Here is a 115343-nt window from a genome sequence, read left to right as displayed (position 1 = left end):
GCTTGACCGAAAGATTCAGTTGGAACTTGCACCGCCTACACCGGATGTTACCGAAAAGGAGAATGAAAGGCAGGAGGTCAAACCGGATGCAAGTGGTGTACGGAACGAACCATCACAACATACCGAAAATGCTTCGCAGATACGCAGTCCGGCAAATGAGCGAAGTCCATCGGGAAATTTCATCGCTGACCATATCATTATCGGGCGACCAGGATTATATGCGAAAGATGAGAATCGACCAAAAGGTATAAAAATATAAATCATGTTAGCAAGAGGAGTAGTAGAAGTGATTATTCTTCTTGCTTTTTTGTACATTCTTATAATTAAATATAAGAGTATTAATTGATAACAGACAAAAGTTTTTGTGTATAAATCATAAATTTACCCGTATACGCTTGTTTGACTAATTTATTTAGACTAACTTTGCAGATATAAATTTCATTAATAATGGAACAACTTACCAAGCGCGAAGAAGAAGTAATGAACAAGTTTTGGGAAAAGGGCGAAGCTACCGTTAAGGAGATTATCGCCACTTATCCAGAACCTCGTCCAAGCAGAACAGCCATATCCACTTTTGTGAAATTTCTTGTCGATAAGGGCTTTTTAGGGCATAAGCCCGCAGGAAACAACGGATTTATATACTATCCGCTTATAGAAAGAGAGGAATATTGTGGCAACAATCTGAAAAATGTCGTACAACGATACTTCAATAATTCTATTCGTGGAGTGATAAGCACTCTTGTAAGAGATAGAAAAATGTCGGATGATGAAGTCCGGGATTTGATAAATCAAGTGATAGAAGGCAACCGTAAGGAAGAATAGCTATCGCGTATGGGTGACGAACTGTGTAAACTATGCCTCAATATAAAAGACGAACTCTCCAGTGAAACAACTTTTCAAGTGGGGATAGATAATCTATTACTATTACGCAGACGATTATTCAATATACTCAGTCAGTTAAAAGCAGATTTATGCCGGGAAGATTTTAATGCCATGCCGTTTATTGGGGCTGATGGATTTCATAGTAAATCAATAGCTTATTCAATCTGGCACATATTCCGCATTGAGGATATTGTTGTCCATACCCTTATTAACTGCGACGAACAAATCTTCTTCTCCGATAATTATCAAGAGAAGATAGGCTCTCCAATCATAACGACAGGTAATGAACTTGTTGGACAACAAATTGCCGACTTTTCTTTGACGTTAGATTTAGATGCGCTATATCAATATGCCTCATCAGTTAAAGCCAGTACGGATAAGATGCTAAAAAATTTGATTTTTGATGATTTGAAACGAAATGTAGCAGCCGAGGACAAATTGCGGCTTGAATCATTAGAAGTCGTAAGTCTATCTGAAAATGCTCGATGGCTGATAGATTATTGGTGTAGCCAAGATTTACACGGACTTATTCTTATGCCGTTTTCAGAGCATTGGTTGGCTCACATCTTTGCTTGTATGACAATTCGTAATAAACTTTATTCCAAATGAAAAGATTACTGGTTTCCATATTATATTTGGCTTCGATGTTATCGGCTTTTGCCATTGGCAATAAGACGATAGAAGATGCTCTGAAGGATTATGCTGCTGGAAAGGATGCAAGGATAGGTATTGCGGTAATTATCAACGGTAATGATACCGTATCCGTCAATGGAGAACGGGATTTTCCAATGATGAGCGTAAGCAAATTCCCTTTGGCTTTGACGATTGCCCATTGGATAGATGCTCACGGTATGTCACTGAATGATTCTATTACATTCAGCGAAGCAGCTTTGCATGAGAATACTTACAGCCCGATGCTCAAAAAATATGGAAAAAGTCGTAATATCATGTCCATAAGAGAACTACTTGAGTGGTCATTGGTAGATAGCGACAATAATGCAGCGGATATATTGCTGAACTATATCGGAGGAACATCAGGAGCGACATCAATAATGAGACAGATTGGGCTTTCGAATGATATTGTAATCGGCGCATCTGAAGATGATATGCACCGCGATCCGTATCTAAGTTATCTTAACCGTACCACTCCTTTGGCTATGGCGCAACTATTTGACCGATTTAACAGTGAAATTAGAAAAATGTCACAAACATATTCTGATATATCTGCCATGCTCGAACAATGTCATACCGGGCTTGACCGACTTGCTGAACCACTATTGACTACTAATGTCATGATAGGTCATAAGACAGGTACAGGATTCCCGACATCGGAAGGACGTATATCGGCAATAAATGATTGTGGTTATGTGAATATGCCCAATGGCATGAGATATTCTATTGCTGTGTTTGTGGCAGACTCAGGCTATGATATGGCAGCAACATCAGCTATAATTGCAGATATTTCCAAAATAGTATGGGAGGAAATGATTAAACAGAAATAGAACATGGAACAAAAATTTTGTCAAAGTTGCGGGATGCCGCTTACCGATGCAAATATCGGTACAAATTCAGACGGGAGTAGAAGCGAGGACTATTGTGGCTACTGCTACAAAAACGGTGTGTTCTTACAGGATTTCAACATGAATCAGATGATTGAGTTCTGCACACAGTTTACCGACCAGATTAACAAGGAAACCGGTTGGAATCTGACACCACAACAGGCAAAGGCTCAAATGCAGCAACTCTTTCCGACATTAAAACGCTGGAAGCAGAAAGACGAGAGAAGTTTGACTGAAAAAGCGACCCATCTTCTTTCTCAGTGCAAAGAAGTCACGTTAGCATCTGTCAATACAGACGGTTTTCCGCGCCCTGTGCCTTTGGATAAAATCTTTTCGGTAGGTTGCAATGAAGTCTGGATAGTCACTGCTGCTGATTCGGAGAAGGTTAAGGATTTCAACATTAATTCTAAAGCTGGGCTGTCATATTCGTTTTACGGTGATAGTGTTGCGTTACGAGGCACTGTTGAGGTCATCACAGATGATGAAACCCGCAACCAAATGTGGCAGGAATACTTTATAAATTATTTCCCGCTCGGCCCGACAGATCCAAACTATATGCTTGTGCATTTCATCGGCAAGGAAGCGACTATCTGGATAAACCGTGAATTTGCTCGTATTACAATAGAGTGATTGCAATGCAGATACAAATGTCCGTTTTTTACTATCGTAAAACATAGCCTTGTGGTAATTTTGCAAGATGCAGACATTCAGAATCATACAACCCACACCTGCCTTGAGTCCATTTATACGGTATTACTGGATATTGCAGGATAAATCGGTCGGCAAAGTTACTCAGCGCACTTTGCCGACGGGTTGTATGTCACTTGTCTTTCATCGCGGCAACAGGTTGAAAGTTACTACTCGAAATGAATTGCAGCCGTATAGTTTTATATGCGGTCAAGAAAGCGGTTACACGGATGTAACTTCAACCGGAGACATTGAAATGATAGTAGTGGTCTTTCAGCCCTATGCGGCAAAACTGTTTTTCCGTATGCCTACATCTTTGTTGCGTGATAAGAATGTAGCGGTTACTGATATAGAAAATGTCGCCCTATATGATTTGTCACGAAAGATTGAAGACAGTGAAAACCACGACATCTGTATTAAACTTATTGAAGAATATTTATGTAAATGTCTGATATATGCATCCCCTTACTATCTGCCGCGGTTGATGGAAGTGGTACATCATATTAATAATTCCACCCAAACTAATATTGGAACGCTTGCGGATATAGCGTGCCTGAGTGAAAAACAATTCTGCCGAATCTTTTCAGAGAATATAGGAACTACCCCAAAAGAGTTCCTGCGTATTGTCAGATTACAACGCACATTATCTATTATGCAACACAATCCGAGAATCGGTTTTGCTCAGCTGTCATACGAATGTGGGTACACCGACCAGTCCCACATGATTAAAGAGTTTCGTCGGTTCTCCGGTTATTCTCCAAAAGAATATTTAGCTCATTTCGCTCCTTTCTCAGACTACTTTACATTTTGATAACTACGGTAATATGATTATCCTTTTGGTTGTCACCATTTATTTTTATATCTTTGTCACCACTTAGTGACATCAAACAAAATGGAATTGAAAGAAACAGAAAAAAGGCTGCTTGAAGCTGTGAGCCAAATCATAGAGAACGACGGTTTTACAAAAATCGGAGTAAATCGGATTGCCAATCAAGCCGGATGCGATAAAGTTTTGATTTATCGCTATTTTGGCGGCTTGGATGGTCTGCTTGTGGAATGGGCAAAACGACATGACTATTACTCATTTGCTTATTCGGAGTTTATTGAAACCATTAAAAGAGCAGAAGGTAAGAATATAAAGCAGATTGTGACGGATGTGCTTGTGCGACAGCTTCACCATCTCAAAGACAATGTTCTTATGCAGGAGCTTTTGGTATGGGAATTATCGGGTCATTCCTCGTTCAAGATTATCATCGAAGAACGGGAGCGCGTAGGCTACAAATTGCAGGAAGAATTAAACCGCTGTCTAAGTACAGACAGCGACAATAATATGTCTATTGCCATAATCGTATCAGCGATAAACTATATTGTCCTTTTTACACGGCAATACCACAAAATCAATGGCATAGATTTCAGTAAGCCAGAAGCATGGGACAGAATGGAAACAATGATTTCCATATATGTGGATTTCATATTTGACGGAAAAAATCTATGAAGCACCTCTTTATAACGTTACTTTCGCTATTTCTTACAATTACAGCTCTGGCGCAAGAAAGGATTTACATTTCCACTTGTGGCAAAACGAGAACAGCGATTAAATGGTCTGAGGAAAATAAAGACGGTAAAATATATCTGCATACAGTTCAAGGCGTAGAGGTACATGAATATGTCTTGGACAACAGTTATAAAACCGAAAGTTGGAAGATTGTCGATACCTCCTCAAACACCAATCTGACTATCAGTTTGAAGAATGGAATATACTCCATATCTGGAATATTCAAAGGTAAACCGATTTCAAAGACCGTGAAAAGCAAAGGTAAACCGTGGTATCAGAATATCGCCTATAATGCCGGGCTGACCTTGAAAAATGGCAAATCGGTGGAATATGAATGTTTCCGTCCTGACAATATGAAACTCTATATCATGTCTGCCACGAAAAAAGGGATAGAAAAGTTCGACGGAAAGAATGCTGTAAGAATCGAGGTCGGTCTGACCGGCATTATGTCTGCTTTCTGGAGTTGTGATTATTATTTCGACACAGTTACATTATCGTTTGTAGGTTATAAGGGTGTCAACGGTGGTCCCGGAACACCCGAAACAAAAATATCGTGTTCAAGATGAAGTCAATAATATTCTATCGTTCCTCGTATAGAGGCAATACGTTGAAGATTGCACAAAGCATAGCAGAAGCCCTTTTTGCTGAACTGGTATCGATAGACAGTAATCCTGCAATAGACCTATCCGAATACGATCTTATTGGTTTCGGATCTGCAATTAACTTCGCAGCTCATGATATCCAACTTCAACGATTTGTTTCAGAACAACATCTTGAAGGAAAAAATATCTTCATATTTTCCACCCGTTGCCGCCCATTATTGGGCGCATATCATAAGCAACTCAAGACAATAATAGAGAAGAAAGGCGGAATGACTGTCGGAGAGTTTTCTTGCCGTGGCTATGATCGCACCGGCCCGTGGGTGTTTATGAATGGATACAATAAAGCCAGACCCAATGAACGGGATATATTCAAAGCTAAGTTATTTGCAGAAAAATTACGCTGGAAACTTCATCCTTTGGCGACCGTTCATAAGTTTCCCGTCACAGAGCATCATTTCAGCATACCGATACGCCTTAAAGGGGCAGAAAGCATAGCCGGTAACAAGGTGGTGTTTCTCAATACATCTACCTGTGTAAGGTGTGGAAAATGTGTCAAAGTCTGTCCGATGCACATATTCGCACTTAAAGATAAGGCTTTACCCATAGATGAGGGTAATTGCATCCAGTGTCGATTATGCGCTGATAATTGTCCTACGTCTTCAATCTTTATAAAGGAATCATTCCTGAATGGATTAAGGATAGCGTTCAGGGAATCCTTCTCGGATAAATTGCAGAAAAGTTATAATTCAGATGATAAAGGGCGTTAGATTGAATCCGAAAATTGGGAATGTCCGTTTTTTACTATCGTGGGCTGTTGCGCCATCGTAACTTTGCAGCGTACTAATCAAAATAATAAAAAGTATGATTGCATTTTTTGAAATTCCCACAAATGACTTTGATAAGTCAGTGGCGTTCTATCAGGCACTCTTCGGTGAAAAGCTGGAGGTGTCAGAGTTCGGCGACGAGAAAATGGCCTGTCTGATGAAAGACGGCAAGAGTGTATGCTCAATCTCCTCAGCTCCATCATTCCCCGGCTTCGCACCCTCAAATGGAGGTGTGTTGGTATATCTGCAAGTGAAAGACTTGGAAGCCGATGTGAAAAACGCTCTTGAAAACGGAGCTACGCTCGTAACCCCTAAAACCAAAATTCAAGTCGAAGGCTGGGGTTACTTTGCTATCATCGCTGATCCTGTCGGCAACCGTATCGGACTTTATGGTGACAGATAAAAAACTGTAAGCGCGTGTAACTGTGGGGAGAACCATGTGGTTTTCTCCACTATTCGCACATAAAATCAAATTTTTCCGATGCATTATTTTGTTGTCTAAATAATTTAGACTACCTTTGCGTTGTCTAATCGAATTAGACCAAACAAGATAATAAATAAAAATGATACGAAAACTTTTTACATTACTGCTTATTACAGCCATTCATATTACTGTGTCGTCATCATTCGCACAGGATTATGACACACATACGACAACAGCCCATACGAAGAATTATGCTGTTAAAGGCAAGATCCTTGATATGGATGGTGAACCGGAGATATATGCGACATGCCGCATATATTTGACAACCGACACAACCAAAACCATCTATGCCGGCACGACTGCCATTGACGGCATATTCAACGCACAACTTCCACAAGCTGGAGATTACAAACTGTATATATCCACCATCGGGAAAAACACTATCGCACGAAATTTCAGTGTGGACTCAGTCAATCCGGTTGTAGATTTAGGCATATTGACAAGTGAGATAAACAATGCCCAGCTCGACGAAGTTGTTGTTGTCGCACAGAAGCCACTTATCTCAAAAGAGATTGACCGTATTGGATATGATGTTCAGGCAGATGAAAGTTCAAAGACAAATACAATTATTGAAATGTTGCGTAAAGTGCCGATGATAGCGGTGGACGGAGAAAACAAGATAACGGTAAATGGATCTTCTAATTTCAAGATTTTCAAGAACGGGCGTCCAAACAATTCATATACCAATAACGCAAAAGATGTTTTGGCTGGAATACCTGCGTCAATGGTAAAACGTATTGAGGTCATAACAGAACCCGGAGCAAAATATGATGCGGAAGGCATAGGTGCTATAATCAATATCGTGATGATAGATAATCCGGTAGTGAAAGGAGTTATGGGAACAGCCTCTATGTCCGGTGACACTAACGGTCGTATGGCTCCATCATTGTGGGCTACGACCCAGATAGACAAGGTTGCTGTTTCTGTCAACGGAGGATTTGTAAACCTTAATGAAAGGTGCATGACGATTGACTCTGACGATAGTAACCATTACTTAGAATCGGGCAATGTATTCAACTCCAAAAGCTTGCGAAAAAGTCATGGATATATGAGCTACTTTGGAGGTGAAGCAAGTTATGAATTGGACTCTCTTAACCTTTTCACAGCCGAGTTCAACGGTTTCATTTATGATATAAAGTCATTGGTCGGTTCATCGGCAAGTATGCTTGATAAATCAGGCAAGCAGTTATACAGCTATGCTCAATCAAGTTTTCCGGGTGCCGACAGAGGTAAATTCTTCAGTCTTGACGGCAATTTGAACTACCAGCACAGCACGCGCAGACCGGGTGAAATAATTGGTGTCGGTTATCTGGTTTCAACCACTCACAGCAATGAAGATGACGGGCAACAATATTCTGATCTAAGCAATTTCCCTCTGCCATATACAAAAGCGATGTCTAATACTAAGACTAATTTTATCGAGCATACTTTCCAGTTTGATTACACACGTCCCTTTGGAAGAATACATACTTTAGAAGTTGGCTCCAAATATATATTTACGCAACAATAGTTCCAAAGGAATAAGAGATTATATGGATTACCGTATAGATAACACAGATTTTAGCCATATAACCAATATCGGTGCGCTTTATGCTCAATATAGTGCGAATGTGAAGATGTGGTCTTTCCGTGCCGGTGTAAGATATGAGTATTCCAATTTGAAGGCTAAATTTCATGATGGCTCCGCTGAGGACTTCTCAAGCGATTTCAATGACATAGTACCCTCCGCAGGCATATCATGGCGTGCCTCAATGTCTTCAAATTTTTCACTGAACTATTCTTCAAGAATCAATCGACCGGGAATCACATATCTCAATCCGGCTGTCAGTATTACTCCGACTACTTTGTCATACGGCAATCCCGATCTATCCAGTGTCAGGAATAACGCTATGAAATTCACCTATATGCTTATCAAGCAGAAGGTAGCGTTTAATGCTACTGCCGGTTTCGATTGGGCAGACAATGGAATTGCTGCTGTAAATTTTATTGATAACAACGGATTCATCAGAAGTACTTTTGATAATGTCGGGCAAGTAAGACAGCTATCTTTAGGTTCATTTGTTCAATGGTCCCCCGGCTCTAAAACCCGACTGATGCTCAATGCTTCTGTAAGCTATGACAGCTACAAGCAAAATGGCATGACTCTCAAAAGATGGAAAAAATCCATATATGCCAATCTTACTCAAAAACTGCCGTGGAATATTTCCGGAGAGCTTATGGTTATGCACATGGATATGGGCCCATCAAGCGTATATTCATATACAGAAGTTCCTCTGAAATATTCGTTGGTGGTAAATGCTACTTTGCGACGTTCATTCTTGAAAGAAGACCGTCTTACAGTGAGCCTCAACTGCCTTACGCCAATAGGTGATTCCGGCATGAAGATAAACACTCATATTGTCAATGGCAGCTATACAGGTATGTCATCAATATATCAGCACAATGTGAGGATGTTAAAACTGAGTGTGGCTTATCGTTTCGGTTCACTGAATACTTCAGTGAAGAAAACAGCAAAAACCATAGAAAACAATGATATGATTGGAGGCAAGTCGGCAAACTCATCTGGTTCAGGTGTCGGTATGTAATTCAATTGTTTGGAATGTTATGAAACCGCTTACAGAACGAGAGGAAGAATTGATGAACTTCTTTTGGGAAAGAGGGTGTCTTTCGGTGAAAGAACTCCTTGACCTGCACAATGAGCCGCGTCCAAGCCGGACAACGGTGGCAACTTTCGTGAAGTTCCTTGAACAGAAAGGCTATCTCGACCATAGGGCTGAAAGTTTCGGCTTTATATATTTCCCCATAATAGAGCGGGATGAATATTGCGCTCACAATCTGAAAAGTGTAATACAACGGTATTTCGATAATTCCATTCAGAATGTCGTAAACTTCTTGATTAAAAGCGAGAAATATAGTGATGAGGAAGCACAGGAGATGATTTTGCAAATATCTGAAGTAAAACAAAAATAAAAATGGCAGGCATATTTTTGGCATATTCACTATTGGCAAGCACCCTTCTGATTGTAGTATGGGCGGTGTACAAATGCGCCCTTGCCAATACTGGGTGTTTCCGGTTTAACAGGATATTGTTGTTATCCTGCATAATGCTTGCTTTCGTTTTCCCTATCTTTATCCTTAATCCTTTCTGGGTAGCAGATATTGTTGAGGATAATATTGAAATAGCTTTTAATACGGTCGAAATTGCTTATGTAGCCAATACGGTATCAGAGGGAATCACCCCGATATGGGATTATATAGTCACGCTTTATCTTATAGGGGTTATTGTGATGATTCTCTATTTCTTTGTTTCTTTGGCAAGACTGATGCTGTTTATTTTCAAAGGTGAGCATATGGTACAAGATGGCAGCCGCATTATACTTCATCGCCACAATAGCGTTGCTCCATTTGCATGGTGTGGGTATATCATGATGCCAAGACGTGACTGGTATGAGTTCGGTCCCATGATACTCAGACACGAGAAAGCGCATATCGAATGTCACCATTGGATTGACTTACTTTTTATACAGGCAGCGATTATTATCACTTGGTATTGTCCGGCTATATGGCTTTTACGAAATGAGCTTCACACCCTTCACGAATATGAAGCGGATAGCCATGTGCTTGCATCGGGTGTCAAACGAGAGGAGTATCAGATGTTTCTAATAAAAAAGACAGTTGGAGCAAGGTTCGCAACTCTTTCCAACTGTCTAAATCACAGTTCACTTAAAAAACGTATAACTATGATGTTATCAAGCAAACAGACTGGCAAAGCCCGTATGCGTGCCTTTGTCATAGTGCCTGCAATGGCACTCGCGTTAATCGGTCTGGCCTCCCCAGCGGTGTCAGCAGTAATCAACGAAGTATCTGCCGCTACGCCGGTGGATGATCTGCGCTACAAAATTAGCGAAAAATCCGATTCCTCCATTCGCGTGACAGAAAGAAATTCCGATGTGATGGTTACGGAAAAGGCAGATGCGGCGGATGCCGTGCCATTCATCACGACAGAAACCGCTCCCAACTATCCCGGTGGAAAAGACCAACTGATGGCTTTCATCAATAAAAACATCAGTTTCCCTGAAACAGCCTACAAAGACGGTATCCTTGACATGGATGCCGTAGTGCAGCTCACCATCGCCAAAGACGGAATTGTAAAAGATGCCCGAATAGTTAAAAGTTCCGGGAAAGCACTTGATGCCGAGGCTTTGCGCGTCGCCCGCAAACTGCCCAACTTCCATCCCGGTCTAAACGGAGGGCTGCCGACGGAATCAAGCTATACTCTGGCTTTCAATTATCATATAATCAAACAATAATCGAATAGTACAATTTAATCTTATCTGATACTTGGAGTGTGCCGTATTTTTAAGTACGGCATCTCCTATATCGGAATAAAAGATAGAATTAATACTGATAATGCAAAACGGTTCACAAGAGAAATACCGTCAACTACAAGCAGCACCAATTAGAAGATTGTTGCTTCTGTATTCAATACCTGCCATAATCAATATGGCGGTCGTATCTTTATATAACCTGACAGACAGTATTTTCATCGGTAACGGAGTCGGATCGTTGGCTATCTCCGGGCTTGCCGTCACATTTCCGATAATAAACGGTATAATTGCGTTCAATACTCTTGTGGGAATAGGAGGTGCCACATTGACTTCTATAAGTCTTGGTAAGAAGCAATATGAGAAGGCAACAGAGGTATTACATAATGTCGTGATTTTAGGCTTCGTAATCAGTCTTATAACAGGCTGGATTATATACCTTAATCTCGACACTATACTTCGATTTTTTGGTGCAAGTGATTCAACACTTCCTTATGCAAGGGAATATATTGAAATATTGCTCCGTGCAAATCCTGTAACTTTTTTATTCTTAAGCCTTAACAATTTACTCCGTGGTAACGGGTTCCCAAAGAAATCATTGGAATCCACTTTACTTACTGTCGGATTAAACCTGATATTGACCCCAATATTCATATTCGCATTAAACTTGGGTATTAAGGGAGCTTCAATAGCCACCGTGCTATCGCAGATTGCCGGACTGGTATGGGTTGTAAGGCTCTTTTGTCTAAAATCCAACAAAGTACACTTTCAACGAAAATATCTCAGGTTCAATTGGGGATTATCAGTCGGAATCATGAAGTTGGGGACGCCCCCGTTCATATTAAACCTTTGCACGGCATCTATAACGATTGCGCTTATTAATAGAATAGGATTCTATGGAGGCGATTTTGCTGTTGGAGCTTATGGTATTGTCAGCCGTATCTATATGCTGTTTTCAATGGTAATAATCGGTTTGTCTATTGGAATGCAACCCATAATAGGGTTCAACTTCGGAGCCGGTTTAGCGGATAGAGTTCATAAAACTTTGAACATGGGATTGACAATAGCCCTGATTTTCATGTCCTCTGTGTTTTTGATAAGCGAAATAGCCGCTACTCCGATAATCCGATTGTTTTCGGATGAAAGATCATTAAACGATATGGCAATAGTCGGTCTTCGCATATGCGCGTTGACTTTCCCGGTCATGGCGATACAGACCACTCTGACTAATTTTTTTCAGTCCATCGGTAAGCCTAAGACGAGTATAGTATTGTCGTTGATACGTCAAGTAGGGATTCTTATTCCTCTGATATTCATATTGCCCGAATTATTCAATCTTGGGCTTAATGGAATCTGGATAAGTATTCCTTTAGCTGATTCGATAGCCTGTATCGTGACGGTATTTATATATTTAAGGTTTAGACAGCGAACTAAATGTAATATTGTAACAGACACTATTTGAGATAAAAATAAATATGGAACAATCATTAAAACAACGTATTGCACAAGTTTTGGAAAGGTGTGACGATCTTATTCTTGCGTCAGTTGACAAAGATGGATTTCCACGACCCGTGCCAATGTGTAAGATTCATTCTGCCGGGCTTAATGAAGTCTGGGTATCAACCGGTGCAGATTCAGTAAAAGTGGCTCAGTTCAGAAACAATCCAAAAGCCGGATTATGCTATTTTGAAAAAGGCAGGTCGATGGTAATGACTGGATTGGTAGAGATTGTAAGTAACGACGAAAAGCGTAAAGAACTTTGGGAAGAATGGATGTATCGTCATTATCCGCAAGGCCCAACTGACCCCAACTTTGTGCTTCTTCGTTTCATTGGCACATCAGCTACCATATGGTATGAAGGAGAGTTCATACACGAAGATATTTCTAACAATTGAAGATATGGATAAAAGCATGATTGCCCCTTCGGACTTAACTGTGCTGTTTGCAGCGAAGCATTACGAGAAGAAAGCCCTTGTGTCGGTTGCCGGAACGAGGGCTATAAAGGCGAGTATTGCGCTAATCTGTGCAGGATTGTAAAATGCGAAATAAGAAAGGACTTGCCGGACGGCTTCTGTGACAAATGTCCGCAATATCCATGCAAGGAGATTGTCGATAAGGAGTGTTGGTATGCCAACACCTATCCGATGATTGAGTCGCTTATGGGAAATCTGTCTTTTATCCGTGAAAATGGGATGGATAAGTTTATTCAACGAGAAAAAGAACGTTGGAGTTGCCATGAATGCGGAGGAACTATCTCGGTTCATAACGGACTTTGCTATGTTTGTGGCAAAGAATATAGCAATAGAAAACATTAGACAATATTATGAATAGATATAGCCAAAAAAGTAAATGGAGCCGATTCTGCATAGTAACAACAGTGCTGATTTTGGCAGTAGTTATTGTGACTGCGTTTATGCCATTGTATAATGAAGCAGAACGTAACAACTCCATAATAAGTATTGTATGTGGCGTAGCCTTTATAGAAATGGTCGTTATGGGCTTGTACTACTGTCCGAAATCAATATGTGTTACTGGAAATCAGTTGCTCATCAATAGATTTTTTTCTCCGAAGAAGATACTGTTAAACGACATTGCTTCTGTTGAGTTATATTCAGGGAGTACACGATTCTTGAAGGTCTGTGGCAGTGGTGGTATGTTCGGATTTTATGGTTGGTATAAAAACCAAGAACTTGGCAGATTTTTTATATATGCCACTAATCTCAAGGAATTGATTTGCATAACACTTATGTCCGGGAAAAAATATATGATTTCGTGTGAGGATGCCCAAAGTATGTATAAAGAGATAAATCTCCGTTTAAGCAACCAGTTATAATGAAAGAAATATCAGCAGATAAAAACAATATAGCCGCTTGTGGCCTTTATTGCGGAGCGTGTAGAAAGTTCGTGTCAGGTAAATGCCCCGGATGCAAAGACAACGAGAAAGCATCGTGGTGTAAGATTCGCCAATGCTGCAAAAGCAATGGTTATCGTACTTGCGCTGAATGTGAATCTGATGTAAAAAGGTGTAAAATCTACTCCAACTTCATTAGCAAGCTATTTGCTCTGATTTTCAATTCCGACCGTCCAGCTTGCATACGTTATATCAAAGAGCATGGAACGCAGGCTTATGCTGAAGAGATGACAAGACGCAAATGTCAGACTATAAAACGAAAATAACATGAAACCCTATATTATCACAATTCTAACGTTGGTAATAACCGTGCTATTCGGTTCATGCAACGACCAGTCAGATTCTCCAATATACGGGAAATGGAGGCTTCAAAAATATAATTGTATCGCTACTTCATCCTATGGGCTGACAGAAGTGGAAAAGGATGAGAATTATATTTTACAGTTGGACAATACCGGCGTATTTTCATTTGCTACCGATTGCAATACAATATCAGGTAATTTTAGTACGGATAAAACTGCTCTTTACTTCTCTAACATATCTTTCACTGAGAAGGCTTGTGATTATATGCTGGTAGAAGAAAGCATAAAGTCCAATCTGCCCTGTATCAATTTATATGAGATTAAAGATGATTCGTCCTTGATTTTGAAAGACGCCGACGGTCATATTCTGATGGAACTAATAAAATAATAGGTTGATATAATGAGAAGAATGATAATCGCGGTTATCTTAGTCGCCCTTTCTATGCTAAATATCATGGCTTCCGACGATAATATTTCGGGAGCATGGCATGGTTCGCTGAGAGTAACTCCGCAAATGGAGTTAAAGATTGTGTTTAATTTCAATTGTGGAGAAGATGGTAAACAGTCCGTAACGCTTGATTCTCCTGATCAAGGTGCGTATGGAATTGCCGGAGAGGTAAATTTCCTTTCCTCCGATTCTGTAAATGTATCAGTCCGACGCATCGGATTGTCTTTCGCAGGAAAGAAACAAGATGGTAAAATCATTGGGCAATGCAGACAAGGTACAATGACTGCCGATCTTGGATTATTGCCGGGAGCTATGGAACTAAAAAGACCTCAAATGCCAAAGCCTCCATATCCGTATGCCACAAAGAATGTGATATTCAACAACCCTTCTGCAAATGCAACCCTTTCTGGTACACTTACGTTGCCTGAAGATTATTCAAGTGACACGCCTGCTGTTATCATGGTAACTGGCAGTGGTCTCCAAAATCGGGATGAAGAAATCTTTGGGCATAAACCATTTGCAGTTATTGCTGACTATTTAGCCAGAAATGGTATTGTATCATTGCGTTATGACGACCGTGGTTTTGGAGAATCTACCGGTGATGGGCGAAAAGCTACCACTAAAGATTTTGCCCAAGATGCAAAAATTGCTTTGGAGTATCTTCGGAAGAAAGAAAACTTCAAAAATGTCGGAATTTTGGGACATAGCGAAGGGGCGACAATCGCATTTATGTTAGGTGCTGAGTGTGATTCCGATTTATTTGCTAATCCCTCATTTATTATTGCTATTGGCGCACAGGCAGTTCGAGGAGATTCTGTATTGGTTGACCAGAGTGCTACATTATTAGGACAAAGAGGGATACCATTGGATATTGTTGCAGATTATGTGGATGCTCTGCAAAAATTGTATCGGATGAAAGCTATTGATGAAAGCATTATTCCTACGAACTTAGTTGACACTATATGTGCAGACTGGCAACACAATCAAGTCTATGCTTCGTTGAAATCCAATTTGGAGAAAATGGCTTCTGATACAAATCCGTGGCTAAATTATTATATCCGATTTACTCCGTCACAGTACATTGCCACCACTGCTTGCCCTATATTTGTCCTTTATGGAGAAAGAGATATACAAGTTCGCCCGGAATTGAATATGCCCAAAATGCAACAACTCGCAAATGAAGCAACAATTAAGCTCTATCCCGGATTAAATCATCTATTCCAGCACGCTAAAACAGGAGCCGTACAGGAATATGGTACAATCGAGGAAACAATTTCCCCTGAGGTGCTTGTGGATATTGTAGATTTTATAGCTATTGCAGTTCATTAAGTTCACAATTTATGATTTCAATCCGCAAGCTAATCTCCTGTGGCTATATTCTAATATTTATACTAATAGGAATAATTATTTATTGCTATCAGTATGAATGGAAAAGAATTGAAGCATTAGAAAAGGAGAATCAAGCCACGGATGAATTGCGTCGGTATATTAACGACTTAAATTTTCGTTTAACAAGAATTTCTCTGTTAGGAGAAACCATATTAGAATGGGATAATAAAGACATTGAAACTTACCATTTGCAGTGTATGGCAATGGACAGTATGTTGTGTCGTTTCAAAGCAGTTTATCCGATAGAACGTATCGACAGCGTGCGTTATCTTCTTGAGGATAAGGAACAGCAAATATGCCGAATTGTTCAGGTGCTTGACGAACAGCAGGCACTCAATGAAAAAATAGCACGGCAGGTTCCTGTAATCGTGCAAAAAAGTGTACAGGAACAACCCAAGAAATTGAAACGGAAAGGATTCTTGGGCATCTTCGGAAAAAAAGAAGAAGCAAAACCTACTGTAACTACCACGATGCTCCATTCTCTTAACCGGAATATGATTGCAGAGCAACGGGCGCAACGCCGCCGTCTTTCGGAACACGCCGACAGCCTTGCGGTACGGAATGCGGAACTTAATCGACAGTTGCAACGTATGATTTGCCAGATGGACGAAAAGGTGCAATTAGACCTGCAAAAACGGGAAGCTGAGATAGCAGCCATGCGAGAGCAATCGTTTATGAAAATTGGCAGTCTGGCTGTGTTTGTTCTCGTTCTATTGATGATTTCCTATATAATCATACACTGGGATAACAATCGTATAAAACAATATAAACGTAAAACTGCCGATTTGATAGGGCAACTGAAACAGTCCATTGAACAAAACGAATTATTGATAGTTTCTCGCAAGAAAGCTGTGCATACCATCACACATGAACTGCGTACCCCACTGACAGCAATTATAGGCTATGCCGGATTGATGGAAAAAGAGATTGATACGGATAAAATCGGTCAATATATCCATAACATCAGGCAATCCTCCGACCGTATGCGTGAAATGCTCAATACGCTGCTGAGCTTCTTCCGGCTGGATAACGGTAAAGAACAACCTGTTATTTCCGCTTGCAGGATTTCCACAATTATGCACATTCTTGAAACGGAGTTTGCGCCAATCGCAATGAATAAGGAACTGGTTTTTACTGTAACAAACGACACGGATGCTGTCGTCTTGACTGATAAAGAGCGTATTCTGCAAATCGGGAACAACTTATTGTCGAATGCCATAAAGTTCACAGATAACGGGAGTGTATCTTTGACAATGAATTATGATAAAGGCATATTGAAACTTATTGTCGAAGACACTGGAACGGGCATGACTGAAGAGGAACAACAACGTGTATTCGGCGCGTTTGAACGGCTGTCAAATGCCGTCACAAAAGATGGTTTCGGTCTGGGGCTTTCCATAGTACAACATATCGTAGCAATACTCGGTGGAACTATCAGATTGGAAAGCGAAAAAGACAAAGGCAGCCACTTCACGGTGGAAATTCCCGTGAATATAGCCGAAGAACAGCCGGAACAGATAACTCAAACACTGATTCATAATAATCATACATTCCATAATGTGATTGCTATTGATAATGATGAGGTATTACTCCTTATGCTGAAAGAAATGTATGCTCATGAAGGTATCCATTGCGATACCTGTACCGACGTCGCGGAACTGGTGGAAATGATACGCCGAAAAGAATACAGCCTGTTACTTACAGATTTGAATATGCCTAATATAAACGGTTTCGAACTGTTGGAGTTGCTACGAACCTCCAACGTTGGCAATTCAAAGACTATTCCGGTAGTCGTGACAACAGCTTCGGGCAATTGCAGCAAGGAGGACCTTATGGAATGTGGTTTTTCAGGCTGTCTACTCAAACCGTTCTCCATATCTGAACTGATGGAGATTTCAGACAAATGCGCCATAATTATGACGCAGGATGAAGTACCCGATTTTTCCATTCTGCTGTCTTATGGCAATGAATCCGTCATGCTGGAGAAACTCATAGCGGAAACCGAAAAAGAAATGCAGGCAATCAAGGAAGCAGAACAAAAGAAAGACCTTCAAAAGCTGGATGCCCTTATACACCATCTGCGAAGTTCATGGGAGATACTCCGTGTCGATCAACCGTTAAGGGAACTATACAAATTGCTTCATTGCGAGGGCACGCCTGAAGATAAAACAATTGGCAATGCTGTAAAAGCTGTGCTGGATAAAGGTTCAGAAATAATCCGGCTGGCAAAGGTAGAAAGGAGAAAATACAATAATGGATAAAACAAAAATTATCGTGGTGGAAGACAATATCGTATATTGCGAATTTGTCTGCAACCTACTGGCTCGTGAGGGATTCCGCACCGTACAGACATTCCACCTCTCAACAGCAAAGAAACTTCTGCAACAAGCAACAGAAAACGACATCATAGTTTCAGACCTGCGTCTGCCAGACGGTGACGGCATCGACCTGTTACGCTGGATGCGTAAAGAAGGGATGATGCAGCCTTTCATCATCATGACCGACTATGCCGAAGTACATACGGCAGTGGAAAGCATGAAACTCGGTTCGTTGGATTACATACCCAAACAACTTGTGGAGGACAAACTCGTCCCTCTGCTCCGTACCCTATTAAAAGAAAGGAGTATCGGAAGAAACCGTATGCCCGTGTTCTTCCGTGACGGCTCGGCATTTCAAGCCATCATGAAACGAATAAGGCTGGTGGCTCCCACTGACATGAGCGTGCTGATATTTGGCGAGAACGGCACTGGTAAGGAGCATATCGCACACCAACTGCACGATAAAAGCAAGCGGGCAGGAAAGCCGTTTGTGGCTGTGGACTGTGGTTCACTCTCCAAAGAGCTTGCGCCGTCGGCATTCTTCGGACACGTCAAAGGAGCATTTACGGGTGCGGACAATAGCAAGAAAGGCTATTTTCACGAGGCGGAAGGTGGTACGCTGTTCTTGGATGAGGTTGGTAATCTCGCGATGGAAACCCAGCAGATGCTTCTGCGTGCCATACAGGAACGTAGATACCGTCCGATAGGTGATAAGACGGATAAAAGTTTCAATGTCCGTATCATCGCCGCCACCAACGAAGATCTGGAGACAGCTGTGAATGAAAAACGATTCCGACAAGACCTGTTATATCGTCTGCATGACTTCGAGATAACCGTCCCGCCGTTGCGTGACTGTCAGGAGGACATCATGCCGTTGGCTGAGTTCTTCCGTGAGGCAGCGAACAACGAACTGGAATGCGACGTTATCGGATTTGACGGAGAATCCCGTAAGACATTGCTGACCCATGTTTGGCCGGGCAATGTCCGTGAACTTCGGCAGAAAATCATGGGAGCGGTGTTGCAGGCGCAGACCGGACTTGTCACGAAAGAGCATCTGGAACTTGCCGTGACGAAACAGACCTCGCCCGTTAGCTTCGCCCTGCGTAACGACGCGGAAGATAAGGATCGGATTCTACGTGCGTTGAAGCAAGCGAACGGGAACCGAAAAGTTGCAGCCGAACTACTTGGAATAGGACGTACAACGCTGTACAGCAAACTGGAAGAGTATGGGTTGAAATACAAATTCAGGCAATCATAGCCGGTAATTCACTGAATTTAGCTATCTTTGCATGAACATTTGAAGGTAAACGGCGATTGGGGAGCCTTTCGCCGCCGATATATAACATAAGACCGCAAGGCGTTTCGAGCGAAAATCTGGTAAATTGACACTACGGAGACGATTGCGTGATGCTTATGCTATGCCTACGCATAGCGTGCATTCACGTACTCTCCGTAAAAGGCTTTACCAGAGCCGTCGCTTGAAAGTAGTGTGGATTGCACGCTACTTTTTTGCTCCTTGCCCAACGAAAGGAAAAGGCTATGGGTAAAGTTCAGATTCTTGCCGTCCTCACGATGGACGGGTGTCATTCTTCAGAATTATATGGCAAAGCGTATGAGGATTTACGCCTTGCCCGCTGCGATATTGACAAAATAAGGGAAAACGCGCTTTACCATGTCACGCCGGACTACTCCATCTCCATGCTGGACGAATGGCGGAAAGACAATACCAACATCTGCTATCTCGCAGAAGCCACTCCCGACAATTCGGACTATATCAACGGGCTGTTGCGTATGCAGGTGGTGGATGAGATTATCCTATATACCGTGCCTTTCATATCGGGAACAGGACGGCATTTCTTCAAGTCGGCACTACCCGAAGCACGCTGGACACTCTCCTCACAAAAGAGTTATTCCAACGGAGTGTACCGGAACATCTACACGCGCATGGAAACCATGAAATAGCCGGAATGTTCCATAGAAGAACACTTTTATAATCCGTTAAATAAAGCAATGTTCTGAAAAAGAACATTTTAAGATAGCCATAATTCATGCCAGATAAAAAATATCAATTTTTATTGCGCTGAAATCCAGTACGTTGTAAAGACCGTGCCGGATTTTTTGCTTTTTGGTCGCGATTTTTGCCAATATTATTCATGTGCGCATACCAAAAACAGAGTGTAAAATTTCAAAATTGACAGGACATGAATTATTTTTTATTAGCGGAAACCGATTTCTTCCGCCGAATAAACGAAGCCGGGGACTGCAATATGGAAAAAGCATATACGGCTTTCGCCACCCAAGTGATCGAACTGTGTATCGGTAGCCCGGACACGAACCGGACCATCATCGCGTTGGCTTACATCGAAATCGAATTACAGCATCATCCCGTGCGTAACCTTCCCGAAGAAAAGAAGGAAATAGCCAACTATGTCAGCAAGGCTCTTTCTTTCGTAAGGAAGATGCAGAAGTTTCTTGCCGCTCCCCAATTGCCACCACTAATCCCTATCCAAACATCCACCGACAACACAAACGAAAATACCGCCTCACCCTTGCAATGGACAGGCAACGCCATCGACCTCGTGGAGCTGATCTACGGCATCAACGAGATGGGCTGTATCAACAACGGCAATATGCCGCTCAAACAGCTTGCTCCACTCCTGTACAAGATATTCGGCGTGGAATCAAAGGACTGCTACCGTTTCTACATTGACATCAAACGCCGGAAGAACGAGAGCCGCACCTACTTCCTTGACAAAATGCAGGAAAAATTGAACGAGAAGATGCTCCGTGACGAAGAGATGGAGCGCATGAGAAGATAGTTCATTTACAAATCAGAGGATGGTAATACCTTAGTCATCCTCTGATTTTCTTTGATTCTCATATGTCTAATAACACTCTCCATGCATTATTTCAACGATTTCCATCAAAAAACACTATCTTTGCGCCCGTATTATAAATGATTATAGACAATCTCAATATAATAAAACGACTAATAGCTGAAAAGTGAAACGGACGATTGGAGTTCAATAGAATTGAGAATTTCTTTGTATAGTGGTATACTATCATATACACCAAAAAGGAAAGGTGGCATAATATATATATGATAAAGCAATAGTGAAACTTGTATCATAGGTAACGAAATCCTGTAATAATGAAAACTGATAACGTTAATTTATTTTGCGACATAGTTAATCAAAGGTCAAAAGAACATTCTTGTGCCATAAATATTTTGTTGCAACAACAATTATACGGACAGGTTATATCTATCCTGCGTCAAGAACTGGACTCTATGGTAAGGGTAATGTTTTTGTTATCAATTAATGACTTAACCCTTAGAGAACATTTTATAAGCCAAACATTGGAAGGAATAAAATGGTCCTATCCCAATACAAAGAAAATAGTAACCGATAAACAAATGGTGGATTTAGCTAATGAATTTTATGGCTGGTCCTTTTTTGTTTATAAATTAGGATGCGCTTTTATTCATCTTTCAGCAATGGTATATTATAAAAACAGTAATCCATTTTTGCTTTTATCTGTTTCTGAAAGAAATGACATAAAAAAATTCCTACACCAATATCATGGTTTTCCATTAGAACTGGAATTAAATTTGGAAAATATCGTCCCATATCTTGATAAAGTATTTAATAAAGTTTCAAGTAACTTAGCGTATTACGTTGAGAATTTACGTCAAAATAAACATTTAGAAGAATATTAAATAAGGGTGGATTTTGAGATTAACCACCCTTATTTAATAGCTTATTTCTGCTGCAACAGATGTTTCAGGTTTTCATCATTGGCAATCCGTTCCAGTTCCTCCTGAACAATCTGCTTGACTTCCTCCTTGATTCGCCTGTAATTCTCCTGCACCGTTTCCTTCATGCGGTCGTTGCCGTTTTCGTCCGTGAAGTCGGTAATGACGGGTATCTTCTTGTAGGCTTTTTCCTCGCGCTTCACCTTCTCGGCATCCACGACAATCTCACAGTGAAAAATCTTCTGCTCGATGCGCTCGTTGAAGTTGTCGGACACCGAGCCGACAAACATTCCCTGCGTCAAGCCGGAAATCTTGCTGGGCGGGATAAGCGCGTCCATTTGCGTATTGATGGAGGTGGAAACGTCCTGCCGATTGATGGAAATGGACTGCCGTTTTTGCAACACCTTTCCGAAGCGTTCGGATAGCGTCTTGGCGGTTTCACCCACCACCTGCCCGGAGAAGATATTGCCGACGGTGTTCATCACGACTTTGGCTTCCTTATCGCCATAGTCGCGCACCAACTGGCTGAAATCCTGAAAGCCCAGACACACGGCAACCTTATTGCTTCGTGCGGTGGCGATAAGATTATCCAGCCCCTTGAAATATATCGTCGGTAGTTCATCTATAATGACCGACGACTTCAGCATCCCCTTCTTGTTAATGAGCTTTACGATACGGGAGTTATACAAACCGAGAGCCGCACCATAAATATTCTGACGGTCGGGATTATTACCCACGCACAAGATTTTCGGCTCTTCGGGATTGTTGATATCCAACGTAAACTCGCTGTCCGACATTACCCAATAGAGTTGCGGGGAAATCATGCGCGAGAGCGGAATTTTTGCACTTGCTATCTGCCCTTGAAGCTGCTCAGCCGCCCCACCGAGCCAAGCATCCATGAATGGTGATAGGTAGTTTTCAAGTTCGGGATATGAAGAAAGAATCGGGAAAATATCCTCGTAGCGGCGATTCAGGAACTCAATAGCATGGGGAAACGTGCAATACTTACCTCCCTTATAGATTTTGAGATACCATATAATGCTGGCGAACAAGATGATAGGTGATTCCACGAAAAAGTCGCCCTGCTTCTGCACCCACGTTTTATTAAGATTGAGCATAATCGTGTACGCACTCTCATAAGCGTCCGTAATATCCTCCATGAAGTCCGGGTGGATGGGATTGCAACGGTGCGAGCGTCGCGGGTCGTCGAAGTTTATCACATAAAACTTCGGCTTCACCTTGTAGCCCTCCGGGTGGTTCAGCAGATGATTGTAGGCTATCGTGGACAAGTCGCTGAATTTGAAGTCGTACACATACATCGAAAAGCCCTTTTCAATCTGCTGCTTGATAAAATTATTTACCACTGCGTATGATTTTCCGCTGCCCGGCGTACCCAACACGATGGAAGCTCTAAAAGGATTCACGACATTTATCCAGCCGTTGTTCCAACGCTTCTTGTAGTAGAACCGTGTCGGCAGATTGACCGAATACTCGCTTTCGATAAGCCGCGTTTCCTGCATGAAGCTCTCGTTCTCGTTGTTGAACACGTCATCCATGAGGTTGTGCTTCAACAAGCGGCTCATCCACAGACCGCCCATCAGCAGACAGACATAACCTGCGCCAACGGTCAGGATATACAGTCCCGTCACCGCCTCTATCGGTAGCGGCAAAGCCAGTATCCACCAGTTGAGGAAGAACAGCACGAAGCCAACGGCAAGAGCCGTCCAGATTCGTCCCCAAGTGATTTTCTCACCTTTCACGCCCTTTGTCCCCAGACAGGACAGGGCAAGCAGGAGAACGGCAAACAGTTTAGTGTACAGGATGGAACGGAACAGCCCCGCCGTGCGGTTGAAGTTCATCAGGATTCTGTCCACCACGCCGATGTCCACTCCCCAAATCCGGATGGCTTCATAGCAGAACCAGTACACGTTCATGACCACTAAAATAATACTCACGGCACGCAGAAAATCCATGATTTTCGCCAATGCCCTCAAATCGTCTTCTTGTTGTGACATACATTGATTTTTTTGATTGTTGATACTCCTGATTACATTCCCAAGCCCTTGCGCTTCTTCTTTTTCTTCTTGCGCTGCATCGCTCGGATGAAGGCTTCTTCTTCGGCATCCACTGCCGGACCTTCAGGGGCAAACAGGTTCATGCCACCGGAATGGCTTTCGTATTCCCCTCCGGAATATCCTTGCCTGTTTTCCGGTTCCTCCACCGGAACGGAAAGCGGAATCGGCGGCTGTCCGGCGTAAGGCAACGTGAAGTGTTCCTGCAAGGCATTCGCGGAAAGCTCCTTGCCCATGCGTGAGCCGTTCAACACGCAGCCCGTGCGGTGGTCGATAAACGTGGCTCCATAGATGCGCCCTTCCTCCGTGTAGCGCAGTACGGTGTCGATGCCCTTCCCTTTGAGCGCGGCTACAAATTTCTCCTTGTCATACGTACCTTCCAGTACGGAAAGGACGGTGCGTTTCGTAATGTCAGCAAGTTTCCTGTCCTTAATCTCCTGCTTGGAACGGGCAAACTTCTTCTGCACAGCTTCATAGCCGACGGACTTCCCGAACAGCGAGGACTTGAAAGGATTGCCGACCTTGTTACCCTTATCGTCCGTGACGGAATAGACCAGCCCATGATACTCGCGTCCGCGCACATTGCCATGCGCTTCCTCCACCGTCATATTATATAAGGAAAGGAGTGCGCGGTATTCGCCCATCGTCTGGAAGCGGTACTGCCCGCTGATAGCCTTGACGATATTTCCCGCCTGCTTCTTCACGTCGCCCGCAGAGGCGTTCACCTTGTGCAGCGGCGTGTCAAGACGGCTGTTCTTGCGTTCTGCCGGACGCAAACCGTACTTCTGTTCCAGCTCCCTGCGGATACGGTCACTGCGGCGGTAGAGGAAATCCCGATTGAGCCGTTTTCCGTTCTCGTCCACGTTGACCGTCACGATATGCAGGTGGTGTCGGTCAATGTCCTCATGCTTGAAAACAAGGTAAGGCTGGTTCCCGAAACCGAGTTTTTCCAGATACTCACGGGCTATATCCTGCAATTCCGTATCAGTCAGCACATCCTCCGGATGCGGATTGAGCGAGATATGTACCACCGGTTTCTCCACTTTCATCTGTGGTGGCATGAATGTGATAAAACCCTCCATCGCCTTGCTGATGTCCACCTTTCCCGAACCGTCATTGTAGATGCGGTTGGTGGTGAGCAACCGCCCTCGCGCCTCGTTGATCTTTTCCCCGTTGTAGGCAAGTGCGCCGTACAACGAATTTCCTACACTGATTTTTGCGACCATTTCGCCTCCATTTCTCTTGAAAGTTCCACAATCACACGGCTCAGTTTCACGAGTTCGACGGTCTGCTGCTCCAGCTTGTAGAGCAACGCCATTGCCTTTTTTTCGGAAAAATGCACCCTCAATTCCTTCACGACTTGGTTGTAGTTCGTGCCTATCGCGCGGAACTGTGCGTGAAAATCGGACAGTTTGGTGTAATAATCCACCAGCGTCTTGTCCACTTTCAGCACTTTGAACGGCTGTCCGAAGAAGTGCGCTTTCAGGAAAACCGACTTGGCGTAAACGCCTGACTTCTCGAACATGGAGAGGAAACGGTTGTGTTCCTCCTCGTTGAAACGGACGGTGTAACGGAACACCGCCGGATCAAGTTTGGGATTTCTCCCGGTCTTGTTCTTTCTTTTTTCACTCATATTACTTTGGATTTAGCGGATTGACGGCATAAGCCGCCGCTTCAAGGCACAGACACCGTAGGTTTGAAAGGATTTCCGACTTCGGAGGGAATCCCGCCCCCTGCAAGGGCAAGTGCTTTTCGTGGCTGCTCAAAATATTTTGAGCGGCTGAAAAGACATCTTGCTATGTTCAGGTGAACATAAAAATCCGTCGGGGACGGATTGGGGGAATGCCTTTCAAACTCCGGGCTGCGCCACCTGCGGCGAACCCTTCCGTTCGGGTACAAAGTTACGCCCTTAAAGCGGTATCGGACAGAGGTTTGAACCGGACAATCAGTGCCAACCGGCGCAACAAGCCGCCACTTGTCCGGGAAGTGATACAGGTTCAAAAATATCCTTGTTTATTTGCAGCATGATTCAAGAAACGAACGATTTGAAGATATGGAAAAAGGAACTTTCAAATACCCGGCAAACCGCTTCGGCGGATATTTGCCAAACCGAATATCCGAACCGTCGGATACCCGGTTTTCCAATGACGCAGTGATTCACGGATTCAATGACTTCATGACGCAGTGCCGTCATTCACCGGTTATCCGAATCACGGATTCACCATTGAAGCGGATACGTGACGGACCAATCTGTCAGAGCCTCACGGACTTCGATATGTATGTCACCGCTTCCGTACAGGAACACGAGAATAATTCATCAACCATTAAAACCAATAGAACCATGAGTAATGAAATCTTCGTTGCATTCGCAACACAAAAGGGAGGCATCGGCAAATCTACCGTCACGGCTCTTGCCGCCAGCTATCTCCACAACGTGCAAGGTCACAATGTCGCTGTCATAGACTGCGATGCCCCGCAGCACAGCATTCACGGACTGCGCGAACGTGAAACGAAACTTATCGACGAGAGCCTCTATTTCAAGGCACTCGCGTGTGACCACTTCCGCAAGATCAGGAAGAACGCCTATCCGGTCATTGCAAGCGATGCCCTCAATGCCCTTGACGATGCCGAAAGGATGCTTGCCGAAGAAGAAGTGAAACCGGACATCGTATTCTTCGATATGCCGGGAACGCTGAAAAGCAACGGCGTGGTAAAGACCCTCTCACAGATGGACTACATCTTCGCGCCCATGAGTGCCGACCGCTTCGTCGTGGAAAGCACCCTGCAATTCGCCGTGATGTTCCGTGACAACCTCATGACGACGGGACAGGCAAAAACAAAAGGGCTGTACCTGTTCTGGACGATGGTGGACGGCAGGGAGAAGAACGGGCTGTACGACCTGTATGAAGATGTGATTGCCGAAATGGGGCTGTCGGTGTTGTCCACCCGCCTGCCCGACAGCAAGAAGTTCCGGCGCGACCTCTCGGAAGAGCGCAAGAGCGTATTCCGCTCTACCATCTTCCCGATGGACGCATCCCTGCTGAAAGGGAGCGGCATCCGTGAGTTCTCGGAAGAGATCAGCCGTATCATCAAACCTCAATGAGCATGGGCAGCAGGAAAGTGAACACCGAAGGCATCGACGAGGAACTGTTGATAGCCTCCATCGGCAGACGCAAGCAGGACGGGACCCTGTACCGCGCGCAGGAGCCGTCCGTGCCTGTCCCCGAAGAAGAGAGCGTCCCGGAAACGGAACCACCGCCCACGGCATCCCCGTCAAGGGAGAAGGTGCAGAAAGACAGCGGACGCCGCAAACGGCAGGAGGACGACTATTCCGGTCTGTTCCTTCGCCGCAACGAGATAAAGACACGCCAGTGCGTCTATATCAGCCGGGACGTACACAGCAAGATTCTTAAAATCGTGAACGACATCGCCGGACGGGAAATCTCGGTAGGCGGCTACGTGGACACCGTGCTGCGCCAACATCTGGAACAGCACAAGGAGAAAATAAACGAACTGTACAAGAAACAACGTGAAGACTTAATTTGAATATGGATATGAATCAGGAAAAGAACCAGAAAAACAGAAGTCCGCACCATGACGGCGGAGGTATGCTTGCCCAAGTGCAGGCGAGTGTGGAAATCCTGTCGCCCGTGCCGGTAAGCGGCAAATGCGGCGAAAAGGACTATGAACGGCTTTTCATCCGTGAACCCGAAGTAAAGGCACGCGAGGGGAAGATGGCATACGTGCGCCCGGAGTATCACGACCGCATCATGCGCATTACCCGCGTGATCGGGCATGACAGGCTGTCACTGTCCGCCTACATCGACCATGTGCTTACACACCATTTCAACCAGTGCGAAGAGGCGATAAAGAGCCTTTATGCCCGGAATTACGACGCAGTATTCTAACCCTTAAAAGAGAACGCGCATGAATGGAACAATAAGCATGACTGACATTCTGCTGGCCGTATCGGTCGGCTGCAACCTGTGGTCCCTGTTCCTGCTGCTTTACGACCGCATCATGGAAACGAGATTCGTCCGCTTCCTTAAAGGCATTGCCGGGCTATGGCGATCATTGGGCGGCATGGAGGTGAAGCAGGAACCGGTACGGGAGACACCTCCCGCAGAAACATCGGACATCATCGGCAAGAGCCGTTTCAAGATGGCATCAACCCGGACAACCGCTGCCATACCGGCGCAAGAAGCCGCCACTTCGGAAAAAGGCATTGAGCTGTCGGAGGAAGAGGCTACTTTTGACGACGTAACCACGGAAACCGTGTCCCACCCGGCACAAGTTCCGGAGGAAAAACTCGACGAAACCTTCACGAGTATCCCGCCTTCGGAACTGGAGTTCGGGGAGGATGAACCGGAGGACGGAACGCCCGACACACCGAGAGCTACGGGAAGCAGTTTTGACGAGATAGACGATGCGGTCAGGGCTGCCAAGAACCCAGAAGCGACAACAGCTGAACGGGAACGTGCGGCAAAGGTCTTCTCCGACATGGAAGGGACGGAACTGTACGAGAAAATGATGGCAGGCTCAACGGAACTGAGCATCCGCATCAAGGGGCTTATCGAAGTCCGGCTCAGGAAACCGAAAAAGGAATTTACCATACCCGACAATATTGACGAGTTCAATATCCGGGACTATGTATAACGACTAAAAAAAGAATGGAAATGAAAACGTAAGACGGCATCACACCATGCGCACGGCAGTACAAGGTACAGCCAACCCGCAACGGACACGCCCAAGTCCGTAAAAACAAACGGGGCAATCCACTAAACCAAAGTAAAGTAACCAAGTATCAACCGCCCGACAAAGGACTATCCACCCTTTGGACGGCACAAAACAAGAACAGTTTATGAACAAGAACATCAGACAAAAGTTCATCCTCTCCGCGGCACTTATGATCGCCGCAACCGCCTCCGCATTTGCTCAGGGAAACGGCATCGCGGGCATCAACGAAGCCACCTCTATGGTGAGTTCGTATTTCGACCCCGGCACGAAACTTATCTATGCCATCGGCGCGGTGGTCGGTCTTATCGGAGGCGTGAAAGTTTATGGCAAGTTTTCGTCCGGCGACCCGGACACAAGCAAGACCGCCGCTTCGTGGTTCGGGGCTTGCATCTTCTTGATTGTCGCCGCCACTATCCTGCGTTCATTCTTCCTTTAATACACAATCTATGGCTGAATACCCGATAAACAAGGGTATCGGTCGTCCGGTCGAGTTCAAGGGTTTGAAGGCTCAGTACCTCTTCATCTTCTGCGGAGGTCTGCTGGCTCTCTTCGTCCTGTTCGTCATCCTCTACATGGTCGGCATAGACCAGTGGGTATGTATCGGCTTCGGCGCGGCATCGTCTTCCATTCTCGTATGGCAGACCTTCGCGCTGAACGCCCGGTACGGCGAACACGGGCTGATGAAATTGGGAGCGGCAAGGAGCCATCCACGATACCTTATCAACCGGCGGCGGATCACCCGATTGTTCAAACGGCAACGAAAGGAAGAAACGACATGAGAAATACATCCAAAATGACGACACTGGAAAACAAGTTCCCGCTGCTGGCGGTGGAGCATGGCTGCATCATCTCCAAAGACGCCGACATCACGGTGGCTTTCGAGGTGGAGTTGCCGGAGCTTTACACCGTGACGGGCGCGGAGTACGAGGCGATACACGGCTGCTGGTGCAAGGCTATCAAAGTGCTGCCGGACTTCTGCATCGTGCATAAGCAGGACTGGTTCATCAAGGAATGCTATCAGCCGGAGCTTCACAAGGACGGCATGAGTTTTTTGAGCCGTTCCTTTGAACGCCACTTCAACGAGCGTCCCTACCTGAAACATTCCTGCTACCTCTACCTGACCAAGACGACGAAGGAGCGTAACCGGATGCAGAGCAACTTCAGCACGCTGTGCCGGGGGCATATTATCCCGAAGGAGCTGGACAGGGAAACCGCCGGGAAGTTCATGGAGGCCGCCGAACAGTTCGAGCGCATCATGAACGACAGCGGCTTTGTCAGGCTGCGCCGCCTCTCCACCGACGAAATTGTCGGGACGGAGAAGTCCGCCGGACTGATAGAGCGTTACTTCTCGCTCATGCCCGAAGGGAATGCGACCTTGCAGGACATCGACCTCTCGGCAAAGGAAATGCGCATCGGCGACAACCGTCTGTGCCTGTACACCCTCTCCGATGCGGAGGATATGCCCGGAAAGGTGGCGACCGACATCCGCTACGAGAAACTCTCCACGGATCGAAGCGATTGCCGCCTCTCCTTCGCCTCCCCCGTGGGGCTGCTGCTCTCCTGCAACCACATCTACAACCAGTATGTGATTATCGACAACAGTGAGGAAAATTTGCAGAAGTTCGAGAAGTCCGCAAGGAATATGCAGTCGCTATCCCGATATAGCCGGAGCAACAGCATCAACCGCGAATGGATAGACCAGTACCTGAACGAAGCCCATTCCTACGGGCTGACCTCGGTACGGGCGCACTTCAACGTCATGGCATGGAGTGACGACCTGGAAGAGTTGAAGCATATCAAGAACGACGTGGGCAGCCAACTGGCGAGCATGGAGTGCGTGCCGCGCCACAACACCATCGACTGCCCGACGCTCTACTGGGCAGCGATGCCCGGTAATGCGGCGGACTTCCCGGCGGAAGAGAGCTTCCATACGTTCATCGAGCAGGCGGTATGCCTGTTCACGGAGGAAACCAACTACCGCAGTTCGCTCTCGCCCTTCGGCATCAAGATGGTGGACAGGCTTACGGGAAAACCGTTGCACCTCGACATCAGCGACCTGCCGATGAAGCGGGGTATCACGACCAACCGCAACAAGTTCGTATTAGGTCCTTCGGGCAGCGGCAAATCCTTCTTTATGAACCACCTCGTGAGGCAATACTACGAGCAGGGTACGCACGTGGTACTGGTGGACACGGGAAACTCCTATCAGGGCTTGTGCGAGATGATCCGACGCAAGACAAACGGGGCGGACGGCGTGTATTTTACATACACGGAGGAAAAACCGATTTCGTTCAACCCGTTCTACACCGATGATTACGTGTTTGACGTGGAGAAGAAGGACAGTATCAAGACGCTGCTGCTGACGCTCTGGAAGTCGGAGGACGACAAAGTGACGAAGACGGAGAGCGGCGAACTGGGCAGTGCGGTGAACGCCTACATCGAGCGTATCAGGGCTGACCGGAACATCGTACCCTCGTTCAACACCTTTTATGAATATATGCGTGATGACTACCGCCGCGAACTGGCGGAGCGTGAGATAAAGGTGGAGAAGTCCGACTTCAACATTGATAATATGCTCACCACCATGCGGCAGTATTACCGGGGCGGACGCTACGACTTCCTACTCAACTCCACAGAGAACATCGACCTGCTCGGCAAGCGGTTCATCGTCTTCGAGATTGACAGCATTAAGGAAAACCGCGAGCTTTTTCCGGTCGTAACCATCATCATCATGGAAGCCTTCATCAACAAGATGCGCCGTCTGAAAGGCGTGCGCAAACAGCTGATAGTGGAAGAGGCTTGGAAGGCTCTCTCTTCGGCGAACATGGCTGAGTACCTGCGCTATATGTACAAGACCGTGCGCAAGTATTACGGGGAGGCAATCGTGGTAACGCAGGAGGTGGACGACATCATTTCCTCGCCCGTGGTCAAGGAGAGCATCATCAACAACTCCGACTGCAAGATACTTCTCGACCAACGAAAGTACATGAACAAGTTTGACGCCATACAGTCCCTTTTAGGTCTGACGGAAAAGGAGAAGTCGCAGATACTCTCCATCAACATGGCGAACAACCCGTCAAGGCTCTACAAAGAAGTTTGGATCGGGCTGGGTGGCACGCAGTCGGCGGTCTATGCCACAGAGGTTAGCGCGGAGGAGTATCTGGCGTACACCACAGAGGAAACGGAGAAGGTGGAGGTGTACCTTTTGGCGGAGCAGCTGGGCGGTGACATCGAAGCCGCCATCCGACAGCTTGCCGAAAGACGGAGAAAAAAGGATAAATAAAAACAGATTCATCAACTAAAAAAGAAAATGCGTATGAGTATATCAAGAACAAAAATGCTGCAAGTCAGCAAATGTTTAATCGGGCTGGCAGTCATGGTACTACAATCCTGTGATGTAGCGGACAACCGCCGCGACCTGCTTTGCGGGAACTGGGAGAGCGTTGAGGGAAAGCCCGATGTGCTTATCTACAAGGAGGGCGAAGCCTATAAGGTGACGGTGTTCAAGCGGAGCGGCATCCGCCGCAGATTGAAGCCGGAAACCTATCTCTTGCAGGAAGAAAACGGCAACCTGTTCATGAACACCGGCTTCCGCATCGACGTGTCCTACAACGAAGCGACGGACATACTGACCCTCTCGCCGAACGGGGACTACGTGCGTGTGAAACCGAAACCGGATCATCCGATAAGCGAGCAATAACGATAACCACTAAAATCCAAAGTAACATGAGAACAAGAATAACACTTATTATCTGCCTGTGCCTGTTTGCAGTCGGCAGGGCAAGCGCACAGTGGGCGGTGATAGACCCGTCCAACATCGCGCAGAGTATCGTGAACACCTCCAAGAACGTGGTACACACTTCCACAACCGCCCAAAATATGATAAAAAATTTTCAAGAGACGGTGAAGATTTACGAGCAGGGCAAGAAGTATTACGACGCACTCAAATCCGTGAACAATCTGGTAAAGGACGCCCGGAAGGTGCAGCAGACCATCCTGATGGTGGGTGACATCACCGACACTTATGTGACCAGCTTCCAGAGAATGATGCGTGACGACAACTTCACGGTGGAGGAACTGGGAGCCATCGCCTTCGGCTACACCAAGCTATTGGAAGAATCCAACGATGTGCTGACGGAACTGAGGAACGTGGTGAACATCACCACGCTCTCCATGACGGACAAGGAGCGCATGGATGTGGTGGAACGCTGCTACTCCAAGATGAAGCGTTACCGCAACCTCGTGAACTACTACACCAACAAGAATATCAGCGTGAGCTACCTGCGGGCAAAGAAGAAGAACGACCTCGACCGCATCATGGGGCTGTACGGGAACATGAACGAAAGATACTGGTAGCCTATGAATTTCGACAACCTTCACCAGATTCTGCGCTCGCTCTACGAGCAGATGATGCCGCTGTGCGGGGACATGGCGGGTGTGGCGAAAGGCATCGCCGGACTGGGCGCGCTGTTCTACGTCGCCTACCGGGTATGGCAGTCGCTGGCGAGAGCCGAACCGATAGACGTGTTCCCCATGCTGCGCCCGTTTGCGATAGGCTTGTGCATCATGTTCTTCCCGACGGTGGTATTAGGCACGATAAACAGTGTCATGTCGCCCGTCGTGCAGGGTACGGCAAAGATGCTGGAGGCGGAAACGCTGGACATGAACCAGTACCGCGAGCAGAAGGACAGGCTGGAATACGAAGCGATGATGCGCAATCCCGAAACCGCCTACCTCGTGTCAAACGAGGAGTTTGACAAACAGTTGGAGGAACTGGGCTGGTCGCCCGGTGACATGGTGACGATGGCGGGGATGTATATCGAGCGCGGGATGTACAACATGAAGAAGGGCATCCGCGACTTCTTCCGCGAGATACTGGAACTGATGTTCCAAGCCGCCACCCTCGTGATAGACACCATCCGCACCTTTTTTCTCGTGGTGCTGGCGATACTCGGTCCGATAGCCTTCGCCATATCGGTGTGGGACGGCTTCCAAAGCACGCTCACACAGTGGATATGCCGCTACATACAGGTCTATCTGTGGTTGCCCGTGTCGGATATGTTCAGCACCATACTGGCGAAGATACAGGTACTGATGCTCCAAAGTGACATCGAACGGATGCAGGCTGACCCGAACTTCTCACTGGATTCGAGCGACGGTGTGTATATCGTCTTCATGATCATAGGAATCATAGGCTACTTCACCGTCCCCACGGTGGCAGGCTGGATTATCCAAGCCGGCGGCATGGGAAGCTACGGTCGCAACGTGAACCAGATGGCGGGACGAGCCGGAAGCATGGCGGGCAGCGTGGCAGGTGCAGCCGCAGGCAACATGGTCGGACGTGCCGGGAAGCTGCTGAAATAATCAACTGACAATTAAAAACGAATAAACAACAATGGAATTTAAGTCACTTAAAAACATCGAATCATCGTTCAGGCAGATACGCCTGTTCGGTATCGTCTTCCTCTCGTTGTGCGCCGTGATAACGATATGGAGCGTGTGGAGTTCCTACCGCTTCGCGGAGCGGCAACGGGAAAAGATCTACGTGCTGGACAACGGCAAGTCGCTGATGCTGGCTCTCTCGCAGGACTTGTCGCAGAACCGTCCGGCGGAGGCAAGGGAACACGTGCGTCGCTTCCACGAGCTGTTCTTCACGCTCTCGCCCGAAAAGAGCGCGATAGAGCATAACGTGAAACGCGCCCTGCTATTAGCGGACAAAAGTGTGTACAACTACTATTCGGACTTCGCCGAAAAAGGATACTACAACCGCATCATCGCCGGGAACATCAATCAAGTGCTGAAGGTGGACAGCGTGGTGTGCGACTTCAACGGCTATCCCTACCGTGCCGTGACCTACGCCACGCAGAAAATCATCAGGCAAAGCAACGTCACCGAGCGCAGCCTCGTTACCACGTGCCGCCTCTTGAACTCGTCCCGTTCAGACGACAATCCCAACGGTTTCACCATCGAGGGATTCACCATTATCGAGAACAAGGATTTACAAACCATCAAAAGGTAACGGACATGAAGAAAATCAGGAAATCATTTTGGCGTGCGTACTGGAAGCTCCACGACAAAAAGAAAATGCTGGTGGCAAGGCTCAAAGGCTATCTGGACGGTTTGCCCCCGAAGACACGCAAACGCATCGTGCTGGCGATGCTCGCCGCCTTCGCGGTGCTTGCCCTCTACACCTTCGGCAAAGCCGTCTATGACATCGGCAGGAATGACGGCAGCCGGATAGTAACAGACCATGCCGGACAGGTGGAACTGTCCGTGAAGCCGGACAACAATCACAATGTAATACCTTATTTATATGGAACAGACGAAGAATGAACCAAAAAACGAAAACAAGGTGGCTCCCGACAACGGGAAACCTAAGAAGGAGCGCAAGCCGCTGACCGAAGCCCAAAGGCTGAAACGTCAGAAAATGATAGTGCTGCCCGCTATGGTGCTGGTATTCATCGGGGCAATGTGGCTGATATTCGCCCCGTCTTCCGACAAGGAGCAGCAACCGGGGACAGGAGGTTACAACATCGAGATGCCTGACGCTGACAAGGCGAACCGCCAGATCATCGGCGACAAGGCGAAAGCCTACGAGCAGGGGGCAATGGAGGAACGGCAGGAGAATCGCAGCCGCGCCATGCAGGAACTGGGCGATATGTTCGAGCGCGAGGTGGCGGAAACGGACAGCGGCAGGGACTTCGACCTTGCCAATCCCGGAGGCACGGAAGAGAACGTGAAGTCCGCCCCGAAGACCATCCAATCCTCCGCAGCTGCCTACCGCGACCTCAATACCACGCTTGGCAACTTCTATGAGCAGCCGAAGAACGACAACGCGGAAATGGACGAACTGTTGGAGCGCATCGCCTCGCTGGAATCGGAATTGGAGAGCGAGAAAGGCAAGGCGTCCGCTATGGATGACCAAGTGGCATTCATGGAGAAGTCCTACGAACTGGCGGCGAAGTACATGGGCGGACAGAACGGCACACAGCCACCTGTCGGACAGGCGGCAGAACCTTACCCTGTGCAGAAAGCCGGAAAACACACGGCTGCACCTGTCAGGCAGGTGACGCATCAGGTGGTATCCTCGCTCTCACAGCCGATGAGTAACGCCGAGTTTGTCGCCTCCTTCTCGCAAGAGCGTAACCGCAGTTTCAATACGGCGGTGGGGGTCACGACCGTATCGGACAAAAACACCATTTCGGCGTGCATCTATGGGGCGCAGAGTGTGACGGACGGGCAAGCTGTCAAACTCCGGCTGCTGGAGCCAATGGCGGTGGCGGACAAAATTATCCCCCGTAATGCGGTGGTGGTAGGCACGGCAAAGATTCAGGGCGAACGGCTCGATATTGAAATTACTTCGCTGGAGTACGCAGGTACGATCATACCGGTGGAACTGGCGGTGTATGACACGGATGGACAGCCCGGCATCTTCATTCCGAACTCTATGGAAATGAATGCAGTCAGGGAGGTTGCCGCCAACATGGGCGGCTCGCTGGGCAGCAGCATCAATATCTCCACCAACGCAGGGGCGCAGCTCGCCTCCGACTTGGGCAAGGGGCTGATACAAGGCACGAGCCAGTATATCGCCAAGAAGATGCGTACCGTCAAGGTGCATCTGAAAGCTGGGTACAAGGTCATGCTCTATCAGGACAGGAATTGAAACAGAAAAAGTAACAACAATCCAATTTTTATTTACCACTAAAATCCAAAGTAATGAGAAAAGTAATCATCATGTTTGCCCTCGCTATGGGCATCGCAACTGCCAACGCGCAGGAGAACGTAACCGTTGGAGAGAACAACGGAAGTGAACAACCGACCTTGATAAAGGAGGTCTATCCGCAGAAGGAGGCGGACGGCGACCTGTATTACGGGCTGACAAAGAAGCTGACCTTCGACCGCATGGTTCCCCCGCACGGCTTGGAAGTGACCTACGACAAGACCGTCCACGTCATTTTCCCCTCGGAGGTGCGCTACGTCGATTTAGGCTCGCCCGACCTGATTGCGGGCAAAGCCGACGGAGCGGAGAACGTCATTCGCGTGAAAGCGACCGTGAGGAACTTCCCGAACGAGACCAATATGTCCGTGATAACGGAGGACGGGAGTTTCTATACTTTCAACGTGAAATATGCCACTGAACCGCTGCTTCTCAACGTGGAAATGTGCGACTTCATCCATGACGGCGAGAAGGTGAACCGCCCGAACAACGCGCAAGAAATCTATCTGAAGGAACTGGGCAGCGAAAGTCCGATGCTGGTGCGCCTTATCATGAAGTCCATCCACAAGCAGAACAAGCGCGAGGTGAAGCATATCGGCTGCAAGCGATTCGGCATCCAGTACCTGTTGAAAGGCATCTACACGCACAACGGATTGCTCTATTTCCACACAGAGATAAAGAACCAGAGCAACGTGCCTTTTGATGTGGACTACATCACATGGAAAATCGTGGACAAGAAAGTGGCGAAGCGTACCGCAGTGCAGGAGCAGATCATCCTGCCGCTCCGTGCGCAGAATTACGCCACACTCGTGCCGGGCAAGAAGAGCGAACGCACGGTGTTCACGATGGCGAAGTTCACCATCCCCGACGACAAGTGCCTCGTGGTGGAACTCAACGAGAAGAACGGAGGTCGCCACCAGTCTTTCGTGATTGAGAACGAGGACTTGGTACGTGCCAATACCATCAATGAGCTGTCTGTTAAATAAGTTGCTGACCATGAGAAAGTACATCGCAATAATCATCGCGTCGCTTGCCCTGTTCACGGGGCAGGCGTACGCCCAGCGATGCCTGCCGAAGATGCAGGGCATCGAGGTCAGGGCGAACATGGCGGACGGCTTCCATCCCGGCGGCAACGACGGCGGGTACAGTTTCGGGGCGGCTCTTTCCACCTACACGAAAAAGGGGAACAAATGGGTATTCGGAGGCGAATACCTGTTGAAGAACAACCCTTACAAGGACAGGAAGATACCCGTGGCGCAGTTCACGGCGGAGGGCGGCTACTACTTCAAGATACTTTCCGATGCCCGTAAAATCGTGTTCGTCTATGCAGGTGCTTCAGCTCTTGCCGGATATGAATCGGTGAACTGGGGCGAAAAGGTGCTGCATGACGGCTCTACGCTGCATGACCGGGACGCCTTCATCTACGGCGGTGCGCTGACGCTCGATGTGGAGTTTTACGTGGCTGACCGGATCGCACTGCTCGCCAACCTCCGGGAACGTTGCCTGTGGGGTGGCGACACGAGGAAGTTTCATACACAGTGGGGCGTGGGCATAAAGTTCATCATTAACTGACGCGCCGCATGGAACGGACGGAAATCGACGCCATGAGGCAAATACCCCTTGCGGACTTCCTCGCACGACTGGGACATGAGCCTGTCCGAAGAAGCGGCAACGAATTGTGGTATCGTGCGCCATACCGCAATGAGCGCACGCCATCTTTCCGCGTAAACGTGGCGAAACAACTCTGGTACGACTTCGGTACGGGCAAGGGCGGCGACATATTCACGCTTGCCGGGGAGTTTCTCGGAAGCGGCGACTTCATGGAACAAGTGAAATTCATAGCGGGAACCGCCAATATGCCTGTCCCCGAAGTGAGTAAACCGACTTTCCAGCCTAAACAGTCCGAACCGGTCTTTGAGAGAGTGGAAGCCGTCCCGCTGCTTCACTCCCCACTGACGGACTATCTGGCGGAACGGGGCATTCCCTACGCTGTCGCATCACGTTACTGCTACCGTCTGAATTATGGCGTGCGTGGCAAGCGGTATTTCGCCGTCGGTTTCCCGAACGTGGCAGGCGGATATGAAATCCGCAGCCGCTTCTTCAAAGGATGCGTGCCACCGAAGGATGTGACGCTGGTCAAGGCGGAAGGTTCTCCGGCTGACGTGTGCACCATATTTGAAGGATTCACAGACTTCCTTTCCGCTGCCACGCTCGGATTGGAAACGGGCGACTGCCTTGTGCTGAACTCAGTTTCCAACGTAGAAAAGGCAATGAGGTATCTGGCCGGCTACGGACGCATAGACTGTTATCTCGACCGTGACGAAGCCGGACACCGCACGTTGGGAACGCTGAAAGAATATTATGGGGAACGTGTCTGCGACCGTTCCGCCCTCTATGACGGTTGCAAGGACTTGAACGAGTATCTGCAACTGACAACGAAAAAAGAACAATAACTTAAAAATCAAAGGACAATGAACATACTGAACAACAAGAACAAGAGAATATCAATCTTCAAGGCGTTGGCACTATGCCTGTTCGCCGCCGTGTCGCTCACGCTCGTATCGTGTGACGACGACATGGACATCCAGCAATCCTATCCCTTCACGGTGGAAACGATGCCCGTGCCTAACAAGGTGACGAAGGGACAGACGGTGGAAATCCGCTGTGAGCTGAAAAAGACGGGCGATTACGCCAATACCCTCTATACCATCCGGTATTTCCAGTTCGAGGGGGAAGGCACGCTGAAAATGGACAACGGCATCACGTTCCTGCCCAACGACCGTTACCTGCTCGAAAACGAGAAGTTCCGGCTGTATTACACGGCAGAGGGTGACGAGGCGCACAACTTCATCGTGGTGGTGGAGGACAATTTCAGCAACTCCTACGAGCTGGAATTTGACTTCAACAACCGTAGCGTGAAGGATGACGGGGTTATTTCTGTTGTCCCCATCGGTAACTTCAAACCTCTCACACGATGATGCGTGTATTCATGGCTATCCTCTGTTCGCTTCTGGCGGTCTGTTCCGTGTCCGCACGGGACAGCTGCCATGAGGGAACGGACAGGCAGGCGGCTATCTACCGGCTGCCACCATTTGAGAGGGCGGTGCGATGCACGAAGTATTTTGAAGGCTGGCACTCAGAAAAACATTACCCGTATGTGGGATATGGGCATAAGTTGTTACCAGGTGAAAGATATTCGGCACGCACCATGACGAAGCGGCAGGCGGACGCGCTTCTGCGGAAAGACCTACGGAAATTCTGTGCGATGTTCCGACAGTTCGGGAAGGATTCACTTCTGCTTGCCACGCTCGCCTACAATGTCGGTCCATATCGACTTTTGGGTAGCGGAAAGATTCCCAAAAGCACGCTGATCCGAAAGTTGGAGGCGGGCGACAGGAACATCTATCGGGAGTATATCGCTTTCTGCAACTACAAGGGGAAACGGCACGCCATGCTGTTCAAACGGAGAAAGGCGGAGTTTGCACTACTGTATATCCTGTAATAGATTTCAATGGCATTTAAGTTCTGGTTATTCTAAGAACTTAAATGCCATTGTTTCAAATAAAACAATTACCTTTGTCGTTAGTAATTTAGAGATAAAATGAAAGATATTCAATATTTCTTATCGGAAGAAGAAAAGTATTTAGCATCCTCACAAGCTGAGCCGGAATTAGTTTGGAATGAGGAACTTGAAGAATTTGGCTTTTCATATGACCCTTTGAGTTTCTTGGGTAAAAAACCTTTTCAGAGTTTTCAACACAACAACATTGACAAGGAAAATCGCTATGGACTAACCGATGTGGAAAAAATGATATTAACCTGTTTTCTTGGTAATATATCGTATGCATTTAGAGATGATAATTATTATGGAGAAGTGCCTGATATTATTCACGAAATGCAAATTATACTAAACAGTATAATAAACAAAGCACCTAAGTTTAACGGAAATATATTATATCGTTTTACTAAAACTGGAGATAAAACAAATTTTGAAGTAGGTGATATATACCAACCTTCCCATAGCCTTACGACAACAACCGAAGATTGGAAACAAAACAGAAGTGATGTTTATGTTATAAAAACTCTTCCTGAAAATGAAACGCAAGCACATTGTCTATACATGATTTATAATCATGGTCAGGAAACGCAAGTCAATTTTTTGAGAGGAACTTCATTTGAAATAACCGATATAGAGCCAATAGAAGGTAGTGAATACAAACGAATTTATATGTCAGAAATTAGGCAATAACATCGTAGATTAGGACAAAGGTTTCTTTGCTACTTTCTTTGTCCGCCATCATGCTCACTGAAAGAAAGTAGGCGGCTTTCGCCGCCCATCGTTCAAAAACGGGTGTAAAGCCCCGTCACCATCGTGAACATTTCCTCCAGCATATCGCAATATATCCCTTCGTGCGTTTCTATGTCTTTCGTCTTGCACTCGAATGTCTTTTTGCTGAACGTCCTGCGGTAGAAGCGCATATTGTAGAGGTCTGCCCCTGCATCATAGATGATGTCAAGGCGGTTGGCACTCGTCTTATTCCTCGCAAGGCTCATGCGTAAGCCGTTGCCCATGTCTATGAAGTCTTTGCTTCCCGTCATGGTGGCAAAGCGTCTGCCACCTATCTGCTCCAAAATTGTCTTCGCTATCATATGCGTTGTATTTTAGGCGTTATGTTGTGGCGGTGCGGACACCGCCACAACGTTCAAAATTCAGTTTTCTCGGCTATGGGTGTGCATCTTTCCAGCCACTCTTTCAGACACTCCATGTTATACTCGCTCGTTATGACTGCCGTATGGCTGTCAATGGCAGTAAACCTGCTACTTTCATAGTTGTCTATCCACCCCTTTAGGGTATCAACTCCCCATGCTTCGGCATCATCAAACATTCCGTCCAATGCCTTGATTGGCTCGCTGAACTTGACTATCAGCGTTTGGTAGGCAACTTCGTTCATCGCTTGTCCTCCTTTCTTTCCTTTGCCGTCAGCCACTTCTCCCGTGCGGCTCGGCACTCGTCTAACGTGGGTTTCACACAAGAGAACAATTCCCCGTCCGTGTGGCGGTAGTCGTATTGCATAAGTGTCCGCTTACGTCTGCCGATACCCGTTTGGAACTTCTCGTATTTCTCTGTCCCTGCTTGCGTGCAGGTGCTTACTCCGTTGATGGTCATCCGTGTACTCATAATCGTTATTTTTAGATGGTTAGAAATGTACTGACAAAACTCTGTTCTGCATCACCATTTCGGGATTGCTTGTGTAGCGTTGGTGCAGGTAGAAATGGTGTGAGCCGAAGCCGTAAAGGAAGAACTTGTCAAGTTCGTGCTTCGCGGAAAAGTCTTTTACACTCGCCCTTAACTGCTCCTCACTCTGACAAAAAGTGAGGAGGTTCATAAATTCAAGGAACATCGTGGGAATTTTATCGTCCCACAAGCAAACCATGCTTTCAATTCTTACTTCCATGTTATTCTGTATTATAGGTTGATATTATGCTGCGTTCATCCGCTGACGGATAAGTTCGGTATTGTTCTCCACAAGTCGGATAATGCGGTCGTGGTACTCGGTATTGGAATTGCATACCCCTCTGCTCTGTACCACTTTCAGCGTTTTCAGTGACACTTCTATCGTTTCAATCCGTTTGCCGTCAATGGTGGCGGATAGGATAAGGGAGTTTGCCTTGTTGTGATAACCGCCCACACAATGGTGCATCATCCGTCCTTCCTCCGCCATTTCCTCCACGCTTTCTATGACCTTAATACAGATAAGGCTGTCGGAGAACACAAGTCCGAAGAAGATGCCTTTGGCTTTCAGATAGTTCTTCTCGTCCTCAATCGCCTTTTGCCGTTGCTGTTCCGTCCGCTCACGCTCCCTTTGTCGGTTACGCTTTGCCACCAACTTGTCGTGTTCGGCTTTGAGGTCGGCAGGGCAGACGTACTTCGGGCTGTTCGTGTCCTTGCCGAAATGCCGCAGGAGGTCTATGGTGTCGCACCACATGGAGCCGTCCGAAATGGTATAGCCGTTGCGGATACAAATCTTGACGGATGCCCAATACCGTTCCATGTCAAAGGAACTGCGGATATAGTGGTGTAACATGGGATATTGCCCTGCCTTCAAGAGTGTTTCGGCTCGGCTGTCGGAAAGGATAGCCGTGAAAAGGTCATACGGCAGTATGCTGTGATACTCCCCGTTGAATCCGTTGCGTTTCAGTTCGGGGATGAAACGCTGTCGGGGATAGGTACACATAGGTGCTATATCGTATGCGTGAAGTCTGTTGTTCTTGCGTACCTCCATGTCGCTGTATTCCGACCAGTGGTCGTAATACAACATTGACATACCACGCAGTCGGGCAACGGTGGTGGTTGTGCCTTCGGGTGAAATCCACCTCTGCACCACTTCATAAATGGAATACTCGGCTGCTTGCCCTGCCTTGTATCGGGACTTGACGAAGAAGAACCGTATTACTTGGTACTGCTTGCTGGTCGTGACAATGGAGAAGTATTCATTCTCGCTGAAAACACTCTTTCGGGTACGCAACGCTTCCAACGGCATACCGCAATGGGGGCAGGTGCATCCGCAAATGGTGTCCGCAAGGTCGTGTTCACTCTTCCACAAATGCCCGCACTCGGTGCAGATGTTCGTGCCGTCCGCCCTCTTGATGGCGTAATGCTTGAAGCAATGGCGGAAAGCGTATGCCCTTTGCGTGGCGGTCAATCTCGGTAGTCGCTTGCTCAGATGTGCGACTTCCTGTTGTATGCGTGTTCTCGGTTTCATAATCAGAAATTGAATAGGTTGGGTTGTTCTACTTCTTGGGTGGTCGCTTTGTTGGAGGTTCTCGGCTTGTGGCGGTTCTGCAACTTGCGGAGTTCTTCCTCTTGGTATCTTCGCACTGCGTCCTGCCGTGCCTTTGCCTTTTCCTCCGCTGTGAGTTCCACCACATGGTTCACGGCTATCTGACACTGGATAGGCTTGCCCACCTCTATCTCGTTCTCGTCATAGTAGTGAACGGCTTGTCCGTATATCTCCCCATCCGTGAAGCCGTTGCAACCGCTTTTCTGCACATAGTTCAGAATGTAGGTCACACAATCGTCTATATTCTTGGCAGGGTTGCGGTAGTTCTTCGCAAAGAGCGCATCTTCCGCCGCACGTTGCTCCAAATACATCTGTATCGTTCTTTTGAAATGGTCTGTCGTTTTCATATCGCTGTCGCTTTAGATTGTCTGTTTCAGTATCCCTCTCCAATATGTCGGCTCAACCTCGCTCAAAAGGAAGTCTGTAAAGTCCTTCCGTGCGTCCTTGTTCAGTTCGTGGTAGAGTTCACGAAACACGGATATATTGCCGTTGATGTATGTTTCCACCATGTACTCGAAGATGTTGTCCACCTCATAGTATCTGCATTGTTGCTCTACTGTCTTGCTTCTTATCTTTGCCATGTCGTTTAAGGATTAAAGGGTGAATAACCAAAGGATGAAGCCGAAAAAGGCGATTGTGGAAAGGATAGCCACGATTACGCCTATCGCCACTCGGAACAATCCGTTTATAATCTCTCTGACGATGCCCCAAAGGATGCCGAACACCCAAAAGGCGGTGCGCATGATTAAGCCGCATATCGCAAACCCCATGTATTGCGCCATTTGTCTGAAATCTGCCGTTGCTGTCATAGCCGTATCATTTGTTAAGTTCCACGATGCTGTCTATCCTGCCGTGAAGGAAACTACGGAGTGCGGTCTTGTCGGTAGCCTTGTATTCCGCCCAATATCCGTACTGCTTCACTATGTAGGTTCGGAGAATGTCGGAGAAGTCAAACTTCCAGCCTTGCAAGGGTACTGCGCCCTTGAAATAGGTGTTGCTGTTCACGTTGCGTGTAAGCCAATCCTTTTCCTCTCGGCTCAATTTCTCTCCATTGTTCAGTTTGGTGCGAAGTCCGTACACCTTGCTCCTTTGCAGGTTCTCCAAACTTGGTACTTCCCATGTCACGAATTTTGTTGCTATTGCTGTTCTCATATCCGTTTTGTTTTTGATTTTTTGTTTTTTAATGCGGATTCAAGAGCTGAGGGAGTTGAGTTTCAAACTATCTTATCTGCCTCTCGTTTATCCGACATTTTTTTTAATGCGTCTTTCTGTCGCATCGGTCGTTTTCGTTTCGGGTGCTTAAAAAGGTAGGGATTAGGGAATGCAAGGTTTTTCGGGAAAAATACTACCCAAAGGGCTGGAGATTTTTCCCGAAAACAGGAGGCTTGACCTTGCATTCCCGTCAAATCCCGGAGTTACCTTTGCGCCCAGAACGGAAATGACTGCCTGATGCGGCTCACTGAAAGACGCGAAAATGGAGGTAAACGGAAGTAGAGGCAGATTAGACGGAAAACCTCAAAAGAGAAATCCGTAAAAAATGAAATCCTTTCTAACAAAAAAGAACATAGCCGGAAGTGTGAAACCGGGCAAACCATCTGCAAGGAAGTATGATTTTATATGTCATGACGGATGTGTCCGATCTGGCGTATAAAATCATTCTTCCCCGGTTTGCCTGCGTGTGTGACGGCTTGTTCATTTATGAATCCGGCGGTCATACACGACTTTCCGCTTCCGGCACGAAGGAACAACAAAAAAGAAAAGGCATCTGGGATACCGTAAAAGCACCTCTTTGGCATAAGCACAAAAGAAATGGGCCTTGCCTCATTAGTCTAAACAGTTGTTTAGGTGTGAGACAAAGCCCTTTTCTCTGCTTATGCGGCAGTCGGCACACGTTCGGTCAAAAACCTTTTGGACGATGGTGTACCGACGGATAAAACCGCTTTTACGGAAAAACTTATATGAGAAAGAAAAAATCAGGGAGATTCATTTCAAAATCTCCCGTTTTATTGTTACTTTTGCATACGAAGAGTTCTTTGAAGGTTACGCAACGCGCAGAAGAATAATGCAGCAGATAACTAACTAAATCGTAACCTATTACTATTATGAGCAATTAACCTAAGCTCATCTCCAATAAATTACACTCTTTTCGTAACTTCATGCTACAAAAATACAATAAAACTTATTGCGGTTTATAGAAAATTGCAGATATTTGTGGACTATAACAGTTACAACGTATATGGAAAAGATAGGAATATTCTGTTCTGCCTCCGAAAACATTGACAAAATGTACTTCGAAAGCGCCCGCCGAATCGGCGAATGGATAGGACAGACAGGCAAAACGTTGATTTACGGAGGAGCCAACCTCGGACTGATGGAATGTGTAGCCCGTGCCGTGAAAGAGAACGGTGGAAAGGTCATCGGGGTAGTCCCTGCCAAACTGGAAGAGAAAGGCAGTGTAAGCACCTGTCTGGACGAGGTGATTCATACTCACAATCTGAGCGACCGGAAGGACATCATGACCGAGAAATCGGATATATTGGTAGCATTGCCGGGTGGTGTAGGCACATTCGATGAAATATTCCATGTGATAGCTGCCGCTTCTATCGGATACCATCAGAAAAAGGTCGTGTTTTACAACGACTACGGTTTCTACGACGAACTGTTGAAAGCTCTCAAAACATTAGAGGATAAAGGGTTTGCCCGCCAGCCCTTTTCTACTTATTACGAAATAACAAACACTCTGGAAGAATTAAAAGAAAAAATAAACTGATTATATGATAGACTCCATCAAACAACTCTTGCAACAGGAAGCACAAGCCGTGCTCAATATCCCTGTAACAGACGCTTACGAGAAAGCCGTACAACTGATTGTAGAACAAATACATCAGAAAAAGGGAAAACTGGTAACTTCCGGTATGGGAAAAGCCGGACAAATAGCAATGAACATCGCTACCACTTTCTGTTCCACCGGTATCCCGTCCGTTTTCCTGCATCCCAGTGAAGCACAACACGGAGACTTGGGTATCTTACAGGAAAACGATTTGCTCCTGCTTATCTCCAACTCAGGCAAGACACGCGAAATCGTTGAATTAACCCGGCTGGCTCATAACCTGAATCCGGACTTGAAGTTTATCGTCATTACAGGAAATCCCGACAGCCCGCTGGCACAGGAATCAGATGTTTGTCTGAGCACCGGCAAACCGGCTGAGGTGTGTGCCTTAGGCATGACCCCTACCACTTCGACTACCGCCATGACCGTCATCGGCGATATCCTGGTAGTACAGACCATGAAAAAGACTCAATTCACCATAGAAGAATACTCTAAACGTCATCACGGCGGTTATCTGGGCGAAAAATCAAGGTCACTATGCGAAAAGTAATCGGTATCGGAGAAACTATCCTCGACATCATCTTCCGAGGTGACCAGCCTTCCGCAGCCGTACCGGGAGGCTCTGTATTCAACGGCATCGTATCCTTGGGAAGGATGGGAATAAACGTCGGTTTCATCAGCGAAACCGGCAATGACCGTGTAGGGAACATCATCCTGCAATTCATGCGTGAGAACAATATCCCGACCGACCATGTGAATGTATTCCCCGACGGGAAATCACCGGTATCCCTGGCTTTTCTCAATGAGCAAAGTGATGCCGAGTATATCTTCTACAAGGATTATCCCAAACAACGGCTCGATGTCCTGTTCCCCAAACTGGAAGAGGACGACATTGTCATGGTAGGCTCCTACTATGCCCTGAATCCGGTATTGCGGGAAAAGATTCTCGAACTGCTCGATCAGGCACGCGAAAAGAAAGCTATTATCTACTATGACCCCAACTTCCGCTCTTCACACAAGAACGAAGCGATGAAGCTGGCACCGACCATTATTGAGAACCTGGAATATGCGGACATTGTACGCGGCTCATTGGAAGACTTCTTCTATATGTACGGCATGCAGGACGCGGACAAGATATACAAAGATAAAATCAAATTCTACTGCCCCCGGTTTATCTGTACCGCAGGCGGGGAGAAAGTGTCGCTGCGCACCAACCTGGTCAACAAAGACTATCCGATAGAGCCGCTGGAAGCTGTCAGCACCATCGGAGCCGGTGACAATTTTAACGCAGGACTGATTTACGGACTATTAAAATACGATGTCCGCTACCGCGACCTGAATAACCTGAATGAAGAAGTCTGGGACAAAATTATCCGGTGCGGAAAAGACTTCGCAGCCGAGGTTTGCCGCAGTTTCAGCAATTCAGTTTCGGTGGAGTTTGCAAAGAAATACAGATAAAGCCCCGCTCGTAAATTACTATTAACTTTGGCTAATTATCGCAAAGGAATTACCATATCTTCCGGTAATTCCTATCTTTGCGTAATATGATTCACTCAGACAAAGAAACTATGTACAAAAACCTGTTAAGCTGGCTTACCATTTTGTTAGTGCTCCCGTCCTGTTCCGGCACTCCGCCGACCATATCGGTGGTATGTGAAGAAAACAACGTGGGAAACTGCGTGATTAAATGGGAAACAGCACCACTCTTGAAAGGACAGGTAAGAGTATATGCGTCTACTTCCCCCGAATTGATTCCGGAAAACTCGCCCATAGCCATGAGCAACATATCAAGCGGCAAGATGACCATTGTAACCGATGATCCGTCCCGACGCTATTATTACCTCATGGTATTCAATAATAAATACCGGGTAAAAGTAGCTACCCGCAACGTTAATATTCCCGGCATCCAGAATTTCCGTGACTTAGGCGGATACAAATCTGTCGACACAGGAAAGTCAGCCCGTTGGGGAATGCTTTACCGCTCTGCGCAGATAGACAGCATCCCACCCTGTTCGCGCCGGGAACTGAAAAACATAGGCATACGGACTATCATAGATTTGCGCTCTGAAGAAGAACTCCACAACTACCCACAGCTACATAATGATGAATTTAAGATTGTGCACATCCCCATCCCTACAGGAAATATGGATAAAATCCTGCAAGGAATCCAAGAAGAGAAGATAAAAAGCGATACCATTTATCGCCTGGTAGAGCGGATGAATCGTGAACTGGTGACAAACTACCGAAAAGAATTCAAAGAATTGTTCTCCGTCCTGCTCAACCGTGACTCTTATCCGGCTGTAATTCACTGCACATCCGGCAAGGGACGCACAGGAATTGTTTCCGCTTTGCTGCTTGCAGCCCTAGGTGTCAATGAAGACGTGATAATGTCGGACTACCGGCTAAGTAATGATTATTTCAATATTCCCAAAGCTTCAAAATACGCTTATGAATTGCCGGTAAATTCACAGGAAGCAATCACTACAATCTATTCGGCTAAGGAAGATTTTCTGAATGCCGCAAAGGAACAAATTGAGTCTGAGTATGGAAGCGTACAAGCCTACTTGACGAAAGGAATCGGACTTTCCGCCGAAGAAATAGAACAGTTACGCAGTATCCTACTGGAATAAATTGCAAATCGTAATTCGTAATTCGTAATAATTCTCTATCTTTGTACCCGAAATAAAAGATATACAGAGATTTAATGAAGACATTTGAAGAGCTTGGCGTTTCTCCGGAGATACGTAGAGCAATTGAAGAAATGGGATACGAGAATCCCATGCCGGTACAAGAGGAAGTGATTCCGTACCTTTTAGGAGAAAATAATGATGTAGTAGCTCTTGCACAGACAGGAACAGGTAAAACAGCCGCATTCGGCCTGCCCCTGCTCCAACAGATTGACGTAAAGAACAGAATTCCACAATCGCTTATCCTCTGCCCTACCCGTGAGCTTTGCCTACAGATAGCAGGAGATTTGAATGATTATTCCAAATACATTGACGGACTGAAAGTATTGCCTGTATATGGCGGTTCTTCCATTGACAGCCAAATACGCAGCCTGAAGCGAGGCGTGCATATCATCGTGGCTACTCCCGGACGCTTGCTGGACTTGATGGAACGCAAGACCGTTTCCCTGGCTACTATCCGTAACGTCGTAATGGACGAAGCGGACGAGATGCTGAACATGGGATTTACGGATAGCATCAACGCTATTCTGGCTGATGTGCCGCAGGAACGCAATACGTTGCTTTTCTCAGCTACCATGAGTCCGGAAATCGCGCGTATTTCAAAGAATTACCTGCGTAATGCCAAAGAAATCACTATCGGGCGTAAGAATGAAAGTACCAACAATGTAAAACACGTTGTCTACACTGTACAAGCTAAAGATAAATACGAGGCTTTAAAACGTATCGTCGATTACTACCCGCAGATATACGGTATCATTTTCTGCCGCACCCGTAAGGAAACTCAAGAAATCGCCGACAAATTAATGCAGGAAGGCTACAATGCCGATTCGCTGCATGGAGAACTTTCACAAGCACAGCGGGACGCTGTCATGCAAAAGTTCCGTATCCGCAACCTGCAACTGCTTGTTGCTACGGACGTAGCTGCCCGCGGTTTGGACGTGGACGATTTGACTCACGTCATCAATTATGGCTTGCCTGATGATACGGAAAGCTACACTCACCGTAGCGGACGTACGGGACGTGCCGGAAAGACCGGTACTTCTATCGCTATCATCAATCTCCGCGAAAGAGGAAAGTTAAGAGAAATAGAACGAATCATCAGCAAGAAATTCATTACCGGAGAGATACCGACTGCGGCAGGCATTTGCCAGAAGCAGTTGATTAAGGTTATCGATGACCTTGAAAAAGTAAAAGTAAACGAAGATGAAATCGCAGAATTCATGCCGGAAATCTATCGTAAACTGGAATGGTTGAGTAAAGAAGACCTGATAAAGCGAATGGTTTCGCACGAATTTAACCGTTTCGCAGAATATTACCGCCACCGCCCGGAAATAGAACAGCCGACAATTGAAAGCCGTGGTGAACGTGCCGGAAGAGGTGACCGCAAAGAGGGCGGCTTCGAGAAGAGAAGCCGGAAAGCTGCTCCGGGCTTCAACCGCTTATTTATCAATTTAGGTAAAACGGACAGTTTCTTCCCCAGCGACCTTATCGGCTTGTTGAACAGCAATACACGAGGACGCATCGAATTGGGACGTATTGACTTGATGCAGAACTTCTCTTTCTTCGAAGTTCCTGAGAAAGAGGCTGCCAATGTCGTAAAAGCCTTGAATCATGCCAAATGGAATGGCCGTAAAGTTGTTGTGGAGGTGTCCAGTGAAGAAGGCGGAAAAGGACGTGAAAACGGTTCGGGTGAACGCAAAGGTGGCAACCGGTTCGGAAAAGGAGAAGAACGTGCACCACGCTATGAGAATAAAGACAGAAAAACTAAGGATGTTTCTGCCAAAGGTTCAAAATCCGGAAAGAAGGAAAAACCAAGCCGTGCGGAACGCGGATACTCTGATGCCCGTGGTCCCAAAAAGAAAGATGACTGGCAAGAGTTCTTCAAAGACAAAGAGCCCGACTTCAGCGAGGAAGGATGGGCACGCAGAAAACCGAAAAAATAAAATTCCAACTACTATATCTCCCGGGATGATTTCCATTCAGCCCGGGGATTACCAAAGTTTAGCCCAAGGCTCATCTCATGTGAACCTTGGGCATAATTCCTGTAAATACATATGTAAAACGACATGCGCTATTTCATCGGGCTATTTTCAATTCTTTAATCAGATTTCCCGCCTTTCCATATTTCTCCATAATAAAGAGCATATACCGCACATCCACTCCGATACACCGTTGCAAATCAGGTTCAAAAACAATATCACTGCTCATTGCTTCCCAGTTGCCATCGAAAGCCAAACCAAGCAATTCACCTTTGCTGTTGAACATTGCACTGCCGGAGTTTCCACCCGTAATATCATTGTTGGAGATGAAGCAAACACTCATATCCCCTTGCTCATTGGCATATCTACCGAAATCACCGGAAGAAAGCAAATCAAGCAATTCCGGCTGGACGGCAAAGTCAATATCCCCGGCATGTTCCTTTACTTTTTCGAAAATGCCTTTCACGGTTGTATAATAGTCGTAAACAGCTCCATCAAAAGGCGAATAACCGCCCACCGTTCCAAAACTCAGACGCATGGTAGAATTAGCGTCAGGATAGAAGTTACGGTCGGCATACATGCGGCGCATAGCAGCATTGAACAGGCGTTCGCCTTGCTCTATCTGTTCGGAAGCTTCGGAGATACTTTGATTCATCTCGTAATATTTCACAATCAGGTCGAGACTTAAAGAAACAGCAGGGTCTTCAAATAGATTATAGGTAGTATCCCGCTCCAGGAAACGTTTCAAACCTTTTGGAGAAGTTATCTGGGACGTCGCATACAAAGAATCCACATAAGTCTGGATATCCCCGTTGTAAAGCGTATCTATCTTTTGATACATGGCAGGGAGATATTTCTTGCCCACTTTCGTCTGATACTCTTTCAACATAGCTGCAAAGACTTCCTTATCAATAGTCGTATCCAAGTTATCATATTTCTCCAACAGTTTCTTCATACGGCTTACCACTTGCTTTTCTTCCGCTTCAAAGTCGAAATTCAGAATCTCAAGTGCAAGCTGAACCAATTCGGGACCGTTAATAAATGCCTCACCGAAATAAGCCAGGGCACGGTTCGTTTCACAACGATTACCATAATTCAATTCCAAAGAAGAGAAGAGGCGAAGCAGTTTTTCCCGTTCTTCAGGATGCGACTGAATCCATTCGCGGAGCGCAGCCTCAGCAGCCCGTTTCTTTTCCAGGACTTTCAAATGTTTGATGGCTTTGTTAGTTCCGATGCTGTTCTTCCAATAATTAGAGCTTTCATCATATTTGGAAGCATATTTGATACGGATATCCGGCCGGCAGTCCATTTCCCGCTTCCAAACAGCCTGTTTCACCCCACGCACATCGATCATAGCCTGATTGATGCCATTCATCATTTCCTCAATGCCATATGAAGAAAGATAACGCTCTGTACTTCCCGGATAGCCGAGAGTCATACAAAACGAGCCTTCCTTATATCCATCCAAAGAGATAGGAGCTACATATTCGGGGTGATACGGAACGTTTTCAGGAGAATAATCCGCCGGTCCGTTCTTGCTATTAGCATAGATACGGAATACGCTAAAATCGCCAGTATGACGCGGCCACATCCAGTTATCCGTGTCCCATCCGAACTTTCCTACGGAAGAAGGGGGAGCGAATACCAGACGGACATCATTGTAATCCCGGTAAACAGAAAGCCAGAACTCATTCCCTGCATAATAAGCATCCACTATTCCGGTCAATGTAGAGTCCTTTTCCGAAACCTCCATGCCGATTACATTCATAATGGAATCGACAGCTACCCGGCGTTCAGATTCCGTTTTAGCATGCCTGGCGGCAGACAGTACCCGCTTGGTTACATTCTCCGTACGAAGCAGGAAACGGACATACAACTCAGGATTCGGCAGTTCTTCTTCAAGGCTGCGTGCCACAAAGCCATCTTTCAGATAATTGTGCTCCACCGAAGAATGCTGCTGGATACTGCTGAATCCGCAATGATGGTTGGTAAACACCAAACCGTCTTCAGAGACAACCACCCCCGAACAAAAGCCTCCGAAGCTGACTACTGCGTCCGCAAGACAGGGTTTCTTCGGATTATACAGTTTGTTTACAGGCATCTGTAAGCCAAGTTGCTTCATCACTTGTCCTGTCTGTTTGTTCTTATTGAGATTTCCCAACAACCACATCCCTTCATCGGCAAAAGCCTTTGAGAAGCAGATAGAAAGGAGTACGACGACGGTTAGTCTGCTGAATTTCATGCTATTATTTTTAGATTCATTATTCTGTAATCAGTCGCAACTGCTTGGCTCCTACACGGGCTTTCAACCACTCGCTAATTTTTGCTTTCTCGGCAACAGACGGATGCCTGGTAAATTTCATCACAGCCAGTGTCACTGTATCTGTTTTCATCGAGTCCACACGTACCTCAAGAGAATGAGCGATGGAAAGTGTAGTTACAGAAGGGTAAAGCACCTTCAACTCAGGCACCAATGTACGGCTCATTGCATCGTACGTCCTATATTGCTCAAGCGTTGTTTCCAGTTGGGATATCTTCACCTTCTGCTCCTGAAGCCTCTGTTCGCTGTTCTTGTAGAAGTCTTCCATCACCATGGCGCGAATGGAAGAGACATCTACCGCTTCATTATTCATACCCTGCAATACTATCAATTTCGTATCTTCCAGCTTATACTCTTTCAGTTTACTACGAGCTATGGAGATGGAAGCATCCGGCACCTCAGACCCAATCAGCACAACACGGACTTCCTTATGTTCATAACAGATCTTTTTGTCAAGCACTTGTGTATTTTCAAATCCTAGCTGCTCACTGACAAACCGGTTGGCGGCTGCTTCATAGAAAGTACTTTTAATGATTCCATACGTCAGATAGACAGCCGGGCACATTGTCAGAATCACTATCAGAATGATATATTTACGTACTGTCTTCTCACGGGTTTTATCCACAAACTCTTTCCGTTGAAAATGCATCACACGGACCCCGATGAAGGTAGCCAGACTAATAAATACAGAATTGATGAAATAAAGATAGAAGGCTCCCAGGAAATAAATCAGGTTACCGGATGCTAATCCGTATCCTGCCGTACAGAGAGGCGGCATCAATGCGGTAGCGATGGCAACACCCGGAATCACGTTCCCTTTCTCTTTGGTAGAAAGAGCCACTACACCTGCCAAGCCACCGAACAGTGCGATGAATACGTCATAAATAGTAGGTGACGTACGCGCCAGCAACTCGGATTGTGAACCGGCAATAGGTGCAAGAAGGAAGAAAACAGTCGCCGTCGTCACACTGAAAGCGGTCGTAATAAGAAAACTCTTCAAAGAGCGCTTCATCAATTCGAAATCGTTCAACCCGACTGACAACCCTACCCCCATGATAGGTCCCATCAACGGAGAGATCAACATGGCACCGATGATAACGGCAGTAGAGTTTACATTCAGCCCGAGTGATGCCATAAAAATAGCAAAGATAAGAATCCACAGGTTAGCCCCTTTGAACTCCACTCCTTTGCGGATAGAATCGACCGTTGCCAACTCGTTGTCCTTATCCTTTTTCAAGTCCAGATATTCGTTCAGAAAGGACCTGATAGCGAATTTATTACGCTCATCTGTCTTCATGATTATTTCTTCTTTATAAATCGGTTAATAATAGGAATCTGGCTCAAAGGCAGATCCCGCTTGACAATATAACTCACAAACAGCAACAAGAGTATAGTACGGAAAGCAAGACAGAGCACAAGATTGGAGATAGGAACTTGTTCTCCAATCACATAGAGAACCGCAGCAAGCAGAACATAAAGTCCGATACTTTTCAAATCATAGTGAATCGGATATTTCTTCTGTCCTATCCAATAAGATAACAACATAATGACCCCATATCCGGCAACGGAAGCCCAGGCAGAAGCGATGTAGCCATAAGTAGGAACCAACAGAATATTCATCACTACGATAATGGCACAACCTATCAGAGAGAAATAAGCTCCCCATCGTGTCTCATCCGTCAATTTATACCAAAAAGAAAGGTTGAAATAGATACCTTTGCAGATTTCCGCAAGCATCACAATAGCCACGACTCCCAACCCTTCCCAATATCCTCTTGCCACCAGATAGCGCAATAAATCGAGATAAAACATCACAGCAAGAAAAGCCAGCAACGAGAATATGAGGAAATATTTCATCGCAGCCGCATACATTTTCCGATTGTCCCCTTCACGATCCTTGCCAAATACAAACGGTTCGTAAGCATACCGGAAGGCTTGTGTAAACATAGCCATCACCATGGCGATTTTACTGGTAGCTGCATAAATGCCTAATTGCACCAACCCTTCCTGCCGGTTTTCGAAAAGGAACGGATAAATCATCTTATCCACCGTCTGGTTCAGAATACCGACCAAGCCGAGAATCAGTACCGGAAAGGAATAAACAACCATACGTTTCAGCAGTGCCCTATCCAGTTTGTAGGCGAAACCTCTCAGTTCAGGGATAAAGAAGAACATCTGGGCAACAGAGACAATCAGGTTACTGATAAAGATATATCCTATCAGATAATCGGGGTCATAGAACCATGAGATGGTTTCCGGACAATGTATATTCAGCCAGGGGCATAACAGTAAGAAAAACAGGTTCAGCCCGATTCCGCCAACAATGGAGAGCAGTTTGATAGCCGCAAACTTTATCGGTCGTTTTTTATAGCGTAGATAAGCGAAAGGAATACACTGAAAAGAATCTAAGGCCACCACAACAGCCATCATCGCTATAAATTCCGGATGACTACCATAATCCAGCAAATTGGAGATTGGCTGTAGGAACAACAGGCAGAGAAGAACGAAAATCAACGATACCCCGCCTACCGAAAGCAGAGAGTTGGCATATACTTTCATCGGATCTTCCCCCGATTTATTGGCAAAACGGAAGAATCCGGTTTCCATACCGAATGTAAGCAGTACCAGCATCAGAGCCGTAAAGGCATACACATTGGATACTACTCCATACCCCCCCGTAGAAGCAGGTAAAACTGCTGTGTACAACGGCACCAGCATATAGTTAAGGAATCGTCCGACAATGCTACTCAGCCCGTAAATTGCAGTATCTTTTGCTAATGATTTTAGTCCAGCCATGTCTTATTAGTGATTAATTTGTCGTTCGGATCAGCGTTTCTTTTTCTGTTTGAATAACCAATCCATAAATCCGGGATAATTGAAAGCCGGATTCCAACTACCATGATTGCAACCGGGAAACTCGATGTATTCCACATCAGTTCCGGCAGCTTTCAGTGCTTTGTACGCTTCACGCGAACCTTCCACCGGCACTACATTATCCGCATCCCCATGAAATATACGGAACTTCACGTCTTTGGCTACTGCCAAACGGCTTGGATTTACCGTACCACAAATAGGAATGGCGGCAGCAAATATCTCGGGATAACGCGCAACTAAATCATATGTCCCCATCGCACCCATAGAAAGTCCGATAATATAGACACGTTGTTTATCCACCTCGGGCATAGCCAGATAAGAGTCAAGCAACTGTTTCAGCGTCTGGAAAATAGGAGTAATTTCCTGTCCCACGGGCATATCAGCAGGAACAAAAGATTTCGGACGTTCCGGATAAGCCCAATATTTATTTACCGGACATTGAGGAACAAGGACAAAAGCCGGAAACTTCTCCTGATTGACAGGATTGAGGAACATTTGTCCGCCATTCGCCAATTGTTTCTCGTTGTCATTTCCCCGTTCACCGGCTCCATGCAGAAACAATACCAGCGGAAACTTCTCTCCCGGTTTCACAGACTCCGGATGAATCATCCGATAACACAAAGAATCTCCTTTGGAAGATACAAAGACATCCTTCTCATATCCTTTTTGAGCTGATAATGACAAGCTCAGAAAGAGAAAAACAAGTAAAGTACTCCATTGCTTCATAATCCAACTATCTTTATAATGTCCTTTTATATCGCTTATACTGCCTTGGTTAGTCATTAAACAGTGTTTTCTGGCTATTATAAAGACTTCTCCCAAGATGCTTATAAGCAAGTTCCGTCACCTCACGACCACGGGGGGTACGTTTCATGAATCCTTCTTTAATCAGGAAAGGTTCATACACTTCCTCAATCGTCCCCGCATCTTCTCCCAAAGCCGTAGCAATGGTAGTGATCCCCACGGGACCGCCTTTGAACTTGTCTATGATGGTACAAAGTATCTTGTTGTCTATCTCATCCAAACCATATTTGTCGATATTCAATGCTTCCAACGCAAACTGGGCAATATCCGTATCAATAGAACCCGAACCTTTCACTTGAGCAAAGTCACGCACACGGCGAAGCAAGGCATTGGCAATACGCGGCGTTCCACGACTACGGGAAGCAATCTCCGATGCCGCACGCACCGAGCAAGGTACATCCAGGATAGATGCAGAACGACGGATGATATTACTCAGAATATCATCATCGTAATATTCCAAATGCAGGTTTATACCAAAACGTGCACGAAGCGGGGCTGTAAGCAGACCGCTGCGCGTAGTGGCACCCACCAACGTGAAAGGATTCAAATCAATTTGGATACTACGTGCCGAAGGTCCCTTATCAATCATAATATCAATACGATAGTCCTCCATGGCAGAGTAAAGATACTCTTCCACCACGGGCGACAGACGATGAATTTCATCAATAAAGAGCACATCATTCGGCTCAAGGCTAGTCAGTACCCCCGCCAAGTCACCCGGTTTGTCAAGTACCGGACCGGAAGTCACTTTAAAGCCGACGCCTAGTTCATTGGCAATGATATTTGAAAGGGTTGTTTTTCCCAAACCGGGAGGGCCGTGAAGCAGAACATGATCGAGCGCCTCGCCACGCAAGCGTGCCGCCTTCACAAAAATGCGAAGGTTCTCCACCACCTTGTCCTGTCCGCTAAAGTCTTCAAAACTCAACGGACGAAGTGCATTTTCAAAATCCCGTTCTTTTGAAGTCAGCTGATGTTCGCGTATGTTAAAATCTTCTTGTTCCATATTAGCATCATGCAATATCGGACAAAGATAAGGAATTTCGATTGAAAGTATTGTCAGGTCTTTGCTTTTTGTTTAAAGCAGGCAGCAATAATCTGGAGATATCTATCCTATCTCAATCTACTTTAATATGAATCCTATAACGTAATTCTGAAAATGTTCTTCCTTTTGATATATGGATAGAATTATCACTATAATTCAAGCTTAGTATATCTGTCGCCCGCGCATGATTGTATTTTTGCGCTCCTGCATATTTAGAAAAAAAGGATTTGTTAGCTCTGTTCAATTTAAAAGAGACATTGTCTATTCTGAATTCATTAGCTGCAATATCAAAAACTTTGCCCGAAAGTGATTCGCAACAGCAGGACTGATTATTGTAAACAAGAGGACGATAACCTTTTTCCCTGATCCAACACTTATTATTCAATATTCCAAATTCAGAGGTTGACAAATAATCAATTGTGCAGTCTTTCATTGCCAACAACACTTCTTTTACTTCCAATCTATCTTCCAAGGCTTTTATTTCATAATGTGCCTCAACGGCATCTCCATGGTTAACAACCATAGTTACTTTATAAGACGTAGGAGCTTTCTCTATCTTTATATCCTTTAAACTAACAGGCAAATATTTATCTTCTCCTTTCAATCTGATTTTTCCAATGCCACTTCCTGCATGTGAGTCAAACACCCTGTCACCATTATTTACAGTAGGTAGAAACATTATCTTGTTTCCATAACTCAGTGAGTGAAGAAACATCCTCGACTTGTTCAGAAGTATTTTTCCATCCACAAAATGCCTGACTCCAACCTTTGGGGTATAACTATCATCTATATCCCGGGCATAATGAAGTGCCTGCCAAGTCTGTGCAAGATACACCATAAGGTCATTCTGCGTAGAAGGGAAAGCATATTCTATTTCATCATATACATTTCCGGCCAAGTTTCTTTTTTGCATCAACCCGATACATTCCAAACATTCACCGGCATAATGAAAAGCATCTTTATCATGCGCAAAAATCGCCATATAGACATGGTTTATAAGCCAGTCAGGGTTTCTGAATATTCGCCAGTCCTGCCATGAAGGATATGTCAGCCCGCCATCAGGCAAAGAAAACCATTTCAGGTTATCATAGATTTGTGGAATATTGAACAACAAAAAATCGGGAACTTCTCTCCCTGTCATCTTGTAATCAACAGCAGTTTGCATAGAAAGAATAAACGCGCACATATAGTCCGGGTGAACAATGTTGTGATTCTCTAATGTATAGTCATCATATATATTAGCTCCTTCAAAATCACTAATTTTAAAACCGGAGATAACGGTGTCCGACTCCATATCGTTTGAGGTAATATAAGACGAGAGCACCCATTTGCAGAACAAATGTTGCCATTTTGAATAATCCGGATCATCCGGCATCAATAACGAAGCGACATGAAAAATCTGACTATTCCATGCGTTCTCTTCCGAAGCTGTATCATATTTTACTCTATGTGGCGGAACAACATCATAGAATCTTGAAGCCTCTGATTTTACAATACGACATATATTATCCTTTAACGCCAATGGCAAATCATCCCCTATATACCAAGCAGCCTTTCCCAAAGAGTAAGCCCAGTGTGCACTTTGCCATTGCCGGTTCCAACTCTTTCCATCGGACGTCGGTATCGAATCATAAGTGGCTACAACATAATTCATCATGGGGATAATATACTCTGTCAACAATGTACTTCTTTCAACTCCAACCAGTTTCGAGTTGTAATCTCCAAAACGGTACAAGAAGGAGAATCCCATAATTGTTCCGGTATTGGGACGAATCCCATGCTCCCCATGGATACTTTTGGTCAGAAGCTTCATAGCGGGATTGTGTTCATATTCTCCGACTTTCCCCAGAAGATAATGAGCCTGCCGGCAGATATTACCGTAAAGCTGGTCTAACATTTGTATCCTGTTGGCAGGTGCTACGGGCAAACTAAAATTCTCCATGCTTAACGCATAAACAGGTATCAAAAACAGTAAAAGCAAATACTTCTTCATCATCTTAATTGATTGGTTTGCATTAACAAACAAGTCTACCCTAAAAAGTCTGCATTATTTGACTATCAAAAGATAAACTATAATAATGTCGCAAATATAGACTTTTTAAAGTAGACTCAATCACATGCTAGCCTGAAAATCTTTTTGTCATTTTCTGTCTGTTGTTCTCACAAATATTTATTTTAAGAAATAAACATGTACTTCATTCTTTTTGAACGATTCCGTTAATATATTCTTATTCAATGTAAGCTCTCTTCCATCTTCCTTATACACCTTTAATGTACGGGAAGCAATCTTTAACGGAGACAAATCAATAGTTCCATCAAACTCTTCCCCAGTCTCATTGATAATCATGACCAGCCGACTTTTATCTACCACTTTACTCCAGATATATATGCCCGGGTTAGTTTCATCCTTAAAAGCAGTACTATCCAATGACGGGTTTACCAAAAACTTTGAAAGTTCTTTTAACTCCGCCATAGTAGCCTTAAGAGCATTACACAAACGTGGCTGGTAAAAAATAGTGTACCATCCCCATCTTAAATTCAACACAGTAGAACTTGAATAAAGCCAATAATACACTCCATTGGAACCATGAGCAAAAGCCCAATAGAAAGAGCTTCTTATCTCTTCCGGAGTATTCGGGAAACTTTTGCTTGGGAAAAATCCGGCATCTTCTGGATTCGCAAGATTATCTAAAAGAGGTTGCCAGTATGCTTCTTCCGCTTTCCACTCCGGATCGGTATTCTTAATACCGGCAGCGGCTAACTTATCAAAAGCCGTAGTCGGATTCATAGACTTTTTGTCCTCTTCTCCCCAACCACTGTCATAAGAGTTGATAATAGCCAACCAATCTTTCTTATAAGTGACCTGACTATTCAGATAGTTCTCCAAAGGAGCAGTCAACCTAGCCGGAGTACCATGGTATAGTTGCCTCATATCAGCATCACAGCAATCTTTGAAATCACCTAACTCCCAGTTTGAACTAATCACGGGATGTATCGGATCGGTATGCTTAATCCAATCATAGACTGCCTTCAAGTCTTCCGGTTTCACATTCGCTTTAGAAGGTTCATCCGCCAAATACCAGGCATACACCGCAGGATGGTCTTTATAGGTATTGACTATGTCCTTTATTTTATTCACATGTTCTTCTGTCAACTTATTAGCCCCATTCAAGCTCACAAATGCCATCATATTATTTCTTTGAGCTTCATCCAAATAATTCTTCTTTTCGGCAGCCGACATTTCAAAAAACTGGTAACTCTGAACCAGATTAAAGCCAAATTCCTTTACCCGAGGCATATCTGCCGGATTTACCGCATAAATAGCCAAAGGTAAAAATGGACGATCATTTACAGTAGACTTCGTTTGAGAGTAGGAAACGATAGATGCATCTGCCGTGAATTCAGGAGTAACATAATCTATAAAAGTGACTTCTCCTCCTTCTTCTTCGACCTCTTTCACATAAACAGGATAGTCTATACCAATAGTCGATTCGCAAGCACTGCCCAACAAAGCGCACATTGCTAAACCTATATATAATGTCTTCATATGATTCATTCTTTAGTTTATTAATTCCATCCTATATTCTGTCCCAATCCCGGATTTTTATAAATCTCCTGTTGTGAAACCGGATATAAGTACATTTTATCTTCCCATACACGGGTCTGAACTTTCACTTTCTGATATTCTCCTTTGGAAGATAGACGTACGCCATAAATGTCTTTTACTACACTCCCTTTTTTCCAACGTCGAATATCCCAAAAGCGATGATCTTCAAAAGCTAACTCTACCCGGCGTTCATTACGCAACCGTTCTGTAAAAGTCGCTCCTGTTACAGTAACTTTAGGCATATTGGCAGCAGCACGCACCATATTAAGCGCATCCCTCGCAGATAAAGTAAAATTCTCCGGAATAACATCAGCTCCTACCCACTCATTCATCGCCTCTGCATAATTTAGCAATATCTCCGCATACCGGAACAAAATAAAATGATGATTCTTTGTTATCGGATGAGCCGGATCTAATGACATCGTTTCGTTAATGTATTTACGTATATAATATCCGGTTTCAGTAGCACCTACAAGAGGCAATCCATTTTTTCCTCCTTCCAATGACTCTACTCTCTCTCCCATCAATATACTCCCGTTATATGTTACTGTCTTATAAAACCTCGGATCACGGCTAACCGGTTGTCCCTCTTCATTTATATACATTTCTTTCACATGTTTAGCATTGTTCCAGTCAAAGATTTCACCGTTTGCCATTTCGTAAGCATCTACCAAGTTTTGAGTAGGCGTATTTCCGCTATTACCTCCTTCGAAACCGATAGGAAGGTTTGTTCTTTCGTAGGAGTCACTTTCATAACCACGCCGTTCAAAAATCATTTGCGCTGATTTCAAAACATCGTGAGAACCATTTTTACTATATAGAGGATCTTTTTCTATATTTGGAAGACTATACTTTCCCATATCCATGACCTCTTTTGCCGCCTCGGCTGCTTTCTTCCACAATTCCGTATCATGTCCCGGGTTATGCAGTTCGCTGGCAGCATATAATAAAGCCCTTGATTTCAATGCCAATGCCATTCCTTTAGTCACGCGTCCCGTTTCTTTCCAAAACGAATTATGGTCAACCGGCAACACCTCAGCTACCTGCGAACATTCTGTAGCAATAAAATCAATAACCTCCTGGAAAGGCGATCTTTTCAACGTATTCACTTCTTCGAGCTTCAATGTTTTTGTCACCAACGGGACATCGCCATAACGTTTGGCTAATTCAAAAAAGTAAAAAGCACGTAATGCACGCACCTCATTAGGATACATTCTGAACTTCGCTATTTCCTCGTCGTAACCATCATTCAAGCTAAAACGCTTCAAAAAATCTTCATTATAACTTTCCAAATAAGAATTAGCAGCCTGTATACCGGTATACATATTTGCCCACACATCATCTACCGTATTGACCGGCGACCATTTATTATCATATATCTTATATACATTGTTATTATCCCAGACATAGGAAGCATTATCAGTAGCCGCTTCACGCATGGCACCGCCCAACGCCCCGAAATCTTGCGGAAGAAACGTATAAACACCGGCTACCGCATTACGTACATTATCGAAAGTGGAAAATACTTCTTCTTGAGTTTTATTCGTTGATTCATCAAAATCCAGATAATTGCAGGAAGCCAACATCCCCGTCATGCATCCTGCCAGGATGAGTTTACTATATAATTTCATAATCTATGTTCTTAGAATTTAATATTAACACCTGCATATACAGAGATCAAATCCTGATAGTTCAGGTTCATGCTCTCACAATTAAGATAAGGTACTCGGTCCAATGAGAAAAGATTATTACCCCTCACGTAAAATTGGCAACTTTTCATTTTCAACGGTGTAATCCACTTCTCAGGAAGATTATAATATACATTCGCATTACGGAGTTTTAGGAAACTGCCATCCACCAGCCATTGAGTACTCGTCTGATAATTATTAGCATTATCCAAGGTAGACAACCGGGGCATATTAGCGATATCTTTCGTTTGTTCCGTCCAACGTATCTTATCTTCCAGATACCACCTGGATACGTTCGTATTATTACGTAACGGATGATAAACACTGCTCATATCCAATAGACGGCTCAAACCTGAAGCCCCCTGAAAGACCAAGTCAAGGCCAAAGCCTTTGTATTCGAATCCCAACTGAAAACTTCCATACCATTCGGGAATATGCCCCGAATGTCCGATAGCGACTACGTCTCTGGAATCAATCACCTTATCTCCATTCTGGTCTTTATACTTTACGTCTCCGGGACGAACTGTAGAATAGTTTTGCACTGGAGATGTTTTGATATCTTCTTCATCACGAAAATAGCCGATAGCTTCCAGACCGAACAATTGTCCAACCGGCAAACCTTTGGCAGACATATACTCATACTCCTTATATCCTTCTCCGTTTTCAATCACTTTCGACTTCACCCGCGAAATATTAGCTCCGACATAGTAATGAAAATCTTTACCAATCTCATCATTCCACATGGCAGATATTTCAAAACCACGACGATCATTAGCCCCGGCATTCTGCATCGGAACAGAAAAACCGAAAATAGTTGAATACAAGTTACCCGAGCCAATCAATCCATTTCTGTATTGATGTAAATAAGCATCCATCGTGAAAGTCAGCTTCTTGAAAAGTTGCAGATCCAATCCTACGTTATACTTGTTTACACGTTCCAGAGTCAGGTTTGTGATGGCGGGTGTTCCCAACATCCATCCACTCATTCCCTTACTGTTATTCTCTCCGAAAGGATAACCTCCGACTCCTCCTGTCCAAGTCTGTTCCTGCAAATCATAATCGATTCCATCGTATCCGGCCTGTCCCCATGATGCACGTATCTTCAGGAAGTCTACCGGAGAAACATCTTTCATGAAATTCTCTTTTGACAGTAACCATGCTGCAGCAACCGAAGGATAAGTTTTATAATGCCCACCTTTCTGCAAACGGCTCGTTCCCACATGTGATACTGTAGCATCAAGCATATACTTGTTATTAAAACTATAACCTGCCATGCCGGTAAAATACATACGCTTATCCGTATGATTTCGTCCTAAACTTGAATAGTATTCTAATTTATAGATGCCACTGGCGGTAATAGCATGTTTGCCGAAAGCTCGGTTGTATTTCAACTTTCCTTCCATATTAGCCTGCACATATTGTTCTGTCATTCCATAGCAGTTCACCGCCAATGCACCATCAGTCCCAAAAACAGATGATATTCGGTCATACTCTCCTGTTACTGTGTTTTCTACAGGGGTATTCACTTCATAACTATACGTTCGCGTTCCGTCTTCCTTAAATATAGCAAGGTTATCATAAGCCATAGCTACTTCTACAGATAAACCAGGAGTAACAGACTTCAAATCCTGTACAATACGCAAATCAGCTTGTAACGTACGAGGATTAGCTTTGTAATAACCTCTGTCCGCAAGATTGGCAATAGGATTTTGTTTATGAATCAAACCTCCTCCCCACTTGCCATTCTGGGTTTTCACCGGAAAGGCAGCAGCCGGTGTGTTATACAACAAAGAAAAAATGTCATTTGCAGCAGCAAGCGGACTTTTTTGCTCTTTGAGTGTACCAAGCAGTGTCCATTGCACCAAGGTAGAAGGTGTCAGATCAATATCAATATTCATACGGAGATTCAACTCATATTTTCTGAACTGATTGGTATAACGTTCATTCTTTGCATATTTCGGTTCCAATATACCATAATCGTTTTTATAAGTCAATGCGGTGAAATAACGCAACCTTTCCCCTCCTCCCCGCAGTGTAATATCCAACTGATTGTTCACGGTATGATTACGTAAAGCCTCTTTCTGCCAATCAGTACTAGCAAAAAGATCCGGATATGCGCCACTACGGAATGCATCCAAATCATGCTGTGTATATTGCAACGGAAGTCCGTCATAATGCAAGGCTTCATTATATGCAGTTGCATAGGTATATCCGTCGGCGAATTCAGGCTGATTGGTTACGAATCCCATTCCATGTGTATAATTGATGGAAATCTCACGACTGTTATATTTACCTCGTTTCGTTGTTATCAATACAACTCCGTTCGCCCCTCTGGGGCCCCAAACAGCAGTTGCCGCTCCATCTTTCAATAGTTTTACATTTTCTATCTCCACCGTAGAAAGATATTCCAGCGAACGCGGATAACCATCCACTACAATCAAAGGAGCTTGGCTACCCCGAAGAAGCAAAGTAGGATTATCTTTCCAACCCATATTTTGCATCGTACTTAGTCCCGGCAACAAGCCATAAAATGTATCGTACGGATTGGGAGAAGAGTTTTTCCCTAGCTCCTGTTCTGTAACTGTCGAAATCGCTGAGGTTTCCCGCTCGTCAAATACTGTTTGTGCCGGCAATATATCAGGAAACAGCAAAGCTACGCTCAGTATAAATATATATTTTGATTTCATATTTGCATCATTTAATTAATTACCAACCCGGATTTTGTACCAGACCATATTTCTTATTTATTTCATCTGTAGGAATAGGTAAGAGATAATAACGATCACTCCAACGTTGCACCCACACCCGTTGCAAGTACACATCCGTTCCCTTTTCATATCTCATCGTTTTATCGGCATTTTGATACGATTTCAAACGGAACTGCGGTGTCTCCAGCAAATCTTTCCTTTTCCAACGGTTGATATCAAAATAACGAACTTCTTCAAATGCGAATTCAACGGCACGTTCATGTAATATAGCATCTTGCAATTTATCTCCTTCCGGATATTTGCTCTTATCAAGATCCGGCATATCTACTCTGTTGCGCACCAAATTGATGTAATCATACGCATCTCTCCCGAAACGATCTTTTTGGTTGGCTTTCCCTAAAGCATTCATAGCTTCAGCTATATTCAGATAAATCTCGGATAAACGGATATGCGGACATTGATAAAAACGTGCACTTAACTCACTGTCCATATCCAATAAGAACTTCCGTAATCCATACCCATCATAAACACTTTTACTAAGTGTGGAACCCTTACCGTCCCATGACTCACGCCCACCCTGATAGAGCTCTGCTGTCCTGCCTCTAAAAGCATCTCCATTCACAACAAGTGTCTCATACAAACGGGGATCCCGCGTTTCTTTTCCTTCTTTAAAAAACGGATTTGCCGCATGTTCCGGATTATTCCAGTCAAACTTTTCTCCTTCCTTCGTTTCAAACATATCTCCTAAAACTGCCGACGGAATCGTATTCCCCCAGCGAACCATATCACAAGCAGCATACCATACCATCGTGATTTTAGTAAATCGATGAGACGCCACCAACACTTCCGTATTATGACGGTCATAATATCCGGACAAGAAGTCCTTACGTGGATTTCCAGTGTCCACCAATTTATAATAGTCACTATTTTCTTTGTTTTTATCCAAAAGTTCCAAAGCTGCATCCAACGCATTCTTCCAACGCTCTGAGGAATAATTGCCGCACCATGTAAAATGAGCATCCGAAGCTTCTCCCTCCATGAATGGTTTTTCCGAGTTAAATAAAGGGCTTGCCGCAAACTGCAATGCTCTGTTTTTGATAGCTAAAGCTGAAGCAGCAGTCATGTGCCCTTCTTCATTCTCCGTAACACTCCATGGAAGTATTCGTGCAGCTTCATCGCAGAGTTCGACCACTTTCTGTACATGTTCATCAACAGTCATACGTGGAAAATTCACTTTGTCCTCCGGCAAGTAAGCACGATCCACCCAAGGCATTCCTCCGTAATAACGAAGCATCTGAGTATAATGGAAAGCCATAATCGTTTTTACTTCTGCTTTTCGAACCTCTTTTTCTCTTTGAGACATATCCGGTACACGGTCTACATTATCCAAATAAATATATCCTACTCTCATCGCCGCCATTGGAGAAGAACATTTCAGATAACCTGCCCTGTCATCCAAACGATAAGGCATCAAACCCACAGAAGTGGAAGCCGTCACCTGACCGGAATAATAAGTACGGTTCAATGCTGCTCCTACGGCACAGTCTCCAATATCAGTCAGCCCGTCCAACATAGCCCATGCCAAACGCCCGTCTGCTATCGTAAAATCCGGTAAAGAGAAGTACACTTCCGCCAATATCTGATCAGCATATTTTTTATGGCTAAAAACCGTATCAATAGTAATATCTGTAGTGACAGGCTTATCTAGAAATTCATCTCCAAATTTAAAATCTTCACAGGAAGCACATAAAAACAATGCAACTCCTGCAAGTCCTATATATAGTTTCTTTTTCATAATATCAGTAATTAGAAAGTTACATTTAATCCTAAGTTGTAAATTCGTGAAACCGGATAGGTAGAAGACCAACTAGGATTAGACTCCGGATCCATTATCTTAAAATGGTCAAACGTCAACAAGTTATACCCGCTAAGAGTGATTCCCAATTGCGAAATTCCCAGCTTCTTGAGCAATGTTCCTTGTGTGAAAGTATAGCCCAACTGCATCGTTTTCAATCGCAGGTAATTACCATTACGTATCCAGACAGAAGAGTTTTGCTCCGAATTATGCTTTGCCGTACTCACTGCAAAACGTGGGAAAGTAGCGGTTTCTGCTGTTTCCGGAGTCCAGCGTTCCTCTACATGGAATTGCATTAATCCACCTGAACCACCGGCAAAAGCCTGACGATATTGTTGCTCTAACAAAAGCGAGCGTTCTGCAGCACCAGTCCAGTTCATTGTTAAGCTCCAACCTTTATAATCTATCCCATAGTTCAATCCGAACGTATAAGCAGGACGGGTAGGATAACCAATGTTCGTTATGTCGTCCAAGTTTATTACATTATCTCCGTTCAAGTCCATATATTTACAGTCACCAGGATGAACAGCTACTCCCGGATCTGCAAATTCTTTCTTCAAATTACCATCCGCGTCAAAGTCATCCTTTCCGTAAAAACGATCAAATACATATCCGAATACGGTTCCTGTAGATTTTCCGGTTTTCCACATATACGGTTCGTTCGGTTCTACTTCATCTTGTTCTATAATCTTATTCTTGGCATAACTTACGTTTCCGGTAATCCAATAGTTCACATCCCGAACTTTATCGTTCCATTTCACCTCTATTTCATATCCTTTATTATTCACTTTTCCATAATTGACAGCCGGCATAAGCGAACTGGAAAGAGCATAAAAAACAGGAAGCGTCTTACGCTGTATCAAAATATCTTTTCGCTTTTCAAAGAATATATCAGCACTTACCTTTAACCGGTTATTCAAGAAATTAACATCAACTCCATAATTCTGCTTCAAAGCTTTCTCCCATGTCACATTCGAGTTTCCAATACGATTTTCAACTGATCCTTTAATAATTTCACTGTTATTATAGCCAAAATTATAACCATACATAGGGTCAAAAAAACCATACCCCTCATTGGATGTTCCACTTTTATCAACCAAATATCCATCTGCCAAATAAAGAAAACGGTTATTACTCATATTGTCGTTACCAACCATACCCACAGAAGCCCTGAATTTTAAGAAATCAACCACATTCTGTTTTTTCATAAAACTTTCCTCCGATAGAATATACCCCAACGAGACAGCAGGGAATGTACCATAGCGCTTACCGGAAGCAAAGTTTTCCGATCCGTTATATCCGACATTAAACTCAGCCATATAACGAGACTTATAATCATAAGTGACACGACCTACAAAGCCTACATATCCACGAGGTACCTCTGTCCATTGGCTAGGATAGTATATTTTAGTCTGATTATACAAAAAGAGTCCTCCCACATTGTGATTACCGAATTTACGGTTATAACGCAAACTAGTCTCAAAATACCAGTCACGTCCACGCTTAGTGTTATCTTCACTATACCCCATACGTTCATTCGATGTCCCGTCTTTAACTTTATAAAGAATCGTCTTATCAAATGCAGGATCTTCATAGCCCAATGTCGGATTATCAATCTCCGAGGCATAGAAAGGTGTGTATATTTCTACCGAAGCCAATCTTTTCTTTTTAGCCGTATAAGTTGTATTATAAGCACCTTTTACTTCAAAAGACAAACCCTTGGTCACAAAGTCCAGTTGTTGTGTCAAGGTTAGGTCCATATTCATCGTATTGGTAGTACCAAGCACGTATCCCTTTCCATAATAACCCAAGAAAGCATTCTGCAAAAGAATATCAGGAAATCTGCCACTATAGGTTTCTACAGGTTTGCCGTCTACAATCCCAGGACTTACAAATGGCTGCGATTCATCCATACCCCTAAACAAATCGTGCCCCCATTCACCAAGATTATCCTTAGGTTCTTGTCTTACTCCCACAATACCACCCAGTCCTAATTTCAATAGAGTGGAAGAAGTCAGATTAACATCCAGATTACTACGATAATTGTAACGGGTATAATTATAGTTGTTATTATATCCTTGTGACTTGAATTGCTTCAACAGACCGTCCTGATACATAAATCCAAGAGATATAAAATACCGTACATCTTTTGTTCCGCCGGATATATTCACATTATGTTGTGTCTGTATAGCCGCCTTTTTCATCAGAAACTCCCTCCAATTTATATCCGGATACATCACAGGATCGTCTTTCAGCCGGAAACGTTCCAGCGCATACATGTCAAACACTTCCTTAGTTCCATCATTCCTGCTCCGTTCATTCATCATAGTAGCGTATGTATAGCTATCCGCAGATTTCAATATACGAGTAGGTTGTGTAACACCAATTGAAGAAGTCAACTGGATTCTAGCCTTCCCATCTTCTCCCCGTCGGGTGGTGACTAGTACTACACCATTAGCACCACGTACACCAAAAACCGCTGTGGCAGAAGCATCTTTCAATATGGTCACACTCTCTATCTCATTCGGATCCATCTGAAAGAAAGATCGTTCTACACCATCCACCAAAATAAGTGGAGAAGAACCTTCATCCGTCAAAGAGCCGGCACCACGTATATAAATGGCAGGATCTTCATTTCCCGGTTGCCCGCTGGTTGCTACAGAAGATAATCCTGAGATTTGTCCTGCCAGTGAGTTAGCAATACTTGTATTAGGCGAACGCAACAATGCGTCTGTCTTTACAGATGAAATCGCTCCCGTCAACGTTTCTTTCTTTTGAGTGCCATATCCCACAACGGTGACCTCCTGCAATTCATTATATGATTCATTCAAGGTTATTTTTAGAAACCCTTTTCCTTTAACGGGTGTCTCTGTCGTTTCATAGCCAATAAAAGAAACGACTAACACCGCTTTACCCGCATCCTTTACTGAAACCTTAAAATTTCCATCTATATCCGTAATACTACCTTCGGTTGATCCTTTTAGCTGAACAGTTGCTCCAATAACGGGTTCACCTGATGCATCAACAACTTTTCCGCTTACAACTATATTTTTTTGTTGTCCAAACGCAAACAGAAAAGTACATAGCATTAACAACGATATGCCTGCCCGCCATTTACACCTGAAATTAAAATCATTCATAATAATTGTGTTTAATATTAGACTAGTTTTCCGCTTTGACAGGTATCTCGATCAATTTACAATACCCTTCAGGCGATAGAATTTTTATAAGAATATTGTCCTCACAGGGTTGATCGGGGGCTGTGATTTTGATCTCATTTTCATTGAGTTCCACTCCCCAAGTATTCGTTTCAATCAAAGCCTTGGCTACACCGATTTGTGTAACAGAGAAGGTTTTCACTGCACCTAAAGAAAAGGCAACCGGTGAAGATGATTCACTCCCATAGTTTATCGTCAGATCTAATCCGGAGAACAAACCGATTTTCTTTTCATATTGTATGTCTCCGGTATGCCATCTGAAAACAAGGAATTCCCCTCCATCCTCATTTTTAGAGTAAGCCACATCATCAAATACAGATATTCCATTTCGGGGAAGCGCAGCTCCAAGATCACCTTGCCAAGTAGTGCCTTGGTCAAGCGAATACTCCCATCTGCCAGTCTTATTATTAATCCGGATTTGAGGAGTAACTCCATTTTCTCCAAATACAGGGGCAGGATTACCATCTGATCCTAATAAGGGATATTTTTCGCCATTTTGTGTATAATACCAAATCCCATCTTCACCGATAGCAACCTGAGGAATTTCTTCATCTGTCTCTCCGCTATAGACAGTCATATCAGAGCCGTCGTTGAAACGAATCGTATAGTCACCACATGAGTTCACCGTAAAATCTACAATCCATAAACTACCATCCAACAAAGCCTTATAGCTAACAATATCCTTATTCAATTGGGTTATAAGGGGCTGAATCCCATCAAGTCGTGCATTCAGCTCATCAATATCCTTACGAATATCGTCTCTTTCATCACAAGATTGCCATGTGATCATAAAGAATAGTCCGAAAAACAAAAACAATATCTTTTTCATGTTTTCCCTGTTTGTATTAACGTTGTACACCATACTCTTTATATTCATCTTTGGGAGTAAAAATAACGTCTTTAATATTACATACTTCAAACGGACTGTTAGCTACACCCTCCAAACTCATTATTGGCTGAAAATCTGCAACGGGTTTCATGCCATACCAGACGGCGTCCCATTTACCGGCTCCACTTGCCCTATAACCAATATTATTTTTAAAGCTTCCTTCGAGACGACCATCAAGACTTTCGTAATTCTCAGGGAAAAAGACAACGTTAGCCCCATCTAATGCCCCGTCGGTATAGAAAATATTATCCATGCAAGTAAAATGACTCAAAACTTTAGACACACGGATAAAAGCATCGTTTGAGCCGGGAGCTACATTTACAAATGTGTTATTGGATAATGCAATTTTATTCGGTGCAAGCCCCTTCCCGTTAATCAACTTATGAGTAATAGTATTCTTTGGAGAATAGAATAAATTATTAGCCAAGACTACATTTCCAAAATTATTGCTATTACCTGAATTTCCGTCTATCATTTGTTGACCTCCAGCATTCATTACAAACGTACAATCCTGAATTTTAAAGTTCTCAAAATAGATATTATTTTTATCCCAGAATGAAAAGATTGTACCCCAAAATTCAATTTTACAGTCATCAAATACAAAATTATAAGGATGCTCCGGATTGTTTACATCAGGCGATTCGCTATTGCAATAAAATACTTTTCCACCATTATTATCAAAAGTTACATTTTTCCACAAGAAATATCCATTTCTTTCTTTTTCACCATTAGAATTCAAATAACTCATATCTGCACCTTCCGTAACTTTGAATCGGGCAGTTTGGGTTCCACTATTCCCTATTACTACAAGATAGTTAAAAGAATACTCCCAAGTTGTAACTATTTCTATAGTTTTACCTTCTTCCACGAAGAAAATCGCACCATTCTTGTACGGTGAATTTTTATCAATAATAATATCTTCAGTAATATGTACGGCATCGCCAAACATTGCTTTATTCACTGTAATTCCACCAACCATCAAGTCGAGTCCGGCTTCATAACGAGCAAGTTCACTATCTAAAGCTTCGCCTGCCTTGACCTTAATTTTATCAATAGCCCAATTAATTCCCTGATTTACTTGAAGAACTAATTCTGTTTGATTATTAGCAGTTGCCCGAGTAGATGCATTTGGTGCCGTTACAGTCAAAATAGCATTTCCATCGGCATCCGGAGTACTAACAGAAGCTGTCCATCCTCCAGCCGGAACTGTAACAAAATACTTATCTCCCTTTATATTCACCTTCGTAGTTACAGTCGCTCCCCATGTTATATACCAAAGATCCTTGCTATATCCACTTTCCGGTTCTTTGATTTCAGCAATTAAATCAACTACTATCGGAAGTGAATATTCAACCCCTTTCATTGTTACAACAAGCATATCTCCTCTTACTTCCACATTTTCGAAAAGTCCATCAGAGCCTTCCTGGTCACCTTCAGGTGTTGCTTTCACACGATTCCCGTTCTCATCCAAGACATCAGCAAATTCACCTTCTCCGATACGCATTTGCCAATAGCCTTCACCCGAAATACGAAATTCAGGAGTTTGTCCATTGTCACCTATCGCTTTTTGAGATTGTTTCTCACCGTTGATCACCCAGTAACCATCGTCGCTAATAGAAATATCCGGCACCTTTACCCTCCCGGCAGAACCCTGTGTCAATATAATGGTAGACCCATCACTCATTGTCAGTGTATAAGTACCATCCCTTTCAGTCCATCGCTGAATCGTTTTATTATTATCCAAAATCAATTGGACAGCCTTCACGTTTTCATTCAAATTCTGAACCAATGCATCCAGATTTTCCACGCGATTCTTCAAAGTATTAACATCCTTCTTCAAATCATCTGTGTCACATCCCACCAATGCAAATAACATTAGTACCAACGAACTAATTAAAAAATTCAATGTTTTCATTATCATTCGATTTAAAATTATTTTTCAAAATCACATAGCAAATATAGAAATTAATAAAAAAGGTAAAAGCCTGTATTATTCATAATAGGAAAGCTCTGGGTACAGCCGAGAAAATTCAGAAAAATGTACTCAAAGACCTCTTAACCTGAACCCACAAGCCCCATCCCATATCCTCACTTCTGTTCAATTCGATATACTTTTCCTTGTTGAGTAGCGAACTTAAGCATATTATTGCCGTATTTCACCGCCTTAATTTTTTTCCCTTTTGCGTCTACCACGACAGCCTTTTCAATGCCATTATACTTAATAATGCACTCTTCTCCTTTGCGGGAAAGAATACTCATTCGCGTCATAGTCCGATGTTCCCAAGCTACAGAAACGACAAAGTTTCCACGAGCCACCAATCCATCATATGCTCCTTTACTCCAAGCCGCGGGTAAGGCAGGAAGAGGTTCGATATATCCTTCGTGACTTTGCAACAACATTTCAGCAATTCCCGCCGTAGCTCCAAAATTTCCATCTATCTGAAAAGGAGGATGCACATCCCACAGATTCTCTACAATACATTGTTTCTGCATCTGTTGGTATAATCGATACGCTCTGTCACCGTCTTTTGTCCTCGCCCACAGATTAAGTCGATGTGCCATAGCCCAACCTGTAGATTTATCTCCTCTGTTATTCAATGTTACGATAGCAGCTTTCATCCATTCGGCAGTAGCAGAGTTGATCAGTGTTCCGGGATAAAGAGCACATAAATGAGAAATATGCCGATGGTGCGGTTCGCCTATATCACCATATTTTTTTTCTTCACGAAACTCTTTTATTTGTCCGGATTCCCCAATTTGAATAGCATCCAGTTTTTCTATTTGCTCTTCAACTGTTTTCAGAAAAGGATCTTTGATATGAAGTATATGTGCCGCTTTCAATAAATCATGATGATTTTCCCATATCATTCCTTGATCAAAAGCACATCCTTTAGTCACATAGTATTTGCCATCAGCCATTTGTTGTTCCGGTGATGAGGAAGGATCCGCCAACAAACAACCATTTTCCGAAGGTTTAAGTGTCTTCGACAAGAACTTAGACATTCCTAATATAGCCGGATAAGAATGTTTTCGCAAAATCTCTTCATCTCGAGTGAAATCGTAATAATCCCAAAATAATTTTGTAGTAAATCCACCTGTGCCCGGGCCGGAATGTCCTCCGGGAGGGAATATCGTATAGGCACTTGCCCCTGTACCAATAGCCCATCCGTTTTCTCCTTCTATATCCGACAACGCTTCCGGATTGTTTTCTCGAACATAATCGGTAGCCTGTTTGTTTGCCGCTTTACGAAAAGCCTCGTTGTAATCTACGTAAGAAACAAACAACTCGGCCAGGTTCGTATTAAAGGCCGGCCAATAGTTCATTTGAACATTGACGTTGTGCCAGTATCCTCCTGTCCATGGAGCAACCTGAAACTGGCTCCATGCTCCTTGCAGATTGGGCGGTAAAGCTCCTTTTCTGGAAGAAGCAATCAATAAATATCGTCCATACTGGAATAACAGTTCATCCATATACAGACTTGGTTTTCCGCTTTTACAATCATACAGCAGCCTATCTGTCGGTATAGCTGGAACATCATCTGTGAGTTGCAGATTCACCCTTGCAAAAAAAGAACGATAGTCCGCTATATGCTCTTTACGCAAAGTCTCATATCCCTTTTCCACAGCCTTCCGCATACATTCAGTAATGGCTTTATGAGGATGTTCTCCACTTATTTTTTTATCTGCCGGCAAACAAAACAAGTCGCTACCCAGCTGATAAGCCGTTCTAGCATGAATATACAATACAACGCTATCCGCCTGCTGTACAGTAATAGTTCCATTATCTCCCAATGCATCGTTTCCTGTTTTCAAATGTCCTCCATAAGGAAGCACTCTTATTTGCGCTTCATAAGGCAAATTATAAAATTGTGCCTTGCCGGTCATAGTAATTAAATCTCCCTGAGCGGTTACTTTTCCCGTGCGTCCATTTTTATCAGCACCATACTCACGTAAGTAAGGTAATATCGGACGAAGTGTAAAGGTTATTTTTCCAGGTTGGTCTGCTTTCAATTTAACGGCAATTACATTATTCGGATAGTTCGCGAAATATTCTCTCAAGTAGTTTACTCCGTCATACTGATAACCAACTGTACAAATAGCGTCATCTATACATAGCTCCCTTCTGTAATTCGCAGGAGAGGCATGATTGATATCGAGATATATTTCTGCGAAATTCTCTATACCGCCAAGGCCCCAAAGACTTTCATTTCCAAGAGTTTTCTCCGTCAATTGAATACGTTCCGTATCTGTACATCCGAAAATGCAGGCACCCATATATCCATTTCCAATAGGCAATGACCATCTCTCCCAATCCTCATCATAAGGGAAACCTCCATTTTTAATAATATTGAAGTCTCCACCCCTATTCGGAGCGGGTTGTTCATACCACAACGAATATTTCTTCTGTTGCCCATGTGCTGCCTCGAAATTCAGAATGCATATTAGTGCACAACTTATAAATAATAATACTTTACTTTTCATACAAAAATTTCATGTGCCACTTCATAACGAAAGCAACACTATTTAATAAAAATCAATCTTTTGTCATAAATACCCAAGTAACTTTACCTATCGAATTCGGTTTACCGGATTCAATCTTGGATATACTTCCTTTCCATTTACCGTTCTTTTGTCGTTCGATCTTAATATCACGCCACGAGTATAATCCCTTTTCATAATCAAAAGTTTCTCCATCGTCATCATACAGACGGTAATGTCCGTTTGCTTTTCCATAGTGGCGTATCTCCATATTAACTATCTGCCCGCTTTTGGGCGCATGAAGCATCGGCTCCATCATTGGAATAACAGCGCCATCTTTTACGAATACAGGAATACGGTCCAGTCCTGGGGTTACTATGATCTTTTCCCCGTTGCCAACATATTCTCCGGTATAAAAATCATACCAGTTTCCTTTAGTAAGCACTACCTCGCGACTGGTCTGCCCAGTAAACATAGGGGCTACAAGTAAATATTCACCCACCATATATTGATCTTTTATTTCTTTCTTTACTACTTCCAGATAAGGATTCTCTTCTAAGTTCTGACTACCTAATTCTTGTGAAATTGCCTCTTTCAGGTTAAATCCCGGTTCTAGATTCATGGCACGGAAAGGAGGGATTCCATCAAAATGATACCGGGCAAACTCCGTATACAAATAAGGTATTAGCTGCATACGTAAAAGGGCATACTCTTTAACCAGTGAAGCTACTTCCGGGAAAGTCCAAGGTTTGACAGCGCTAGCCCATGAATCAATCATGGCCATCGGTGAAAATACCACTGACTGCAAACGGCGCAACCATTCTTCGGCAGATTTTGTACCACGCACTTCCGGAGTCCATAAAACACCGCAGAAACCGGAGTTAATCAAAGCAGTAATGAAGTCACGATGGTCATAATAGTCATTGTACAATACATAAGGAAAAGAACAGGCTCCTGCATTAGATGCACGTACCAGCCCATAAGAACGCCGGTTCTGTTTTCTAAAAATATCATTCGTTATGCGCTGTGTCAACATTCCATACGTCTGTCTAATTTGTTCAGCCGAAATTCCTGATGGAAAGGTAGCTATATCTGGCCAAAGCCAGTTATCATATCCATCCACTTCGTCTATTTTATACCCGCCAACTCCAATGCTGATATGTTCCTGCATTAATTTATCCTGCCAAAGCCGCCTTGCTTTTTCTGTTACCAGATCCGGAACAATACCTCCCCAGACAGTATGTGATCCACTAACCGGATACATATCTTTATAAATTTGGGAATCGGGTGAAATATAGGGATTCGTCCACAAGTTGATACGAACACCTTTATCTAAAAGCCTTTGTACAAAACTGCCCGGATCAGGATAGCGATTTGAATCCCACTCTAAGGTACATGGATATGCCTTACTTTGCCACCCAGGTTCCAAACCAATAAAATCAAGAGGATAGCCATGACGTTCAAACTCATCTACTTCTTTTTCTACCTGTTCCGCGGTATAAAGCACCGGTGTACGTTGTGTAAATCCCAATCCCCAACGTGGAGGTAAAGTACCACCGCCACACAAAAGATTATAACGCCTAACCACATCCATTGGAGTAGGACCAGCAAACAAATAAATCTCCACACCGGAAGCGGGAACCAAGACAGAGACTGCATCTGAGTAAGGTTGTGATGTCCATGTTTTGTCTGTATTACGGTCTTTTGCCTTTTCTGCATCAGGACTATCTTTAGTGATACCACTACCGGCATACACTGTCAAATAGCGGGCTGAATTGATTAAAATACCGTACCCTTGACTGGATATATAAAAAGGTACTGGGGCATGTGTGCGCCCGTTATCACTTCCACCATAGTGATCAACATGCAGGTTCAATATTTTACCACGTTGATGAACTGTTTTAAAGTTAAGCCCAAAGCCATATAATTGCTCTTCTTTGCTCAAAGGAATGGAAAGATAAGTTTTTCCATCCTGAACAGTACCTGTAACACTGGAAGCCAACTCAGGTAATACTACCTTCGGCAAGCGGGAAAAACCTTCTTTTAAAGGCTGGCTTCCCGAAGCACTCAATAAAGAATATTCCTCAGGTGTACCTACAGTTGCTTTCCATACTCCTGATTCTACTTGTAGCCACAGCATTTGTCCTTTCAGAGGACCCATCCCCCCAAGAACCAATAATATCAATAATAGCCTATTTTTGAACATTCTCATTTTCCTGCTCTACAAAATAAACATGTGCTTCATCCTTTTTAAACGAGTCTTTCAATATGCCATTCTCTAAAAGAACACACCTTTCATCCTCTCTATATACTTTCAATTGCTCTGACAGCAATCCAAGCGGAGCAAGGCTTAGCTCGCTTTCTACAGGTTCCCCCGTTTCATTAAGAACAATAATAATTCTTTTTCCATCCACCAATTTGCTCCAGACAAACATATTCGGATTCTTTTCATCTTTAAAAGCTGTATAATCCTTATAAGGATTCACCAAATATATCGACAGATCTTTCAATTCGGCAAGTGTACTTTTCAGAGCTGCACACAAACGGGGCTGGAAAAAGAGAGTATACCATCCCCATCTCAAATTCAGTGTCCCCTTAGGATCTGAATAAAGCCAATAATAGACACCATTAGATCCATGCGCAAAAGCCCAATAGAAAGCACCTCTTACTGCTTCCGGCGTATTCGGAAAACTTGCACTCGTATGAAGCCCGGCAGCTTCCGGATTATCCAAATGATCTAACAAAGGCTGCCAACGTTCTTCTTCTTTCTTCCATTCCAAGTCTCCTTTTTTCACCCCTTTTTCAGCCAACTTATCAAAAGCTGAGGTGGGATTGAGAGAAGGGGATGTAACGCCAGGACCTTCCCAACCACTATCATAAGAGTTAAGAATAGCAACCCACGTTTTAGTATTTTGGTTTTCCTTCGCCAAATAGTTCTCTAGTCCGGGTGACAACCGATAGGGAACTCCCTGATACAATTGACGCATATCAGCATCGCAAGCATTCTTAAAGTTCCCTAGCTCCCAATTGGAATTGATAACCGGATGGTCCGGATCCGTTTGCTTTATCCAATCATACAATGCCTGAAATTCATTAGGATCTACACTTTTGATAGAAGGCTCATCAGCCAAATACCAAGCGTACAAAGCCGGATGATTCTTGAATGTATTCACCGTTTCTTTTATTTTTTCTGTATTTTCTGCCAATTTATGCGCTCCATTCAAACCTGCAAAAACCATCAAACCATTCCGAAAAGCCTCATCAAGATACTCTTTTTTCTCTTCATCCGGCATACCGAAGAATTGATAACTCTGCACCAGGTTAAAGCCAAAGTCCTTGACTGTAGGCATATCCTTTACCCCTACGGCATAAATGCCCAAAGGAATGAACGGCTGTCCGTTTACAATGGAATTCGTTTGAGAATAATAAACGACTGATGTCGTATCAGTCAACACAGGTGTTACGTAATCCGGCTGTTTCTGAACAACTTTCTCTGACTGGCAAGCAAAGAGTGTTACAACCGACATAATACAGAATAACAATTTACTTCTTTTCATTTTATTAAATTTATTAGTTACCATATTGCGATATTTTTAACAACATTCTTACAAAAAAAATCTCAATATTACCACATTCATTTTATTAATAGCGGTTTCTTCCCCATATACATTTCGAGTACTCCACCTTCCGTTATTTCATCATGTGTAATCCACAAGCGATTTATCTTCTTACCATTCAGCGCTACCGACTGAATATATATATTTTCCGATGAGTTATTATGAGCTACAATTTTGAACTTCTTGCCCGGATAAAAACGTTGATCCAATTTTATTTCTACTTCTTGAAAAACCGGGCTGGTAATTTCATAACGTGAATTGCCGGGACATATAGGATGAATCCCCATAGCAGCCAGAATATACCATGCAGACATCTGTCCCACATCCTCATTGCCGCACAATCCCATTACATCAGTCCCATAAGCACGTTCACAAATAGCTCTCGTCCAGAATTGTGTCCGCCATGGGGTAGATGAATAATTAAAAAGAAAAGGAACATGATGATTTGGTTCATTAGGATGATTATAATAATTATTCCAGAAGAAATCCAACGGCACATTGTCGAAGAAACAATTCAACTCTTTATCAAATTGTCGTTGTCCCCCCATCAATTTTTTCAGTCCTTCTAGATCGTGAGGAACAAACCATCCCTGTTGAAACGGATTACTTTCAGTTGTTCCCTGATCATGTACAGTGCGACCTTTCCAAGGCATCCAGCTACCATCTCTCAAACGAGCACGAAACCAATGCACGCTATCATCCCAAACATTACAATACGCTTTGCTTCTCTGTTCATAGACTTTCGCCATTTCTTTTTTTCCTGTAGCAGACATCATCTGACCAATGCACCAGTCTGTATAAGCATATTCCAATGTTTTGGAAAGACTATTAACGGCATATCCTCTTTCGCCATTTCCTGATTTATTCTGCGTATTTACAGCATATTCCAAAGCTTTCTTCACATCATATCCCCTAATACCTTTCATATAAGCATCCGCTAATACAGAAATGGCCGGATTGCCTAACATACAGCCAGTATAACTATTCATCAACTCCCAGCGGGGAAAATAATTCCGTCCGCTCAATTCCGCCATCTGCAACCATGAATTAATCTCATCATTCACCATCTGGGGATTAATCAACGTCTGCAATGGAAACTGGCTCCGGAAAACATCCCATCCACTAAATACAGTACGATAAATAAAATCTTTACTTTGATGTATTTTCTTGTCTGCCCCCCAATAGCACCCATCAATATCCGAAGCACAACGGGGGTCAATCATCGAATGATATAAAGAGGTATAGAAAATAATTTTATCACGCTCACTCCCTTTCACTTTAATAACAGAAAGAGCCTTATTCCATAATTTACGGGTAGCCTGCCTTATTCGCTCAAAATTCCAGTCAGGAATTTCCTGTTTCAGATTTTGTTTTGCACCTTCTGTACTAACAAACGAAATTCCACATTTAAGCAATACCTGTTCATTTTGTTTAGTAGGAAATTCCAGATAAAATCCCAAATGCTTCCCATTCATTTGCTGAGGAGCCTTCACGACAACAGCATTTTCTATATATCGCATATACTCTGGATTATCATTGGCATCATTCTTTCTACTGATACCCTCCGGTATCCCCGCACTCCATACACCATAATTCTCCAATGAACGATCAAAACAACAATAGAAAAAAACAGTATATTCCACTTTCCCATCTCCATTTCCCCAACCTCCACAAGCCGGAGTACATTTCATCCACCCTTGAATAGTATGATCGTCTACCTTCTCTATAAACTGTTCGTCGGAAGTTCCTCCAATACGGCGCGCCAAGTCTATTTGTATACGCGAACAATCTGATTTCGGATACGTAAACCGTAAAATACCAGCACGTGGAGCCGAAGTCAGTTCGGCCTTTATCTGATAATCATCCAACATAACCGAATAATATCCAGCCTGTGTTATCTCCGTCTCATGTCGGTAACGAGAACGATAACCCTCTTCCGGCTTATCCTCTGTTCCTTTGAAAGTCTTTAATTCACCAATAGTAGGCATCACCAAGAAATTTCCAAAATCGCCATACCAACCGATACCACTTAAATGCGTGAAACTAAATCCTTCTATCGTATTGTGATGCCATGAATATCCAGGTCCGTTATCTCCACCGGTTTTCGTATCCGGGCTCAACTGCACCAATCCAAAAGGAGTACAACTTCCCGGAAATGTCTTTCCTAATCCATGATCAGATTTTGCCGCCTCACGTGAAGTCGATGCACCAATCACAGTATTAACATAATCTACTGGCTCTTTTTGAGCACTCACTTCTATCGCGCAAAGATTTAATAGTACTAACCATGCTAATTTACAATATTTGATGTTTTTCATAACAAGAGTTTCTCAATATATTATAAAATTCTTAATAAAACAATGCCATTATATTTGCGGCATTACCAGCTCAAAACAATTACGATACAAACTTAGGAATAAATTCACTTAGCAACAGAGTTTCCCATACGTAAAACAACCCTTTACGATACAAATTACACAATCGGTCAGACATGGACTCAGAAGTCCCCCAAAGTGTACTAAGAAAGGTGTTTCCCCTCAAAAAGACATCTTAAAAATCTCCTAGCGCTCTTTTAGAGAATTACATTTTTTTATAAAATAAAGTATCATAAATGCCACTATAAGATCATTGCCGTTCATCGATTTCACCTGATTGTCGAAATGCCGATAAATAAGGAGATAGCGGGTGAAAGCAAGTGGCAAATTCAGGTAAAATTGAACATTTTCGGTTTCACCTTGTCTTTTCAAAATATCCCTTGAGCTAAAACCAATATCATTATAGCTAATGAAAATATGCTTATAGCAAATCTGCTGTCAGGTATTAATAGATAACCTATCAGGTATTAACGGCCTGGATGTAAGGTATTAACACCTTGAGTTTCATCTACTAACACTTGAGTTGGTAGATCTATATATTCAACACATTGTATCTATATACTTACCGCATTGAATCTATATATTCAGCACGGTGGCTCTATATGTTCAGCAACCGTGCTGAATAAATTTGAAAGGTGAAAGCAATAACGGGAGATTTCACCTTTATTTTTTCTATGCTTTCACCCGCTATCTCCTTATTCATCGATGTTTCAGAGCTAAGGTGAAACTGGTGGAATTTATGAGTCTAAAGTTCATATGTTATACTTATGCAAATCAGTTATTGAAAACAAATTCTCATTCATTTCCGTACAGAAACAAACCTTTTTGAGGTATGATTATCCTAAACCACATCCCCCGGACTTTCAAACTGAGCCCCTAGATTGACATTATGGTTCAACAAGGTAGAACATAGATAATTTTATCGCAAATGCCTTGTCAGCTATTGCAGCATATTGTTTGTTTGATAAGAAACCCGCCATTGATGTGAGTTTTGTCAATGACGGGCAGTTAAGGTTATTCTAAAATCATATCGAACTCATGTTAATGACATGTTTCATGAGTCTATTTTTTTACGCAAATAGGTGACTGCAGTTGAAGATAAATCAAAATGATTTATTCCTTTATCAAGATGAATCGTTTTACACCTTTCTTTATAACGCACTCTCACTTTCTGCTTCTGCCTAGAGTAGAGTTCAACGGACTGCAACATTCCATTCGCCCATTTCAAGTTCACGGTTATTCTTCCTCGGGCACACAAACCTCTTATCTCTCCATCTACCCAAAACGAAGGCAAAGCCGGCAACAGGTGTATTTCACCATTATGACTCTGCAGCAACATCTCTGCAATACCGGCTGTTCCGCCAAAATTTCCATCTATTTGAAAAGGAGGGTGTATATTGAACAAGTTGCTCTGTGTATTCTTCTCAAGCAGCAGTCGGACATTCTTTCCGGCTTCCTCTCCATCCAGCAGGCGGGCATAAAAGTTAATCATCCACGCACGGCTCCATCCTGTATACGTACCGTTCTTATGTTCCGCCTGTTCATTATAGTAACGACGCCTTTCGATTGTCTTGCGAGCGGCATCAAAAAGCTCTTTCCGCGAACTATTGATCGACTTGCCCGGATAGAGACCGAACAAATGGGAGATATGCCGATGCCCCGGTTCCACCTCCTCATAATCTTCTATCCATTCTTGTATTGTACCATATCTTTTACCAATGCGAATAGGCGGAAGTCTTTTCAGCGTGCTTTTTAACTCCTTAGCAAACTTCGAGTCATTATCTTTGGTTATTTTTCCCGCTTCTATACAAGCATTCAATAACTCATTGATAATTTCAATATCCATCGTTGCCCCATAAGTCAAATCATGAACCTTTCCGTTTGGCAGACGATATTTATTCTCCGGAGAATTGGACGGAGCTGTCACTAGGTAGCCATTTCTATCTTCTATCAGGAAGCCGATAATAAACTCTGCTGCTTCCTTCATTGCCGGATAAGCCTCATCCATAAGATACTTCTTGTCTCCGGTAAACAAATAGTGTTCCCATTGGTGAAGCACTAACCAGGCTCCTGCAATAGGAAAAGTTCCCCAGCCTACCCCGTCAGATATGGCCGTATGTCCGAAAGGATCGGTCAAGTGGTTCATAGTCCATCCCTTCGAATTGTATGTTTTTCGGGCAGTGACTCGCCCCGGAGTCCGAAGTGCGCTGATCAGATGGGAGAATGGAAGAAAAGCCTCGGATAAATTACAGGTTTCAACCGGCCAATAGTTCATCTGTATATTGATGTTTGTATGAAAGTCTGAGCTCCATGCCGCATACATATCCCGATTCCAAATTCCTTGTAGATTCGCTGGTAATACACCGGGACGACGTGATGAATTCATCAGCAGATACCTGCCATACTGGAAATACAACGTTATCAACGACAAATCTTCTTCCCCTTTCTGCAATCGCCGCAGTCGTTCGTCGACAGGCAATGATGATGTTTCTCCCATATTGAATGTCACCCGGTTGAACAATGCCCCATGCTCTACAATGTGTCGCTCCTTTATCTCCTCATACGGTTGGCTTTCTATCTTCTTTTGTATGTCAACACACTTTTTCATTGGTTCAATGGCACGATTCCAGTTTAGTTGAGAAAAATCATAATCCGTGGCTGCCGTAAAATAAAAGATGGCCTCATCTGCATCCTGTACATAGAAAGCATTGGAAGCCACCTCCATAGTACCTCCCTTATGAGTGCCACGTATATTTCCGGCAAACTTCATGTGTAACCCTGCCGCCCCGGCATCCTTTTCAGGTAAATCAAAGATCTGTCCTTTTATCCCAAGTTCACTATCGCTTATAGGATAAGCCACTGCATCCTGTTCTCTACTATATTGGAGACGAAAGGTCAATGCCCCCGGCTTACTGGCAGACAGACGAAGAGCAATGACATCATCTTGCGCTGAAGCAAAAAGTTCTCTTTTATACTGAACACCTTCTACCTCATAGGTCACCGAAGCAACTCCCGTTGCCAAATCCAATTCTCTACGATAACTGCCAAGTTTGATATTGGGAGCTTTTCCCTCCATAAAGTCAATTCGTATTTCTCCAAACGACTGATAAGAGCGTATACGCAAAGGGTTACTACGCATATACTTTTCAGAGAGCGTAGCTGCCTGCTCCACTTCTCCATCAAGTAGCAACTGTTGTATCCGAGGTAAATGCGCTGCCGCATTTGCATTCGCTTCACTTTTGGAACCTGCCCATAAACTCTCTTCATTTAGTTGGATGGTTTCATTCCGACAACCACCAAAAAACATTGCTCCCAATCTCCCATTTCCGACAGGAAGCGCTTCGTTCCAATTATTTGCGGGTTTCGTGTACCATAATACACAATCCTGGTGTTGCGCGCTCACTACAGAAGTCCACAAACAGCACAAAAGAATTAAAGCCTTACATTTCATGTTTATCATTGATATTTTAAAGTTAGTACTAACTCATATCGGGCTAATATTATTTATTGATAAGACAATTTACTGTTAATAACTTTAGATACTTGGTCAGCTAAAGCAGAATAGCCTGTATCGATAGGATGAGTTCCATCTCCACCTAAATAATATTCAGGATGATCAATTACTACTTTCCATAAATCATTGACTTCGATACCAGCGCGATTTATATGCTTCAAAGCAATTTTATTACGCACTTTCAGTCGTTCAGTAATAGGAGCAAATTCTTTCATATCTTTTCCTGCACGAACAGGAGTAATAGTTGCCCAGATAAGCTTTGCTTTTGGGGCATATTTACGGATAACTTTAATCAGTTTTGGAAATTTTTTATCATATTCTTCTTCTGTATAATCAAATCCATGCAAACCATTATTAAAATGAATAATATCAAATTGGGTATTTTTGAGTATGACTGCAATTTCTTCTAGTAAAGCCGGATCACCTACACTTTTTGAATTGGAAAGTCTCCCTATATATGCTTTCCCCCGTAATGCTTGTTCTACTTTCCCATAGTATCCACGTGTGATAGAATTACCTATAAGTAGTACATGTGGAAGATCGGTTTTATTAGCTCCGGAAATCCAAACATCAGACCATTCAATATATTCCCGGGCAATCTTTTGTTGTGCAAATACAGGAATACAAAATAATAATAAAATGAATATAATTACATGTTTCATGAGGCTCTTTTTATATAAATAAATGACCGACTGTTGAAGATAAATCAAAATGATTCATTCCTTTATCAAGATGAATCGTTTTACACCTTTCTTTATTACACACTCTCACTTTCTGCTTCTGCCCTTGATGTTCTGCGCTCACTACGAAAGTCCACAAATTGCACAAATATATCAAAATCTTACTTTTCATTGTTATCATAATTTTTAATATTAATATCACTTACACCGAAAAACTACGTACTTTTCAAAACCTAAAAAACAATTGTCCTTTCAAGTCATTCAAACCGCTATATCCTTTAAAGCTGTGCTTCTGTGACTGTGGACCATAGTTTTCAGCCTTGCTAAACTTTGTCCCTACCGACGGTATTGCGTCCATAAATGAAATGTTCCCCTTTGGATACCTAGGATTGGTATAATTCTTCGAAGCAGGATATTTCTGCTGAATACCTGGAGTAAACAAATGTAATGTAATATCTTCAGTAGAGGAATAAACTTCAAAAGGAGTTTCACAATTCAACTTCACACCATACAAAAGTGCATAATATCCCTTAAATTCCGGATAATCCCAACTTTCCCCCGTAAGTGTATTATTATAAGTTTTACTCCACAAGCCAAGACGTCCGCCTTTCATACGATTATTATAAACACGATATGGCCCTTTTGCCAACAATTCCGCTCCTGCTATCCCATTCTCCGGAAAATCAAAAGTAATTCCTGCCATCTCCACTTCATTACCCGGCCGGTAAGTATAATCCAACTGCAATAAACCCGACTGAAACACAGTCCATACAAATTCGTAAGCACGTTTTCCGTTTGAGTAAGCATATTCCACATATATTTTCACTTCCTTTCCCTTCATTTCGAGTCGAACATCCTTACACACAAATTCGTGATTGGTTATTAATAAAGGTCCTTTGGTTAAAGGACACTTTTTCCCTGAAATCTCCACACCATCCAGCAAACCGTTTTTATTATCAATCCAAATGGTACCTCTTACTGTTTTTATCAAATAATGGGTATCCGACGGTAACAATTCTATCTGTCCAACCGATTGCTTGCAATCGGTCAGAATCCTATCCGCCACTATTTCCGGAGAGTGTAACTCAAAACTCCATGTAAACAGTTCGTGTGACTGAAAGTCCTCCACCGACAGATATAATATATCATATTCCTGCCATTCTCGAGGTAAATCAAGCTTTAATTGACCTTTAGCACCCGGTGCGACATCCGGTGCAGAAATTATACCTGAAATGGAATCAACCTGAAATGGAAACATAGAATTAACACGTATCATCTTATAACAGAAACGACACTGGTTAGCATTTGTAAAGTCATACCGATTCTCCACATTTAAAGTTCCGTCCCAAGTAGAAGTGATATACTTCTTTTCCAACTGTATCGGAGACCATATTTCCTTTATAGTATAATAACTACCTTCCTTCTCACGATAAGGCCCCACAATACCATCGGCTGCATGATCTTTGTCTGTATCCAATATACCATCCAAGTCTGTCCTAACTATTCCCTGATCCGCAAAATCCCACAAAAACAGACCCGCGGAAAGTGGATTCAGCAACATAGCATTCCAATAATCATCCAAACCGGCACCATGCCCTCCATCATACAAGCCGTGTAACAGTTCTGTTGGCATAAAAATATCACGTCCATTAAACATATTCTTAATACCCGAATTGTAATGTATATAATGAACTGTATTTATACCGCCATACAATCCCCACGGATGAAGTAGCGGACGTTTTTGTAAATCCAAAGCCGGGAATATCGGATCTAAATCATAATTGAATCCTCCCTCATTCCCATTTGACCAAAAAATAATAGAAGGATGGTTTACGTCACGTTTCACCATTTCCCGCGCCAATATAGTACCCACCTGCGTATCATAAGGGGGTTGCTGCCAAGCGCACAATTCGTCAATAACATAAAGTCCTAAAGAATCACAAATTTCAAGGAAATATTTATCGGGTGGATAATGAGACATGCGTACTGCATTCATATTCATGTCCTTTATCTTTAAAGCGTCATCCAGATTAACTTGCCGGGGTACTGTTCGTCCTGTTGTCGGCCAAAAACAATGACGATTGACCCCCTTAAACATAATTCGTTTCCCATTGACATATATACCGTCCCGTTCCTTAACTTCTATCGTCCGGAAACCGATTTTTTCTTCTGCCACATACAATACCCCTTTATTATTTCTGACAATAATCCTTGCCTCATATAAATTAGGATGCTCTGCCGACCAGGGTAACACATTTACTATGGCACTTATATCCGACCCGACACTAGATAGTCGGGTCATAACAAAAAGTTATATTAACAATTTAAAAACAAAGATTATGGAAAAGAAAGAAGAATTATTGGAAAGATTAGTAAATGAGTTTGCAGCGTACAACAGACTTACTGCGGTTAGAATTGCAAAAGAGAATTTGATATCTTGGGGGAAATCAGATGAAGAAATAGTAGAAGAGATGAAATCTGCATCTGAACGAATCCTTAAATGGGGATACTCAACAGATGCAGATTTTCCGCTTGATGCACCGTTAAGAGCAGGAGTGACCATTACAAGTTCTGACCACTTATTTAAGTAATAGTTCTGTGTTAAACGACATCATGTATCCGCAATGTTCACACTTTATATCAATAAAGTCTTTAGATGTATCTATTGGACTATAACATATCTCTTCCTGTTCAGTAATCGTATCACGGCTTACAATACTATAGCATTTTAATAAAGGTACATTGCAAATTGGACATTGACTATTTCCTAATTTTGTTCTAAATTTTTGCATCTGTTGTTTGTTCATTTCTCTTGTAGTTTTATGGTTAATATTGTGCAAATGTATTACTTGTAAACTTAAACTGGTAATAATTGTATATGTTACTTAGCATCTTTGCAGACCAGCTTTTGGAAAATATATTGCAAATTGTTTGCTAATATCGTTGATTTTTAGTATATTTGGATAGCTAAAAATTTGACGTTATGAAAACCTATTTTACTCTTTTAACTCTATCTGAAAACTTTCCCGATGAAGAAAGTTGCATCAGGTATTTTGAGAAGATGCGTTGGGACGGCAAGGTAGTATCACCATTTGACCCAACGTCTAAGGTTTATAAATGTAGTAATGGGAAATATAAGTGCAAGAATACCGGACGATATTTCGATGTAAAAACCGGAACAGCATTTGCCAATACTAAACTGCCTATGAGAGCTTGGTTCTATGCTATGATGTTATTCTTGTCACATAAGAGAGGAGTTTCATCATGTCAATTGGCTAGAGATTTAGGCATAACTCAAAAAACAGCGTGGAATATGCTTCATAAAATTAGGCAATATATGGAGATGGAGAATAGTCATACATTATCCGGTGAGGTTGAGATAGACGAAACATTTGTGGGCGGAAAGAACGGAAATCGTCATAAAGATAAGAAAGTAGAAAAATGTCAAGGACGTAGCTACAAAGATAAAGTTCCTGTATTTGGAATACGAGAAAGAAATGGGAAAACTATAGCTAAAGTAGTTCCTAACATTCATGGAAATACACTACTTTCTATCGTACATGAATATGTAGAAGAAGGAAGTGTTGTCTATACAGATGGAGCAGGTTATCCAGGTATTAATATTGATTACGAGCAAAGAGATGTAGACCATAGTAAACACTTTTATGGTACAACCTATGCTACTGATGAAGGGGAAATAATCGTTGTTAGTACAAATGGTATCGAAAATGTTTGGTCTCATTTTGACAGAATGATGTTAGGAACGTATATTCGAGTAAGCAGAAAACATTTGCAAAAGTATATTGATGAATTTATTTTCCGATTTAACACTCGGAATTTTACCGATTCTCAAAGATTTAATTTACTTTTGCGTAATGTTGCTTAATTATGGGAAAGAAGAAAAAACAAGAAGAAATAAGATTAGAGGATATTAAGACAATGCAATTTAATATCAACCTCTCTGTACCTAAAGAAGCGTTTGATGAATTGCTTCGGAGGATGGCGCATCTTGAAAGTAAAGATACGCCTAAAGAGGATGAATCTAAAGATAAGAAAGAAAAGAAGAAGGATTAACCGTTTGTTATTTATGAAGTTATTCTTATATTTGCAGCGTATCATCGTATAGGTGGTACGCTTTTTACATATTATAGCCTAATCGCCATCGAACTACCACCTTGAAAGCAATAAGGCTATTTGAACTCACTTATGGGTGTATTGCGTTTATACGCCAATATACTGGCGTGGACTTTTGCCTATAAGTGAGTAGGGTGTGGTAGCCCTCGATGGCGTTAGGCATTAGCTCTACGCCTTTTTCATATATATGCGTGAGGTTGATGCTAACTAAATCGAAACATTATTATTTAGTATTAACCAATAAAACGCAAAATGTATGAAAAAGATTTTTATCCTTGCAGCATCAGTATTATTCATATCTAGCTGCAATATGAAGAAAAGTACTCCTGAACAGGCATTACAAGATTCAATTAGAGTAGCTGATTCACTTGCTGTATTAGAATATGAAAAAGAGCAAGCAATGTACGATGATGATGAAATTCAAACCTCTAGCGGGTATTCTTCTGACCCTAATTTTAAACCCACTATTAGTCCTAACGGTAAGTATCATACAATAGATGGTAAAGCTAGACAAATCGAGTTTCAAGGCAGTTTAGAGCAAAAACAGCAACTTGAAATGTTAGACAATTATTAACTTCAATTTTATAAATCTATGGAAGAACAAGAAGATAAACTGTATTGTCCTTTTTGCGGAAGCTCACAATTAACAGCAAACAAAAAGGGTTTTGGAGCAGGCAAAGCAGTTGCAGGAGCAGTTCTTACAGGCGGTGTAGGTCTATTGGCAGGATTTATAGGCAGTGGAGATGTAAAAATAACCTGTATCAACTGCGGATGCCAATGGAAGCCGGGACAGTTAAAAACAAGTCCTTTGAAGGAATCGGAGAAACAAGGCTATTATGAATTTCTTAAGAGAAAAGAAGAAGAAAAGAGAAAAACAGAAGAGCCTATGAGTACTAGTGCTAAAGTAGCATTATTTATTTGTATTGCAGTTTGGATACTAATAGGAATGATGACATGTAAATAGGTTATAATTAAACATCAACATCAATAGGCATTTTGTTTGAAAATGTCTTTAGATGTGTTTAAATTTAATTTAGGTATATAATTTAGTATACTATTTAATATTGGTACTACTAAACTGACACAATATCTACTACTAAAATGACGATTTACTATACTACTAAATTGACACACTGTACTACTAAATTGACATATACCTACTACTAAATTGACAGTAATATTTTGCTTAACCAAAAGCAATTAGTATATTTGCAAAGTGAACAGGGGTAGACATGGAGTAGCTACCTGTCGAAAGAGTCCGCAACTACTTTCCCCTGTCGCTTTGTATAATAGTTGCGTCAATTTAGTTGCAATGAATGTTATATTTTACACTTGTCTTTTCGGCAATAAGAATCTGCCGGAAATTAATGATAAGATTACATACTCTTATCTAGTTTATAAATCAATATCAGAAATCGAAAGTATCTTTGATTATGAAGGTAATTTTAATCAAGAAACGCTAATGGAATATTTTGACGAGTATAATTATTCTACTTTGTATGAAATATCACCTTATAAAATAGCAAAAGATTTATCATTATCCATAAATACAGTAAAAGCTAGATTACGTTATTTAACCCAATCCAAAATTATAGATTGCAATAATAATATATACATATTTCCTGCCATTAAAAATAGTACATATTTTAAATTAGAAATGGAAACTGGATTGAAAGGTAATGATTTAGTCGTTTATTCTTTTTTACTCGGAAAGGCTGAAAGATTTCATGGCAAAATAACAACTTACAATGGAATACAATGTAAAGAATTGGGCATGAGTAAGAAAAACTATGAGAAAGTTCTATGTAATTTATCAAAAAAGGGATTTATTCATAGAGATAAAAATAATGCATTATTAATAAATTAAATCAAAAAAAGTATGAGATAAAAGTGGAAAATTGATAAATAATTGCTATCTTAGCAGTCGAAAAAGAAACATGCTCTTTCCAGTTAACACCAACTAGAAAGAGCTTTTTATTTATAACTAAAAGTTATGGCACACGGCTAGGTGTTGAGTCGTATATAAGTGCCTTTACTATATGTCCCGAGAGGGTTATCGTCTTATCGGAAACTTTGCCAGACAACACTTCACCCACTTTCTCATGAGTTTTTAGATGATAAAGTTCCAGTGAAGCATTTATCTCTTTATATGCCTTATCCAATACAATATTTGCCGTTATGTTTCCATCGTGGCGGGCATCAATAGCAATATATTCAATATGTTTTTGTGGTACCGCTTCTATATAAACCGGACGAAAAATTCCCCCAAACACCCCAAAATCAGCACTTCGCTCTGCTTCATTCACACTTTTATTCGTTGACATCTTACTGACCTCTACTTCCAGTTGATTCTTTCCCGTGTAAGATACCAGATCAGTTATCTCCCGCTTGAAACGATAAAACGCACCTTGATGAATGTCACCCGCTTGTTTTCCATTCACTTTTATTCTCGTATCAGTCATTGAACCTTCAAATACAATATATAAACGTCTACCTTTCCACTCCTTCGGAAGAGAAAACTCAGTCTTATACAATCCCTTTTCTTCTCCTTTGTTAGCATCATGCCCATAATTGTATTTACCAAAACCTTCCATTTCCCAACAAGATGGAACACGTATCTTTGTCCACTTCCCGGAATTCCGCCCTTCCGTACAATAAAAATCCCATGTCACATTGTCATTTATATCCTGTCCTGAAACATACATGACTTCTGTTCTCTGCGCCCAGGATGTTATACATACCAACAACAGGGCAAAAATAACGACACTTACTTTCTTCATTTCAATTAAACTAAAATACTATGTTTTTTATTTACTCATAAAACCGACTAACCCTGATTTCAGCAGATCATAATAAAAGCCAAGATCTTCATGATAACTTTTATCTTCAGGATTTATTTTGCAAATAAAAGCATAAATAAAATACTATCCAGACTTTACAATTCAAAACATAATGTCCCAATAGCATCTGAACATAAAAAAACGATTTTGTACTCAAAAGACCCTTATCATGGACTAAAACAGCCATACCTCATATATCCTACAAACATTTTCCCGATAAACGGCTTTTACCTTTTCACGGACTAAATATACAGTAACGAACTACCTTTTTAGTTCATTTTAGGGGAACTTTAAGTCTTTTCCAAACAAATAAAACAATCGTACTCAAAAAGATTACATTACGAATAACCAGCTCCACGATTTTTCCTGAAAGTATCTATGTTTGTAGCGTCCTGACCACAGGCACAAAGAAAAGTACTGAGTAAATTAATCAACTATAAATAAAATATATGAAAAAGAGACTTTTATGGATATGCCTGCTTTTGTCAAGTCATGCCGGCATATTGCTACAAGCACAGACTATTCCTTATAAGAATTCCGCCTTGCCCGTAGAAGAACGCATACAAGACCTTCTCGGTCGGATGACTCTGGAAGAAAAAGTATCGCAATTACGCCACATTCATTCGGAAAATGTATTCGACGGGCAACAGTTAAGTAAAGACAAGTTGAATTCTTTCTGCCAAGGCATGAGTTTCGGTTTTGCAGAAGGACTTCCTTTGCACAGTGCAAACTGCCACGCCAATTTCACGCAGTTACAAAAATACATGGTTGAAGAAACCCGGTTGGGTATTCCAACCATTATTACTACGGAAGCCCTGCATGGCATGGCACAAGACGGCGCCACCATCTTCCCTCAAAACATCGCATTAGGAAGTACGTTCAATCCGGAACTTGCATACCGTAAATCAAGCGCCATCAGCGAAGAGTTACATACAGCCAATATCCGCCAAGTATTGGCACCCTGCATTGACGTTGTACGCGAGCTCCGCTGGGGACGTGTGGAAGAATCTTATGGAGAAGATCCCTGGCTATGCGGACAAATGGGGCTCTCGGAGACAAAAGGGTATCGCGACCACCGGATATCCCCCATGCTTAAACACTATGGCGCACATGGCGCGCCCCTGGGTGGCTTAAACCTGGCATCTGTAGACTGTGGCATACGGGATTTGATAGACATTTATTTGAAACCTTTTGAAATGATTGTCAAAGGCACAGATGTCATGACTATCATGTCCAGCTATAACTCACGTGACCGCGTTCCTAATTCCGCCTCCAAATTCTTGATGACAGACGTGTTGCGCAACCGTTGGGGATTCAAAGGATTAGTCTATTCTGATTGGGCAGCAATAGATATGCTGAAATCATTCCACCATGTGGCAGGAAACCTGGAAGATGCCGCCATCCTTGCTCTCACTGCCGGACTGGACGTGGAAGCTTCCAGCAACTGTTATCCCGAACTGATAGAAGCAGCACGGCAGGGACGTTGCGACATGGCGGCAATAGACCTTGCAGTCAGCCGTGTGTTACGCGTAAAGTTCGAGATGGGACTCTTTGAGCACCCTTACGGCATCAGCCAAGAGGCAGGAGCTATTCACGATGACAAGAAAATACAGCTAGCACGCGAAATAGCAGACGAATCCACCATATTATTAAAGAATGAAGGTGGATTGTTGCCTCTTGACATCAACAAACTGACATCTATTGCCGTCATCGGCCCCAACGCCGATCAGGTACAGTTTGGTGATTATAGTTGGAGCAAAGACAACAAAGATGGTATTACTCCCTTGCAAGGTATAAAAACATGGGCAGGAAATAAAATCAAAGTGAACTACGCTTACGGTTGCGACCTTATCTCCAAGGATACTACACAGATTGCTGAGGCTGTACGGATAGCACGCCAAAGCGATGTTGTCATACTCTGCTGCGGAAGCTCCAGTACCCGGTTTATCCGCCCCACTCCCATTCCATCTACCACAGGTGAAGGCATCGACTTGCACGACATTAGCCTGACAGGCTGCCAGAGCCAATTGATACAAGCAGTTACCGCCACCGGCAAACCCGTGATACTGGTATTGGTAGCAGGCAAACCATTCGCTATCCCTTGGGAAAAAGAGAATGTGCCAGCCATCCTAGCCCAATGGTATGCCGGAGAGCAGGCAGGCAACTCCCTTGCCGACATTCTTTTCGGTAAGGTAAATCCTTCCGGCAAACTGAATTTTTCTTTCCCACAAAGTACCGGACACTTGCCTGCATACTATAACCATCTACCATCCGACAAGGGTTTTTATAAAAAACCAGGCAGTTGCGGAAAGCCCGGACGAGACTATGTCTTCTCGTCTCCCACCCCCCTATGGGCTTTCGGACATGGTCTGAGTTACACCGCCTTCCTTTATGAAACAGCCAAAACCGACAAACAACAATATAGCGAAACGGATACTATACAAGTCTCCGTACGCATCCGCAATATCGGTAAACGCGCCGGAAAAGAAGTCATTCAAGTTTATATCCGCGACCTCGTAAGCAGTATCGTCACCCCTGTCCGTCAACTAAAAGCATTTGCCAAGCCCATGCTTACCCCGGGAGAAGCGAAAGAAGTCACTCTTGGCATTCCTGCAAGTGAACTAGCTTTAACTGATGAACAGGGTAATCGGTTCTTTGAACCAGGACGCTTCCTGATAGAAGTAGGCACCGCCTCCGATGACATCAAACACAAAATGGAAATCACTGTCGGCGACTATACCGAAAAAGCTATTACCGCCACCAAGCCTGTCCCAAGCATGAAAAAGCCTGTAGGCAAAGGAATTAAGATCTCCGGTATCGTACGCGACGTACAAGCCACACCGATAGAAGGTGTATCCGTCTGCTCTGCCTACACTGGTAAAGAACTGGCTGTGACCGACAAACACGGACAATATATACTAAAAGCCGCATCCGACGACAGTCTGGTTTTCAGATGTAATGGTTACGAGACACAAAGCATTGATATCAAAGGGAATAAAGTTATCAATGCAAAACTTAGTAGTAACTAAAAAAACTTGAATAAATTATGAAAACGACCAAACTCATAACCCGCCTTTTGCTACTGTTCTGCTTGCTAATGGTAGCAGAAAACAGTATGGCTAAAAAGAAAACAGAAAAAGAAAAAACAGATCGCGAACTATGGTGTGACATACTCTACAAAATGGCAGTCCCTGTGCTCAGTAATATGAGCGAAGGCAAGCTGCAAGAAGTCATGCCTGTGGAAGTCAGCCCGATATGGGACGGACGCCCCCAAAAGGTGACTTACATGGAATGCTTCGGTCGTCTGATGTCAGGATTAGCGCCCTGGCTCTCTCTTCCGGATGATGATACCGAAGAAGGAAAAATGCGTAAACAGCTTCGCGAATGGGCGTTAAAAAGTTACGCACATGCAGTAGACCCCAAAAGTAAAGACTATCTGCTGTGGAGAGAAACCGCCCAAACCGTAGTGGATGCCGCCTATCTGGCAGAGAGTTTCCTCCGCGGATATGATGCTCTTTGGGTTCCGCTTGATACTCTTACCAAACAACGCTACATTGAGGAATTCACCCTTCTTCGTCGAGTAGACCCTTGCTATATGAACTGGTTACTCTTTCCTGCCACCATCGAGACATTCCTTTATAAAGTAGGCGCACCCTACGACATGTTCCGCATTCTCACTTCTTTCCGGAAAATGGACGAATGGTATATGGGAGACGGATGGTACTCCGACGGCCCCGGTTTCTCATTCGATTACTACAACAGTTTCTCCATTCATCCCATGTACGTAGAATGTATCGAGATTATCACGCACAAAGGTACCAAAAAACTGTGGAACATGGATAACGCGAATTATCCACGCGCTTTGAAACGTATGCAACGTTATGGCATGATTTTAGAGCGTCTTATCTCACCCGAAGGGACTTTCCCGGTTTTCGGCCGTTCCATGACCTACCGGACTGGAGTATTCCAGCCTTTAGCGTTACTGGCATGGCGTGAACAACTGCCGGAAGAACTGCACAACGGACAAGTGCGTGCTGCCATGACTGCCGTTATCAAACGTATGTTCAGCGATGAACGCAATTATGGGAAAGAAGGTTTCCTCACGTTAGGTTTCAACGGTTCGCAACCTCAAATGGCAGACAGATACACTAATAATGGAAGCCTCTACATGGCTTCGCTGGCATTTCTCCCTCTAGGCTTACCGGCTAACCATCCATTCTGGACGGATGCCCCACTCTCCTGGACTTCCAAGAAGGCTTGGGAAGGAGAAGAATTTCCCAGAGATCACGCATATTATTAATAATATCTATTATTTGAACATGAAAAATCTGCTATTATTCGCAACATTATACCTTACTTGCATGGCGTGCACTGCCAACAAACCTATCCCGGCTAACACAGAAGCACAGCAAGTACTAGACTTGATATACAAAGTGAACGATCACTGGCAGGCGGGACATCCGGAGCATAAACGGGCATTTTGGGATCATGCCGTCTACCACACCGGAAACATGGAAGCTTACTTCCTGACTGGAAAAACAGAATACCTGACATATTCAGAGAAATGGGCGGAACGAAATGAATGGAAAGGTGCCAAGTCCGACGACAAGGCAACTTGGAGATACGACTATGGTGAAACAGACGAATATGTCCTGTTCGGCGACTATCAGATTTGTTTCCAAACTTATGCGGACTTGTTCACCCTGCGTCGCGACTCCAACAGGATAACGCGTGCCATCGAGGTCATGGAGTATCAGATGAGCACTTACCGTTCGGACTACTGGTGGTGGGTGGACGGTCTTTACATGGTAATGCCTGTCATGACAAAAATGTACAAATTGACCGGCAATCGACTCTACTCCGAAAAGTTATACGAATACTTTTCTTATGCCGACAGCCTAATGTACGACTCAAAAGCTAACCTATATTACCGGGATGCCAACTTCATCTATCCCAAATATCAGACAGCCAATGGAAAAAAAGACTTTTGGGCACGTGGTGACGGTTGGGCAATGGCTGCATTGGCAAAAGTACTGAAAGACCTTCCGGAAAACGACCCGCACCGTAACGTATACGTAGAACGTTTTCAAAAGATGGCAAAGGCTATAGCCGCCTGCCAACAGCCCGACGGTTATTGGACTCGCAGCCTCATCGACCCCGAATATGTGCCCGGCCCTGAAACAAGCGGAACCGCTCTCTTTACCTATGGTCTGTTGTGGGGCATAAACAATCAATTGCTTGACTATAAGAGTTATGCTCCCGTAGCAAAAAAAGCATGGAATTATCTGGCAAATACAGCCGTACAACCCGACGGAACATTAGGATATGTGCAGCCTATCGGTGCCAAAGCAATACCGGGACAAGTACTCGATGCCAACTCCACATCCAATTTCGGTGTAGGTGCCTTCCTGTTAGCAGCCTGCGAGCAATACCGTTTTCTTACCGGTATCCAAACAAATTGTGACTAAAATAAGGACAAAAACCATATTCATACCGAATATGTATTAAGATAATTCTTCCTTGCGATACTCTTGTGGAGTGACATGATACTTATCTTTAAAGCATTTCCTAAAGTACTTGGGAGAGCTGAAACCTAACCGGTCTGATATTTCCATAATATTCAGACCGGGATTATTTTTAAGCATCACAGTCGCCTCCTTTAGACGAATGGTAAGAATGAACTCCGCGGGCGTCTGTCCGGAAATGGCTTTCAACTTGATAAAAAGCTTAGTGCGGGCGATGCCTACCTCACGAGCAAACATCTCCATGTTGAAATCAGGATCCCCCATGTGCTTCTGTACAATTTCCATAGCCTTGTCGATAAATTCCTTATCCATTTCATTGTTCGCCAAGATACGATGTGTAGACTGGGGCTGTTTGGAGAATTTCTCTTGCATCATAATCCGGCTATTCACCAAATTATTACAACGGGACAACAGTAACTGTACATTGAAAGGCTTGGTTATATAGTCGTCCGCTCCTGTCTTTAGGGCTTCAAGTGTAGAGTCGATGGCCGTCTTGGCAGTAAGCAATACCACAGGAATATGACACGTGTCTATATTTTCCTTAATCGCCTTACACAGTTCCATGCCCGACATTCTCGGCATCATAATATCACTCACTACAATATCCGGCATCTCTTCCTGCACTTTCTCCAGCCCTTCCTGCCCGTCAACAGCTGTCACTACTGTATAGAAAGGTGCAAACAAATTGGCCAGCATATCACGCAGGTTATCGCTATCCTCCACAATCAGTATTTTGCAGTTGCCCGCTTTCAGTTCGGAAACCGTTTCGGACTCATTTTCTCCCTGAAGCAGCACCACCGGAATCTCACCCACCCGTTCATCTTCTATTGCCGGCTGTTCACCCTGTGGCTGTTCGCAGATTTCTTCCTTCTTGAAGTGCTCTTTACCCATCTTCAAATGTACACAGAAAGTTGTTTCCACCCCCGGGTCACTATATACATCAATGGTACCATGATGTAACTCCACAATACCTTTCGATAGTGACAGACCAATACCCGTACCGATATAGGAAGATGACTCCATGTCCTCTGTCTGATAAAAACGATCGAAAATCCGGGTGATATCTTTTGCGGCAATGCCTTTGCCGGTATCCGTCACTTCGATAAGCACTTCCTGCTCTTTTCGCCGCACAGCTACCACTATCTCTCCATTCTTAGGCGTATATTTAAAGGCATTACTGATGAGGTTATTCATCACTTTCTTCATCTGCCGCACATCGTACCACAATTCAATATGCTCGGTAGTCTTCACAAACTTGTAGTTTATCTGCTTCTGCTCTGCATACTCCCGGAACATCCGATAATATTCCTCCACATCGTTCACCACATTCCTCCGGCTTACTTTTAACGTCATGTATCCCTGTGTCTGCTTGCGGAAGTCCAGCAGTTCTGTAATCAACTCCTGTAACTGCAAACTGTTTCTATAGATTTTCTGCAAAGACGTACCAAGAAGCTGATTCTGTTCATGTGTACGCAGCAGCATCTCTAATTGTCCAATGATAACAGTCAGCGGTGTACGGAATTCATGTGATATATTGGTGAAAAAGCGTAGTTTCACCTGGTTCAATCTCTCAATATCTTCCGCATGTTTCTGCTCATACTTCAGCGATTCCTGCAACTTGATCCGGTTGTTGTAGGTACGCACCAACAAGTAAATCAGTAACACAGCCAGCAACACATAAAATATATAAGCCCACACTGTACGGTAAAAAGGTGGTAGCACCTTAATGACAAGACGACTTTCCGGCACAAACGTATTCTGTGCATTGGCCGTTTTCACAACCAATGTATATACACCGGGAGCTAAGCCGGTGTAAGTCACCATATTCTTGCCATGCATATTCACCCACTCATTTGAAAAGCCTTCCAAGCGGTAGAATAATTCCTCTTTATCTATCGGCAAATAGTCAGTAGCGGTATACTCTAATGCGAAAATATTGCACTTTGCCGGCAATTCAATCTCCTTCAAGGTGCTCAAATTTTCCGTCAAAATACCAGTTTCATCCCCTACATTCACTTCCTGCCCATTCACTGTCAGCCGATAGGGGTAGATATTGTAGGCTCTGGCTGTACGTTCAACCTCTTGTTCATTAAAAGAAATCATCCCATCCATGCCTCCGATAAATATCTCTCCTGTACTACTCTTCAAAAGCGAGTTCTCATTAATGGATGTCAGCGGTATTTTCTGCCCCTTGTCATAGTTGGTAAATTGTTTCGTGTTACAGTCCAAAATGGAGAATCCATTATCAGTAGTCACCAACATACGGTTATTATCCAATTCACAGATAGCATATACTACATTGCTCGACAACCCGTTCTTTCGCTGGTCATAATTCTCAAAGTCATCGGTATCACTGCGATAGAGATCCAACCCATGCTCGTTGGTACAGAACCACAAACGCTTGCAACTATCTTCATAGATATAGTTCACATGGTCACTGCTAAGTTTGTTCGTTCCCGTTTTCTGACGATAAGTAATCAGTTTCCGGGTATTGAAGTTATAGGCGCTGGCACCCATTCCTCCATTAGCTATCCAGAGGACGCCCCGGTGATCCATAGCCAGTTTACGACAAAAGGAAGTGCAATCATTATACTCCTTTTCGTTGAACAATGCCTCACACCGACCTGTTTGCGGATCAAAGAGGGAAAGTTTACCAATGGTACCCAAGACAAGCTTATCTCCCACCGGCACAATATCCATAACAATATCCGATGGCAACGATGCCGGATCGTCCGTCCGATGGCGGTAATGCGTGAAGCGCTCCGTTTTCAAGTCAAGACGGTTCAGTCCGCCCAAATGAGTACCGATCCAGAGCGCCTCCCGCTTCTTGTCGTAGTACGCCGTTTTAGCATGATTGTGCGAAATGCTGTTTGTACGGTCGTTATGGGTAAACCTGCGAAATTTTCCGGTATTGAGATTATAGCTGCACACACCTCCACCTTCCGTACAAAGCCACAAGTTGCCATGTGCATCTTCTGTCATTGCTCCTACTGTGGGAGAACTAAGTCCATCTTCTTCCACCAATGAAGTATTATATTCCCGATAAATCTGTTTACTTGAATTAAAATAGTTCACACCTCCATAGTAAGTTCCCGCCCAGATAGTTCCTTGATGATCGCGCAGCAAACTCCACACTGACGATTCGGAAAGGCAGTTCTTCTCTGCCGCCTTCTTATAATAACGCGTAAACTTCCCTGTCCGCTTGTCATATTTGTTCAGTCCGTCGAATGTGCCTATCCAGATATCCCTGTTTTCATCTTCACAGCAACAATGCACCTGGCTGGAACTAATGCTCGAATCATCGCCCAGCACCGTGCGGAAATTCCGGACTTCCCCGTTACGGATAAGATACAGCCCCTCACCACTGTGAAACGACACCCAAATATCCCCCATAGAATCACAATAAATATCATTGACGCGACCTCCCGGAATAAGATGAGATAACTTTTTCTTCTCTTCCAGTAGATAAAGACCCGCATTATATGTACCTATCAAAAGGGAATCATTCCGGTAAAAAAGACGGTTAATACTAACTTTCGAATCAGGCAACTGATAAATCAACCGGACGGAGTCATTCTCATAACAGTAAATCTGACTGTCACGTGCAAAGAAAAGCGCCCGTTCATAGCTCATAGCAGAAACTTTTCCGACAATAGGCGTAGAAAAAGAATCATGGACAATATCGTAGACTGAAATACCTTTGCCACCAGTCATGATGTAGACACTTCCTTTCCCGTTGCCTGTAATTTGCGCAATATCGTTGTAAGGCAAACTATTAGGATTATCCTTTTCGTGCTTATACACCTTAAATTCCTTGCCGTTGTAGAGATTCAGTCCGTCACGGGTACCCATCCATATCCATCCCCGTTCGTCTTGATAAAGAGTCATCACGGAGTTATGCGAAAGCCCGTCATCGGTAGTAAAGTGGTGAAAAGAAAGATTCTGAGCTATAATTTGCACTGCGGTCATGCCACAAAATAGAAATATCAGAAAAAATAATCTCTTATTCATAATCCAATGTTTTTCATCTAATTCGGGCATAAAGATAGCATAAACCAACGAATTATAACTACTTTTGCATTATCTATATACACGTTATCAACTATGGTTCTGAATTACATTTGGATAGGATTCTTTGTCATCGCCTTTATTATCGCCCTTATAAAAGTAGTTTTTCTGGGTGATACAGAGATATTTACGGCTATCATGAACTCTACATTCGATTCTTCAAAGACAGCTTTCGAAATTTCCCTGGGACTTACGGGCGTACTGGCTCTCTGGCTGGGCATCATGAAAATCGGAGAAAACAGTGGATTGATCAACGCCCTGGCCCGTTTCCTGAGCCCGGTACTTTGCCGCTTATTTCCGGATATACCCAAAGGACACCCGGTATTAGGGTCTATCTTTATGAATATGTCCGCCAACATGCTCGGTCTGGACAACGCCGCCACTCCGTTGGGACTGAAAGCCATGAAAGAATTACAGGAGCTGAACCCAAAGAAAGATACAGCTTCCAATCCGATGATTATGTTCTTAGTAATCAACACTTCGGGACTTATCCTTATTCCCATCAGCATCATGGTATATCGTGCGCAAATGGGAGCTACGCAACCGACTGATGTATTCATCCCGATTTTGCTAAGTACTTTCATTTCTACTTTGGTGGGAGTTATAGCCGTCAGCATTGCCCAGAAAATAAACTTAATCAATAAACCGATTCTGATATTGATGGGTGTTGTCTGCCTCTTCTTCTCCGGACTGATTTATTTATTTATCAGCGTTTCCCGTGAGGAAATGGGGACTTACTCTACATTAATAGCCAATATCATTCTATTCGGGGTTATTATTCTGTTTATCCTGACAGGAATCAGGAAGAAAATCAACGTTTATGATTCCTTTGTGGAAGGAGCCAAGGAAGGATTTACAACTGCTGTACGCATAATCCCTTATCTGGTTGCTTTTCTGGTAGGCATAGCCGTATTCCGCACTTCGGGAGCGATGGATTATCTGGTAAGCGGCATCGGTTACGTAGTAGGATTATGTGGAGTCGATACAAGCTTCGTTGGAGCACTCCCCACTGCACTGATGAAATCACTCAGCGGAAGCGGTGCAAACGGGTTGATGATTGATACGATGAAAGAGCTGGGACCGGACTCGTTTGTAGGACGCATGAGTTGCGTGGTACGCGGAGCTTCGGATACTACTTTCTACATTCTGGCTGTATACTTCGGCAGTGTAGGTATCAGTAAAACCCGCAACGCTGTTACTTGCGGCTTGATAGCAGACTTCTCAGGTATCATAGCCGCCATCTTAATCAGTTATTTATTTTTCTTTTAAATCATAACATTCAATTATGGCTGTAACTTATCAAACAGAAGGCGTAAAAATGCCTGAAATCAAAAAACGTGAGACTACGGAATGGATAAAAGCCGTAGCCGCTTCCTACGGGAAAAGACTCGGTGAAATCGCTTATATCTTTTGTTCCGACGAAAAGATTCTGGAAGTGAACCGCCAATATCTGCAACACGACTATTACACGGACATCATCACTTTCGACTATTGTGAAGGTGACCGTTTATCAGGCGATTTATTTATCAGCCTGGATACGATACGCACCAATGCAGAACAATTCGGAACATCCTATAACGATGAGCTGCATCGTGTCATTATTCACGGGATACTTCATCTTTGCGGCATAAACGATAAAGGACCCGGAGAACGGGAGATTATGGAGACTGCGGAAAACAAGGCATTGGCGATACGGTAGTCATAAACCATATTCCGTTGATGGCTCATTCTGATATACTATGACAGCATAACGAAAAGACGCCCCATCGTAACCACTACGACGGGGCGCTTTCATTAGCAACGTAATGCTAATATTAACACTAAATTATTTAAGAGAGAGATTTATTTCTTCTTGTCGGGAGCTACTTCCGGAGTAACTAATTTCTTGATTGATTTAGTATTCAGATACAAAAAAGCTAATCTCGGAGGTCCGTCCTGTGTGACCAACTCCAACGAATCAGGTGTCAGTTTTCCGATACGTTCACGTGTTTTATACACTTCCGTCTTTCCATTATCTTCTTTGTTGAATCCTTCGATAATTAAATAGCCGTCTTTATCAATCTTCCAAGTCTTTAAATCTAAAGAAGGGATATTGACAGCAGAGCATTTTCCGCCTTTTTTAAACTCAAATCCTTTCAGTTCACCGGTAGACTTGTAGGTATAAGGATTACACCATTTACCAATAATTTGTTTCTCCACTTTGCCCTGTCCATAGCTGCTGAATGCAAAGCAAAACAGAGTCATAGCTGTAATTAATAGTTTCTTCATTTCATTTATTTTTCTAGTAAATCATATTTCTGGTCAATGCCACGTTCTCTCAGATGAATACCCTCTTTCATCCAACGTGGTTCTTTTGTTCCTTTCAGGTAATAGTCGAAGAACTGCATCATCCGGATAGTCCAGTCCTTCTGGGCACCTCGACTCATAACAAAATGCCCTTCACCTTTGTAATTCAACAACCATGCCGGACGTTGCAAACGACGCATAGCCAAATAAAGAGCACGACCTTGTTCATACGCAACGGCCTCATCCTGATCATTATGTAATATCAATAAAGGCGTATGTATCTTATCCGCTTCCAGAATTGCAGAACTTGCCAGATACTTATCTTTCGCTTCCCATAAGGTCTTTCCCATACGGCTTTGTGTTTCTTCGTACATAAAATAGCGTGGCAGCCCACTTCCGTTACGGATTCCCAAATATCCGGTCACCATATCAGTGATAGGAGCCGCAATATTGGCACAAGTGAAAATATCTGTCTTTGTCACCAAATATGATGTTTGATAACCAGACCAGCTATGTCCCTGCAAACCAATTTTTCCGGGATGCGCTATCCCCTGCTCTATCAGATACTTTGTTCCGCTAACCACAGCATCATAACAACTCTGGCCGGGAGTCCCAACTGTGAAATGCACGTCTGGCATAAACACAATATAACCATTGCTGGCAAAATATACAGGATCTCCTAACGCGCTGCTCAATAAGGGTGCATGATAAATATTCAGCTCACCGGAATGGGTTTCATAAAACTGTACCAGCACCGGATATTCCTTTTGAGGATCATAATCTTCAGGCAAATAAAGCAATCCCTTATTTTCTTTATTCTCATAATTAGTCCACTTCACCAGTTTAACTGTACCCCATTTATAATCCGCTTGTTGAGGATTGGCATTCGTCACTCTGACCGGATTTGAAAAGTCGGCTTTACTCCACCACAAATCTCGAAACTCTGTTATACTCTGACGATTCCAGACACAATACTTATGATTGTCGGAAAAACGGTGTATGTTATATATATAAGGACCTTCCATCAGTTTCTTCAGACGTCCTTTCATATCAAGCTGATAGACACCCTCATCCATCGTATCTTTATCCCAAAGGCTAACCATGATTGTTTCGTCTTTCTGAAAAACATCCTTATCTATATTGCTCGTCATTTTACGAATAGATTTGCCATGTTTACGGCCATACCCTTTAGTCAAGCACTCCGGCTGACATTCTCCTGCCAAATCAATCTTCCACCAATCATATGCATCGTAGAGAAACACAGTATTCCCGTCAGCCGTCCACCCTGCTATGCCATAAGCGGGGGCAGGAGCCGGTTTATCATAATTTTCAACGAACATCGGATAACCGATAGCATCAGATATATTAATGACCTTACCTGTAGCACCATCAAACTTATTCCAGACTTGGGCAATCGGATCATACATTACCGCCCACTTGCCATTCACCGACCATTTCGGAGCTGTACGATAACTACGTCCGATCAACTGTTTTGCCCCCGTATGCACATTCACCGAATGTACATCGAACGGTAAGCGATCCAACCACTCACGCTGCATCTTATAAGGAGATTCGTCCGTATAAAGCACATAGTCCAATTTCTCTGCTCCCGATGGTAAGAGTAAATCTACGGTAGATGGAGCAATTTCAGTCAGCTTCTTAGAAGAAATATCATAAATATACGTCACCGACTTATCCTGCCTATAACGTCCGCCCCTTTGTAAAGTCGGGACTTCCATTTCGTTCCATGTCCACAACTCCAATTCAAAGCTCTTGTCCGGTTTCTTCTCCGATTCTTCTCTTCTACGCGAAATCTGCTGTGAGTCCCGAAGTTCAAGTATCAGAAAATTATGGCTTTTAGACAAGTCAATGCGTCCGACAGCCATGCCATCAGGCAAAACAATCTCTTTCCGGTCAAAAAGCAAGTTACAACCCGGCTTCTTTAATGAGAAAGCATACCACAAAGAATCGTTTACACTAAACTCCCCAGCCATCTCTTTTTCATTAAAACTATAAGAAGAGGGTTCACTCTTTACAGAACTCTGATAAAGAGTCTTATATGGACCGGCTAAAGGACCATAACATAGCTCGTTCCCGTCTGATTTTTTACGAATGAAAAGAATAGAACGTCCTCCGTCATACAATGTATGATAGCCGATACTGTCAATATGAAAAGCAACTTCTGTCTTTAAATGACGTACCACCAGCCTGTTAAAAGCCGGGACATGATTCACCGTATCTTTCGGCACGTTAGTTACAGAGATTGAGTAAGGAGTCCCTTCTACAGGGCGAAAAGCCTCTTTATGTTTCCATTCGGCCTTTACTCCCGAAGGCAATGACAACAAGAACGTCTTCATTACTCCCGCCGAGTCCGCCTGCCGATAAAAAGCCCCCTGATCGTTATTATAAAACTCCAGACGCTCTATATCACCATTCAGCAATATTTCTTTCCGTGTACGGGAATCGAATAAATGCAGAGGTTTTTCTTCCTTGCTATCCGGATTATATTCCATCAACGATATACGGTAAGTCACCCACCTGCCTGTCGGTGAAATATCCGGCGCATCAATACGCTTCCAAGATGTACACGCATCTATATCCAACGGCCTCTTCTGAGCCTCAACAGACAGGCTTCCACCCAGCAACAAGCTCGTTATAATCCCTATATGTACAAATATCCGGTTCATCTTATCTTCTCCTGTCATCTTTAATCATATCCTTATTCAAATCGACATCAGAATCAGCCGAGTTGTCATGCAACAGCAAGCGGGCAAAATGACGCCACATCTTATGTTCGAAGAAGTCCTCGGACTCACCGAAGAATCCATGTGTACATTTTGGCAATACAAACATCTCGAAATCCTTGTCTGCCTTAATCAATGCATCCACCAAACGCAATGTGTTAGCCGGATTTACAGTTTTATCCATCGCACCGGTAAACAGCAGCAAGCCATGCTTATAATTCTTTGCCAACTCCTGATTCGGACGTACGCGGACACTATAATCATACGTCGTGCTTTCTACTCCCAAACTGTCTTTAGTCGTTTTCACCTTCTCATCCACACCGAAATGAATCTCTACAAATCCTTTATTGTAAATGCGGTTGTCATGATTACCAGCCGATGAAACGGCAGCCGAATAGAAATCGGGATAAGTGCAAATGGCGGCAGCCGACATAAATCCCCCACCGGAATGTCCGTAAATGCCGACTTTAGTGGCATCAATAAACGGATAACGGGCAGCCAGTTGCTCAATAGCATATTTATCATCCGCCAACGGATAATCACGCATATTGTTGTACCCGTAGGTATGATAAGCCTTTCCACGCATCGGAGTGCCGCCTCTGTGCCCTACGGTTATTACAATGAATCCCAATTGAGCCAGACGGGTGTTATAAACATCGTTAATCGTAAAACGTGTCGGCACATACTCAAAGAACGGTCCCGGATAAACATTAGAAATGATAGGATAAACCTTTGTCGAATCAAAATCGGCAGGTTTCCACATCACGCCATACAAGTCGGTCACTCCATCGGCGGCTTTTACCTTAAAGCGTTCCGGTGCTTTCCATCCCATTTCATAGACAGGCTGCAAATCGGGCTTTTCCAATGTCATGATCATCTTTCCATTCCGGTTACGAACCACATTCACCGGTTCCTGCGAAACGGTAGAATAGGAATCTACCATATATCGGTAAGACGGAGAGATACTGACATCATGCGACGCATTCTCCGGAGTCAACAAACGAACAGCATTCGGACGATCCAGTTGAGCTTCATAAAGAATGTAGTAATAAGGATCAATACCTTTTTCACGACCATAACCATAGAAATACATCTTACGCCCGATAGTATCAATCTTGGTAACCGGACCGGCTACCCACGTCCCATCAGTCAGTTGATTCTTCAGGTTTCCCGTTGCCGTGTCATACAGGTAATAGTGTCCCCAACCGTTACGTTCGGAACGGAACAGAATTTCCTTTCCGTCATTCAAGAAAGAGACATTACGCATCTGATAATCAAGATACGGTTTGTTTTCTTCATGAATCACTACGCGTACTTTTCCGGTTTCTACGTCTACTTCGCAGATATCCGATTGGTTCCATGGACGGTTATAGCGTTGGAAATACAAGCGTTTCCCGTCTTTCGAAATATATAATACGTCGATATACTGATCAGGCCAACGATTAATATCAATTTTCTTCACTTCACGGGTATCAACATCTCCAATCAATAATTCATATTGGGTGACATGTTTATCGCCCGCCAGTTCGGCTTTATAAGTTTTCAGTGTCGGATATGGAGTAGACAACGAATTGATTAACCATAAATCACGCACTTTCCTGTTATCCTCACGAACTGCATAAAAACGATGGCTACCCGGAATCCAATGAGTGGACTCAGCCCCGAAGCGTCCTTCCATCATGCCCTCATCTTCACGGTTAAATGTATAATTCGGTTCACCGTCCGTTGTCAGTTGTACAGGAATAGTATCTTGTCCTTTCTTCTGATTTCCGACAAAATACAAATTATCCTTGCTGGCATAAAGAAAGTAAAGACTATCCGGTGAATATTTCATCCAATACGGATCACTATTCCCATAAGATGGTTTCTCATTAAGCTGTCTCAACACTTTCGTATGAATGTTGTACGTATAAAGCCCACGGTCAAAATCAATACGAATCGTTTCGTTATCCTTCATAAAAGTGAAAGACAAATATGGGTCTGCTGAAGAATAGGCTTTCTTGGTATATGCCGCAATTTTACTTAATAGTTCATCCGTATCAAATAACAAACGTTTTTCCTTCTTCTTCGGATTGACATAATAATATTTTTTTCCTTCACGTGTAGTAAACGAATAATAAAAACAGTCCGTATCGTTAATAAACGTCGGCCTAACTTCTGTAGAATATTTTGTTATAGGATTCTGCTCCAACAGACGGAACTTCTCCGCTAACTTATAATTCGCTTTCTGCTGTGCACCGGCAAGGCTGCATACAAACAACACAACTACCGGACATATATATTTAAAGAGAGAGTTTTTCATAAAATCTTATCTATTGTCTTATTTGTTGCGATTAATGTCTCCCCAATAATCCGCACGAGTATCACCCAGCAAATGTTTAGCGAAGAAACGGTACATTTTCTTTTCAAAATACTTATCAGCAGAACCATATCCATGACCGGCACCCGGAATCACCAGCATATCAAAATCCTTTCCGGCTTCAATCAAAGCCTGAGCCATACGATATGTATGCGCAGGATTCACATTCTTATCCATATCTCCGGTGACAAGCATCAAATGTCCTTTCAGATTCTTGGCAATCTCTGCATTTGACTTTACACTAAACTTATATTCATACTCTTTTGTCTCGTTGCCCAAACTATCTTTCACCACTTTTTCCACTTCCTTCACGCCGTTGTAGCATTCTCCCCATCCACGGTTGTAGATGTTGTTATCATGATTTCCAGAACATGAAACGGCTGCCTTGTAAAAGTCAGGATACGTGCAAATGGCTGCAGCAGCCATAAATCCACCACCAGAATGCCCGTAGATACCTACCTTGTCAATGTCAATATAAGAGTGTTTGTGAGCCAACTGCTCGATAGCATATTTATCATCAGCTAATGGATAATCACGCATATTGCCGTAACCAAACCGATGGTATGCCTTTCCACGCATAGGGGTATCTCCCCTGTGAGACACAGCAATTACGATAAAACCTAACTGCGCCAAACGGGTACAACATCTATCTTCTAAGGTAAACGAAGTAGGAACCTGACCAAAGTAAGGACCTGGATATACCACAGAAATAATCGGACACACCTTAGTCGAATCAAAGTCTGCCGGTTTCCACATTACTCCATGCAAATCAGTTACATTATCAGCAGCCTTCACAACAAAACGTTCCGGCTTTTTCCATCCGGCTTTGCTGGCCAACTCAATATCTGGCTTGGCCAATTCAAGAATCGTTTGTCCCTTGTTGTCTTTCAACATAATTCTAGGTTCCATATCCACTCTTGAATAAGTATCAATATAATATCTGTTAGACTTCAAGAAGTTAACTTGATGCTGACCGTCTTCCGTACTTAATGGAGTCACTCCTTCCCTATCAATATGTACTTTGTAGAGCATGTAATAAGACGGATTAATATCTTTTTCCCTACCATATCCATACAAATATACTGTTCGCTCCAAAGTATCAATAGAAGCTATCTGACCTGCCACCCACTCACCGGAAGTCATCACATTCTTCAGCTTTCCATTACCATCATAATGATAGTAATGCCCCCATCCCGTACGTTCAGAACGGAAAAGAATATCTTTACCATCATTCAAAATAGCAACGCTACGAGCATGAGGGTCACGATACGGTTTGTCAACTTCGTGAATAATTTCTTTCACTTCCATTGTCGAAATATTAACAGAACAAACATCCACTTCATCCCATGTACGTTTTGTACGTTCGAAAAAGAGGTATTTACTGTCAGATGTCACACACAAAGGAGCTACGTATTGATCCGGCCACTTATTTATATTAGCTTTTTTTACGGTGCGTTCGATTACATCAACTATCACCAGTTCATTCTGGGTTACATTCTTATCGCCAGGGAATTCATAACGATAAGTAGTTAGGGACGGTCTGTCACCCAACGAATTTATCACCCAGAAATCCCTAAGCAGACGTTCATCTTCGCGTACTAGATAAAGATGCCGTGAATCGGGGCACCAACGGATATCAGACATGACTTCTCCTTCGTCTTCCGTTCCTCCATCATGCGCATAAGAGTAATACCGAACTCCGTCAGTAGTCAACTGCACTTCCGTTGTGTCCATTCCCATCTCTCCGTTACCTTTCACATACAAATTGTGTTTTTTCACATAAACGAGATATTTCCTGTCCGGCGAGTATTTCATCCATGAATAACGATCAAATAATGACCGGCTCTTATCTTTCTTTTTCTCTCCAATCTGATGTGTCAGGCGATTATATTCATAGTTCTTCCCTTTATAAGAAAAAGAAAATACAGCTAGGTTTTCAGAAAACTTGATATCACTCAACTCCAGTTTATTCCTGTCTACTACTCCTCTAGTAATCTGTGCTATTCCCGATACCAGTTTCCCTTTATCAAACAACGGTTCTTTTAACCGACGTTCAGGATCTACAAAATAATAATCCTTCCCGGCGGTCGTATGAAAATCAAACCAGAACTTATCTGTTCCATTGATTTCATTTGGCCAGATACTTAGGTTATTAGCAGAAAAACTACCTCCTAACCCGAAAGTCTGAAATTCATTTGCCAATTCATAGTTGGCCTGCTGTTGGGAAAAAACATGCAGAAATCCCGACCAAGCAAATAAGATTATAAACAGTATTCTTTTTCTCATATTCAAATAAACAAAGGAGAATCACATAAAGTATTCAAGACTCAATGCGATTCCCCGCATAATCTAATATAGATCAAATTATTTTAAAGGTCAAACTGAACAAGCTGGTTGGCATTTCCTATTTTATATAGTACATCCACTATTTTTCCAAAATTATTATCTCCCTCCTTCTCACTTTCCTCATTCGGGTATAATTGTTTTATCTCTACATCATTAACCAATCCTGACTCTTGTTTATCCTTCTCTTCCACCCCATATATAAAGAAACTTCCGTCTTCCAGGGCAACCCCTAACTGACCGTTGTAAACCCCATATTTCGGATACAAATATATATCATTAGATGAAAGAGCAATCACCTTCTTGTCAAATGTATGAATCAATTTTGGAGCAGACACCACACCTTTCACATATTGGCAATACCACAATTCATTCCCCATTGCAATAACAACATATTGTTTTTGTTCAAATACAGCCATATCTGTATACTCTTTATTTTTCAACGACGTCAAGTCATTCTCATAATAATCATATATATCCCATTTTTTATTCTTCATTCTGAAATAACGCAATTGATAGGACATATCGTCACCCTTCATCAAAGCCACCCATGCTTGCATCATGTCGCCATTCACATTAACTGATGCAGTTTTCATTGCTATAATACTTTCATCATGCATATTCTGAAAGTTCTTAGCATCCTCTCCTTCAAATTCAACTATTTCTCCGGTATCCTTCACCGTATTATCATAAAATGTCGGGTCATTGGAACTATTCTTCACCCCACCTCCATTTCGAATAATTACTAATGAATTATCCTCTTCACGAAGGGCCAGAACCGCATCCATATTTCTGTCCTTAAACTTCTGTACAGGATATAAAGCACTGAATTTAGTATAATTCCACAGCGGAATAGACATATAAGCTCCAGCATGAAAATCATTCGCAACCGGCTTCGTGTGCATATAGATATATCCATTTTCATCACGAATAAATTTTGCAGAATAAGACATGGCAGCTTCTACAGGTTTGAAGCCTCCGACCGGCAAATCACCATAAAACTCATCCTCTGTATATACTTCACGCTCCAAAGTATTACCGTTCAGCTCCACCCAACAATCCTGCATCACTACCAGTTCATCATATACAGTCTCCACTTGCCCAAAAGTACTGGGATAGCCCAAATGCTCAAAGATACCTTTGGGATTGGTTCCCAAATCTTTGACTAAATACTTTTCGACAGAATGATATGCAATAGAATCACGTACCACTTTCTCCCCCCAGATATTCACTGCTTCTGACACACCATACAAGGTTTTAATTTTGATAAATGAAAGTGTTGACTTTCCATCTACATCAGACAAAATCACCCATCCTCTCTGATAAGGAGAACGAACCAGAATATTGGTTGAAGCAGAGTGCTTAACACCTGTCTTATTGTCGATGACAGAGAATGTGAGTTCAAACAATCCGATTTTATGAGAATTGAAAGTATACGAAGGCGCTTTTGCATTTAGCAATTCCCCGTCCAGCCTCCATTCGTAGCTCACATCCGGGTCTGTTTTATCAATTGTAAACTCAAATGTGGGGGTTATGACCAAGTCTTCATCTATTCCAACACTATAATTTTTCTCAATATTATTAATAGTGCCTTTCAGTTCATTAATCGGTGTATAATCATAATTGTTCTTATCATCCAGGCAACTGCAAATACTACCCAATAAAAGTAGTGATAAAATATAAACTGTTATCTTTTTCATACTTCTTCCGTTTTTTAATTATCCGGCAACAGGAATTTCCATTTTACCATACTCATCACTCATTGGTTCATCCGGATGTTGAATATTATAATCTTTAATTCTATTTTTCAAACGCAATGCATATTTACGCAATATAAACATATCTTTTCCGTCAAATACCACCCCGTCTTTTTTCAATTCTTCCAAAAACATTAAATATTTCTTTTCCGAATACCTCCCCAGATACCATTCTTCAACAATGTTATAGGGATTATTCACATCACCGTCATTTCTAGTCCACCACTCAGGTGCAAACAACAAATTAGATACGGAAATAATAGCACGCGAATAGACACTCGGACCTTGACGCACCTCACCACCATCATTCACTTGCAACGTCAACAGTTCAGCTTTCGTATCCAACTTCTCGTAATACTTCAAAACCACCAATATTTCTCCAGTTAGTTCTCCCGCTTTAATTACGCATTTCTCCGGTAATTCATATTGGGTAGCAGGCAAAGTTGTTCGTTCCGGATCTACACTGACCGTAAACTCTAAATCCTTATCCTGTACTTTTCCGGAAATGGTAACTCCTAATAATATCTTAGCATTTTCACCTTCATTATAAAACTTAAAAGATACACCTGTTGTATCTGTTGTCATATTTTTCTCAAATGCAACATATGACACATCATTTGTATGGGTCACTAATCCTTGCTCCTCACAAGAAGTAAAGAAGGAGACTCCCAACAATACAATGACTATATAAAAACTTATTCTTTTCATATATC

The 115343-nt window shown here is 43.3% G+C and carries 104 protein-coding genes and 1 pseudogene (1 of these 105 only partly in view); 64 read left to right on the top strand and 41 right to left on the bottom strand.

What is annotated here, in order from left to right; genetic code table 11:
• The 27 genes from ACGHVY_RS15905 to ACGHVY_RS15775 form a co-directional block, all read left to right on the top strand.
• Positions 1–259, top strand: partial view of an N-6 DNA methylase gene (locus ACGHVY_RS15905; protein ID WP_390599825.1) — the end only. 5570 nt of this gene lie to the left of the window's left edge; only the last 259 of its 5829 coding nucleotides appear in the window; its start codon lies beyond the left edge, outside the window; it ends in the stop codon at positions 257–259.
• 188 nt (positions 260–447) lie between these two features.
• Entirely contained in the window at positions 448–822 is a 375-nt protein-coding gene (locus tag ACGHVY_RS15900; RefSeq protein ID WP_390599823.1) for a BlaI/MecI/CopY family transcriptional regulator, read from the top strand.
• A gap of 9 nt (positions 823–831) precedes the next feature.
• Entirely contained in the window at positions 832–1491 is a 660-nt protein-coding gene (locus ACGHVY_RS15895) for a phage head-tail adapter protein (RefSeq protein ID WP_390599822.1), read from the top strand.
• Entirely contained in the window at positions 1488–2384 is an 897-nt protein-coding gene (bla, locus tag ACGHVY_RS15890) for a class A beta-lactamase (RefSeq protein WP_390599821.1), read from the top strand. Before ACGHVY_RS15895 ends, bla begins: the two co-directional genes overlap by 4 nt.
• 3 nt (positions 2385–2387) lie before the next feature.
• Entirely contained in the window at positions 2388–3071 is a 684-nt protein-coding gene (locus ACGHVY_RS15885; RefSeq protein ID WP_390599820.1) for a zinc ribbon domain-containing protein, read from the top strand.
• Between the two features lie 67 nt (positions 3072–3138).
• Positions 3139–3939, top strand: a complete 801-nt coding sequence (locus tag ACGHVY_RS15880; protein ID WP_390599819.1) for a DUF6597 domain-containing transcriptional factor — start codon at positions 3139–3141, stop codon at positions 3937–3939.
• Between the two features lie 81 nt (positions 3940–4020).
• Positions 4021–4623: a TetR/AcrR family transcriptional regulator gene (locus ACGHVY_RS15875; RefSeq protein WP_390599818.1), complete on the top strand. Its 603-nt coding sequence runs from the start codon at positions 4021–4023 to the stop codon at positions 4621–4623.
• On the top strand, positions 4620–5249 hold the full coding sequence (locus ACGHVY_RS15870) for a hypothetical protein (protein ID WP_390599817.1): 630 nt from the start codon (positions 4620–4622) through the stop codon (positions 5247–5249). Before ACGHVY_RS15875 ends, ACGHVY_RS15870 begins: the two co-directional genes overlap by 4 nt.
• The gene (locus ACGHVY_RS15865) at positions 5246–6052 is read left to right on the top strand and encodes an EFR1 family ferrodoxin (RefSeq protein ID WP_390599816.1); all 807 of its coding nucleotides are present in this window, start codon (positions 5246–5248) and stop codon (positions 6050–6052) included. The genes ACGHVY_RS15870 and ACGHVY_RS15865 overlap by 4 nt, the downstream gene beginning before the upstream one ends.
• Positions 6053–6146: 94 nt before the next feature.
• Positions 6147–6512, top strand: coding sequence for a VOC family protein (locus ACGHVY_RS15860; protein WP_390599815.1), 366 nt, complete (start codon positions 6147–6149; stop codon positions 6510–6512).
• Positions 6513–6672: 160 nt separating this feature from the next.
• Positions 6673–8103, top strand: a complete 1431-nt coding sequence (locus ACGHVY_RS15855) for an outer membrane beta-barrel protein (RefSeq protein ID WP_390599814.1) — start codon at positions 6673–6675, stop codon at positions 8101–8103.
• A gap of 22 nt (positions 8104–8125) precedes the next feature.
• Positions 8126–9178 carry an outer membrane beta-barrel family protein gene (locus ACGHVY_RS15850; RefSeq protein WP_390599813.1) on the top strand — a complete coding sequence of 351 codons (1053 nt, stop codon included), beginning with the start codon at positions 8126–8128 and terminating at the stop codon, positions 9176–9178.
• 19 nt (positions 9179–9197) lie between these two features.
• Positions 9198–9563, top strand: coding sequence for a BlaI/MecI/CopY family transcriptional regulator (locus ACGHVY_RS15845; RefSeq protein ID WP_390599812.1), 366 nt, complete (start codon positions 9198–9200; stop codon positions 9561–9563).
• A gap of 2 nt (positions 9564–9565) precedes the next feature.
• Positions 9566–10903: a TonB family protein gene (locus tag ACGHVY_RS15840; protein ID WP_390599811.1), complete on the top strand. Its 1338-nt coding sequence runs from the start codon at positions 9566–9568 to the stop codon at positions 10901–10903.
• Positions 10904–11003: 100 nt separating this feature from the next.
• Entirely contained in the window at positions 11004–12380 is a 1377-nt protein-coding gene (locus ACGHVY_RS15835) for an MATE family efflux transporter (protein WP_390599810.1), read from the top strand.
• Between the two features lie 13 nt (positions 12381–12393).
• Complete coding sequence (locus tag ACGHVY_RS15830; RefSeq protein ID WP_390599809.1) at positions 12394–12813, top strand: pyridoxamine 5'-phosphate oxidase family protein; 420 nt, start codon at positions 12394–12396, stop codon at positions 12811–12813.
• A 4-nt stretch (positions 12814–12817) separates the two neighbouring features.
• Positions 12818–12955, top strand: a complete 138-nt coding sequence (locus ACGHVY_RS15825) for a hypothetical protein (protein WP_390599808.1) — start codon at positions 12818–12820, stop codon at positions 12953–12955.
• Between the two features lie 20 nt (positions 12956–12975).
• A complete protein-coding gene (locus ACGHVY_RS15820; protein ID WP_390599807.1) occupies positions 12976–13233 on the top strand; it encodes a hypothetical protein in 258 nt (85 codons plus the stop codon).
• Positions 13234–13241: 8 nt separating this feature from the next.
• On the top strand, positions 13242–13751 hold the full coding sequence (locus tag ACGHVY_RS15815; RefSeq protein WP_390599806.1) for a PH domain-containing protein: 510 nt from the start codon (positions 13242–13244) through the stop codon (positions 13749–13751).
• Entirely contained in the window at positions 13751–14095 is a 345-nt protein-coding gene (locus ACGHVY_RS15810) for a DUF3795 domain-containing protein (protein WP_390599805.1), read from the top strand. Before ACGHVY_RS15815 ends, ACGHVY_RS15810 begins: the two co-directional genes overlap by 1 nt.
• Position 14096: 1 nt before the next feature.
• Positions 14097–14519, top strand: a complete 423-nt coding sequence (locus ACGHVY_RS15805; protein ID WP_390599804.1) for an META domain-containing protein — start codon at positions 14097–14099, stop codon at positions 14517–14519.
• 12 nt (positions 14520–14531) lie between these two features.
• The gene (locus tag ACGHVY_RS15800) at positions 14532–15908 is read left to right on the top strand and encodes an alpha/beta hydrolase family protein (protein ID WP_390599803.1); all 1377 of its coding nucleotides are present in this window, start codon (positions 14532–14534) and stop codon (positions 15906–15908) included.
• An 11-nt stretch (positions 15909–15919) separates the two neighbouring features.
• On the top strand, positions 15920–18229 hold the full coding sequence (locus ACGHVY_RS15795; RefSeq protein WP_390599802.1) for a hybrid sensor histidine kinase/response regulator: 2310 nt from the start codon (positions 15920–15922) through the stop codon (positions 18227–18229).
• Complete coding sequence (locus ACGHVY_RS15790; RefSeq protein WP_390599801.1) at positions 18222–19544, top strand: sigma-54-dependent transcriptional regulator; 1323 nt, start codon at positions 18222–18224, stop codon at positions 19542–19544. Before ACGHVY_RS15795 ends, ACGHVY_RS15790 begins: the two co-directional genes overlap by 8 nt.
• A 281-nt stretch (positions 19545–19825) precedes the next feature.
• Positions 19826–20248, top strand: a complete 423-nt coding sequence (locus tag ACGHVY_RS15785) for a deaminase (protein ID WP_390599800.1) — start codon at positions 19826–19828, stop codon at positions 20246–20248.
• Positions 20249–20487: 239 nt separating this feature from the next.
• The gene (locus tag ACGHVY_RS15780; protein ID WP_390599799.1) at positions 20488–21105 is read left to right on the top strand and encodes an RteC domain-containing protein; all 618 of its coding nucleotides are present in this window, start codon (positions 20488–20490) and stop codon (positions 21103–21105) included.
• 332 nt (positions 21106–21437) lie between these two features.
• Complete coding sequence (locus tag ACGHVY_RS15775) at positions 21438–22004, top strand: hypothetical protein (RefSeq protein WP_390599798.1); 567 nt, start codon at positions 21438–21440, stop codon at positions 22002–22004.
• Between the two features lie 41 nt (positions 22005–22045).
• Here ACGHVY_RS15775 and mobC read toward each other — a convergent pair whose 3' ends face one another.
• From mobC to mobA, 3 genes are read right to left on the bottom strand one after another with little or no spacing between them, the layout of a single operon-like run.
• Positions 22046–24055: a conjugal transfer protein MobC gene (gene mobC / locus ACGHVY_RS15770; protein ID WP_390599797.1), complete on the bottom strand. Its 2010-nt coding sequence runs from the start codon at positions 24053–24055 to the stop codon at positions 22046–22048.
• 32 nt (positions 24056–24087) lie between these two features.
• The gene (mobB, locus tag ACGHVY_RS15765; RefSeq protein WP_390599796.1) at positions 24088–25338 is read right to left on the bottom strand and encodes a conjugal transfer protein MobB; all 1251 of its coding nucleotides are present in this window, start codon (positions 25336–25338) and stop codon (positions 24088–24090) included.
• Positions 25317–25745: a conjugal transfer protein MobA gene (gene mobA / locus ACGHVY_RS15760; RefSeq protein ID WP_390599795.1), complete on the bottom strand. Its 429-nt coding sequence runs from the start codon at positions 25743–25745 to the stop codon at positions 25317–25319. Before mobA ends, mobB begins: the two co-directional genes overlap by 22 nt.
• A gap of 173 nt (positions 25746–25918) precedes the next feature.
• Here mobA and ACGHVY_RS15755 point away from each other — a divergent pair, with 173 nt between their 5' ends.
• The 20 genes from ACGHVY_RS15755 (at position 25919) to ACGHVY_RS15660 (ending at position 40815) form a co-directional block, all read left to right on the top strand.
• The gene (locus ACGHVY_RS15755; RefSeq protein WP_390599794.1) at positions 25919–26140 is read left to right on the top strand and encodes a hypothetical protein; all 222 of its coding nucleotides are present in this window, start codon (positions 25919–25921) and stop codon (positions 26138–26140) included.
• Between the two features lie 25 nt (positions 26141–26165).
• Entirely contained in the window at positions 26166–27215 is a 1050-nt protein-coding gene (locus ACGHVY_RS15750; protein WP_390599793.1) for a ParA family protein, read from the top strand.
• Between the two features lie 2 nt (positions 27216–27217).
• The gene (locus tag ACGHVY_RS15745) at positions 27218–27658 is read left to right on the top strand and encodes a DUF3408 domain-containing protein (protein WP_390599792.1); all 441 of its coding nucleotides are present in this window, start codon (positions 27218–27220) and stop codon (positions 27656–27658) included.
• A gap of 8 nt (positions 27659–27666) precedes the next feature.
• Positions 27667–28020, top strand: coding sequence for a DUF3408 domain-containing protein (locus ACGHVY_RS15740; RefSeq protein WP_038608074.1), 354 nt, complete (start codon positions 27667–27669; stop codon positions 28018–28020).
• A gap of 19 nt (positions 28021–28039) precedes the next feature.
• Complete coding sequence (locus tag ACGHVY_RS15735; RefSeq protein ID WP_390599791.1) at positions 28040–28768, top strand: conjugal transfer protein TraD; 729 nt, start codon at positions 28040–28042, stop codon at positions 28766–28768.
• 205 nt (positions 28769–28973) lie between these two features.
• Positions 28974–29285, top strand: coding sequence for a DUF4134 domain-containing protein (locus tag ACGHVY_RS15730; protein WP_005850490.1), 312 nt, complete (start codon positions 28974–28976; stop codon positions 29283–29285).
• Positions 29286–29295: 10 nt separating this feature from the next.
• Positions 29296–29628, top strand: coding sequence for a DUF4133 domain-containing protein (locus tag ACGHVY_RS15725; protein ID WP_390599790.1), 333 nt, complete (start codon positions 29296–29298; stop codon positions 29626–29628).
• Positions 29625–32132 carry a TraG family conjugative transposon ATPase gene (locus tag ACGHVY_RS15720; RefSeq protein WP_390599789.1) on the top strand — a complete coding sequence of 836 codons (2508 nt, stop codon included), beginning with the start codon at positions 29625–29627 and terminating at the stop codon, positions 32130–32132. The genes ACGHVY_RS15725 and ACGHVY_RS15720 overlap by 4 nt, the downstream gene beginning before the upstream one ends.
• Before the next feature lie 33 nt (positions 32133–32165).
• On the top strand, positions 32166–32549 hold the full coding sequence (locus tag ACGHVY_RS15715; protein WP_390599788.1) for a DUF3876 domain-containing protein: 384 nt from the start codon (positions 32166–32168) through the stop codon (positions 32547–32549).
• 26 nt (positions 32550–32575) lie between these two features.
• Positions 32576–33205 carry a DUF4141 domain-containing protein gene (locus tag ACGHVY_RS15710; RefSeq protein WP_390599787.1) on the top strand — a complete coding sequence of 210 codons (630 nt, stop codon included), beginning with the start codon at positions 32576–32578 and terminating at the stop codon, positions 33203–33205.
• Positions 33206–33208: 3 nt separating this feature from the next.
• The gene (gene traJ / locus ACGHVY_RS15705; RefSeq protein WP_390599786.1) at positions 33209–34213 is read left to right on the top strand and encodes a conjugative transposon protein TraJ; all 1005 of its coding nucleotides are present in this window, start codon (positions 33209–33211) and stop codon (positions 34211–34213) included.
• A gap of 31 nt (positions 34214–34244) precedes the next feature.
• Positions 34245–34868, top strand: a complete 624-nt coding sequence (gene traK / locus ACGHVY_RS15700) for a conjugative transposon protein TraK (RefSeq protein WP_390599785.1) — start codon at positions 34245–34247, stop codon at positions 34866–34868.
• Between the two features lie 5 nt (positions 34869–34873).
• A complete protein-coding gene (locus ACGHVY_RS15695; RefSeq protein WP_149963359.1) occupies positions 34874–35182 on the top strand; it encodes a TraL conjugative transposon family protein in 309 nt (102 codons plus the stop codon).
• A complete protein-coding gene (traM, locus tag ACGHVY_RS15690; protein WP_390599784.1) occupies positions 35163–36512 on the top strand; it encodes a conjugative transposon protein TraM in 1350 nt (449 codons plus the stop codon). The genes ACGHVY_RS15695 and traM overlap by 20 nt, the downstream gene beginning before the upstream one ends.
• Before the next feature lie 53 nt (positions 36513–36565).
• Positions 36566–37552, top strand: a complete 987-nt coding sequence (gene traN, locus ACGHVY_RS15685) for a conjugative transposon protein TraN (protein ID WP_390599783.1) — start codon at positions 36566–36568, stop codon at positions 37550–37552.
• A gap of 10 nt (positions 37553–37562) precedes the next feature.
• Positions 37563–38138 (top strand): conjugal transfer protein TraO, encoded by a 576-nt coding sequence (locus ACGHVY_RS15680; RefSeq protein WP_390599782.1) that lies wholly within the window; start codon positions 37563–37565, stop codon positions 38136–38138.
• Positions 38139–38146: 8 nt separating this feature from the next.
• Positions 38147–39019, top strand: coding sequence for a toprim domain-containing protein (locus ACGHVY_RS15675; protein ID WP_390599781.1), 873 nt, complete (start codon positions 38147–38149; stop codon positions 39017–39019).
• 18 nt (positions 39020–39037) lie between these two features.
• Positions 39038–39544 (top strand): DUF3872 domain-containing protein, encoded by a 507-nt coding sequence (locus ACGHVY_RS15670; RefSeq protein WP_390599780.1) that lies wholly within the window; start codon positions 39038–39040, stop codon positions 39542–39544.
• Positions 39541–40068, top strand: coding sequence for a glycoside hydrolase family protein (locus tag ACGHVY_RS15665; RefSeq protein ID WP_390599779.1), 528 nt, complete (start codon positions 39541–39543; stop codon positions 40066–40068). The genes ACGHVY_RS15670 and ACGHVY_RS15665 overlap by 4 nt, the downstream gene beginning before the upstream one ends.
• Before the next feature lie 99 nt (positions 40069–40167).
• Positions 40168–40815, top strand: coding sequence for a hypothetical protein (locus tag ACGHVY_RS15660; protein WP_390599778.1), 648 nt, complete (start codon positions 40168–40170; stop codon positions 40813–40815).
• 92 nt (positions 40816–40907) lie between these two features.
• Here ACGHVY_RS15660 and ACGHVY_RS15655 read toward each other — a convergent pair whose 3' ends face one another.
• The 10 genes from ACGHVY_RS15655 to ACGHVY_RS15610 all read right to left on the bottom strand — a co-directional run bounded on the left by ACGHVY_RS15655 (position 40908) and on the right by ACGHVY_RS15610 (position 45204).
• Entirely contained in the window at positions 40908–41216 is a 309-nt protein-coding gene (locus tag ACGHVY_RS15655; protein ID WP_008645916.1) for a hypothetical protein, read from the bottom strand.
• Between the two features lie 53 nt (positions 41217–41269).
• The gene (locus ACGHVY_RS15650; RefSeq protein ID WP_390599777.1) at positions 41270–41575 is read right to left on the bottom strand and encodes a DUF6956 domain-containing protein; all 306 of its coding nucleotides are present in this window, start codon (positions 41573–41575) and stop codon (positions 41270–41272) included.
• Positions 41515–41745 carry a DUF3873 domain-containing protein gene (locus tag ACGHVY_RS15645; protein ID WP_390599776.1) on the bottom strand — a complete coding sequence of 77 codons (231 nt, stop codon included), beginning with the start codon at positions 41743–41745 and terminating at the stop codon, positions 41515–41517. Before ACGHVY_RS15645 ends, ACGHVY_RS15650 begins: the two co-directional genes overlap by 61 nt.
• A gap of 19 nt (positions 41746–41764) precedes the next feature.
• Positions 41765–42022: a hypothetical protein gene (locus tag ACGHVY_RS15640; RefSeq protein ID WP_390599775.1), complete on the bottom strand. Its 258-nt coding sequence runs from the start codon at positions 42020–42022 to the stop codon at positions 41765–41767.
• Positions 42023–42046: 24 nt separating this feature from the next.
• Positions 42047–43330: a PcfJ domain-containing protein gene (locus tag ACGHVY_RS15635; protein WP_390599774.1), complete on the bottom strand. Its 1284-nt coding sequence runs from the start codon at positions 43328–43330 to the stop codon at positions 42047–42049.
• Positions 43331–43332: 2 nt separating this feature from the next.
• A complete protein-coding gene (locus tag ACGHVY_RS15630; RefSeq protein ID WP_390599773.1) occupies positions 43333–43755 on the bottom strand; it encodes a PcfK-like family protein in 423 nt (140 codons plus the stop codon).
• Between the two features lie 12 nt (positions 43756–43767).
• Positions 43768–43989 (bottom strand): hypothetical protein, encoded by a 222-nt coding sequence (locus tag ACGHVY_RS15625; protein ID WP_390599772.1) that lies wholly within the window; start codon positions 43987–43989, stop codon positions 43768–43770.
• A 12-nt stretch (positions 43990–44001) separates the two neighbouring features.
• On the bottom strand, positions 44002–44217 hold the full coding sequence (locus ACGHVY_RS15620; RefSeq protein WP_390599771.1) for a hypothetical protein: 216 nt from the start codon (positions 44215–44217) through the stop codon (positions 44002–44004).
• 7 nt (positions 44218–44224) lie between these two features.
• Positions 44225–44560, bottom strand: coding sequence for a molybdenum ABC transporter ATP-binding protein (locus tag ACGHVY_RS15615; RefSeq protein ID WP_390599770.1), 336 nt, complete (start codon positions 44558–44560; stop codon positions 44225–44227).
• 461 nt (positions 44561–45021) lie between these two features.
• Complete coding sequence (locus ACGHVY_RS15610) at positions 45022–45204, bottom strand: hypothetical protein (RefSeq protein ID WP_390599769.1); 183 nt, start codon at positions 45202–45204, stop codon at positions 45022–45024.
• A gap of 440 nt (positions 45205–45644) precedes the next feature.
• On the opposite strand from ACGHVY_RS15610, the gene ACGHVY_RS15605 reads away from it, so the two are divergent.
• The 5 genes from ACGHVY_RS15605 (at position 45645) to ACGHVY_RS15585 (ending at position 50868) form a co-directional block, all read left to right on the top strand.
• Positions 45645–46178 (top strand): TIGR00730 family Rossman fold protein, encoded by a 534-nt coding sequence (locus ACGHVY_RS15605; protein WP_390599768.1) that lies wholly within the window; start codon positions 45645–45647, stop codon positions 46176–46178.
• Positions 46179–46182: 4 nt separating this feature from the next.
• Complete coding sequence (locus tag ACGHVY_RS15600; RefSeq protein ID WP_285828406.1) at positions 46183–46788, top strand: SIS domain-containing protein; 606 nt, start codon at positions 46183–46185, stop codon at positions 46786–46788.
• Positions 46776–47696, top strand: coding sequence for a carbohydrate kinase (locus tag ACGHVY_RS15595; protein ID WP_390599767.1), 921 nt, complete (start codon positions 46776–46778; stop codon positions 47694–47696). The genes ACGHVY_RS15600 and ACGHVY_RS15595 overlap by 13 nt, the downstream gene beginning before the upstream one ends.
• Before the next feature lie 110 nt (positions 47697–47806).
• Positions 47807–48868 carry a tyrosine-protein phosphatase gene (locus ACGHVY_RS15590; protein ID WP_390599766.1) on the top strand — a complete coding sequence of 354 codons (1062 nt, stop codon included), beginning with the start codon at positions 47807–47809 and terminating at the stop codon, positions 48866–48868.
• 74 nt (positions 48869–48942) lie between these two features.
• A complete protein-coding gene (locus tag ACGHVY_RS15585; protein WP_390599765.1) occupies positions 48943–50868 on the top strand; it encodes a DEAD/DEAH box helicase in 1926 nt (641 codons plus the stop codon).
• 133 nt (positions 50869–51001) lie between these two features.
• On the opposite strand, the gene ACGHVY_RS15580 is transcribed toward ACGHVY_RS15585, so the two are convergent.
• The 17 genes from ACGHVY_RS15580 to ACGHVY_RS15500 form a co-directional block, all read right to left on the bottom strand.
• Positions 51002–53146 carry a S46 family peptidase gene (locus tag ACGHVY_RS15580; RefSeq protein ID WP_390599764.1) on the bottom strand — a complete coding sequence of 715 codons (2145 nt, stop codon included), beginning with the start codon at positions 53144–53146 and terminating at the stop codon, positions 51002–51004.
• A 19-nt stretch (positions 53147–53165) separates the two neighbouring features.
• Complete coding sequence (locus ACGHVY_RS15575; RefSeq protein ID WP_390599763.1) at positions 53166–54521, bottom strand: TIGR00341 family protein; 1356 nt, start codon at positions 54519–54521, stop codon at positions 53166–53168.
• 2 nt (positions 54522–54523) lie between these two features.
• Entirely contained in the window at positions 54524–56020 is a 1497-nt protein-coding gene (locus ACGHVY_RS15570) for a polysaccharide biosynthesis C-terminal domain-containing protein (protein ID WP_390599762.1), read from the bottom strand.
• Positions 56021–56050: 30 nt separating this feature from the next.
• On the bottom strand, positions 56051–56824 hold the full coding sequence (locus tag ACGHVY_RS15565) for a dienelactone hydrolase family protein (RefSeq protein WP_390600946.1): 774 nt from the start codon (positions 56822–56824) through the stop codon (positions 56051–56053).
• A 49-nt stretch (positions 56825–56873) separates the two neighbouring features.
• Positions 56874–57905: a Holliday junction branch migration DNA helicase RuvB gene (ruvB, locus tag ACGHVY_RS15560; RefSeq protein ID WP_390599761.1), complete on the bottom strand. Its 1032-nt coding sequence runs from the start codon at positions 57903–57905 to the stop codon at positions 56874–56876.
• Positions 57906–58017: 112 nt separating this feature from the next.
• Entirely contained in the window at positions 58018–59940 is a 1923-nt protein-coding gene (locus tag ACGHVY_RS15555; RefSeq protein ID WP_390599760.1) for a hypothetical protein, read from the bottom strand.
• A 174-nt stretch (positions 59941–60114) separates the two neighbouring features.
• Positions 60115–61491 carry a glycoside hydrolase family 2 TIM barrel-domain containing protein gene (locus tag ACGHVY_RS15550; protein ID WP_390599759.1) on the bottom strand — a complete coding sequence of 459 codons (1377 nt, stop codon included), beginning with the start codon at positions 61489–61491 and terminating at the stop codon, positions 60115–60117.
• A gap of 20 nt (positions 61492–61511) precedes the next feature.
• Positions 61512–63182: a RagB/SusD family nutrient uptake outer membrane protein gene (locus ACGHVY_RS15545; protein WP_390599758.1), complete on the bottom strand. Its 1671-nt coding sequence runs from the start codon at positions 63180–63182 to the stop codon at positions 61512–61514.
• A gap of 11 nt (positions 63183–63193) precedes the next feature.
• On the bottom strand, positions 63194–65926 hold the full coding sequence (locus ACGHVY_RS15540; protein WP_390599757.1) for a SusC/RagA family TonB-linked outer membrane protein: 2733 nt from the start codon (positions 65924–65926) through the stop codon (positions 63194–63196).
• 19 nt (positions 65927–65945) lie between these two features.
• Entirely contained in the window at positions 65946–67742 is a 1797-nt protein-coding gene (locus tag ACGHVY_RS15535) for a RagB/SusD family nutrient uptake outer membrane protein (protein WP_390599756.1), read from the bottom strand.
• Between the two features lie 11 nt (positions 67743–67753).
• Positions 67754–70942 carry a SusC/RagA family TonB-linked outer membrane protein gene (locus tag ACGHVY_RS15530; protein ID WP_390599755.1) on the bottom strand — a complete coding sequence of 1063 codons (3189 nt, stop codon included), beginning with the start codon at positions 70940–70942 and terminating at the stop codon, positions 67754–67756.
• Positions 70943–70964: 22 nt separating this feature from the next.
• Entirely contained in the window at positions 70965–71849 is an 885-nt protein-coding gene (locus tag ACGHVY_RS15525) for a PL29 family lyase N-terminal domain-containing protein (protein ID WP_390599754.1), read from the bottom strand.
• A gap of 16 nt (positions 71850–71865) precedes the next feature.
• Positions 71866–73824, bottom strand: a complete 1959-nt coding sequence (locus tag ACGHVY_RS15520; RefSeq protein ID WP_390599753.1) for a PL29 family lyase N-terminal domain-containing protein — start codon at positions 73822–73824, stop codon at positions 71866–71868.
• 173 nt (positions 73825–73997) lie between these two features.
• Positions 73998–76391 (bottom strand): glycosyl hydrolase family 95 catalytic domain-containing protein, encoded by a 2394-nt coding sequence (locus ACGHVY_RS15515; protein WP_390599752.1) that lies wholly within the window; start codon positions 76389–76391, stop codon positions 73998–74000.
• Between the two features lie 52 nt (positions 76392–76443).
• On the bottom strand, positions 76444–78549 hold the full coding sequence (locus tag ACGHVY_RS15510) for a TIM-barrel domain-containing protein (RefSeq protein ID WP_390600944.1): 2106 nt from the start codon (positions 78547–78549) through the stop codon (positions 76444–76446).
• 31 nt (positions 78550–78580) lie between these two features.
• Positions 78581–79945, bottom strand: coding sequence for a glycoside hydrolase family 2 TIM barrel-domain containing protein (locus ACGHVY_RS15505; protein WP_390599751.1), 1365 nt, complete (start codon positions 79943–79945; stop codon positions 78581–78583).
• Between the two features lie 77 nt (positions 79946–80022).
• The gene (locus tag ACGHVY_RS15500) at positions 80023–82323 is read right to left on the bottom strand and encodes a GH92 family glycosyl hydrolase (RefSeq protein WP_390599750.1); all 2301 of its coding nucleotides are present in this window, start codon (positions 82321–82323) and stop codon (positions 80023–80025) included.
• A 963-nt stretch (positions 82324–83286) separates the two neighbouring features.
• Here ACGHVY_RS15500 and ACGHVY_RS15495 point away from each other — a divergent pair.
• Positions 83287–83403: pseudogene (locus tag ACGHVY_RS15495) on the top strand (IS982 family transposase); the annotation flags it as partial.
• Positions 83404–83434: 31 nt separating this feature from the next.
• On the opposite strand, the gene ACGHVY_RS15490 reads toward ACGHVY_RS15495, so the two are convergent.
• The 3 genes from ACGHVY_RS15490 to ACGHVY_RS15480 form a co-directional block, all read right to left on the bottom strand.
• Positions 83435–85840, bottom strand: coding sequence for a glycosyl hydrolase family 95 catalytic domain-containing protein (locus ACGHVY_RS15490; protein ID WP_390599749.1), 2406 nt, complete (start codon positions 85838–85840; stop codon positions 83435–83437).
• A 44-nt stretch (positions 85841–85884) separates the two neighbouring features.
• Complete coding sequence (locus ACGHVY_RS15485; RefSeq protein WP_390599748.1) at positions 85885–86556, bottom strand: SGNH/GDSL hydrolase family protein; 672 nt, start codon at positions 86554–86556, stop codon at positions 85885–85887.
• Between the two features lie 244 nt (positions 86557–86800).
• A complete protein-coding gene (locus ACGHVY_RS15480; protein WP_390599747.1) occupies positions 86801–88876 on the bottom strand; it encodes a glycoside hydrolase family 2 TIM barrel-domain containing protein in 2076 nt (691 codons plus the stop codon).
• 37 nt (positions 88877–88913) lie between these two features.
• On the opposite strand from ACGHVY_RS15480, the gene ACGHVY_RS15475 reads away from it, so the two are divergent.
• The 6 genes from ACGHVY_RS15475 (at position 88914) to ACGHVY_RS15450 (ending at position 92575) form a co-directional block, all read left to right on the top strand.
• Positions 88914–89165 (top strand): hypothetical protein, encoded by a 252-nt coding sequence (locus ACGHVY_RS15475; protein ID WP_390599746.1) that lies wholly within the window; start codon positions 88914–88916, stop codon positions 89163–89165.
• A gap of 392 nt (positions 89166–89557) precedes the next feature.
• Positions 89558–90460 carry an IS1595 family transposase gene (locus ACGHVY_RS15470; RefSeq protein WP_390599745.1) on the top strand — a complete coding sequence of 301 codons (903 nt, stop codon included), beginning with the start codon at positions 89558–89560 and terminating at the stop codon, positions 90458–90460.
• A gap of 2 nt (positions 90461–90462) precedes the next feature.
• The gene (locus tag ACGHVY_RS15465; protein ID WP_308747003.1) at positions 90463–90648 is read left to right on the top strand and encodes a hypothetical protein; all 186 of its coding nucleotides are present in this window, start codon (positions 90463–90465) and stop codon (positions 90646–90648) included.
• Positions 90649–90964: 316 nt separating this feature from the next.
• Positions 90965–91282 carry a hypothetical protein gene (locus tag ACGHVY_RS15460; RefSeq protein WP_390599744.1) on the top strand — a complete coding sequence of 106 codons (318 nt, stop codon included), beginning with the start codon at positions 90965–90967 and terminating at the stop codon, positions 91280–91282.
• Positions 91283–91300: 18 nt separating this feature from the next.
• A complete protein-coding gene (locus ACGHVY_RS15455; protein ID WP_390599743.1) occupies positions 91301–91672 on the top strand; it encodes a hypothetical protein in 372 nt (123 codons plus the stop codon).
• Between the two features lie 348 nt (positions 91673–92020).
• The gene (locus ACGHVY_RS15450) at positions 92021–92575 is read left to right on the top strand and encodes a hypothetical protein (protein ID WP_390599742.1); all 555 of its coding nucleotides are present in this window, start codon (positions 92021–92023) and stop codon (positions 92573–92575) included.
• A gap of 124 nt (positions 92576–92699) precedes the next feature.
• Here the strand turns inward: ACGHVY_RS15450 and ACGHVY_RS15445 are convergent, their stop codons facing one another.
• On the bottom strand, positions 92700–93488 hold the full coding sequence (locus ACGHVY_RS15445; RefSeq protein ID WP_390599741.1) for a sugar-binding domain-containing protein: 789 nt from the start codon (positions 93486–93488) through the stop codon (positions 92700–92702).
• A gap of 509 nt (positions 93489–93997) precedes the next feature.
• On the opposite strand from ACGHVY_RS15445, the gene ACGHVY_RS15440 reads away from it, so the two are divergent.
• From ACGHVY_RS15440 to ACGHVY_RS15430, 3 genes are read left to right on the top strand one after another with little or no spacing between them, the layout of a single operon-like run.
• Positions 93998–96577: a glycoside hydrolase family 3 N-terminal domain-containing protein gene (locus tag ACGHVY_RS15440; protein WP_390599740.1), complete on the top strand. Its 2580-nt coding sequence runs from the start codon at positions 93998–94000 to the stop codon at positions 96575–96577.
• Between the two features lie 17 nt (positions 96578–96594).
• Entirely contained in the window at positions 96595–97848 is a 1254-nt protein-coding gene (locus tag ACGHVY_RS15435) for a DUF2264 domain-containing protein (RefSeq protein ID WP_390599739.1), read from the top strand.
• Between the two features lie 19 nt (positions 97849–97867).
• Complete coding sequence (locus ACGHVY_RS15430; RefSeq protein ID WP_390599738.1) at positions 97868–99016, top strand: glycoside hydrolase family 88 protein; 1149 nt, start codon at positions 97868–97870, stop codon at positions 99014–99016.
• A gap of 36 nt (positions 99017–99052) precedes the next feature.
• Here ACGHVY_RS15430 and ACGHVY_RS15425 read toward each other — a convergent pair whose 3' ends face one another.
• Positions 99053–103084 (bottom strand): two-component regulator propeller domain-containing protein, encoded by a 4032-nt coding sequence (locus ACGHVY_RS15425; RefSeq protein WP_390599737.1) that lies wholly within the window; start codon positions 103082–103084, stop codon positions 99053–99055.
• A gap of 93 nt (positions 103085–103177) precedes the next feature.
• Here ACGHVY_RS15425 and ACGHVY_RS15420 point away from each other — a divergent pair, with 93 nt between their 5' ends.
• Entirely contained in the window at positions 103178–104410 is a 1233-nt protein-coding gene (locus ACGHVY_RS15420) for a nucleoside recognition domain-containing protein (protein WP_390599735.1), read from the top strand.
• 16 nt (positions 104411–104426) lie between these two features.
• Positions 104427–104840: an rRNA maturation RNase YbeY gene (gene ybeY / locus ACGHVY_RS15415; RefSeq protein ID WP_308747180.1), complete on the top strand. Its 414-nt coding sequence runs from the start codon at positions 104427–104429 to the stop codon at positions 104838–104840.
• A 143-nt stretch (positions 104841–104983) separates the two neighbouring features.
• Here the strand turns inward: ybeY and ACGHVY_RS15410 are convergent, their stop codons facing one another.
• From ACGHVY_RS15410 to ACGHVY_RS15385, 6 genes are all read right to left on the bottom strand, one after another.
• Complete coding sequence (locus ACGHVY_RS15410; RefSeq protein WP_390599733.1) at positions 104984–105409, bottom strand: lipocalin family protein; 426 nt, start codon at positions 105407–105409, stop codon at positions 104984–104986.
• Between the two features lie 5 nt (positions 105410–105414).
• A complete protein-coding gene (locus ACGHVY_RS15405; protein WP_390599732.1) occupies positions 105415–108132 on the bottom strand; it encodes a prolyl oligopeptidase family serine peptidase in 2718 nt (905 codons plus the stop codon).
• Positions 108116–110473 (bottom strand): DPP IV N-terminal domain-containing protein, encoded by a 2358-nt coding sequence (locus ACGHVY_RS15400; protein WP_390599731.1) that lies wholly within the window; start codon positions 110471–110473, stop codon positions 108116–108118. Before ACGHVY_RS15400 ends, ACGHVY_RS15405 begins: the two co-directional genes overlap by 17 nt.
• An 18-nt stretch (positions 110474–110491) precedes the next feature.
• Positions 110492–112816: a DPP IV N-terminal domain-containing protein gene (locus tag ACGHVY_RS15395; RefSeq protein WP_390599729.1), complete on the bottom strand. Its 2325-nt coding sequence runs from the start codon at positions 112814–112816 to the stop codon at positions 110492–110494.
• 83 nt (positions 112817–112899) lie between these two features.
• A complete protein-coding gene (locus ACGHVY_RS15390) occupies positions 112900–114573 on the bottom strand; it encodes a PKD-like family lipoprotein (RefSeq protein WP_390599728.1) in 1674 nt (557 codons plus the stop codon).
• A gap of 18 nt (positions 114574–114591) precedes the next feature.
• Positions 114592–115338 carry a DUF4843 domain-containing protein gene (locus ACGHVY_RS15385; RefSeq protein WP_308747171.1) on the bottom strand — a complete coding sequence of 249 codons (747 nt, stop codon included), beginning with the start codon at positions 115336–115338 and terminating at the stop codon, positions 114592–114594.
• Positions 115339–115343 lie beyond the last annotated feature (5 nt).

This window comes from Bacteroides sp. f07, from assembly GCF_042854785.1.
GTDB lineage: Bacteria > Bacteroidota > Bacteroidia > Bacteroidales > Bacteroidaceae > Bacteroides.
Note: the sequence above shows the minus strand (reverse complement) of the source record. Positions and strands in the feature narration are given on the sequence as shown.

Bases quoted from the DNA above. Each gene is read 5' to 3' on its own strand.
- ACGHVY_RS15735 (WP_390599791.1), top strand. From the start codon at position 28,040: ATGAATGGAACAATAAGCATGACTGACATTCTGCTGGCCGTATCGGTC.
- ACGHVY_RS15515 (WP_390599752.1), bottom strand. From the start codon at position 76,391: ATGAAAAGTAAAGTATTATTATTTATAAGTTGTGCACTAATATGCATT.
- ACGHVY_RS15645 (WP_390599776.1), bottom strand. From the start codon at position 41,745: ATGAGTACACGGATGACCATCAACGGAGTAAGCACCTGCACGCAAGCA.
- ACGHVY_RS15695 (WP_149963359.1), top strand. From the start codon at position 34,874: ATGAAGAAAATCAGGAAATCATTTTGGCGTGCGTACTGGAAGCTCCAC.
- ACGHVY_RS15895 (WP_390599822.1), top strand. From the start codon at position 832: ATGGGTGACGAACTGTGTAAACTATGCCTCAATATAAAAGACGAACTC.
- ACGHVY_RS15730 (WP_005850490.1), top strand. From the start codon at position 28,974: ATGAACAAGAACATCAGACAAAAGTTCATCCTCTCCGCGGCACTTATG.
- ACGHVY_RS15580 (WP_390599764.1), bottom strand. From the start codon at position 53,146: ATGAAATTCAGCAGACTAACCGTCGTCGTACTCCTTTCTATCTGCTTC.
- ACGHVY_RS15475 (WP_390599746.1), top strand. From the start codon at position 88,914: ATGGAAAAGAAAGAAGAATTATTGGAAAGATTAGTAAATGAGTTTGCA.
- ACGHVY_RS15825 (WP_390599808.1), top strand. From the start codon at position 12,818: ATGGATAAAAGCATGATTGCCCCTTCGGACTTAACTGTGCTGTTTGCA.
- ACGHVY_RS15460 (WP_390599744.1), top strand. From the start codon at position 90,965: ATGAAAAAGATTTTTATCCTTGCAGCATCAGTATTATTCATATCTAGC.
- ACGHVY_RS15715 (WP_390599788.1), top strand. From the start codon at position 32,166: ATGAGTATATCAAGAACAAAAATGCTGCAAGTCAGCAAATGTTTAATC.
- ACGHVY_RS15785 (WP_390599800.1), top strand. From the start codon at position 19,826: ATGGGTAAAGTTCAGATTCTTGCCGTCCTCACGATGGACGGGTGTCAT.
- ACGHVY_RS15615 (WP_390599770.1), bottom strand. From the start codon at position 44,560: ATGAGAACAGCAATAGCAACAAAATTCGTGACATGGGAAGTACCAAGT.
- ACGHVY_RS15500 (WP_390599750.1), bottom strand. From the start codon at position 82,323: ATGAAAAACATCAAATATTGTAAATTAGCATGGTTAGTACTATTAAAT.
- mobB (WP_390599796.1), bottom strand. From the start codon at position 25,338: ATGGTCGCAAAAATCAGTGTAGGAAATTCGTTGTACGGCGCACTTGCC.
- ACGHVY_RS15455 (WP_390599743.1), top strand. From the start codon at position 91,301: ATGGAAGAACAAGAAGATAAACTGTATTGTCCTTTTTGCGGAAGCTCA.
- traJ (WP_390599786.1), top strand. From the start codon at position 33,209: ATGAATTTCGACAACCTTCACCAGATTCTGCGCTCGCTCTACGAGCAG.
- ACGHVY_RS15485 (WP_390599748.1), bottom strand. From the start codon at position 86,556: ATGAAACATGTAATTATATTCATTTTATTATTATTTTGTATTCCTGTA.
- bla (WP_390599821.1), top strand. From the start codon at position 1,488: ATGAAAAGATTACTGGTTTCCATATTATATTTGGCTTCGATGTTATCG.
- ACGHVY_RS15545 (WP_390599758.1), bottom strand. From the start codon at position 63,182: ATGAAATTATATAGTAAACTCATCCTGGCAGGATGCATGACGGGGATG.
- traM (WP_390599784.1), top strand. From the start codon at position 35,163: ATGGAACAGACGAAGAATGAACCAAAAAACGAAAACAAGGTGGCTCCC.
- ACGHVY_RS15395 (WP_390599729.1), bottom strand. From the start codon at position 112,816: ATGAGAAAAAGAATACTGTTTATAATCTTATTTGCTTGGTCGGGATTT.
- ACGHVY_RS15870 (WP_390599817.1), top strand. From the start codon at position 4,620: ATGAAGCACCTCTTTATAACGTTACTTTCGCTATTTCTTACAATTACA.
- ACGHVY_RS15600 (WP_285828406.1), top strand. From the start codon at position 46,183: ATGATAGACTCCATCAAACAACTCTTGCAACAGGAAGCACAAGCCGTG.
- ACGHVY_RS15900 (WP_390599823.1), top strand. From the start codon at position 448: ATGGAACAACTTACCAAGCGCGAAGAAGAAGTAATGAACAAGTTTTGG.
- ACGHVY_RS15630 (WP_390599773.1), bottom strand. From the start codon at position 43,755: ATGAAAACGACAGACCATTTCAAAAGAACGATACAGATGTATTTGGAG.
- ACGHVY_RS15665 (WP_390599779.1), top strand. From the start codon at position 39,541: ATGATGCGTGTATTCATGGCTATCCTCTGTTCGCTTCTGGCGGTCTGT.
- ACGHVY_RS15430 (WP_390599738.1), top strand. From the start codon at position 97,868: ATGAAAAATCTGCTATTATTCGCAACATTATACCTTACTTGCATGGCG.
- ACGHVY_RS15720 (WP_390599789.1), top strand. From the start codon at position 29,625: ATGAGAAATACATCCAAAATGACGACACTGGAAAACAAGTTCCCGCTG.
- ACGHVY_RS15865 (WP_390599816.1), top strand. From the start codon at position 5,246: ATGAAGTCAATAATATTCTATCGTTCCTCGTATAGAGGCAATACGTTG.
- ACGHVY_RS15885 (WP_390599820.1), top strand. From the start codon at position 2,388: ATGGAACAAAAATTTTGTCAAAGTTGCGGGATGCCGCTTACCGATGCA.
- ACGHVY_RS15525 (WP_390599754.1), bottom strand. From the start codon at position 71,849: ATGAAAAAGATATTGTTTTTGTTTTTCGGACTATTCTTTATGATCACA.
- ACGHVY_RS15795 (WP_390599802.1), top strand. From the start codon at position 15,920: ATGATTTCAATCCGCAAGCTAATCTCCTGTGGCTATATTCTAATATTT.
- ACGHVY_RS15465 (WP_308747003.1), top strand. From the start codon at position 90,463: ATGGGAAAGAAGAAAAAACAAGAAGAAATAAGATTAGAGGATATTAAG.
- ACGHVY_RS15405 (WP_390599732.1), bottom strand. From the start codon at position 108,132: ATGACAGGAGAAGATAAGATGAACCGGATATTTGTACATATAGGGATT.
- ACGHVY_RS15635 (WP_390599774.1), bottom strand. From the start codon at position 43,330: ATGAAACCGAGAACACGCATACAACAGGAAGTCGCACATCTGAGCAAG.
- ACGHVY_RS15810 (WP_390599805.1), top strand. From the start codon at position 13,751: ATGAAAGAAATATCAGCAGATAAAAACAATATAGCCGCTTGTGGCCTT.
- mobC (WP_390599797.1), bottom strand. From the start codon at position 24,055: ATGTCACAACAAGAAGACGATTTGAGGGCATTGGCGAAAATCATGGAT.
- traK (WP_390599785.1), top strand. From the start codon at position 34,245: ATGGAATTTAAGTCACTTAAAAACATCGAATCATCGTTCAGGCAGATA.
- ACGHVY_RS15610 (WP_390599769.1), bottom strand. From the start codon at position 45,204: ATGCCAAAGAGGTGCTTTTACGGTATCCCAGATGCCTTTTCTTTTTTG.
- ACGHVY_RS15595 (WP_390599767.1), top strand. From the start codon at position 46,776: ATGCGAAAAGTAATCGGTATCGGAGAAACTATCCTCGACATCATCTTC.
- ACGHVY_RS15625 (WP_390599772.1), bottom strand. From the start codon at position 43,989: ATGGCAAAGATAAGAAGCAAGACAGTAGAGCAACAATGCAGATACTAT.
- ACGHVY_RS15555 (WP_390599760.1), bottom strand. From the start codon at position 59,940: ATGATGAAGAAGTATTTGCTTTTACTGTTTTTGATACCTGTTTATGCG.
- ACGHVY_RS15775 (WP_390599798.1), top strand. From the start codon at position 21,438: ATGAAAACTGATAACGTTAATTTATTTTGCGACATAGTTAATCAAAGG.
- ACGHVY_RS15520 (WP_390599753.1), bottom strand. From the start codon at position 73,824: ATGAAAACATTGAATTTTTTAATTAGTTCGTTGGTACTAATGTTATTT.
- ACGHVY_RS15420 (WP_390599735.1), top strand. From the start codon at position 103,178: ATGGTTCTGAATTACATTTGGATAGGATTCTTTGTCATCGCCTTTATT.
- ACGHVY_RS15860 (WP_390599815.1), top strand. From the start codon at position 6,147: ATGATTGCATTTTTTGAAATTCCCACAAATGACTTTGATAAGTCAGTG.
- ACGHVY_RS15780 (WP_390599799.1), top strand. From the start codon at position 20,488: ATGAATTATTTTTTATTAGCGGAAACCGATTTCTTCCGCCGAATAAAC.
- ACGHVY_RS15830 (WP_390599809.1), top strand. From the start codon at position 12,394: ATGGAACAATCATTAAAACAACGTATTGCACAAGTTTTGGAAAGGTGT.
- ruvB (WP_390599761.1), bottom strand. From the start codon at position 57,905: ATGGAACAAGAAGATTTTAACATACGCGAACATCAGCTGACTTCAAAA.
- ACGHVY_RS15435 (WP_390599739.1), top strand. From the start codon at position 96,595: ATGAAAACGACCAAACTCATAACCCGCCTTTTGCTACTGTTCTGCTTG.
- ACGHVY_RS15480 (WP_390599747.1), bottom strand. From the start codon at position 88,876: ATGACCCGACTATCTAGTGTCGGGTCGGATATAAGTGCCATAGTAAAT.
- ACGHVY_RS15815 (WP_390599806.1), top strand. From the start codon at position 13,242: ATGAATAGATATAGCCAAAAAAGTAAATGGAGCCGATTCTGCATAGTA.
- ACGHVY_RS15670 (WP_390599780.1), top strand. From the start codon at position 39,038: ATGAACATACTGAACAACAAGAACAAGAGAATATCAATCTTCAAGGCG.
- ACGHVY_RS15490 (WP_390599749.1), bottom strand. From the start codon at position 85,840: ATGATAAACATGAAATGTAAGGCTTTAATTCTTTTGTGCTGTTTGTGG.
- ACGHVY_RS15845 (WP_390599812.1), top strand. From the start codon at position 9,198: ATGAAACCGCTTACAGAACGAGAGGAAGAATTGATGAACTTCTTTTGG.
- traN (WP_390599783.1), top strand. From the start codon at position 36,566: ATGAGAAAAGTAATCATCATGTTTGCCCTCGCTATGGGCATCGCAACT.
- ACGHVY_RS15585 (WP_390599765.1), top strand. From the start codon at position 48,943: ATGAAGACATTTGAAGAGCTTGGCGTTTCTCCGGAGATACGTAGAGCA.
- ACGHVY_RS15590 (WP_390599766.1), top strand. From the start codon at position 47,807: ATGTACAAAAACCTGTTAAGCTGGCTTACCATTTTGTTAGTGCTCCCG.
- ACGHVY_RS15400 (WP_390599731.1), bottom strand. From the start codon at position 110,473: ATGAAAAACTCTCTCTTTAAATATATATGTCCGGTAGTTGTGTTGTTT.
- ACGHVY_RS15440 (WP_390599740.1), top strand. From the start codon at position 93,998: ATGAAAAAGAGACTTTTATGGATATGCCTGCTTTTGTCAAGTCATGCC.
- ACGHVY_RS15805 (WP_390599804.1), top strand. From the start codon at position 14,097: ATGAAACCCTATATTATCACAATTCTAACGTTGGTAATAACCGTGCTA.
- ACGHVY_RS15840 (WP_390599811.1), top strand. From the start codon at position 9,566: ATGGCAGGCATATTTTTGGCATATTCACTATTGGCAAGCACCCTTCTG.
- ACGHVY_RS15875 (WP_390599818.1), top strand. From the start codon at position 4,021: ATGGAATTGAAAGAAACAGAAAAAAGGCTGCTTGAAGCTGTGAGCCAA.
- ACGHVY_RS15640 (WP_390599775.1), bottom strand. From the start codon at position 42,022: ATGGAAGTAAGAATTGAAAGCATGGTTTGCTTGTGGGACGATAAAATT.
- ACGHVY_RS15725 (WP_390599790.1), top strand. From the start codon at position 29,296: ATGGCTGAATACCCGATAAACAAGGGTATCGGTCGTCCGGTCGAGTTC.
- ACGHVY_RS15880 (WP_390599819.1), top strand. From the start codon at position 3,139: ATGCAGACATTCAGAATCATACAACCCACACCTGCCTTGAGTCCATTT.
- ACGHVY_RS15425 (WP_390599737.1), bottom strand. From the start codon at position 103,084: ATGAATAAGAGATTATTTTTTCTGATATTTCTATTTTGTGGCATGACC.
- ACGHVY_RS15450 (WP_390599742.1), top strand. From the start codon at position 92,021: ATGAATGTTATATTTTACACTTGTCTTTTCGGCAATAAGAATCTGCCG.
- ybeY (WP_308747180.1), top strand. From the start codon at position 104,427: ATGGCTGTAACTTATCAAACAGAAGGCGTAAAAATGCCTGAAATCAAA.
- ACGHVY_RS15530 (WP_390599755.1), bottom strand. From the start codon at position 70,942: ATGAATGATTTTAATTTCAGGTGTAAATGGCGGGCAGGCATATCGTTG.
- ACGHVY_RS15835 (WP_390599810.1), top strand. From the start codon at position 11,004: ATGCAAAACGGTTCACAAGAGAAATACCGTCAACTACAAGCAGCACCA.
- ACGHVY_RS15750 (WP_390599793.1), top strand. From the start codon at position 26,166: ATGGAAAAAGGAACTTTCAAATACCCGGCAAACCGCTTCGGCGGATAT.
- ACGHVY_RS15535 (WP_390599756.1), bottom strand. From the start codon at position 67,742: ATGAAAAAGAAACTATATATAGGACTTGCAGGAGTTGCATTGTTTTTA.
- ACGHVY_RS15510 (WP_390600944.1), bottom strand. From the start codon at position 78,549: ATGGGTCCTCTGAAAGGACAAATGCTGTGGCTACAAGTAGAATCAGGA.
- ACGHVY_RS15740 (WP_038608074.1), top strand. From the start codon at position 27,667: ATGAATCAGGAAAAGAACCAGAAAAACAGAAGTCCGCACCATGACGGC.
- mobA (WP_390599795.1), bottom strand. From the start codon at position 25,745: ATGAGTGAAAAAAGAAAGAACAAGACCGGGAGAAATCCCAAACTTGAT.
- ACGHVY_RS15790 (WP_390599801.1), top strand. From the start codon at position 18,222: ATGGATAAAACAAAAATTATCGTGGTGGAAGACAATATCGTATATTGC.
- ACGHVY_RS15390 (WP_390599728.1), bottom strand. From the start codon at position 114,573: ATGAAAAAGATAACAGTTTATATTTTATCACTACTTTTATTGGGTAGT.
- ACGHVY_RS15660 (WP_390599778.1), top strand. From the start codon at position 40,168: ATGAAAGATATTCAATATTTCTTATCGGAAGAAGAAAAGTATTTAGCA.
- ACGHVY_RS15800 (WP_390599803.1), top strand. From the start codon at position 14,532: ATGAGAAGAATGATAATCGCGGTTATCTTAGTCGCCCTTTCTATGCTA.
- ACGHVY_RS15655 (WP_008645916.1), bottom strand. From the start codon at position 41,216: ATGATAGCGAAGACAATTTTGGAGCAGATAGGTGGCAGACGCTTTGCC.
- ACGHVY_RS15410 (WP_390599733.1), bottom strand. From the start codon at position 105,409: ATGAAGAAACTATTAATTACAGCTATGACTCTGTTTTGCTTTGCATTC.
- ACGHVY_RS15505 (WP_390599751.1), bottom strand. From the start codon at position 79,945: ATGAAAAGAAGTAAATTGTTATTCTGTATTATGTCGGTTGTAACACTC.
- ACGHVY_RS15710 (WP_390599787.1), top strand. From the start codon at position 32,576: ATGAGAACAAGAATAACACTTATTATCTGCCTGTGCCTGTTTGCAGTC.
- ACGHVY_RS15855 (WP_390599814.1), top strand. From the start codon at position 6,673: ATGATACGAAAACTTTTTACATTACTGCTTATTACAGCCATTCATATT.
- ACGHVY_RS15850 (WP_390599813.1), top strand. From the start codon at position 8,126: ATGGATTACCGTATAGATAACACAGATTTTAGCCATATAACCAATATC.
- ACGHVY_RS15570 (WP_390599762.1), bottom strand. From the start codon at position 56,020: ATGGCTGGACTAAAATCATTAGCAAAAGATACTGCAATTTACGGGCTG.
- ACGHVY_RS15680 (WP_390599782.1), top strand. From the start codon at position 37,563: ATGAGAAAGTACATCGCAATAATCATCGCGTCGCTTGCCCTGTTCACG.
- ACGHVY_RS15565 (WP_390600946.1), bottom strand. From the start codon at position 56,824: ATGAAGCAATGGAGTACTTTACTTGTTTTTCTCTTTCTGAGCTTGTCA.
- ACGHVY_RS15575 (WP_390599763.1), bottom strand. From the start codon at position 54,521: ATGAAGACAGATGAGCGTAATAAATTCGCTATCAGGTCCTTTCTGAAC.
- ACGHVY_RS15470 (WP_390599745.1), top strand. From the start codon at position 89,558: ATGAAAACCTATTTTACTCTTTTAACTCTATCTGAAAACTTTCCCGAT.
- ACGHVY_RS15550 (WP_390599759.1), bottom strand. From the start codon at position 61,491: ATGAAGACATTATATATAGGTTTAGCAATGTGCGCTTTGTTGGGCAGT.
- ACGHVY_RS15675 (WP_390599781.1), top strand. From the start codon at position 38,147: ATGGAACGGACGGAAATCGACGCCATGAGGCAAATACCCCTTGCGGAC.
- ACGHVY_RS15620 (WP_390599771.1), bottom strand. From the start codon at position 44,217: ATGACAGCAACGGCAGATTTCAGACAAATGGCGCAATACATGGGGTTT.
- ACGHVY_RS15745 (WP_390599792.1), top strand. From the start codon at position 27,218: ATGGGCAGCAGGAAAGTGAACACCGAAGGCATCGACGAGGAACTGTTG.
- ACGHVY_RS15605 (WP_390599768.1), top strand. From the start codon at position 45,645: ATGGAAAAGATAGGAATATTCTGTTCTGCCTCCGAAAACATTGACAAA.
- ACGHVY_RS15540 (WP_390599757.1), bottom strand. From the start codon at position 65,926: ATGAAATCAAAATATATATTTATACTGAGCGTAGCTTTGCTGTTTCCT.
- ACGHVY_RS15445 (WP_390599741.1), bottom strand. From the start codon at position 93,488: ATGAAGAAAGTAAGTGTCGTTATTTTTGCCCTGTTGTTGGTATGTATA.
- ACGHVY_RS15385 (WP_308747171.1), bottom strand. From the start codon at position 115,338: ATGAAAAGAATAAGTTTTTATATAGTCATTGTATTGTTGGGAGTCTCC.